The 86,050-nt window shown below is 41.1% G+C and carries 84 protein-coding genes (1 of these 84 cut by a window edge); 60 read left to right on the top strand and 24 right to left on the bottom strand.

Annotated features, from left to right (window positions below; translation table 11 throughout):
• Positions 1–73: 73 nt before the first annotated feature.
• On the bottom strand, positions 74–613 hold the full coding sequence (locus tag P767_RS16345) for a class I SAM-dependent methyltransferase (protein WP_216593218.1): 540 nt from the start codon (positions 611–613) through the stop codon (positions 74–76).
• A 289-nt stretch (positions 614–902) separates the two neighbouring features.
• Between P767_RS16345 and P767_RS0107700 the strand changes: the two genes are divergently transcribed.
• Positions 903–1,733 (top strand): class I SAM-dependent methyltransferase, encoded by an 831-nt coding sequence (locus P767_RS0107700; protein ID WP_172637525.1) that lies wholly within the window; start codon positions 903–905, stop codon positions 1,731–1,733.
• 47 nt (positions 1,734–1,780) lie between these two features.
• The gene (gene dut, locus P767_RS0107695) at positions 1,781–2,236 is read left to right on the top strand and encodes a dUTP diphosphatase (RefSeq protein ID WP_216593217.1); all 456 of its coding nucleotides are present in this window, start codon (positions 1,781–1,783) and stop codon (positions 2,234–2,236) included.
• Positions 2,237–2,277: 41 nt separating this feature from the next.
• Here dut and P767_RS16340 read toward each other — a convergent pair whose 3' ends face one another.
• Positions 2,278–3,015: a sugar phosphate isomerase/epimerase family protein gene (locus tag P767_RS16340; RefSeq protein ID WP_245586860.1), complete on the bottom strand. Its 738-nt coding sequence runs from the start codon at positions 3,013–3,015 to the stop codon at positions 2,278–2,280.
• A 103-nt stretch (positions 3,016–3,118) separates the two neighbouring features.
• On the opposite strand from P767_RS16340, the gene P767_RS0107685 reads away from it, so the two are divergent.
• Positions 3,119–3,433, top strand: coding sequence for a helix-turn-helix domain-containing protein (locus tag P767_RS0107685; protein WP_216593216.1), 315 nt, complete (start codon positions 3,119–3,121; stop codon positions 3,431–3,433).
• Positions 3,434–3,673: 240 nt separating this feature from the next.
• Here the strand turns inward: P767_RS0107685 and P767_RS18165 are convergent, their stop codons facing one another.
• Positions 3,674–4,312, bottom strand: a complete 639-nt coding sequence (locus P767_RS18165) for a zeta toxin family protein (RefSeq protein WP_026764034.1) — start codon at positions 4,310–4,312, stop codon at positions 3,674–3,676.
• Between the two features lies 1 nt (position 4,313).
• Complete coding sequence (locus tag P767_RS0107675) at positions 4,314–4,574, bottom strand: hypothetical protein (protein ID WP_026764033.1); 261 nt, start codon at positions 4,572–4,574, stop codon at positions 4,314–4,316.
• 382 nt (positions 4,575–4,956) lie between these two features.
• Between P767_RS0107675 and P767_RS0107670 the strand changes: the two genes are divergently transcribed.
• The 7 genes from P767_RS0107670 (at position 4,957) to P767_RS0107640 (ending at position 13,579) form a co-directional block, all read left to right on the top strand.
• On the top strand, positions 4,957–5,784 hold the full coding sequence (locus P767_RS0107670; RefSeq protein ID WP_026764032.1) for a lipoprotein insertase outer membrane protein LolB1: 828 nt from the start codon (positions 4,957–4,959) through the stop codon (positions 5,782–5,784).
• 91 nt (positions 5,785–5,875) lie between these two features.
• Positions 5,876–7,276, top strand: coding sequence for a murein hydrolase activator EnvC family protein (locus P767_RS0107665; RefSeq protein ID WP_026764031.1), 1,401 nt, complete (start codon positions 5,876–5,878; stop codon positions 7,274–7,276).
• Between the two features lie 43 nt (positions 7,277–7,319).
• On the top strand, positions 7,320–8,804 hold the full coding sequence (gene glpK, locus P767_RS0107660; RefSeq protein ID WP_026764030.1) for a glycerol kinase GlpK: 1,485 nt from the start codon (positions 7,320–7,322) through the stop codon (positions 8,802–8,804).
• A 67-nt stretch (positions 8,805–8,871) separates the two neighbouring features.
• Complete coding sequence (locus P767_RS0107655; RefSeq protein WP_051417224.1) at positions 8,872–10,056, top strand: ATP-binding protein; 1,185 nt, start codon at positions 8,872–8,874, stop codon at positions 10,054–10,056.
• Between the two features lie 106 nt (positions 10,057–10,162).
• On the top strand, positions 10,163–11,212 hold the full coding sequence (locus P767_RS0107650; protein ID WP_026764028.1) for a Fic family protein: 1,050 nt from the start codon (positions 10,163–10,165) through the stop codon (positions 11,210–11,212).
• Positions 11,213–11,221: 9 nt separating this feature from the next.
• Positions 11,222–12,862: a glycerol-3-phosphate dehydrogenase/oxidase gene (locus P767_RS0107645; RefSeq protein WP_216593215.1), complete on the top strand. Its 1,641-nt coding sequence runs from the start codon at positions 11,222–11,224 to the stop codon at positions 12,860–12,862.
• A 9-nt stretch (positions 12,863–12,871) separates the two neighbouring features.
• A complete protein-coding gene (locus P767_RS0107640; protein ID WP_037351688.1) occupies positions 12,872–13,579 on the top strand; it encodes an MIP/aquaporin family protein in 708 nt (235 codons plus the stop codon).
• On the opposite strand, the gene P767_RS0107635 is transcribed toward P767_RS0107640, so the two are convergent.
• Complete coding sequence (locus tag P767_RS0107635; protein ID WP_026764025.1) at positions 13,571–14,635, bottom strand: AI-2E family transporter; 1,065 nt, start codon at positions 14,633–14,635, stop codon at positions 13,571–13,573. The two genes, P767_RS0107640 and P767_RS0107635, sit on opposite strands and share 9 nt — an antisense overlap.
• 30 nt (positions 14,636–14,665) lie before the next feature.
• Here P767_RS0107635 and P767_RS0107630 point away from each other — a divergent pair, with 30 nt between their 5' ends.
• The 13 genes from P767_RS0107630 to P767_RS0107570 all read left to right on the top strand — a co-directional run bounded on the left by P767_RS0107630 (position 14,666) and on the right by P767_RS0107570 (position 23,297).
• Positions 14,666–14,908, top strand: a complete 243-nt coding sequence (locus tag P767_RS0107630) for a YtxH domain-containing protein (RefSeq protein ID WP_026764024.1) — start codon at positions 14,666–14,668, stop codon at positions 14,906–14,908.
• A 12-nt stretch (positions 14,909–14,920) separates the two neighbouring features.
• Positions 14,921–15,259 carry a phage holin family protein gene (locus P767_RS0107625; RefSeq protein WP_026764023.1) on the top strand — a complete coding sequence of 113 codons (339 nt, stop codon included), beginning with the start codon at positions 14,921–14,923 and terminating at the stop codon, positions 15,257–15,259.
• A 20-nt stretch (positions 15,260–15,279) separates the two neighbouring features.
• Complete coding sequence (locus P767_RS0107620) at positions 15,280–15,543, top strand: hypothetical protein (protein WP_026764022.1); 264 nt, start codon at positions 15,280–15,282, stop codon at positions 15,541–15,543.
• A gap of 54 nt (positions 15,544–15,597) precedes the next feature.
• Positions 15,598–17,100: a F0F1 ATP synthase subunit beta gene (gene atpD / locus P767_RS0107615; protein ID WP_026764021.1), complete on the top strand. Its 1,503-nt coding sequence runs from the start codon at positions 15,598–15,600 to the stop codon at positions 17,098–17,100.
• Between the two features lie 3 nt (positions 17,101–17,103).
• Positions 17,104–17,355 (top strand): ATP synthase F1 subunit epsilon, encoded by a 252-nt coding sequence (gene atpC / locus P767_RS0107610; RefSeq protein ID WP_026764020.1) that lies wholly within the window; start codon positions 17,104–17,106, stop codon positions 17,353–17,355.
• 275 nt (positions 17,356–17,630) lie between these two features.
• Complete coding sequence (locus tag P767_RS0107605) at positions 17,631–17,879, top strand: type II toxin-antitoxin system Phd/YefM family antitoxin (protein WP_026764019.1); 249 nt, start codon at positions 17,631–17,633, stop codon at positions 17,877–17,879.
• A 2-nt stretch (positions 17,880–17,881) separates the two neighbouring features.
• On the top strand, positions 17,882–18,154 hold the full coding sequence (locus P767_RS0107600) for a Txe/YoeB family addiction module toxin (protein ID WP_026764018.1): 273 nt from the start codon (positions 17,882–17,884) through the stop codon (positions 18,152–18,154).
• Between the two features lie 358 nt (positions 18,155–18,512).
• Complete coding sequence (locus tag P767_RS0107595) at positions 18,513–18,704, top strand: hypothetical protein (RefSeq protein WP_026764017.1); 192 nt, start codon at positions 18,513–18,515, stop codon at positions 18,702–18,704.
• Between the two features lie 16 nt (positions 18,705–18,720).
• Positions 18,721–18,915: a hypothetical protein gene (locus P767_RS0107590; RefSeq protein WP_026764016.1), complete on the top strand. Its 195-nt coding sequence runs from the start codon at positions 18,721–18,723 to the stop codon at positions 18,913–18,915.
• Positions 18,916–18,973: 58 nt separating this feature from the next.
• The gene (locus P767_RS0107585; protein WP_026764015.1) at positions 18,974–19,441 is read left to right on the top strand and encodes a CPBP family intramembrane glutamic endopeptidase; all 468 of its coding nucleotides are present in this window, start codon (positions 18,974–18,976) and stop codon (positions 19,439–19,441) included.
• 71 nt (positions 19,442–19,512) lie between these two features.
• Positions 19,513–20,580 (top strand): HlyD family secretion protein, encoded by a 1,068-nt coding sequence (locus P767_RS0107580; protein ID WP_172637524.1) that lies wholly within the window; start codon positions 19,513–19,515, stop codon positions 20,578–20,580.
• Positions 20,567–22,726: a peptidase domain-containing ABC transporter gene (locus P767_RS0107575; protein WP_037351687.1), complete on the top strand. Its 2,160-nt coding sequence runs from the start codon at positions 20,567–20,569 to the stop codon at positions 22,724–22,726. The genes P767_RS0107580 and P767_RS0107575 overlap by 14 nt, the downstream gene beginning before the upstream one ends.
• Before the next feature lie 115 nt (positions 22,727–22,841).
• Entirely contained in the window at positions 22,842–23,297 is a 456-nt protein-coding gene (locus P767_RS0107570) for a hypothetical protein (protein ID WP_157611413.1), read from the top strand.
• 24 nt (positions 23,298–23,321) lie between these two features.
• Here the strand turns inward: P767_RS0107570 and P767_RS0107565 are convergent, their stop codons facing one another.
• A complete protein-coding gene (locus P767_RS0107565) occupies positions 23,322–23,870 on the bottom strand; it encodes a YqgE/AlgH family protein (protein ID WP_026764011.1) in 549 nt (182 codons plus the stop codon).
• A 124-nt stretch (positions 23,871–23,994) separates the two neighbouring features.
• On the opposite strand from P767_RS0107565, the gene P767_RS0107560 reads away from it, so the two are divergent.
• Positions 23,995–25,320 (top strand): sensor histidine kinase, encoded by a 1,326-nt coding sequence (locus tag P767_RS0107560; RefSeq protein ID WP_026764010.1) that lies wholly within the window; start codon positions 23,995–23,997, stop codon positions 25,318–25,320.
• Here P767_RS0107560 and P767_RS0107555 read toward each other — a convergent pair.
• Positions 25,307–26,659, bottom strand: coding sequence for an S-adenosylmethionine:tRNA ribosyltransferase-isomerase (locus P767_RS0107555; protein ID WP_026764009.1), 1,353 nt, complete (start codon positions 26,657–26,659; stop codon positions 25,307–25,309). The genes P767_RS0107560 and P767_RS0107555 overlap by 14 nt on opposite strands.
• Before the next feature lie 210 nt (positions 26,660–26,869).
• Between P767_RS0107555 and mraZ the strand changes: the two genes are divergently transcribed.
• Genes mraZ through P767_RS0107485 form a run of 14 tightly spaced genes read left to right on the top strand, consistent with a single transcriptional unit; the run spans position 26,870 to position 43,816 of the window.
• Complete coding sequence (gene mraZ, locus P767_RS0107550) at positions 26,870–27,334, top strand: division/cell wall cluster transcriptional repressor MraZ (protein ID WP_026764008.1); 465 nt, start codon at positions 26,870–26,872, stop codon at positions 27,332–27,334.
• Between the two features lie 4 nt (positions 27,335–27,338).
• A complete protein-coding gene (rsmH, locus tag P767_RS0107545; RefSeq protein ID WP_026764007.1) occupies positions 27,339–28,256 on the top strand; it encodes a 16S rRNA (cytosine(1402)-N(4))-methyltransferase RsmH in 918 nt (305 codons plus the stop codon).
• Positions 28,257–28,266: 10 nt separating this feature from the next.
• Positions 28,267–28,578 (top strand): FtsL-like putative cell division protein, encoded by a 312-nt coding sequence (locus P767_RS16335; protein WP_051408470.1) that lies wholly within the window; start codon positions 28,267–28,269, stop codon positions 28,576–28,578.
• A complete protein-coding gene (locus P767_RS0107535; RefSeq protein ID WP_026764006.1) occupies positions 28,578–30,689 on the top strand; it encodes a penicillin-binding protein in 2,112 nt (703 codons plus the stop codon). The genes P767_RS16335 and P767_RS0107535 overlap by 1 nt, the downstream gene beginning before the upstream one ends.
• Before the next feature lie 55 nt (positions 30,690–30,744).
• On the top strand, positions 30,745–32,208 hold the full coding sequence (locus tag P767_RS0107530; RefSeq protein WP_026764005.1) for a UDP-N-acetylmuramoyl-L-alanyl-D-glutamate--2,6-diaminopimelate ligase: 1,464 nt from the start codon (positions 30,745–30,747) through the stop codon (positions 32,206–32,208).
• Between the two features lie 9 nt (positions 32,209–32,217).
• Positions 32,218–33,534, top strand: coding sequence for a phospho-N-acetylmuramoyl-pentapeptide-transferase (gene mraY, locus P767_RS0107525; protein ID WP_026751278.1), 1,317 nt, complete (start codon positions 32,218–32,220; stop codon positions 33,532–33,534).
• A gap of 6 nt (positions 33,535–33,540) precedes the next feature.
• Positions 33,541–34,881 carry a UDP-N-acetylmuramoyl-L-alanine--D-glutamate ligase gene (murD, locus tag P767_RS0107520; protein WP_026764004.1) on the top strand — a complete coding sequence of 447 codons (1,341 nt, stop codon included), beginning with the start codon at positions 33,541–33,543 and terminating at the stop codon, positions 34,879–34,881.
• A complete protein-coding gene (locus P767_RS16330) occupies positions 34,881–36,245 on the top strand; it encodes an FtsW/RodA/SpoVE family cell cycle protein (protein WP_071790310.1) in 1,365 nt (454 codons plus the stop codon). Before murD ends, P767_RS16330 begins: the two co-directional genes overlap by 1 nt.
• Positions 36,238–37,326, top strand: coding sequence for an undecaprenyldiphospho-muramoylpentapeptide beta-N-acetylglucosaminyltransferase (murG, locus tag P767_RS0107510; RefSeq protein WP_026764003.1), 1,089 nt, complete (start codon positions 36,238–36,240; stop codon positions 37,324–37,326). The genes P767_RS16330 and murG overlap by 8 nt, the downstream gene beginning before the upstream one ends.
• The gene (gene murC, locus P767_RS0107505; protein ID WP_026764002.1) at positions 37,326–38,696 is read left to right on the top strand and encodes a UDP-N-acetylmuramate--L-alanine ligase; all 1,371 of its coding nucleotides are present in this window, start codon (positions 37,326–37,328) and stop codon (positions 38,694–38,696) included. The genes murG and murC overlap by 1 nt, the downstream gene beginning before the upstream one ends.
• A 3-nt stretch (positions 38,697–38,699) precedes the next feature.
• On the top strand, positions 38,700–39,527 hold the full coding sequence (locus P767_RS0107500) for a cell division protein FtsQ/DivIB (RefSeq protein ID WP_026764001.1): 828 nt from the start codon (positions 38,700–38,702) through the stop codon (positions 39,525–39,527).
• The gene (gene ftsA / locus P767_RS0107495; RefSeq protein ID WP_026764000.1) at positions 39,524–40,924 is read left to right on the top strand and encodes a cell division protein FtsA; all 1,401 of its coding nucleotides are present in this window, start codon (positions 39,524–39,526) and stop codon (positions 40,922–40,924) included. Before P767_RS0107500 ends, ftsA begins: the two co-directional genes overlap by 4 nt.
• 39 nt (positions 40,925–40,963) lie before the next feature.
• On the top strand, positions 40,964–42,859 hold the full coding sequence (gene ftsZ, locus P767_RS0107490; protein WP_026751284.1) for a cell division protein FtsZ: 1,896 nt from the start codon (positions 40,964–40,966) through the stop codon (positions 42,857–42,859).
• Between the two features lie 3 nt (positions 42,860–42,862).
• Positions 42,863–43,816: a TIGR01777 family oxidoreductase gene (locus P767_RS0107485; RefSeq protein WP_026763999.1), complete on the top strand. Its 954-nt coding sequence runs from the start codon at positions 42,863–42,865 to the stop codon at positions 43,814–43,816.
• An 8-nt stretch (positions 43,817–43,824) separates the two neighbouring features.
• Here the strand turns inward: P767_RS0107485 and P767_RS0107480 are convergent, their stop codons facing one another.
• The 3 genes from P767_RS0107480 to P767_RS0107470 are packed head-to-tail and all read right to left on the bottom strand — an operon-like array spanning position 43,825 to position 46,645.
• A complete protein-coding gene (locus P767_RS0107480; RefSeq protein WP_026751286.1) occupies positions 43,825–44,652 on the bottom strand; it encodes an ABC transporter permease in 828 nt (275 codons plus the stop codon).
• Positions 44,653–44,663: 11 nt separating this feature from the next.
• Positions 44,664–45,563 carry an ABC transporter ATP-binding protein gene (locus P767_RS0107475; RefSeq protein ID WP_245586859.1) on the bottom strand — a complete coding sequence of 300 codons (900 nt, stop codon included), beginning with the start codon at positions 45,561–45,563 and terminating at the stop codon, positions 44,664–44,666.
• 2 nt (positions 45,564–45,565) lie between these two features.
• A complete protein-coding gene (locus tag P767_RS0107470) occupies positions 45,566–46,645 on the bottom strand; it encodes a glycoside hydrolase family 5 protein (protein ID WP_026763998.1) in 1,080 nt (359 codons plus the stop codon).
• Between the two features lie 51 nt (positions 46,646–46,696).
• Between P767_RS0107470 and P767_RS0107465 the strand changes: the two genes are divergently transcribed.
• The 5 genes from P767_RS0107465 to P767_RS0107450 are packed head-to-tail and all read left to right on the top strand — an operon-like array spanning position 46,697 to position 53,576.
• Positions 46,697–48,067 (top strand): sensor histidine kinase, encoded by a 1,371-nt coding sequence (locus P767_RS0107465; protein WP_026751289.1) that lies wholly within the window; start codon positions 46,697–46,699, stop codon positions 48,065–48,067.
• An 18-nt stretch (positions 48,068–48,085) separates the two neighbouring features.
• Positions 48,086–50,107: a cellulose biosynthesis cyclic di-GMP-binding regulatory protein BcsB gene (locus P767_RS0107460; protein ID WP_026763997.1), complete on the top strand. Its 2,022-nt coding sequence runs from the start codon at positions 48,086–48,088 to the stop codon at positions 50,105–50,107.
• A gap of 27 nt (positions 50,108–50,134) precedes the next feature.
• Positions 50,135–51,784, top strand: coding sequence for a glycosyltransferase family 2 protein (locus P767_RS16325; protein ID WP_216593214.1), 1,650 nt, complete (start codon positions 50,135–50,137; stop codon positions 51,782–51,784).
• Positions 51,763–52,008 carry a hypothetical protein gene (locus P767_RS18670; protein ID WP_216593213.1) on the top strand — a complete coding sequence of 82 codons (246 nt, stop codon included), beginning with the start codon at positions 51,763–51,765 and terminating at the stop codon, positions 52,006–52,008. Before P767_RS16325 ends, P767_RS18670 begins: the two co-directional genes overlap by 22 nt.
• Positions 52,008–53,576: a hypothetical protein gene (locus P767_RS0107450; protein ID WP_026763996.1), complete on the top strand. Its 1,569-nt coding sequence runs from the start codon at positions 52,008–52,010 to the stop codon at positions 53,574–53,576. The genes P767_RS18670 and P767_RS0107450 overlap by 1 nt, the downstream gene beginning before the upstream one ends.
• 63 nt (positions 53,577–53,639) lie before the next feature.
• Here P767_RS0107450 and P767_RS0107445 read toward each other — a convergent pair whose 3' ends face one another.
• On the bottom strand, positions 53,640–56,015 hold the full coding sequence (locus tag P767_RS0107445) for a 3-hydroxyacyl-CoA dehydrogenase/enoyl-CoA hydratase family protein (RefSeq protein ID WP_026763995.1): 2,376 nt from the start codon (positions 56,013–56,015) through the stop codon (positions 53,640–53,642).
• 438 nt (positions 56,016–56,453) lie between these two features.
• Here P767_RS0107445 and gatC point away from each other — a divergent pair, with 438 nt between their 5' ends.
• From gatC to P767_RS0107430, 3 genes are all read left to right on the top strand, one after another.
• The gene (gene gatC, locus P767_RS0107440; protein WP_026763994.1) at positions 56,454–56,741 is read left to right on the top strand and encodes an Asp-tRNA(Asn)/Glu-tRNA(Gln) amidotransferase subunit GatC; all 288 of its coding nucleotides are present in this window, start codon (positions 56,454–56,456) and stop codon (positions 56,739–56,741) included.
• Positions 56,742–56,749: 8 nt separating this feature from the next.
• Positions 56,750–57,442 (top strand): ABC transporter ATP-binding protein, encoded by a 693-nt coding sequence (locus tag P767_RS0107435; RefSeq protein ID WP_026763993.1) that lies wholly within the window; start codon positions 56,750–56,752, stop codon positions 57,440–57,442.
• A gap of 77 nt (positions 57,443–57,519) precedes the next feature.
• A complete protein-coding gene (locus P767_RS0107430; protein WP_026763992.1) occupies positions 57,520–58,080 on the top strand; it encodes a cob(I)yrinic acid a,c-diamide adenosyltransferase in 561 nt (186 codons plus the stop codon).
• Positions 58,081–58,121: 41 nt separating this feature from the next.
• Here the strand turns inward: P767_RS0107430 and P767_RS0107425 are convergent, their stop codons facing one another.
• Entirely contained in the window at positions 58,122–58,778 is a 657-nt protein-coding gene (locus P767_RS0107425; RefSeq protein ID WP_026763991.1) for an ABC transporter ATP-binding protein, read from the bottom strand.
• A gap of 107 nt (positions 58,779–58,885) precedes the next feature.
• Here P767_RS0107425 and P767_RS0107420 point away from each other — a divergent pair, with 107 nt between their 5' ends.
• Positions 58,886–59,107, top strand: a complete 222-nt coding sequence (locus P767_RS0107420; protein WP_026751298.1) for a DUF2795 domain-containing protein — start codon at positions 58,886–58,888, stop codon at positions 59,105–59,107.
• Positions 59,108–59,204: 97 nt separating this feature from the next.
• On the opposite strand, the gene P767_RS0107415 is transcribed toward P767_RS0107420, so the two are convergent.
• From P767_RS0107415 to P767_RS16320, 6 genes are all read right to left on the bottom strand, one after another.
• Positions 59,205–59,474 carry a SemiSWEET family sugar transporter gene (locus tag P767_RS0107415; RefSeq protein WP_026763990.1) on the bottom strand — a complete coding sequence of 90 codons (270 nt, stop codon included), beginning with the start codon at positions 59,472–59,474 and terminating at the stop codon, positions 59,205–59,207.
• Positions 59,475–59,525: 51 nt separating this feature from the next.
• A complete protein-coding gene (locus P767_RS0107410; RefSeq protein WP_026751300.1) occupies positions 59,526–60,350 on the bottom strand; it encodes an enoyl-ACP reductase FabI in 825 nt (274 codons plus the stop codon).
• An 11-nt stretch (positions 60,351–60,361) separates the two neighbouring features.
• Positions 60,362–62,032 carry a DNA repair protein RecN gene (gene recN / locus P767_RS0107405; protein WP_026763989.1) on the bottom strand — a complete coding sequence of 557 codons (1,671 nt, stop codon included), beginning with the start codon at positions 62,030–62,032 and terminating at the stop codon, positions 60,362–60,364.
• A gap of 104 nt (positions 62,033–62,136) precedes the next feature.
• On the bottom strand, positions 62,137–63,627 hold the full coding sequence (locus P767_RS0107400) for a tetratricopeptide repeat protein (RefSeq protein ID WP_026763988.1): 1,491 nt from the start codon (positions 63,625–63,627) through the stop codon (positions 62,137–62,139).
• A 60-nt stretch (positions 63,628–63,687) separates the two neighbouring features.
• Positions 63,688–64,443: a zinc ribbon domain-containing protein gene (locus P767_RS0107395; protein WP_026763987.1), complete on the bottom strand. Its 756-nt coding sequence runs from the start codon at positions 64,441–64,443 to the stop codon at positions 63,688–63,690.
• 131 nt (positions 64,444–64,574) lie between these two features.
• Entirely contained in the window at positions 64,575–65,567 is a 993-nt protein-coding gene (locus P767_RS16320; protein WP_245586858.1) for a Nif3-like dinuclear metal center hexameric protein, read from the bottom strand.
• 26 nt (positions 65,568–65,593) lie between these two features.
• Between P767_RS16320 and P767_RS0107385 the strand changes: the two genes are divergently transcribed.
• The 7 genes from P767_RS0107385 (at position 65,594) to P767_RS16315 (ending at position 72,159) form a co-directional block, all read left to right on the top strand.
• Complete coding sequence (locus tag P767_RS0107385) at positions 65,594–66,448, top strand: aminotransferase class IV (RefSeq protein WP_026763986.1); 855 nt, start codon at positions 65,594–65,596, stop codon at positions 66,446–66,448.
• An 85-nt stretch (positions 66,449–66,533) separates the two neighbouring features.
• Positions 66,534–67,847 (top strand): cryptochrome/photolyase family protein, encoded by a 1,314-nt coding sequence (locus P767_RS0107380; protein WP_026763985.1) that lies wholly within the window; start codon positions 66,534–66,536, stop codon positions 67,845–67,847.
• A 158-nt stretch (positions 67,848–68,005) separates the two neighbouring features.
• On the top strand, positions 68,006–68,566 hold the full coding sequence (locus P767_RS0107375) for a helix-turn-helix domain-containing protein (RefSeq protein WP_026751307.1): 561 nt from the start codon (positions 68,006–68,008) through the stop codon (positions 68,564–68,566).
• A gap of 92 nt (positions 68,567–68,658) precedes the next feature.
• Positions 68,659–69,414: a heavy-metal-associated domain-containing protein gene (locus P767_RS0107370; RefSeq protein WP_026763984.1), complete on the top strand. Its 756-nt coding sequence runs from the start codon at positions 68,659–68,661 to the stop codon at positions 69,412–69,414.
• A 16-nt stretch (positions 69,415–69,430) separates the two neighbouring features.
• Positions 69,431–69,985, top strand: a complete 555-nt coding sequence (locus P767_RS0107365) for a DUF2911 domain-containing protein (protein ID WP_026763983.1) — start codon at positions 69,431–69,433, stop codon at positions 69,983–69,985.
• A gap of 6 nt (positions 69,986–69,991) precedes the next feature.
• Positions 69,992–70,291 (top strand): multicopper oxidase domain-containing protein, encoded by a 300-nt coding sequence (locus P767_RS18840; protein WP_262506390.1) that lies wholly within the window; start codon positions 69,992–69,994, stop codon positions 70,289–70,291.
• 5 nt (positions 70,292–70,296) lie between these two features.
• Complete coding sequence (locus P767_RS16315; protein ID WP_262506389.1) at positions 70,297–72,159, top strand: multicopper oxidase family protein; 1,863 nt, start codon at positions 70,297–70,299, stop codon at positions 72,157–72,159.
• A 126-nt stretch (positions 72,160–72,285) separates the two neighbouring features.
• On the opposite strand, the gene P767_RS16310 is transcribed toward P767_RS16315, so the two are convergent.
• Together P767_RS16310 and mqnB are read right to left on the bottom strand one after the other, a co-directional pair.
• Positions 72,286–73,083: a 1,4-dihydroxy-6-naphthoate synthase gene (locus P767_RS16310; RefSeq protein ID WP_037351685.1), complete on the bottom strand. Its 798-nt coding sequence runs from the start codon at positions 73,081–73,083 to the stop codon at positions 72,286–72,288.
• Between the two features lie 36 nt (positions 73,084–73,119).
• A complete protein-coding gene (gene mqnB / locus P767_RS16305; protein WP_051417221.1) occupies positions 73,120–73,788 on the bottom strand; it encodes a futalosine hydrolase in 669 nt (222 codons plus the stop codon).
• 67 nt (positions 73,789–73,855) lie between these two features.
• Here mqnB and P767_RS0107345 point away from each other — a divergent pair, with 67 nt between their 5' ends.
• The 4 genes from P767_RS0107345 (at position 73,856) to fabD (ending at position 76,528) form a co-directional block, all read left to right on the top strand.
• The gene (locus tag P767_RS0107345; protein WP_026763982.1) at positions 73,856–74,263 is read left to right on the top strand and encodes a 6-pyruvoyl trahydropterin synthase family protein; all 408 of its coding nucleotides are present in this window, start codon (positions 73,856–73,858) and stop codon (positions 74,261–74,263) included.
• Positions 74,264–74,496: 233 nt separating this feature from the next.
• The gene (locus P767_RS0107340) at positions 74,497–74,919 is read left to right on the top strand and encodes a 6-pyruvoyl trahydropterin synthase family protein (RefSeq protein ID WP_026763981.1); all 423 of its coding nucleotides are present in this window, start codon (positions 74,497–74,499) and stop codon (positions 74,917–74,919) included.
• Entirely contained in the window at positions 74,876–75,598 is a 723-nt protein-coding gene (gene folE / locus P767_RS0107335) for a GTP cyclohydrolase I FolE (protein ID WP_037351684.1), read from the top strand. The genes P767_RS0107340 and folE overlap by 44 nt, the downstream gene beginning before the upstream one ends.
• Positions 75,599–75,631: 33 nt before the next feature.
• Complete coding sequence (fabD, locus tag P767_RS0107330; protein ID WP_026763979.1) at positions 75,632–76,528, top strand: ACP S-malonyltransferase; 897 nt, start codon at positions 75,632–75,634, stop codon at positions 76,526–76,528.
• A 17-nt stretch (positions 76,529–76,545) separates the two neighbouring features.
• Here the strand turns inward: fabD and P767_RS0107325 are convergent, their stop codons facing one another.
• From P767_RS0107325 to P767_RS0107310, 4 genes are read right to left on the bottom strand one after another with little or no spacing between them, the layout of a single operon-like run.
• Positions 76,546–77,712 (bottom strand): glycoside hydrolase family 5 protein, encoded by a 1,167-nt coding sequence (locus P767_RS0107325; protein WP_026763978.1) that lies wholly within the window; start codon positions 77,710–77,712, stop codon positions 76,546–76,548.
• 5 nt (positions 77,713–77,717) lie between these two features.
• Positions 77,718–78,179 carry a GNAT family N-acetyltransferase gene (locus P767_RS0107320; protein WP_026763977.1) on the bottom strand — a complete coding sequence of 154 codons (462 nt, stop codon included), beginning with the start codon at positions 78,177–78,179 and terminating at the stop codon, positions 77,718–77,720.
• Positions 78,176–79,399, bottom strand: coding sequence for a trans-sulfuration enzyme family protein (locus tag P767_RS0107315; protein WP_026763976.1), 1,224 nt, complete (start codon positions 79,397–79,399; stop codon positions 78,176–78,178). Before P767_RS0107315 ends, P767_RS0107320 begins: the two co-directional genes overlap by 4 nt.
• Before the next feature lie 34 nt (positions 79,400–79,433).
• Positions 79,434–80,432 (bottom strand): beta-ketoacyl-ACP synthase III, encoded by a 999-nt coding sequence (locus P767_RS0107310; protein WP_026763975.1) that lies wholly within the window; start codon positions 80,430–80,432, stop codon positions 79,434–79,436.
• A 72-nt stretch (positions 80,433–80,504) separates the two neighbouring features.
• Here P767_RS0107310 and ruvA point away from each other — a divergent pair, with 72 nt between their 5' ends.
• Positions 80,505–81,089, top strand: a complete 585-nt coding sequence (ruvA, locus tag P767_RS0107305) for a Holliday junction branch migration protein RuvA (protein ID WP_026763974.1) — start codon at positions 80,505–80,507, stop codon at positions 81,087–81,089.
• A gap of 120 nt (positions 81,090–81,209) precedes the next feature.
• Positions 81,210–86,050 carry the 5' portion of a T9SS outer membrane translocon Sov/SprA gene (gene sov / locus P767_RS0107300; RefSeq protein ID WP_245586857.1) on the top strand. It continues 2,338 nt past the right edge of the window, so 4,841 of the gene's 7,179 nt are visible here — the first part of the coding sequence; its start codon is at positions 81,210–81,212; its stop codon lies off the right edge, out of view.

Raw genomic sequence — 86,050 nt, 5'->3', positions numbered from 1 at the left:
GGTTGGCATTTTTCTTCATATTTAAACTGCACTAATTTACCCCATTCGCTTTGAATAGGCTACAAAGGATTTATTAAATCCGGCAAATTTTTTCCATGTAGAGAATAGATTCAGGGAATAATTGGGCATATTCTCTTTTCGAGAGCAGCTTAATTTCATCTACCTGACGCCTGGCATCTTCAAAATTGGGCTTACGGGGGATATGACCCAACTGGAAATGCTGGGTTAGCCAATATTGTATTCTTTTAGGAAAAAACTGAAAAAACGGGAATACCCAATGGGGTTCTATCGGGAACCAGTAATTGGGGGTTTGTATAAAATGGTATTTGCCAACCCGCTGCACTTCTTTCGCCATTTTTTGTTGGTTTTCCCAGGTGTATAAGTGTTCTATAACCGAATTGGAAAATACAATGTCGACACTTTGGTCTGCAAATTCTTTCAGATTCGTAGCATCTCCCTTTACAGATACAAAGGGTGCTGACACATTGGGGGTTTCCTCCAGGTTGAGCAAAATGATGCGAACATCCGGCTCATTGAAATTCATGGCCTTCCAGAAATCAACCGTACCCCCAATATCCAGAATGGTCAGGGGCTTAGGGATCTCTTTTAACAAGGTTAAAAAAAACTGGAAGCGCTTATTTCTAAATTGATGTGAAACAGAATTCCTTTGCGTATTGTCCGATATCTTATGTACGATCTTTTTATACATCCAAGGCAAAAATAAAGGATATGCTCCTATATTGCAGATTGTTATGAGACAAATCGCCTTTTTTTTAGCTGACCTCCTACTGATTCCCATTAGCTATTTGGGTTTGAAGTGTGTGGGGTTGGTGCGAAAGTTTGGATTGCCCCATTTTCCGAGACACAAAAAATTGTTTGAGCATACGGGTGTTTTTCCAATTTTGAATCATTATTACGAGCCACAATTTATTTTTTCCAGGTCTTTTGATCCTGCTGCAAAGAGAGCACTGCATCTGGACTTTAATGTGGAAGGACAGTTGGCATTTTTACAGTTGCTGCAACACAAAGAGGAGTTGTTGTCGCTGGCGGAAAACCTTGATGGACTTGTATCCGAAGGGGGGCTTGAGAATAATAGCAATGTAGCTACTGCAAAATTCTACTTGAATAATCCTGCATTTGGCAGGGGAGATGCCGACTTGTACTATTTGTTAATCAGGAACCTGAAACCCAAAAGAATCATAGAAATAGGCTCAGGGCATTCTACTAAATTGGCCTTACAGGCGATACAAAAAAATACCTCTGAAGGACACCTTGTAAGCATGACCTGTATTGAGCCCTATGAATGTAACTGGCTAGAACAGATAGAGGGCATTGAGTTAATTCGAAAAAAAGTGGAAGAACTGGATCCGGCTTTTTTTGAGGTACTGGAGCCCAATGATATTTTATTCATTGATTCCTCGCATATCATCAGGCCCGATAACGATGTGCTATTCGAATATTTGCAAGTGCTGCCCAGAATTAAGCCCGGTGTATGGATTCATGTACACGATATTTTCACGCCCAGAAATTATCCTAAAGTCTGGTTGCAGGATGAATTAAAATTCTGGAATGAACAGTATTTACTGGAAGCATTCCTCAGCAACAATAAAGACTTTCAAATAACCTGCTCGCTTAATTATTTAACCAAGGATTATTATGAGCAAACGGCTGCAGTGCTATTGAATTTAAATACAACAGCCAATCCGGGTTCATTTTGGATGAAGCGGATTTAATTCTTAAAAGGCCAATTGAAATTTTGTAGATTGCTCAAAAAATAACTGTGCACAATCGTCTTACATCTATCCAGATAAAAATTATTAACCAATCTAACAACGCGCTACCCGAATACGCGACATTGGGTTCTTCGGGAATGGACATTCGCGCTTTTATTTCCGAACCGCTCGTTTTGCAACCTTCCGAGCGGGTGCTGGTGCCTACTGGTCTGTTTGTGGAGATTCCCTTGGGCTATGAAATTCAGATCCGCCCCCGAAGTGGCCTCGCGATTAAACAGGGCATTACCTGCCTCAATACCCCCGGCACTATTGATGCGGATTACCGGGGAGAAGTCAAAGTAATTTTGATTAATCTTTCTTTGGAGCCTCAGACTATTCATCCCGGAGACCGCATTGCTCAAATGGTCTTACAGAAAGTAGAGCAAATTCAATGGGTTCCTGCAACAGAATTAACTAGCTCAGATCGTGGAGCCGGCGGATTCGGTAGTACTGGGAAGGTTTGAGTTTGCAAGAAATTCGCCTGCAAACTCAAATATATTAGGTGCTATCCGGAGAATTTCTGTGCACTTAAAAATTTGTGACTGGATTGCAGGCTTTCTAAAATATCGCCCTTGCTAATATCCTGCTCCACAAACCAATGCTTTAGTCCTGCTTTCTTGCGGGCAGCAAATATTTTAGCAAAATCAATAGTGCCATTGCCCACTTCGGTTATTTCCCCAGCGGTAGACATATCTTTTACATGCCATAGCGGGAAACGGCCCGGGTACTTGTTAAAATAAGCCAATGGATCTTTGCCGGCTTTATAAATCCAGTACAGGTCTAACTCCATCTTTACCAGATTGGCATCTGTTTTATTCTGCAAATGGTCGTAGGCCAGCGTGTCTCCGAATTGTTCAAATTCAAAATCGTGGTTATGGTAAATGAACTGAATGCCCGCGGTTTTGGATACTTCTCCGCAACTATTTAAAAGGTCGGGTAATGCGGTATAGATTTCTTTGGTTCTTTCGTTGGGGAACAAGTAGGAACAGCCCATATATTTGGAATCTATGGCGGCCAGGTCTTCTACGGTTTGTTTCCAGTTGTCCTGTAAACTGCCCTTTATTTTCATTCCATAGCCCGACACATGGTGCGAGCTGATCACTTTCATGCCTGTATTGGCCAGGATGGTTTTGAACTCCTTGGGTGTTTTACCAAAGAAAGTACCATTGTAACCATAAATCTCCAACTGGTTGTATCCAATACTGCCCAAACACGTCGCCCAGGCCCACACTAAGCGCTCCAAGGGCAACCGACTGGATAAATTGACTTCTTTTCATGGCTCCTTCGGGCTGTGGATTTATTTCAAAAAAAGTTGCCTTATTGGACTACTTTTGTATATTTGCATTGTGTCTGAACCAAAGAAAATAAAAAATAATACAAAGTCGCTTACTCTTTTAATAGAAGAGGAATATGGTAAGAAAGGATCTACAAAAAGAAACAAGTTCGATAAAGGCTATGAAAGCTTTAAATTAGGAACTTTAATACAAGAAGCTAGGCTGGAAAAAGGGCTAACTCAAGAGCAACTCGCGGCGAAATGTGGAACAAATAAAGCTTATATCTCAAAAGTTGAAAATGACATCAAAGATGTTCGAATCTCAACTCTGCAAAAAATTATAGAGGTTGGACTTGGGGGACATCTTAAATTATCTGTTACACTATAAGTTGTTTTTAAAAGCACTTAGATTATGAAATCTAAACCTTCATTGAAGTCAGAACAAGTAGATCGGAATATCAAAACTGAAAAAATTAGTCCAAAGGTTAAAAGCTTATCAGGTATTGTGAAATTGCCTAAGAACTTTGATGAGAAAAAGGAGTTTCATAATTATTTAGAAAAAAATACGGGGAGTTATTTGCTAATTCTTTTCAGTGATCTGGCAATTATTCATTTTAAAATTCAACATTCACTTTTCTGCAATTTGATAAATAGTTGCAGTAATTTTTGGTAAGTTTAAGGTAAACCATTCTGGAAGTTCATTTATTGCAACAGAAGAAAAGCATTTCCCCTTTTTTATCACAGCTAATCCAATATGTTCAATACCTGAAGTGTCAAGAATTGTAACAGAATCAAAAATCTTAAAATACTGGTCTAATTTTTCTAGATTACCATAAAAATTTGAAGATAAGGTAAAAGGGTCAACATAATGACCGCCTTCTTGAGCTCTACCAATTACACGTGTTTCAGAAAGAGCTGTGTCCGTTAAACCAAAAAAAATTAGATGTATTTTATATCCAGACTCCATAAACTTTTGAGGTATACTCCAAGTTGCATCATTCGTAAAGTGACCTTCGTAAGCAAAATCTTGATTGTATTCTAACGCAGTATTGACTAATTGGTCAAAGGTAGTTTCAACAAATTCTGCAGCAAGTTTTTTACACTCTTTGTGAGACTTTATACCATTTACCCAAAACTCGCTTCTTTTCTGCATAAAGAGTTTATCGCCATCAAAAATCGAGCTTCTTAAATGTGTGGGAATATATTCAGGCCCTACAGATGATTTACCGGCACCATTTGAACCTGTTATGATGTAAAGAAGGGGCATCTTACTTTACTTCTGAGAAGTGAAAGCGTTTTCTTAAATGTGTGGCCTCTGTCTTTGATAATTCACGAACCACATCAATGTCTCTTGATGAATGAACAACAGTAATTAATTTAATACTGCCATTAGGGTACTCAAGGTAGCATTGGTTGGTAGATAATTCTTTTACGTTAATCATAAATGGAAGACCGCTTCTGAGTTTATTTTCACGAAGTTTTTTCACCGCATTGGTCCCTTTCTTACTAGCTATTTTAACTATAGACATATTGCGAATTTACTAATAATTAGCCATTTTTTTGAGAAATAAATTGTCAAAGTAAACCTAATTATTGGTTGTTAGATAAGTATATACACATTAAAAAAAGTATTTTGACATAAAAACCTTTGAACCTGTCTAAAAGCCTTGTTTTTTGTGTTTCCAAAGGCTATTAAATTGGCTATCTTTGCACCCGCTTTATAAGCAACCCCGCAAGGCACTGTTCATTCATTGTCAGATATTTGGCGAGGATGGTTGTTTGAAAGCAAACAGGATTTCAAAGTCATTTATTGAATAATATTTTATGTGGGATAGACAGAATGAGGCATTTGATTTTTTGAAAAAAAATCAGCTAACGAATTTTGTCTATCCCACATGTTAAAATAACACAATGAAATATTTAAAAATACTAATGTTAATCACCATCCTTGCCAGCTGTAAGACAGTGAAGAAAGTGGCAACCATCCAGGAGGCAATCGACAAAAAAGACACGACCCAAACCGTAGTCATCACCGAAACCCCCAAAGTAGACTCCGCCGCTATTGTCCGCAACATCATGGACAAAGTGGTCACCAACAATATCCAGTTCAAGACCTTCAATGCCAAAATAAAAATTGACTACGAAAGTGCGGAGAACAGCGATAGCTACACCGGCTATTTAAGCATTGCCAAAGATTCCTTAATTTTTATCCGTATCCGTGGTTCCTTTCTGGGTATTTCTGCAGAAGGATTACAGGTAAAAATTTCCAAAGACTCTGTGGTGCTGGTAAAAAAAGTAGGAGATAAATATGTGCAATACCGCACCATCGACTACCTGAAAGAAGCGACCCAGATTCCCTTTGATTTTTCTACGTTGCAAGATTTATTGATTGGCAATCCTGTTTTTGTAACGGACAATATTGTTTCTTACCGCGATGGTCCTACCACTTTATCGGTTCTGATGGTGGGCGAAATTTTCAAGCACCTGATTTCCCTTTCCAACGATGATTTTAAAGTGGTACACAGCAAGCTCGACGACGTGGACATTCAAAGAAACCGAACCTGTGCCATCAGTTTCAGCAATTATCAGCCCATGGGTACCTATCAGTTTGCTACCCAGCGAAAAATAGTGGTGGCGGAGAAGAGCAAACTCGATATCAACCTCGATTTTAAAGAGTTCGCCCTAAACGAACCGTTAAAATATACCTTCGAAGTGCCTAAAAACTACAAACGAAAGTAATTTAAGGACGGTTTTAACGTTTATTGTTTGACCTTAGAACTGTGGCCGTTCGGAATCATCAAAATCTTTGCCATCATTTTAATACATAGCTATGTTTAAACAAGTTTTCTCTCTTTTAGCAGTGCTGCTCTTTAGTGGCTTCGTAGCAGTAGCGCAGAACAGAGAAGAATTGCAGAAACAGAAACAGAGCATTGAAAAGGAACTGGCCGAGCTAAATCAGTTGTACCGCGAAACCCAGAAGAGCACCAAATCTTCGGTGAAGCAACTGGCCATCATCAAAAGAAAAATCAATGCACGTGAAGCGCTGATCAATGGCATCAACCGCGAAGTAAAGCAACTGGATGAAACCATCTATTTAAACGAACGAGATATCTACAGACTTCGCAAGGAACTGGATACCCTGAAAGTAAAATATGCCAAGAGCATTGTTTTTGCCTATAAAAACAGAAGCAGTTACGAATACCTGAATTTCCTTTTCTCTGCCCAAAACTTCAACGACGCTATGAAGCGTGCTGCCTATTTAAAGAGTTATCGCCAGAACCGCGAAACCCAGGCCAGCGCCATTGTGCAGAGCGAAAAACTATTACAGGAAAAAATTGGGGTTTTAAGCGCGAACAAGAAAGAAAGACTGAGCACACTGGAAGTGCAGAACAAACAATTGCTAGATCTGGAAGAAGACAAAAAAGAGCAGGATCAGGTGGTGGCCCAATTAAAGGGGAAAGAAAAAGAACTCAATAAACAAATTCGCGATAAAGAGAACCAGCGTCAGAAAGTGGCCGTGGCCATTAATGCGGTGATTCGTAGAGAAATTGAAGAAGCCAAGAAAAGAGAGGAAGCCAAGCGTTTGAAAGCATTAGAAGATGCGCGTAAATTAAAAGCGGCACAGGATGCAGCAGCAGCGCAGGCCGCAGCCGATAAGAAAACTACAAATACGGCGGTGGCTAACGGGGCGGGTGCTGGTAATAGCGGCAGTACTAATCCCCCCAAACCTACTTTGAACGACCCTGCAACAGGGGTTACTTCTGCAGCCAAAGACAGAACCTATTCTCCTTTGGAATCTACGCCGGAAGGCATGGAGCTCTCTTTGAATTTTGAGAACAACAAGGGTCGTTTGCCCTGGCCGGTTAGCAATGGTATTGTTACGGTGGGATTTGGAACCCAGAGTTATGCGGGCACCAAGTTGATGCAGAAATCGGACGGCCTTGAAATTGCTGTGCCAGTAGGCTCACCGGTTCGTTGTGTGGCCGATGGGGAAGTAGTGTATGCGGGTGAAGTGGCCGATGAAAATATTGTACTCGTTAAGCATGGTAAATATTTTACCGGTTATAAAAATCTCTCCACGGTTGCGGTTTCCCGTGACCAGAAAGTGAAAGCAGGTACGGTATTGGGCAAGTCGGGCACTTCTATTGACGGAGAAGGCGGCATCTTATTCATGATCATGAACGATAAGAGTGTGGCACAGAATCCGGCACCTTGGTTGCGTTCTAAATAAAATTTCTTCTTGGTAATTTCTGTATCTTGTTGCAAAGCTTTTTATGCAACAATATATCCTTTCTTTTGACCAGGGAACCACGAGTAGCCGTGCCATTTTATTTGATAAAAACGGTGCGATTTTTTCTACGGCACAAAAAGAATTTACGCAAATATTTCCGCAACCCGGTTGGGTAGAGCACGATGCCAATGAAATCTGGAGCACGCAAATTGGTGTGGCTGCGGAAGCCATTACCAAAGCGGGTTTGAGCATTCAGAATATCGCAGCCATTGGCATTACCAATCAGCGCGAGACCACGGTGGTTTGGAATAAAAATACAGGTGTTCCCGTATACAATGCCATTGTTTGGCAGGACAGAAGAACTGCGAATTATTGTGATGAATTAAAAGCAGCTGGTCATGCGGCAACCATTCAGGAAAAAACAGGATTGATTGTAGACGCGTATTTTTCTGCTACCAAAGTAAAATGGATACTGGATAATGTAGCGGGTGCCCGTGCCATGGCTGAGAAGGGTGAACTCATCATGGGCACGATTGATACCTGGTTGGTTTGGAAACTCACCAACGGTCAAGTGCATGTAACCGATGTGTCGAATGCATCGCGTACCATGCTCTATAATATTCATACCCTGCAGTGGGATGCCGATTTGCTTGCGCTCTTCGATATTCCCGCAGCCATGCTCCCCCAGGTAAAAAGTTCCAGTGAAATTTACGGACTTACCCAAAGCATTCTGACTTCGCATCCCGTGCCCATTGCAGGGATTGCGGGTGATCAGCAGGCAGCTTTGTTTGGTCAGCAATGTACCCAGCCCGGCATGGTAAAAAATACTTACGGTACGGGTTGTTTCATGTTGATGAATACAGGTGAGAAGCCCGTTCGTTCCACCAATCAATTGCTCACTACCATTGCCTGGCAGGTGAATGGGGTTACGCAATATGCACTCGAAGGTTCGGTGTTTATTGCGGGGGCAGTAGTGCAATGGTTGCGGGATGGCTTGCAAATTATTCGTTCTTCTACGGAAGTGGAAACCCTTGCTGCACAAGTGTCTTCATCGGACGGAGTATATGTGGTTCCGGCTTTCGCGGGATTGGGAGCGCCTTACTGGAATCAGCATGCGCGTGGAACCATTGTTGGCATTACGCGGGGTACTACCCGTGCACATATTGCCCGTGCCGCAGTGGATAGCATTGCTTATCAAACCATGGATGTACTCAAAGCCATGGAAGCCGATGCCGGTATTTCTATTAAAGAATTGCGCGTGGATGGAGGCGCAACGGTTAACAATAGCTTAATGCAGTTTCAATGCGATTTATTGCAAACTTCGGTGGTGCGTCCTACTACGGTGGAAACCACGGCGCTTGGTGCGGCGTATTTAGCTGGTCTGGCTGTGGGTTACTGGGGTTCTGTTTCAGAGATACAAAGCATCTGGCAGCGCGATCGCGTTTTTACACCAGCTATGACTTTGGCTTCACGCGACGAACTCGCAACTGGCTGGGCCAAAGCAGTAGGAGCTGCGATGAAGTATTAAGCAGGTTTCTTTGATTTACTCAATATATTGAGTAATTTTACTCATTACATTGAGTAAAATTAGAATTATGTTCCAACGAATTCATTATCAATCGCTTACAAAAAGACTCATGGAGCCACGGCGCTTTATGCAGGTGATTATTGGGCCTCGTCAGGTGGGTAAAACAACCATGGTAAGTCAGGTTGTAAAGGACTTAAGAACCCCTTATTTATTTGTTTCTGCCGATGCTGTACCACTGGGAAGCGGTATTTGGTTGCAGCAACAGTGGGAATTTGCCCGTTTGAAATTGAAGCAAGAAAATGCGAAAGAGTTTGTTTTAATTATCGATGAAATTCAAAAGATTGACCAGTGGAGTGAAACAGTAAAATTGCTTTGGGATGAGGATACCAGATTGGAGGCGAATATCAAATTGGTTTTATTAGGGTCTTCCCGACTGCTTATTCAAAAGGGTTTAACGGAGTCTTTGGCAGGTAGATTCGAGCTCATTTATATGGGGCATTGGAGTTATTCGGAAATGAAAGCAGCATTTGATTATTCATTTGAAGATTTTGTTTGGTTTGGGGGATATCCTGGCAGTGCCGCATTTGTTCATGATGAAGTAAGGTGGAAAGAATACATGCTTCATGCAATTATTGAATCAAGTATTTCCCGGGATATTTTAATGCTGACGCGGATAGATAAACCAGCATTGATGAAAAAACTTTTTGAATTAGGATGCTTGTACGCTGGTCAGATTTTGTCGTACACAAAGATGATTGGACAGCTGCAGGATGCGGGTAATACCACAACTTTAAGTCATTATCTCGGCCTTTTACATACGGCTGGTTTATTGGGTGGAATAGAAAAATATGCAGGGGATATTATTCGAAAAAGATCATCCAGCCCTAAGTTTCAGGTGCATAATAATGCATTAATCAGTGCACAGCTATCTCAAACGAAAAAGCAGGTAATGAGTGATGCAGCAGCATGGGGAAGAATGGTTGAATCAGCGGTTGGGGCGCATATTTTAAACAGCTCGTTAACCAATCATTCGCAACTGTTTTATTGGCGAGAAAATATACTAGAAGTAGATTTTATTTTAGAAAAGAACAAGGAATTGATTGCGTTGGAAGTGAAAAGTAACGATGAAACTGATTTTCGTGGGTTGGAAGCATTTAAAAAATTGTATAACTCCAAAAAAACAATTTTGGTGGGGGCAAAAGGAATTCCTGTGTCCGAGTTTTTGCAAATGAATCCAGTTGAGTTGTTTTAGACTTTTGAAGCACATGTTATTTATCAATCAAAAAATGGCAACTTATAACTCATTTAACCCTTTTTTTGATTGATAAATATTATATTTATGATTGATAAAATCTTTCATGCCCAGAAAATTAGCCGATAATACGGACGCAATAATTGGCTTTATTGCCAATAATCCAAGATGTTCTTCTCAGGAAATATTGGATGGGTTGAATCTTACAATAAGTCTTGCTACTTTAAGAAGGAAGCTACAGGAATTAGTGGCGGAAGATTTGATTACTGCAATTGGTGAATTGAAAAGCAGGAAATACGATCTCAGCGCATCGTACAATATCATTCGTCCAATAAATGTTGAGCATTATTTTGAGAAAGAGATTGATGAACGTAAAATTCAGGATAAGTTCAATCTGGACTTGATAGAAGAAACTTTATATAATGTTACCCTCTTTACAAAATCTGAGTTGGATCTATTGAATAATCTACAAAAGAAGTTTACCAATAATTCGTCCAAATTAACTCAAGTTGAATTTCAAAAAGAGTTAGAAAGATTGGCTATTGATTTAAGTTGGAAGTCATCTCAAATTGAAGGAAATACCTATTCTTTGTTAGAAACAGAAAGATTGTTGAAAGACAAAGAAACGGCTGCAGGTAAAACGAAAGATGAAGCAACCATGTTGCTAAATCATAAAGCAGCCATTGATTTTATTATTGAGCATACAAATTATGTAGATCCAATCACTGTTGCTGGCATTGAAGACATTCACAGTATACTGGTTAAAGAGTTAGATATTAAAAGAAATATCCGTAGTGGTAGAGTGGGAATTACGGGAACGAATTATACGCCTTTGGATAACGAATATCAAATTAAAGAGGCACTTGAATCAATGTGCGCTTTAATTAATGCAAAAAGCAATGTATTTGAAAAATCTTTGTTGGCGTTGGTATTAATCTCTTACATACAGCCATTTTCTGATGGCAATAAAAGAACAGCGAGAATTATTAGTAATGCCATATTGATGAATCATCATTACTGTCCTATATCATTCAGAACCATTGATTCAATTGAATATAAAAAGGCGATGCTTGTTTTCTATGAGCAAAATAATTTGTCCCCATTTAAGCATGTATTTATCAATCAATTTGAATTTGCAGTGAATGCCTACTTTTAAATGAATGATTTGAACACTACATATGATATAGTAATCATCGGCGGCGGTGCAACAGGTTGTGGTGCAGCAGTGGACGCGGCTTCGCGGGGGTATAAGACTTTGTTGGTGGAACAATACGATTTTGGAAAGGGTACTTCAAGCCGTTCTACGAAGTTGGTGCATGGTGGAGTTCGTTATCTGGCGCAGGGGAATATTAAATTGGTGCGCGAGGCGTTAGCCGAACGCGGCAGATTACTCAAAAATGCACCACATGTTACGGGCACGCAACCCTTTGTGGTACCCGTTTTCAGCTTATGGGAAAAGTTTTATTACAGCGTTGGGCTGAAAGTGTATGATATTCTTTCAGGGAAATTATCATTGGGTAAAACCCAATTGCTCTCTCGCAAGAAAACGATAGAATTATTGCCTGCACTGAACCCTGCGAAGTTGGTGGGCGGCATTTTATATTACGATGGTCAGTTCAATGATGCGGAACTCTGCATTGACTTAGTTCATACGGCAGAGCGTTATGGCGCAACAGTAATGAACTATACGAAGGCTGTGGGTTTGATTAAAGAGAAGGGGATTATTGTAGGAGTGGAGCTTGCGGATACTTTGCAGGCGGGTGCCAGAGACCAGGCGACCAGCGGCAGCGAACACAGGACTTCGGTCCCCGCGCCCCAAAAAGTTTCCTGCAAAACAGTGATCAACGCAACCGGCGTTTTTACGGATGCGGTTTTGCAAATGGATGACCCGAATGCTGATACGCTGGTTTATCCTTCGCAGGGGATTCACCTGGTGATTGATGCCAAACATTTTAAAGGTACTAATGCGCTCATGATTCCCAAGACCGATGATGGTCGCGTTTTATTTGCCGTGCCCTGGCAGGGCAAAGTGGTAGTAGGCACTACCGATACCCATGTGGATCATATTGAAGCAGAGCCGCTGCCGCTGGCGGAAGAAATTATTTTTCTTTTGGATCATTTCAATCGCTACTGCAATGCCCAACTCACCAAAGCAGATGTGCTCAGTGTTTTTGTGGGATTAAGACCGCTGGTAAAAGCAGCAGGCACAAACGTTTCGTCCATGCTCTCCCGCGATCATACCCTGGTGGTTTCTCCCAGCAAAATGGTTACGATTACCGGAGGAAAATGGACCACTTATCGAAAGATGGCCGAAGACGCCGTGAACAATGCTGTCTTTATTGGAAGACTTGAAGGGGGTAAGTCCGCAGCGAAACTGAATAAGAAATCGAAATCCAGTGACAAATCTGTCGAGCGAAAATGCATTACCAAAGATTTGCCGATAGGCGATTTAGGTGATTCGCAAAAATTAGCTGAACAGCTATTGAAAGAAGCCCCTTCATTGGGGGCGCACTTGTTTCAGGAGGTAAAGAAAATTTCAAGTTCGGATGGCGCTGACCATTCTGTTGGTGCCTATGCCATTCGCGCGGTGGATGTGGTTGTTGCGGCGCGCTGCAAATACGTTAAAACCGTGGAAGATTTTCTTGCGCGCCGCAACAGACTGCTCTTCCTAGATGCCAGAGCCGCCATTGAAATTGCGCCAGCCGTTGCAGCCATTCTTCAAAAAGAATTGCATTGGTCCAATGAACAAAGAGAGGAGCAAGTGCAATCCTTTATTCAATTAGCACAACAATACATAATTCAGTAAATTCAAATCATGAATGCATTCATCGCTGAACTCTTAGGAACCGCTACCATCATTGCCTTTGGTAATGGAGTGGTGGCCAATGTGGTTTTAAATAAAACCAAAGGAAACAATGGGGGCTTAATTGCCATCACGTTTGGCTGGAGTATGGCGGTGTTTATCGGGGTGTATATGGCGGCTGCTTCTAGTGGTGCGCATTTGAATTCAGCGGTAACGATTGGATTGGCTTCTCTCGGAAAGTTTGAATGGTCCCTGGTGCCGCAATATTTGCTGGCTCAATTACTGGGAGCCATGCTGGGTCAGTTTCTTGTATTTGTTATTTACAAGGATCATTTTTATGCAACCGCAGATGGCGCAACGCAGCGGGCTTGCTTTTGCACGGATCCTGCCATTCGGAATCCAACCCAAAATTTTCTAACCGAATTTTTAGCTACGTTTATTTTTATGCTGGCGGTTTTATTCCTCTCCAAAGGAGAACATGCATTGGGCTCTTTTGATGCTTTGCCCGTGGCCTTGGTGGTGCTGGGTATTGGTTTAAGTTTTGGTGGTCCAACGGGTTATGCCATCAATCCTGCCCGTGACCTGGGCCCGCGTATTATGTATGCTATTCTGCCAATGAAAAACAAAGTAAGTGCGGATTGGGAATATGCATGGGTTCCCATTGTGGGCCCTATTTTAGGAGCTTATTTAGCCGGAGCTGTTTATACTACCCTATTTTAAAAACGGAAGCTTAAAATGCTTGCTCGCCACTTTCTTTTTCTTCATAATGGTGGGCGTATGCTGAAATTCCTGGTAGTAGATTTTTAATAAGATCAGGAAGTAAGAAATAATCAAGGGGCCAAAGATTAATCCGGTGATACCAAAATATTGCAAGCCCATGATTACGCCTAGCAATGTAACCAGCGGATGAACATCTGCCATTTTTTTAGCCAGTACAAATCGTACCACATTGTCCATTACGCCCATCACCAGGGATCCCCAGGCGATTAGTCCAATGCCATAGCCCAGTCCAATATTGGCCATGATATAAATACTCACCGGTACCCAGATTAATCCGGCGCCTATAATCGGAATCACGGATGACAAACCTGTGAGTACGCCCCAGAAACCAGGCTCTGGTAATCCTACCCACATATAATATAACCAGGCCAGTCCTCCCTGAATAATGGCAATCATAGGAACCCCAATGGCATTGCTCACGGTCTGTGCCCTGAGTTCGTTGGCAAACAACATAATTTTTTCGCGCTTAAAGGGCAGATAAAAAACGATGGCAGCTTCCATTCTGTTTAGGTTCGCAATCATGAAAAACAAAATGAAGTACATCATACCCATGGCGCTGAGTAAGTGTAATCCCTGACTGAGAATACTGCTGATAAAATCAGTAAAATAATTCTGAATGCCGCTCAGGTTTTTTTCTGATAAGAGTTCAAAATGGTATTCCATTTTTAGTTGCTCATCCAATTGCTTTAGGGGTTCTAAAAATGCATCCGTATTGCCTGCAATCAACAAGGCTTTTTGATACAACATGCCCGCCAAAAAAGAGAAAGGCAGCAGAATGATAAAGAAAGACACCACTATCACTAATACGGCAGCAGCTGTTTTGCTCCAGTTTTTTTTCTTCACCAGAAATTCTACGCTGGGTTTACTGAGCACATAGAATATAGTAGCAGCAAGGAACGCAGTGAAAAATTGTTTTAATGTATAAAACAAAAACGCCGCGAACAATAGCATGACGCCCAGAAAAATATAGCGGTTTATCTTATGGTCTTGTTGCATTTTTCGTAACTTGTATCAAATGTATTATTTATGAGCGAGAACAATAAATTCATTTCCGGTTTATTGCTGGGAGTATTGGCTGGTTCAGCATTGGCTTTGTACCTGAGTTCCGATAAAGGAAAAGAGTTACTGGCCAATATGAATATTGATACGGATGAAATTAAAGAAGATATGCAGGAAACCTATGGCAAAGCCAAAGAGAATGTAGAAGAACTATTGGCTAAAGCCAAACAGCTGGTGAAAGAATTAGAAAACAAAGTTTCAGAAGCCTAGAAGAAGCAAGCCATGTCCGACTCCAATCAATTTTTTAAAGACGCCAAGCAGGAACTGGAAGATTATATTCAGAACAGAATCCTTTTGGCCAAAATGCAGGTGGCCGATAAAGTAAGTGATAAAATGGCGGCAGGCGCCCTCTTGACCATTCTGGGTGTTTTGTTTGTCTTTGCCCTTATTTTCGGGGGGATCATGGCTGCCTATTATTTAACCGACCTCACAGGTAGTCTGGTGAAGGGTTTTGGCTATGTAGCAGCTTTTTTTCTGGGATTGGCCGTTTTAGTGCTGATTTTCCAGAAATCCATCGCCGGCGGGGTTCGCAATTCCATCATTAAAAATCTTTTTAAGTAACCACCCATATCGCTTTTACCATGCCAGCCTTTACGCCTCCATCTATCAGCAACCAGGAAGAACTCCAGAAAGCCATCGCCCAGCTAAAAGGGCACCTGGCCAGTCAGGAGAAGGACCTGGGTGAGCGGGCAGCTAAAATCCCCTCCCAACTCTTTAAAAAAGCCTCCGGAGCCATTGTTCCCGCGGTTTTAACCACTGCCAGCCTGGCCGGGGCATGGAATATTTTAAAACTGGTTCCCGTGGCCCAGTCCCTCTTTTCAATTTTCAAGAAAAAAAAGGACTAGTTCCTTCGCCTTTTTTGCGGCTTACCCTTACCTTTGCGGCCAAATCAACCATTTATGGCAACAACAGGGAAGATTAAACAAATTATTGGTGCGGTTGTAGACGTTCATTTTCAGGACAGCGCATTGCCTGAAATCTACAATGCCTTAGAGATAACCAAGGAAAACGGTGACAAGCTGGTACTTGAGGTACAGCAGCACCTAGGAGAAGACAGTGTACGTACCATTGCGATGGACGGAACTGAAGGTTTAGTAAGAGGTATGTCTGTAGTTGATACAGGTAAAGCCATCGCTATGCCAATCGGTGAAGGTATCAACGGTCGTTTGTTTAATGTAACTGGTGACGCTATTGATGGTCTTCCTCAATTAGATAAGAGCAACGGTCGTCCGATCCACGCTAAGCCACCAAGCTTCGAAAACCTAAGTACTGCAACAGAAGTATTGTTTACCGGTATTAAAGTAATCGACCTTATTGAACCTTATGCAAAGGGTGGTAAGATTGGTTTGTTCGGTGGTGCGGGTGTAGGTAAAACCGTATTGATTCAGGAATTAATTAACAATATCGCGAAAGGTCATGGTGGTCTTTCTGTATTCGCCGGTGTGGGTGAGCGTACTCGTGAGGGTAACGACTTATTGCGTGAGATGATTGAAGCGGGTATCATGAAATATGGTGATGGCTTTAAACATAGCATGGAAGAAGGCGGATGGGATCTTTCTAAGGTTGACTTAGAAGGTCTGAAAGATTCAAAAGCTACTTTCGTATTCGGTCAGATGAACGAACCTCCAGGGGCTCGTGCTCGTGTGGCTTTAAGTGGTTTAACTATTGCGGAATACTTCCGCGATGGTGATGGTACTGGAAAAGGTAAGGACATTTTGTTCTTCGTTGATAATATCTTCCGTTTTACTCAGGCAGGATCTGAAGTATCTGCGTTGTTAGGCCGTATGCCTTCAGCGGTAGGTTACCAGCCAACCCTTGCTACTGAAATGGGATTGATGCAAGAGCGTATTACTTCTACCAAGAATGGTTCTATCACTTCTGTACAGGCCGTTTACGTACCTGCGGATGACTTGACTGACCCGGCTCCTGCAACTACTTTCGCTCACTTGGATGCTACTACCGTATTAAGCCGTAAGATTGCCGACTTAGGTATCTACCCTGCGGTGGATCCATTGGATTCTACTTCTCGTATCCTTACTCCGGCTATCGTAGGTGAAGCACACTACGAAACGGCTAACCGTGTAAAGTTGATTCTTCAGCGTTACAAGGAACTACAGGATATCATTGCTATCCTTGGTATGGATGAATTGAGCGAAGAAGATAAAATGACCGTACAGCGTGCTCGTAAAGTACAGCGTTTCTTATCTCAGCCTTTCCACGTTGCTGAACAGTTCACTGGTTTAAAAGGTGTATTCGTGAGCATTGATGATACCATCAAGGGTTTCAACGCCATCATGGACGGTGAAGTGGATGATTATCCTGAAGCAGCCTTTAACCTTGTAGGTACTTTGGATGACGCCATTGAGAAGGGTAAGAAAATGATCGAAGCAGCAAAAGGATAATTTATGATTCTAGAAATATTAACGCCTGAAAAAAAATTATACAGTGGTGAAGTGTACGGTGTACAGTTGCCTGGTATAAGTGGTTTATTCGAAATCCTTGATAAGCACGCGCCATTGGTAAGTGCCTTGGGTAAGGGTAACCTGAAAATTTTAAAGGATAAGAAAGAAGTAGAAAAGTACTCTATCCAAAGCGGTTTTGTTGAAGTGTTGAACAACAAAGTAACCGTGCTGGTAGAAGGGGCAGTTGCCTTATAGTGGCACAGCCTTTTGCTGAAACGAAATAATAAATTTCTCTTATAAGTTTGAATAGCTCCTCCATTTTGAGGGGCTGTTTTTTTTGGGGCTATGTTGTGGTTTTTGCGAGAGTATGGCGGTCTTTAGTGAAAATTGTTTCACAAGAATGTTTCACGGAGGGGGTAGGCTCTATCGTTTTTTTGAAAATGGTGAAAAAATATACCGATAGTATTAATTGTACGTTATTTTGTACGTTTTAATGTAATTTATTACCTTTGTTACTACAATTTGAAGTTATGCAAGCAGTTTCTATTTCACAATTAAGAAGTAATATGAAAAAATATTTAGATGATGTGACCAAATCATCGGACACCCTGATTGTGTCAAGAACTGCGGAAGAAGAGGCGGTTGTTATCCTTTCTTTGAAAGAATACAATTCGCTTTCAGAAACAGGACACCTGTTGTCTACTGCTGCTAATAGAAACAGACTTCGTGAATCTATAGATCAATTGGAAAAAGGGGTTACCAAAAAATTTGAATTATAACCATGCATTTTGAATTCACAGAAAATGGGTGGGACGATTTTCAATTTTGGATTGAAACAGATGAAGATGTCGTTCTAAAAATAAAAGACTTATTAAAAGAGATAAGAAAAACTCCATTTAAAGGAACGGGAAAACCAGAACCACTTAGATACGATCTAAAAGGTTTTTGGTCTAGAAGAATTACTGGAGAACATAGACTAGTGTACAAAGTGGAGGGGAAAAAAGGAGTGGATCAAAAATGTATTATCCTTCAATGTAGATTTCATTACGATTAAATATTCTATTGACTTAATGGTAATTCCATGTTTAGATCAGTACCGTGAAATCACGGTCTTTTTCTAGTATTATTCCTCTATTGTTTTTAGATTTTTTTTCTTTTATTGAATCATAAGTATCATCATTATGATTCGATATCACTTTTTTGTTTGCATAGCAAAACTTCTAGCACCGTTAAATAACCCACCTTTTTTGCTAAAACTGCCTTTCCGTTTATTTGGTCTTATTGGTTCCTTCGTACTGTTCAGAACAAAACCTTGTTGCAACAAGTAAACCAACCCGAGTTCACGGTAGCGGGACTTCTGCGTGACGCTGAAATAACCATGGCGAAAGACAGGTCTTTTAAATTTAAGTAAAATGAAAAAAGTATCATTTGAACAGCTCGGTTTAGTAAACCTGAGTACCGAGGAATCGCTGGAGATTAATGGAGGAGGCTTTTTTGGTGAATTATTCAAAAAGGTTGTTTTGTTTGAAGTTCTTAAGGACATCAAAGAAAACTGGGATGAGTGCAAAAAAGGGTTAAAGGATGGATGGAATTCATTAAAATAATTTTAAAAAATTTATCATGAACAAGAAATTAAACCTAAATGAATTTTCTGGAATTACAGAAATGTCATTTGAAGAAATTCAAACAATTGATGGTGGTGGTTTTTGGTATGACTTTTTTTATGTAGTAGGTGCTACCGGAAAAGCAATTTGGACTTTTTCGAAAGATGCAGTCGAATACCAACATTCACTTCCAGCAAATTTGAAAAAGTAATTATAATGGTTGGGTTTACCCAACCATTATTTTGTTTTTTTAAGAACTAAAAAGAAATATGACAAACTTATTTATTCAATTAATTACGTCTCTTGCTAAGAGAAGGATTTCTTTGCTAGTCTTTTATGTAATAATTTTTGACTTGATAGTAACTATTATTTTTTCGTATGTCCTTTTTCCAAATCATTCTGCTGGTCCACAATTTGACTCTAGTCTTGAGGCATTTCTAATGGCAGTTATTGTTGCACCAATCTTAGAAACATATTTAATTCAATACTCTATTATTGGGTTTATTGTTAAGAGATATCCTAGTAAACTATTAGAAGCTTGTTTAATATCAGCCACAATATTTGGGTTGCTTCATTATTACTCAATTGAGTATATGGCAAAAACATTTATTTCAGGGGTAGTGTATGGGATATTATTCTTGGTTTCTATAGAGAAAAAAATTTATCCATTATTGCCAGTGGCAATATCACATTCTATATATAATTTCTTGGGCTTTTTAACTCAATATGCTTTGTAACCATGCTCCCCCCCAATATCAATATCATTTATTTTCCCCCACGGCAATGGCTATATTGGATTATTCTGACTATGGTCATTGCTTCTTTTTCTGTTTTACCATTCATCAAAACCTCCATATCAATAAGGACGAATGGAGTCATTCGGCCAGCAAGTGAAAGAACCGAAGTGAAATCAATGCTTACAGGGCATATTGATCAGCTGTATGTACAAGAAGGAGATACTGTGAAGCAAGGGCAGCTGATTGCCATGATTAAGGATAGGGTATCTGAACCGAAAAGGCAACTGAATCAAATTGAACTGAATCAAAAAAACAAGTACATACAAGATCTTCGTTTGTTAACGGAACAAAAAGATGCCATTGGCCAACTTCCTTTAGCATCTTTAGCAACCCCTCTTTATAAAGAGCAACTAAGTAAGTTTCAATTTCAAATGTCCGATCAACAATCCGCCATTAAGAAAGTGACTAATGAATTAACTATTTATACTTCACTCTTAGCCGAGAAAGTAATTGCCCGTAAAGAACATTTTGATAAACAAATTGAGCTGGACCGATTAGTTGCTTCTTTTAATGCGTTTAAAAATAACCAGCTGATATCCTGGCAAAACGACTTGCAGCAATTTCTTTTGGATAAATCTTTATATCAATCGCAAAAAAGCCAGATTGAAGTGGATCAGTCCAATCATTTTATACATGCCCCTGTGGCCGGTGTTATCCAAAATATTAATACTCGATACATAGGAGGGGTGGTTACAGCCGGAGAATCCCTTTGTTTGGTTTCTCCTTTGACCAAACTGGTGGCGGAGTGTTATTTGTCTACAAAAGATATTGGAATGCTTACCATTGGCCATGTTGCTAAGTTTCAAATGGATGCTTTTGACTACCAATATTTTGGCCTGCTTTCGGGTAAAGTGTTTGCCATTGAAAATGATTACTCTCTCATCAATAACCAGCCTGTTTTTAAAGTACACTGTAACATCGATAATGTGCAGTTGAATATGAAGAATGGATACATTGGTAAGATTAAAAAGGGCCTCAGTTTTCAGGCCAGATTCATCGTTACGGAACGGTCGCTCTGGAATCTTTTGTTTGACACCATGGATGATTGGTTTAATCCCGTTGCACATGTTAAAAGCTAATCTTCGTATCCAGCAACGTGATATTACCGATTGCGGTGCTGCCTGTTTGGCCTCTGTTGCCATGCATTACCAGTTGGAATTATCTGTTAGTAGAATTCGTCAATATGCAGGTACGGATAAAAGAGGTACTAATGTATTAGGGTTGATTGAAGCTGCCGAAAAACTTGGATTTCAAGCCAAGGGGGCAAAAGGAACTTTGGAGAGCCTTTCGAAAATCCCACTCCCTGCCATTGCGCACTTGGTCCTTCCCAATGGCTTGCATCATTATGTTGTCATTTATAAAGTCAGTTCTAAGTCCATTGTGTATATGGATCCCGGCGATGGTCAGTTTGTTACGAAGCCACAAAAGGATTTTATGACTTTATGGTCTGGAGTCATTTTACTAGTACTCCCTGGAGACAATTTTGTAAAAGGCAAACAAAAAAAATCAAATCTGCATCGTTTCTGGAAGCTTGTTCAACCTCATTCCTCTATGCTTTCCCAGGCTTTCTTGGGAGCAATTGTTTATACGCTACTTGGTCTTTCTACTTCTATTTATATGCAGAAGCTAATAGACTTTGTATTGGTGGAAGGCAATCTTCAGTTATTGAATATCATGAGTGTGGGTATGATTGCATTCTTGGGTTTTCAAATCATTATTGGATATTATAAATCTTTATTGGGAGTTCAATCGGGTCAAATGATGGATGCGCAACTCATTTTAGGCTACTATAAGCACCTACTTCAATTGCCGCAGCGATTCTTTGATACCATGCGAGTGGGTGAAATTATTAGTAGGGTAAACGATGCGGTTAAAATCAGAGACTTCATTAACTCAGTTGCCTTGAACTTATTGGTTAATATACTTATTGTTGTTTTTAGTGTAGGGATTATGTTTCTGTATTATTGGAAGCTGGCTTTAATTATGCTTATGTTGATTCCTATTTACACACTGCTTTATTGGATTAGCAATAGAATCAATAAAAAATGGCAACGCCAATTAATGGAAGAGAGTGCAGAGTTGGAAACCCAATTGGTGGAGAGTTTACATGCTGTGGGTACCATTAAAAAATTTGGCTTAGAATCTTTCTCCAATGAAAAAACCGAGAGCCGTTTTGTTCGGCTTTTGCATTCCATTTACTATGCCAGTAAATATGCGCTATGGATCGGCAATGGTGTTGAATTTTTTACCAGATTTTTTACCATACTGCTGTTATGGTTGGGCTCGTATTTTGTGATTCAGCGAGAATTAACACCGGGAGAGCTTCTCTCATTTTATGCCTTGGTAGGTTATTTTACGGGTCCTGCTTCTTCTTTAATTGGGGCCAATAAGTCTATTCAGGATGCTTTGATTGCTGCAGATCGTTTATTTGAAATCATTGATTTGGAAACAGAAACTTCTGCTGATGCAAAAGTGGAACTGTCTTCTGATTTAATCGGGGATATTGAACTGAAGCATATTCAGTTCAGATATGGCACCCGTGCCACTGTTTTTGATGATTTAAGTTTAACTATATCAAAAGGCAAAAGCACGGCTGTGGTGGGCGAAAGTGGAAGTGGTAAATCTACGCTTTCCTCTTTGCTGCAAAACCTTTATCCTTTACAGAAAGGCCAAATTACCATTGGGGGATTAGACCTTCAGCATATTAGCACTAGAAGCCTGCGGAAAAGAGTGGGGGTGGTACCACAGCAGATTGACTTGTTTAGCGGCTCCATTGTAGATAATATAGCAGTGGGGGATTATGAACCCGATATGCAAAAAATAATCTTCCTTTCGAAGTTGTTAGGAACAGATGAGTTTATTGAACAGTTACCTAATTCTTATCATAGTGTGGTGAATGAACAGGGTGCTAATTTTTCTGGAGGACAAAAGCAAAGGTTGGCTATTGCCCGTGCATTGTACCGAGATCCTGATATTTTAATACTGGATGAAGCTACCAGCAGTTTAGATCCCGCTAGTGAACAAAAAGTACAAAATGCTTTGCAATGGTTTAAGGAACAAGCAAAAACCATCATCATTATTGCACATCGATTAACCACAATTAAACATTGTGATCAAATTCTGGTATTGAATAAAGGCAATTTAATTGAACAGGGTTCACACTCGTACTTATTAAACTTAAACGGGCAGTATGCCCAACTCTGGAATCATCATGAATCAAAGTAAGAATCCCTTCGTCGTTATTTTGCTGCTGCATGGAATTTTTTTTAATTTCATTCTATTGCCATTAGCAATAATATTTCCAAACTTTCAGGCTGTTTTATTCCCTCTATCTCAACCTATGCTTTTTCAAGATTGGGTGAATTCAGTTTGCCTCAATGTATTTGCTTGGCATCTTTTGTATGCAGGATTAAAAAATCCTTCATTCTTTAAAACCCCAAGGCGTCTGAGGGATGAATTAAAAAAGTTTTCTTGGATTTTTCGGTTAGAGCAATGGGTGTATCAGCATAGCAAAGGCTTTTTAAAGAAACCCCAGATATTGATGGTTTTAATGGGTGTCGCAATCTGTTTCAATATTATCCTTCCCATTATTTCCACGACCATTTTCGGATACAAACTTTCCTATCGTTCCTTAGGGCTCTCTTTTCTTTCTTTTCAGTTTGTGAATTTCGTTGCCTTTTATTTTTATAACAAGTTCCCCAATGAAACTTTGGATAAAGAGGATACGATTCCTTCTCCTTGGTTACTGGCAATTGTTTTTGGCAAATCTGCTAAAAAGAAAATGGCAAATCAGTAAATAAAAAAATCACGAGAACCGATGTTAATTCAACTGCGGATCAATAGGGTAGTTGGTCATTTGTGCGTATTCGCCGCCCAGCTGTTGTAAGCTGCGTTTCCAGATTTGATGCGGTTCGTCTATGAATAGGATGCCCGGGTCGGACTGTGTAAGGATCCAACTCTTTTCATCAATTTCTTCCTGCAATTGGCCGTTGCTCCATCCGCTATAGCCCATGAAAAAGCGAATCTGGTTTTCTGTAATTTCTTTGTTGTGTAAGGCCGCAATGGCTACATCAAAATCACCTCCCCAATAAATCCCTTTGGTAATTTCTAAACCTTCCTGAATGATATCGGGTCTGCGGTGTATAAAGTGTAGGGTGTGTTGCTCTACAGGCCCGCCTTCAAAAACGGGCAGTGCTATTCCCTCTGCTATTTCTACTAAGTCTCCCAAGTATTGATTGGTTTTTTTATTGAGGATAAAACCAACATCTCCCTCCTCATTGTGTTCGCAGATTAATACGGCAGTTCTTATAAAATTGGGATCCTTTAAAAAGGGGTCCGACAACAATAATATTCCTTTATTTAGTTCCATTCGTATTCAAAAGATAAGAATAATATTTATTTTCCGTACCAATTGTTAAAAATTCTCGTTAAAAAAGCCTGACAACGGGTAGATACCCCAGGGTCTGGACTTTTTCATTTTATATTTGCTTCGCATGAAGAGAACCTTCCCCATTATTGTTATACTAATTTCGCTTTCACTCTGTGGCTTATTCCTGTTGCAGGCCTCTTGGTTTGATAACCTGATGGAAGTAACCAGGACGCAGTTGATTGAGAAAATAAATATGGTTGGGTTTAATGTTGCGAATGACATTGGTAAGTCTACTCGCTCTTCGCAACCGCTTCGTTTAAATAGAAGGGGTGGATTCTTGCTGGGTTCTGAATTACAAATTAAACTGTTCCGTCAGCCTACCGTTGAAGAGCGATTCACGATGGAAGAAGTAAGAGATAAAATTTCCAAAGAATTTCAGCGGGTTAAATTGAATAACCTGAAGTTTGAATTTGCTATTTCTGATGTAGAGGGTGACTATGAATTTTATTCTACTGGATATGAACAAGAATTTTGGGATACAATCAATAACAAGCGCAATTATTATCCGATTATTAGGGATACGGATAATCTGGCTTTGAATGAAGCCAATGAATTGTTGATAATCATCGTTCCAGACCTAGCCAATCAAGTTTGGTATTCACTTCGTTGGATTTTAATGGGGGCCGTCACATTCTTTCTGATTATTCTGGCGGCTTTCTATGTAACAGTAAAGACCTTATTGAATCAGAAAAAGCTATCTCAAATTAAAAGCGATTTCATCAACAATATGACCCATGAGTTCAAAACGCCACTGGCTACCATATCCCTTGCGGTGGATGCACTCAAGAGTCCGAAAGTGCAAGCCAACCCTGAAAAAGGGGCTTATTTTACCAATATTATCAAAGAAGAAAATATCCGCATGAACAAGCATGTGGAAACCATTTTACAAGCTGCTTTTTTAGAGAAGCAAGAGTTGAATTTGAATTTGTCTAAAGTGTCTGTTCATGAAATGGTGCGTGAAGTCGCGGGTACTTTTGCGTTGCAATTGCAGGATAAAAACGGCAATATTGATTTTCTTTTAAATGCTTCCAACGACACCATTAGTGCAGACGATACGCATTTCAGAAATATGATTTCTAATTTAATCGACAATGCTATCAAATACTCTCAGGACCCTGTCCGCATTATTGTATCATCGCATAGTACCAAGAACCATTTTGTATTGCGTGTTCAAGACAATGGAATTGGTATGAACAAAGAATCGGTGAAGCGCATTTTTGAAAAGTTTTATCGTGCGCATACGGGCAATCTGCATAACGTAAAAGGTTTTGGCTTAGGCATGAGCTATGTGAAAACCGTTATTGATGCACACAAGGGTAAAATAAAAGTGGACAGTGCCATTGGCAAAGGAACTTCGTTTACAATTGAAGTGCCGCTCATGCAGGATTGACCCAAAGTATAGAACCATCTCCATAAGATAGAAAACGATATTCGTGCTTTAAGGCATAGTCATAAATGCTTCTCCAATCATCTCCTACAATAGCAGATATCAAAAGTAACAATGTGCTTTGAGGTTGATGAAAATTGGTTACCAAGGCACGAATGATTCTGAATATGTATCCTGGCGCAATGATGATTTGTGTTTTCGTAATAATGCGGTCTGCATTGTTTTGTTGCATCCAATGTAGTAGGGCAGTTAAGGATTCTTCAGCGGTATATACTTTCGCAGTATTATTTTCACTATCTGCACCACCATATGGTTCCCACTGTGACACTTGCAAGTCTGCGGCTGCAATTGATGGATTCCGCAAAGTCTTAACGCCAATCCAGTAAAGGCTTTCCAGCGTACGCAGCGATGTTGTTCCCACCGCTATAATACCCAATGCAACATGCGCCAACAACTGCTCAATGGTTGCACGATTTACATCAATGAATTCTGCATGCATTTCATGATCCTTCATTTGTGCGGCTTTCACCGGTTTAAAAGTACCGGCCCCAACATGCAGTGTTACATATCCTTTATGAATATTTTTCTTTGCTAGTTTTTCAAATACGGATGAAGTAAAATGCAATCCTGCGGTTGGTGCTGCCACCGAACCATCGTGCTTTGCATAAATGGTCTGGTATCTTTCTTTATCTGATTCTTCTGTCTCTCTGTTTAAATAGGGAGGGAGAGGAATATCTCCTGCTAAATGCAAAACTTCTGCAAAGCTTAGTGCTGCTGGTTCCCAGCTGAATTCAATAAGGAAACAATCGCTCAGTATTTCTACCTTATTGGCAAAGATTTTTAACGGTTTTTGGGGGTTGGGTCGATCAAAACTGTCTTGGCTATGCTCGCTCGCAGCTACTTCTAGAAACACCGCCCCTTCCTTCCATTTCTTGGCTCCTCCCACCAAGCACTTCCATTGCACAGAACCCTTTTGTAGCATCGCTGTAGTTATATCGCCGTACTGATCCGAAGGCTCTAAACAGAACAATTCAATTATACCTCCGGTAGGCTTTTGGAACAAGAGTCGGGCTTCTACCACTTTGGTATCATTGAATACCAATAGGCTTCCCTGGGGGAGTTCATCGGCTATGTTTGCATAGACTGACTCTCTAATAGAAATACCATTTCCCGAAACAGGGCCTGTTTCACCTGAATTTGGCTCGGCCGTCTCCGAAAATTGGGGTGCCCCGTAAATCAGCAGCTTGCTCTGATCCCGCTGTTCCAGCGGATATTTGGCGATTTTCTCGTTGGGCAGCTCGTAGTTAAAGTCTTCAATATGCAGGTTTGACGGGTGTTTCATGCGATTTTCATTGTTATTCACGGCTTATCCACAGTAATTCACAGGTTATACAGTGCCTTTAATGCCATTTCGTCTGGAATGCAAGATAGGAAAGGATTGCAGCCCCTTTAATCTTGTGGATAAATACAAGACCCCCATTTTTGGGTTAAAAGTGGGAAAAAGTGTTATTTTGTGTCAACAAGTGGTAAACTTGGAAATATTTATTCACTTATGATCGGATTTCACGGAGAATATGAAGCAACGGTAGACGCCAAAGGGCGTTTCCTCCTTCCGGGCGGGCTGAGAAAGCAATTGCCTGAAGGAGAGTCGCGCTTTATTCTGGGTCGTGGGTTTGAAAAATGCCTCACGCTGTATCCGATCAAAAGTTGGGAACTCATTATTTCTAAGATTAGCCAGTTAAATGATTTTGATCCAAAAGTACGTCAATTCAGACGTCAGTTTTTGGGAGGTGCTACCGAGATTGAACTGGATGCTGCCGGCAGAATGTTATTGCCTGCTTCATTAAAGGAATTCGCGGGCCTTTCCAAAGACATTGTACTAGCTGCCGCCATGGACCGTTTTGAAATCTGGGATGCAGCGAAGTACAAACAGCTCTTTGAGGATTTCTCAGCGGAGGCTTTCAGTAGCCTGGCGCAGGAAGTGATGGCAGAGGCAGATAAAAAACAAGATAAATAATAGCATGGAAAAAATACCTGCTAACGATTATCATGTTCCGGTGCTCTACCACGAAACCCTGGATGCGTTGTCGATTGTTCCGGATGGAATTTATGTAGACTGCACATTTGGTGGGGGTGGTCATAGCAGAGGCATTCTGGAAAAACTGGGGCCCAAGGGCAAGCTGATTGCATTTGATCAGGATGCAGATGCGCAACAGAATATTCAGAACGAACCTCGTCTCTTATTCATTCCGCAAAACTTTCGTCACCTGCATCGCTTTTTGCGTTTGCATGGGATAGATCAGGTGGATGGAGTGTTAGCGGATCTGGGTGTGAGCTCGCACCAGTTTGATGAAGGAGAGCGCGGTTTCTCTATTCGCTTTGAAGGTCCGATGGACATGCGGATGGATAGAAGACAAACCCTTACAGCTGCCGACATTATTAAAACCTATTCTGAACAACAGTTGCACAAATTGTTTGAACAGTATGGGGAAGTAACCAACGCCAAAACCCTTGCTGCACAGATTGTTCAGCAGAGAGCCCGCTTACCTTTTGCAACCATCGAGCAGTTCAAGGCTTTGATTAGTGCAGTGGTAAAAGGAAATCCCAATAAATATTTAGCCCAGGTTTTTCAGGCGCTTAGAATTGAAGTGAACGATGAGATGGGAGCGCTGAAAGAAATGTTAGAGCAGTTAACCAAAGTGTTGAAGCCCGGAGGAATTGCTGCCATCATTACTTTCCACTCGCTGGAAGACAGATTGGTGAAAAACTTTTTCAAGCAGGGAACTTTTGAAGAAGTAATAGATCATCCACTCTTGTCAATTGAGAAACCAAAGCATTTTCAACTGGTGAATAAGAAGCCCATAACGGCTGGTGCAGTAGAGTTGAAAAGAAATAGCAGAAGTAGAAGCGCAAAGCTGAGAGCAGCAGCGCGCTTGTAATATATATACCGTGCCCGAAAACAAAACAAATCCTAAGAACCCCATTAAGGGTTTGCTTAACTATGAGTGGATAGTGAAGAATATTGGTTTCTTCCTTTTCCTATCTCTTTTAGCAGTACTGTATATAGCCAACGGACATATGGCCGATAAAACCATACGCCGTATTAATAGCATCAATAACGAATTGAAGGAATTGCAGTTTACCTACAAGACTTTGAAGAGTGAATTGATGTACAAAACGGAGGAGTCGCAGATTGTGAAGTTGGTGGAACCCATGGGTTTAAAAATAAGTAAGGAAATGCCCGAGCGCATTCAGAAATAATGGAAGTAAAACGCGATATACTATGGAGAGTGTACCTCAGTTATATACTGATGGTAGTTGCCTGTATCGCCATCTTTGGTAAAGCGGTTTACATTCAGCAAGTAGAGGGAGCCAAGTGGAGAAGCATGAGCGATAGTTTGCACCAGCGCATTGATGAAATTGAAGCAGAGCGTGGTACTATCTATTCTGAAGACGGTCAGATGTTGAGTACTTCTATTCCGCAGTTTGATATTTTCATTGATTTCCGCGTTGCGGGATTAAGAGAGAAAAACGGACTGCGTTTTAGAGAGAATATAGATTCTTTGAGTTATTGTTTAGCACAACTGTTCAAGGATATGAGTCCGGTGGAATACAAAAGAGTATTGCAGCAGGCGTACAAAGCGCAGGAAGGATATTTTCCACTGAAGAAAAAAATCAGTTTTACGCAGTACGATTCTTTACGCAAATTTCCTTTGTTTAAACTGGGTCGTTACAAAAGCGGTATGATTGCCAATGAGCGCACGGTTCGCCTGAATCCTTATCAGATGCTGGCTTTCAGAACCATTGGTCTGGCCCGTGATTCTAATAAAGTGGGTTTGGAAAAAACCTACGATGCAGTTTTAAAAGGAAGAAACGGTAAGCAGACTGTTCGTTCCATTGCAGGTGGAGTTGGCGTTCCTGTGGATGATACTTACCTGGTAGAACCAGAGACGGGTAAAGATATTGTGAGCACCATTGATGTATTTATTCAGGACATTGCTGAAGCAGCTTTGATGAAAATGATGGTGAAGAACGAAGCGGAAAATGGTTGTGTAATTGTAATGGAAACCAAGACCGGAAAAGTAAAAGCCATTGCCAATCTGGGCAGAATGCCCGATGGCTCTTACTGGGAAAATTTAAACCATGCGATTACACCCAGCGAACCGGGATCTACTTTTAAGCTGGCCACATTAATGGCTTTGCTGGAAGACAAGAAAGTAAACCTGAATCAAACCATTAACCTGGAGAACGGTGCATGGAGAATTGCAGGTCAAACCGTGTATGATTCTGAAAGACATGCTGAGAATATTGTAACCGTAAAGCAGGCTTTTGAATTGAGTTCGAATGTAGCCATGGCTAAAATGGCGGTTACGCATTACCTGAATAATCCGCAGCAGTACCTGAAGCATTTGCGTAAGATGCGCATGGATACCATTACAGGAATTGATTTGGTAGGAGAGCGCAGGCCGGTGATTCATCGTCCGGGTTCTAAATTATATGGTCCTACCACTTTGCCCTGGATGAGCTTTGGATATAACCTTGCCATCAGTCCATTGCATACGGCTATGTTATACAATGCGGTTGCGAATAACGGAGTAATGATGCGTCCTTATTTGGTTAGCAGCATTAAAGAAGAAGGGGTGTTGTTGAAAGAAATTCCACCAGTGGTTTTAGATACGCAAATCTGCAGCCCATCAACACTTGCAATGTTGAAAGCCAGTCTGGAAGGGGTTTGTATTTCAGGTACGGCCAAGTCTTTGTTTGCTGGCACACCTTATAAAGTAGCGGGTAAAACAGGAACGGCGTTGGTGGCAGATGGCAACAGAGGATACAGCAGTAAAATTTATCAGAGTTCATTTGCCGGATATTTTCCTGCTGATAATCCGCAATACACTTGTGTAGTAGTAATTAAGAACAAACCTTTTGCTCCTGTATTCTATGGCGCTGCTGTGGCAGGGCCGGTGTTCAAGGAAATTTCGGATCGTTTGTATGGCACTTATATCAAGACCAATAAAACCCTGATTGCAGGATCCAATAAAAAGGACAGCAGCTTCTTTGCCTATAACGGATACAAGGCAGATTTGATGTACCTGACTGAAAAATTAAAAATTGGTTTTTCAGATTCTACCGGAAGAGCAGATGAGTGGACCCGTGTAAATAAGAACAGTGCGAAAGCAGTACTGCAAAGAATGCCGGTGAATAAAAATGCCATGCCTCCGTTGAAAGGCCTGGGATTAAAAGACGCCATTTATCTCTGCGAAGAAATGGGATTGATGGTGCAGGTGAAAGGAAGAGGAAAAGTAACAGAGCAGTCGATTGTTCCCGGACAGCCGATTGCGAAGGGGCAACTGGTGCAGCTGAGTCTTAATTAAATAACAAAATAATAGACGACATAACTAAAGAAACTTAACTGTTAAAAATAACCCAATGAAAACGCTACAGCAACTTCTTATTCAAACCAAAACGCAGCAGGTAACTGGTGCCTTGAATAAGGACATTACTGCCATTGAGATCGACTCAAGGAAAGTGAAAGCTGGTGCTGTATTTGTTGCCATTACAGGAGCACAGAGCGATGGCCATGCTTTTATTGGTAAAGCTATTGAGTTGGGTGCGGTTGCCATTGTTTGCGAAAGCCTTCCTGCTGAGCTTGATGCTGCGGTTACTTATATTAAAGTGGCCAGCAGTGGAGAAGCAGCTGCGCGCATGGCAGTTGAGTTTTATAATCATCCTTCTGCAGAAGTAAAGCTGGTGGGTGTTACGGGTACCAACGGTAAAACCACCATTGCTACTTTATTATTCAAGTTGTTCCGTCAGTTAGGGTATAGTTGTGGCTTAATCAGTACGGTTCAGAATCAGATTGATGATACTATTATTCCAGCCACGCATACCACACCCGATGCCATCAGCCTGAATGCCTTGTTGCGCAAAATGGTGGACGAGGGTTGCTCTTATGTTTTTATGGAGTGCAGCAGTCATGCCATTCATCAGCACCGCATTACCGGATTGCAGTTCAACGGTGCTTTGTTCAGCAATATCACACACGATCATTTAGACTATCACAAAACTTTTGATGAGTATATCCGTGTAAAGAAAAAATTCTTCGATGATTTATCTGCTGATGCATTTGCCATCTCTAATGCTGATGATAAACGCGGAGAAGTGATGTTGCAGAATACCAACGCTACTAAATACTTGTACAGCCTTAAAACCATGGCTGCTTTCAAGGGAAAAATATTAGAAAATGCATTGACAGGTTTGGTGATGACCATCAATGACCAGGAAGTGCATTTTCGTCTAATTGGAACATTCAATGCCTACAACTTACTGGCGGTGTATGGTGCGGCCGTTTGTTTGGGTGTTGAAAGTTCAGAAGTACTAACTGCATTAAGCATGCTTACCGGTGCAGAAGGCCGCTTCGATTATATCATCAGTGCCAACAATATCATTGGTATTGTAGACTATGCACATACCCCCGATGCATTGGAAAATGTATTGAGCACCATTAAAAAATTGCGCAAGGGCTACGAGCAAATCATCACAGTGGTAGGTTGTGGTGGAGACAGAGACAAAACAAAACGTCCTGTAATGGCGCAGGCAGCCTGCGACTGGAGCGACCGCGTGATTTTAACCAGTGATAATCCCCGCACGGAAGACCCTGAAGCTATTCTGCGCGATATGGAAGAAGGACTGAGCAGTGCGGCAAAAAGAAAGTATATCACCCTGGTAGATCGCAAGCAGGCAATTGAAGAAGCAGTAAGAATGGCCAAGCCGGAAGACATTATTCTGGTGGCCGGAAAAGGACACGAGAAATACCAGGACATCAATGGAGTGAAACTTCCTTTTGACGATAAAGAAGTTTTACAAAAAGCATTTACCACCATTACCCAATAAACCCATACTATGTTATATCAATTATTTAACTGGCTAAAACAAAGCTTCGATATTCCCGGAGCCGGGCTGTTTCAGTTCCTGACTTTCAGGATTGCAATGGCGATTGTATTGAGCTTGGTAATTGCAACAGTGTATGGAAAACGCATCATTCTGTTTTTACAGAAAAAGCAAATTGGGGAGTCGGTAAGAGATTTAGGATTGGCGGGTCAGGAGCAGAAGAAAGGAACTCCTACCATGGGCGGTATCATTATTTTGCTGAGCATTCTTATTCCAACCTTATTGTTTGCCAATTTAGATAAAGTATATGTGCGACTGATGGTACTTTGTACGGTTTGGTTGGGTATCATTGGCTTTCTGGACGACCTGTTTAAAATTCGCGCCAGAAAAGCAGCACAACAAAAAGGCGAAACCTACAAGAAAAAAGATTCTGATGGATTGGCCGGTATCTCTAAAATTATTGGTCAGGTAGGATTGGGAATCATCATTGGTACTACCCTTTATTTCAGCAATGCCGTAACGGTAGAAAGAGAAATTATTGGTTCTGCGCGTAAAGTTTCTATGTTGCAGGAAGGAGAAAGATTTGCGAAAGATTCAACCATTATTGTTCGTCAAATAAATGGATTGGAAAGAAAATTCGTGAAAGTAAAAACGCCCATCACTACCATCCCTTTTGTAAAGAACCATGAGTTCAATTACAGCAAGCTGATCAGCTGGATGGGAGAGGGTGCAGAGAAATATACCTGGATTGTGTACATCCTGATTGTGACCCTGATTATTACTGCTGTTAGTAACGGTGCCAACCTTACAGATGGATTGGATGGATTGGCTGCCGGTGTGAGTGCCATTATTGGTGCGGGTTTGCTGGTATTCATCTATGTAAGTTCCAACTACATTTTTGCCGATTACCTGAACATCATGTATATCCCGAACCTGGGTGAGCTCACCATTTTTGTGGGTGCATTCGTAGGGGCTTGTATTGGATTCTTATGGTACAATGCTTTTCCTGCTCAGGTATTCATGGGCGATACGGGCAGCCTTGCACTGGGTGGCATTATTGCTTCCTTAGCCATCATTGTAAGAAAAGAATGGTTGATTCCTATTTTCTGTGGCGTGTTCCTGGTAGAAAATTTAAGTGTGATGATTCAGGTAGGATACTTTAAGTACACTAAGAAGAAATACGGTGAAGGAAGAAGAGTGTTTTTAATGAGTCCATTGCATCATCACTATCAGAAGAAAGGATTTCATGAAAGCAAGATTGCGGTTCGTTTCTGGATTGTAACCATCATGCTGGTGGTAATGAGTGTAGTATCCTTAAAAATCAGATAAAAGAAAGTGAGTAATAATATTATCATATTAGGCGGAGGCGAAAGCGGAGTAGGTGCGGCTGTATTGGCCAAGCACAAGGGGCTGAACGTATTCCTGTCCGACGGTGGCTCACTCAAGGAAATTTACAAAGCGGAACTGCGCGCGAACGGAATTGAATTTGAGGAAGGCGGTCATAGCGAAGAAAGAATTTTAGCGGCAGACGAAGTGGTTAAGAGTCCAGGCATTCCGGAAAAGAATGAAATGGTGAAAGCCATTCGTGCTAAAGGTATTCCGGTGATCAGTGAAATTGAATTGGCTTATCGTTACAAAGGTGATAGCAAAATTATTGCCATCACTGGCAGCAATGGCAAAAGCACCACTACGGCTTTAATTTATCATATCTGCAGAACGGCAGAACTGGATTGTGCCATGGTGGGGAATATTGGTTATTCATTTGCCCGTCAGGTGGCAGAAGACCCCAAACCGCTCTACATTATTGAAATCAGTTCTTTTCAATTAGATGATATTAAAACCTTCCGACCCAATGTAAGCGTATTGCTCAATATTACGGAAGACCATTTAGACCGTTACAATTATGTGTTCGACAATTATATACGGTCTAAGTTTCGCATCATCGAAAACCAGACCGATGAGGATTTCTTCATCTTCTGTTTAGACGACGAAGTGATTCAGCAAAAACTCCCATTACTAACTATCCATACTAACCCACTACCATTCTCTATGAAACAAGAAGTAAAAAAAGGCGGCTACATCAAGGGCGACCAGATGATGCTGCGCATCCAGGAAGAAAGAGTAAGCATGAGCATTTATGATTTTGCCCTGAAGGGTAAGCACAACCAGTACAACACAATGGCAGCGGGTATTGCAGCAGCAACCATTGGTATCAGAAAAGAAAAAATCCGGGATGCTGTAAAGAACTTCCATAGCCTGGAGCATCGCATGGAGTTTGTTGCAATGGTTCGCGGCGTTGAATTTATCAACGACAGCAAAGCCACCAATGTAAACAGTACCTGGTATGCGTTGGAAAGTATGAATAAGCCAACGGTTTTAATTCTGGGTGGTGTTGACAAAGGAAACGACTACACATTAATAGAAGAACTGGTAAAGGAAAAAGTGAAAGCCATTGTTTGTATGGGAACAGACAACAGCAAAATCATTGAAGCTTTTAAAGATATTGTTCCAACCATCATTGAAGCAGACAGTGCCAAGAAAGCGGTGAATGCTGCCTTCAGAGCTGCCGGTAAAGACGAAGTGGTTTTGTTAAGCCCTGCCTGCGCCAGCTTTGATTTATTCAAGAACTACGAAGACAGAGGAACCCAATTTAAAGAAGCTGTTAAGGAATTATAATGTCTGAAATAAAAGATACCCTTTTTTCTCAAATCCCCTCGGTAGATGGGGTACGCAAGCAATTGCTTACCCGTACCCGTGGTGATAAGTACATCTGGGGTATTGTATTGATATTGTCCCTTATTTCAATTCTGGTAGTGTATAGTGCCACGGGATCTCTGGCATATAAAACATACAAGGGCAATACCAATATCTATTTATTTAAGCAGCTGTCTTTCTCTATGCTGGGGTTAATCATCATGTATTTTTTGCATCGGGTTAACTATACTTTTTTCTCGCGGGTAGCCACTATCTTGTTTATGTTATCTATTCCTTTATTGTTGTACACATTGTTTTTTGGTGCAAGAATTAATGAGGGAAGCCGCTGGATTAAATTACCCATCATCAACCTTACTATTCAGACCAGTGACTTTGCCAAGCTGGCTTTGTTCATGTACATTTCTAAAATGCTGAGCAAAAAGCAGGAAGTAATTAAGGATTTTAAAAAAGGATTCCTTCCTGTGGTGTTACCGGTAATTATTATTTGCGCATTAATTATGCCTGCTAACTTATCGAATGCCTTGTTAACGGGTGCAACTTCTTTGTTGCTGATGTTTATTGGCAGGGTAAGCTTTAAACATATTTTACTCACCATTATGGTAGCCCTGATTCCTGTGGCTATTATTGTTTCGGTGGCCGTGCTTTCCTATGATGGTAAAAAATCGGAAGATATTGCAAAGCCTGCAGTGGCTGAGAAAATGAAATCGATGGGTCGTGTCGGTACCTGGGTTAAAAGGGTACAGGACTTTATGTACGCCAAAGACAGTGAAGTGCCTTATCAGGTGCAGCAGGCCAAGATTGCCATTTCGAATGGAAGTGTATTAATTGGATTAGGACCAGGCAATAGTCAGCAGCGTAACTTTTTGCCACAAGCCTATAACGACTTTATTTATTCTATCATCATTGAAGAATATGGTTTGCTGGGCGGGGCTTTCATGATATTTATTTATCTGGTCTTTCTGTTCCGGTGCATTAGTATTTTCCGGCGATGCCCTTATGCATTTGGTGCATTTCTGGCGCTGGGACTAAGCTTTACCCTGGTGATACAGGCGGTGGCTAATATGGCCGTGAATGTGAACCTGGTTCCTGTTACCGGGGTTACGCTTCCGTTGGTGAGTATGGGAGGATCTTCCTTTCTGTTTACCTGTGCGGCCATTGGCATTGTGTTGAGTGTGGGCCGAAACGTAGAACAACTGGAAGGAAAAGCTCCGATAGAAACAGGAGTGGCTCCTGTGGATACAACACCGGTAAGTGTTGCTGCTGTTGCAGCAAGCGGTGCAGTTACCAACTCTTTTCAAAATCAAAATCCTCGCGCGAATGGCTAATCGATTTATCATAGCAGGTGGAGGTACAGGCGGACATATATTTCCGGCCATTGCCATTGCCAATGCAATTAAACATGTGCAGCCCAGCTCTCAGATTTTATTTATTGGAGCAAAGGGAAAAATGGAAATGGAGAAAGTACCACAAGCGGGTTACGAAATCAATGGCCTGGACATTGCAGGTTTTAACAGAAGCTCTTTACTTAAAAATATTTCCCTGCCCTGGAAACTCGTCAAAAGTTTTGTTCAGGTCAGAAGCATTTTTGCCTCCTTTCAACCCGATGCGGTAATAGGGGTGGGTGGTTATTCTACTTTCCCGGTTTTAAAATATGCACAGAGCAAAGGTATTCCCACATTTATTCATGAAGCCAACTCCTTTGCGGGAAAGAGCAATATGATGCTGGGAAAAAAAGCCACGAAAATTTTTGTTGCTACGCCTGGCATGGAGCGTTTTTTTCCGGCAGAAAAAATACTGGTGTCTGGCAATCCGGTTCGTGATATTATTGTGCGCAACGCTATTCAAAGAGAAGAGGCGCTTCGCTTCTTTAAACTGGATCCTGATAAAACAACCGTATTGGCTGTGGGTGGTAGTCTGGGTGCAGCCAGCATCAACAATGCCTTGATGGAACAGCTGGATGAATTTGGCCAAAACGATTTGCAATTGATTTGGCAAACGGGCAAAACCAATAGTGAATTATATAAAAATGCGGCTGCTAAATACAACAATGTATGGGTTGGCGAATTCATTAACCAGATGGAATATGGCTATGCAGCTGCCGATATGGTTATCAGCCGTGCGGGAGCAATGGCCGTTACCGAATTGTGCATCACAGGTAAAGTGGCCATCCTGGTTCCTTATCCGCATGCAGCAGAAGATCACCAAACGGCCAATGCCATGCAATTGGTGAATAACGGTGCTGCCATTTTAGTGAAAGATGAAAATGCAAAAGCGGATCTGGTAAAAGAAGTAGTGGCCATTTCCAAAGAAGTAATGAAACAGGAAGAAATGAAAGCGGCCATTCGCAAACAGGCTTTGCGCAACGCTGCTGATTTTATAGCTAAAGAAATTTTACAATCCTTGTAATGAGCAAATTAACTACCATACAAACCATTTACTTCATAGGAGTCGGAGGCATTGGTATGAGTGCCATTGCGCGTTATTTTTTGTCGAAGGGCGCCAATGTGAGTGGTTACGATAAAACACCTACGGTGCTTACGAATCAACTGGAGAAGGAAGGAATACAAATTCACTATACCGATGATATCACATTGGCGCCACAGCAGCCCGATGTGGTGGTGTACACACCTGCTATTCCGAAAGACCACAAAGAGTTGAATCATTTTATTAATAACGGTTTCACGGTGATGAAGCGCAGTGATATTCTGCAATGGATTACCGAAAACAGTTTCAATATCTGTGTGGCAGGTACACACGGTAAAACAACGGTTACCTCAATGGTGGCCCATTTGTTGCGCCATACCGGTTATGGCTGTAATGCTTTTCTGGGTGGCATTTCCGCTAACTATCATACCAATTTCTGGAGCCACGAACGCAATGTAGTAGTGGTGGAAGCCGATGAATACGATCGCAGTTTTTTAAAGCTGGCACCGAATGTAGAAGTGATTACTTCCATGGATCCAGATCACCTGGATATTTATGGTACTGCTGAAGAAGTAGAAAATGCCTTTGTTCAGTTTGCAGGAAAATTAAAACCGGGTGGAACCATCGTTGCCAAACATGGGTTGAGCAGAGCCGCCGAGTTACGCGCGGATCACTTGTTTACCTATGATCACCAAAACGAGGCGGCGGATATTTTTGTAAAAGACCTGAAAGTGGTAAATGGTGTTTATCATTTTTCTGTTCAGGCCCCTGACTGGTCTATTGATAACCTGGTATTGCATATGGGTGGCCTGCACAATATCGATAACATGATTGCAGCCATTACAGTTGCCAAACAGTTGGGTATTGATGCGGATAAAATTGTTGCGGCGGTTGCCGATTACAAGGGTGTCCGCAGAAGATTTGAATATGCATTGAATACACCGGCACATGTGGTGATTGACGACTATGCGCATCACCCCGATGAGCTGAAAGCTTTGTTGTCTGGTGTTAGAAGCATTTTCCCCAATAAGAAATTAACCCTGGTTTTTCAACCGCATTTGTATAGCAGAACCAAGGATCAGGCCGCAGGGTTCTCTGCTACACTTGACCTGGCAGATGAAGTGATTTTATTGCCCATTTATCCGGCAAGAGAATTACCCATGGAAGGAGTAAACAGTGAAATGTTGCTGAACAATATGCAGTTGAATCAGAAGCAGGTATTAGAGAAGGCCGCTTTTCTGGATTGGGTAAAAACCACTCAACCGGAACTATTGGTAATGGCGGGTGCCGGCGATATTGATACCCTCGTGAATCCTGCGAAAGAACTATTAATGAATCATCCGCTTTTATAACCCATGAAAAAGTTGAACTGGAAAAATATATTCATCCTTACTGCCTGGGCACTGGCTGCTGTGGGCGTAGTGGTGTTATTGGGTGCTTCCATCCGCCAGAAAAACAACAGAAAATTAAAAGGGGTAGTGGTAGAAATTAAGGGTGCAGAAAAACATATGTTTATTGACGAACAGGATGTACTGCAATTGGTGAACAGTCCTGCTTCGGTTACAGGTCGTCCTATGCGGGCAGTTCCTTTGCGCAAACTGGAAATGCAGGTAAAGCAAAATCCCTGGGTGAACAATGCCGAAATGTTTTTTGATAACCAGCAGGTATTGCAGGTAAGTATTGTTGAAAGAGAACCCATTGCCAGAATATTCGAAACCAATGGTCAGTCTTATTATATAGATACTGCCATGAATCGTATGCCGCTGAGTACAAAGCTTACAGCCAGAGTGCCTGTATTCACGGGTTATCCAATAAGTAAAAAGACCGATACCACTTTAATGCAGTCTGTTATTTTACTTTCCCGATTAATGAATGCGGATTCATTCCTTACCGCACAGATTGCACAGGTGGATATTGTTGCCAACAAAAAGTTTGAAATGATTCCTGTGTTGGGAGAGCACCTGATTGCTTTTGGAGACTCTTCTCTGGCGGCGGATAAACTCAACCGTTTAAAAGCCTTCTACCAGAAAGCTTGGTTGCAACATGGGATCAATACCTATAAAATAATCAGCTTAGAATATAAAGGTCAGGTAGTGGCTATAAAAGAAACACCAAAAAATGTAGTTGAAGAAAACAATATATCGATTCAAATTCCGTTAACAAGTAAAAGAAATACTCTATGAATCACAATGAAGCACCTATCATTGTTGGACTGGACATTGGTACCACCAAGATTGCTGCAATTGCCGGCCGCAAAAACGAATTTGGCAAGCTAGAAATTCTTGGATTTGGTCGCGCCAACAGCAGTGGTGTATTACATGGTCAAGTGTTGAATATTGACCAGACCATTAAAGCTATTCAGGCCGCTTTGGAAAATTGTGCACAGAGCAATCCCGATTTAGAAATCAACGAAGTATATGTGGGTATAGCAGGACATCATATCAAGAGCCTGCAAACCAGAGGGGACATTGTTCGTCAGGATGCGGATATTGAAATCAGCAGAGCAGAAGTAGAACAACTCATCAACAACCAGCGTAAAACTTTTATTCCTGCCGGAGATCAGATCATTGATGTAATTGCGCAGGATTTTCACGTAGACAGCAACCAGAACATCAAAGACCCAGTTGGATACAATGGGGTTAAAATGGGCGCTAACTTCCATATCATTACTGGTGACAGAAACGCTATACGCAATATCAATCGTGCAGTAACCAGAAGTGGTTTGCAAACCAAAGACCTTGTATTGCAACCATTGGCTTCTGCCAGTGCGGTAATGAGTGAACTGGATATGGAAGCAGGTGTTGCCATCCTTGATATTGGAGGTGGAACTTCTGACCTGGCTGTTTTTTATGATGGTATTCTAAAGCATACTGCCGTGATCCCTTTCGGCGGAGAAAATATTACCAATGATATTCGCTTAGGTCTGGGTGTATTAAAAACACAGGCTGAAGCCATGAAAGTTCAGTTTGGTTCTGCGTTGGCTGATGAGGCAAAAACCAATTCCTTTATTACAATTCCTGGTTTAAAGGGAATGCCTGCAAAGGAAATCAGCGTGAAGAGTCTTGCGCAGATTATTCAAGCAAGAATGAGTGAAATTCTTGATTTTGTTACCTATCATTTAAAGCAAGTGGGATTGGATTCTCGTGCATTGAATGGAGGTATCATCTTAACGGGTGGTGGATCTCAATTGAAACACCTGATTCAGTTAACTGAATATGCAACTGGTTTAAATGCCCGCATTGGTATTCCTAATGAACACTTGGCGCCCAATCATATTGATGAATTGAATAAACCCATGTATGCTACCTGTATTGGTTTGATCTTGAAAGGATACAACGACTACGATCAGCATCACAAAGAATTCAAAGAGCGTTTTGTAAAACTGGAAGTGCCAGCGAATTTGAAGAAGAAAGCAGACGCTGCTCCTGAAGCACCTGTTGCAGCAGCCCCTGTGATGGAGAAGCCTATAGAAGAAACTAAAGAAACCGTGAACATGGGCCCACGAATTAGATTCTGGGACAAATTCAAAAACAACCTGATTGAATTGTTCAAAGAAGAAGAAGACCAAGTTATAAGATAAAACCCGAACCTTAATCCCTACTAACCCAAACCGTCCACTATGATTCATTTTGATCTTCCTAAACAAAAATCATCCATTATCAAAGTACTGGGTGTTGGTGGTGGTGGAAGCAACGCCGTAAACTTCATGTTTGAACAAAACATTGAGGGGGTTGACTTCATCATTTGCAATACCGATGCCAAAGCAATTGAGCAAAGCAAAGTGCCTAACAAGATACAGTTGGGACCCCATTTAACCCAAGGTTTGGGTGCGGGTGCCAATCCTGAAGTAGGTAAACGGGCTACTGAAGAATCATTAGAAGAAATTAAACGCATTCTGGAAGTGAATACCAAAATGGCATTCATTACCGTGGGTATGGGTGGTGGAACCGGAACAGGTGGTGCCCCCATCATTGCACAAATTTGTAAAGACTTAGGTATATTAACCGTTGGGATTGTAACCACTCCTTTTGGTTTTGAAGGTCCGCGCAGACAATTGCAGGCAGAAGAAGGAATTAAGGCACTAAAGCCTTATGTAGATACATTGCTGGTAATCAGCAATGATAAATTGCGCATGCAGTATGGCAATTTGAAAATGAAGGAAGCATTTTCTAAAGCCGACAATGTATTGGCTACTGCAGCCAAATGTATTACCGATGTAATTAATAGCCGTGGACATATTATTGTAGACTTTGCGGATGTATGTACCGTAATGAAGAATGGTGGTGTGGCTATTTTGGGTAAGGCAGAAGTAGAAGGAGAGAACCGTGCACAGCTGGCAATTGAAGAAGCATTGTCTTCTCCATTGCTGAACGACAGCGATATTAGAGGAGCGAAGTGGATATTGATTAATATCAACAGTACCGAAGGTGAACACGAGTGCACCATGGATGAACTGGAAATCATCAATAACCACTTGCGTTTACAGGCCGGAGAAGATGCGGATGTAATTGTGGGTATGGGTTATGATGAAAGCCTCGATAAAAAAATTGGTATCACTTTGGTTGCTACCGGATTTGAACACAAAGATCCATTTGCCAAACCAGCTGCTGTTAAACAGGAAGAAGCCAAGCCTGAGAAAATTGTGATGACTTTAAAAGTAGATCATCCTGCAGTATCTACCGGCGTAATTACAGCTACAGCGCCTGCTGTGGAAGCAACTCCAGCACCTGTTGTAGAAGCGGTGAAGGAAGAAGCTCCTTCATTTGCAGAAAGCCTGATTCCGTTTGTTGCAGAAGAGCCCGTAACACCAGCAGCACCTGCAACCCCTGCGGAAACTACCCCTGCTCCGGAAAAAATTTACGAAACACTGGAAATGCCCTCAACCGCTTCTCCTGTTATCGTATTCGATTTAGCACCAGCAGAGGCTGAGCCTGTTATGCAGACACCTCCTGCAGTGCACACTTTTGAAGAAGAAGTGGAAGCGTCATTGCCTCCAATTCCAACCGCCATTCATTCCAGTTTTTCAGGTTCTGCTTTAAGCAAGCCTGCTAATATTTATGCTACTGAAGCACCAGCACCCGTTGTTAGCACTACTCCTGAAGTGGCTGCTCCGCAAGTGCCTCAAGTAGAAGAAGAAGCGAATCTGTTCGATATGCAACTGGTAGAAAAACCAGAAGGCTATAGTGCTCCTCAGCCAACCATGAGTGCAACTCCTTCCAATGAGTCTGCTGATAATGGTGGTGATTATTTTGATGATGTGGAAGAGCAAAAAAGAAGAGCTGCAGAAAGAATTCAAAAGTTGCGTAATCTTTCTTTTAACATGAATAATACTTCTGACTTAAATGGAGAGTTTGATGCTGTTCCGGCTTATGTTAGAAGAAATATGGAATTATTCGGAAACACTTTAACTTCTGTAGAAAACTTTTATAGTAAGTACACCGTAGGAAAAGACGAAAATAACCAGACGCAGATCAATACCATCAACACTTTCCTGGATGGTAAAAAACCAGACTAGTATATGGCAACGGTTTTAATTACCGGTGGAACGGGAACAGTAGGTACTCGTTTAACTGAATTGTTGATGCACAAAGGATATTCGGTTATCATTGTGGGTAGAGGGGGCAATCAAAAAAGAGTGGTGGACACTACCGGTAATGACAATACTTATTTGCGTTATGCAAAATGGAATATAGTCAATCAAACCATTGATGAATGGGCCATTCGGGAAGCTGATTTCATTGTTCACCTGGCAGGAGCAGGAGTGGCCGATCAACGTTGGTCTGCTGCCAGGAAAAAAGAAATTGCAGACAGTCGCATTGAATCCGGCAATTTACTGGTGAAAGCTTTAAAGGAAATTCCCAACCAGGTCAAGGCTGTAATTAGTTCTTCTGCCATTGGCTGGTACGGCCCTGATCCCCTCAACAACCCTGGTTTTTCTGAAGATGCGCCTGCCCATTCAGATTTTCTGGGTACTACCTGCAAAGAGTGGGAAGTGAGCATTGCACCTGTTCAGGAAATAGATAAAAGACTGGTGATTTTACGAACAGGCATTGTACTCAGCAATGCAGGTGGGGCATTGCTTGAATTTAAAAAACCCCTGATGGCCAGAACCGCTGCTATATTAGGAAACGGAAAGCAGATGATTAGCTGGATTCATATTGACGACCTTTGTTATCAATTCATTTATGCCATTGAAAATTCAGCTTTACAGGGCGTTTACAATGCAGTAGCACCTAATCCGGTAAACAACAAAACACTTACGCTAACCCTTGCCAAAAAATATTGCGGATCCTTTTATCTGCCTATTTATGTTCCCGCTTTTGCACTTAAAATAGTGTTGGGAGAAATGAGCATTGAAGTGCTAAAAAGTGCAACCGTCAGCAGCAAGAAAATACTGCAGGCTGGATTCAAGTTTCAATATCCTACTATTGAAAAAGCACTCGACAATCTAATTAATTCTGGAGCCAAATAAAACGGGTCTTAGTTCAAATCTCTTTTACTGTGTACTTTAAAACAGATCAGCCAGATAATAACGGTATACAGTATCGTTAGTATAACCTGTTCATTCACCAATGAAATCGAAAGCAGGTAAGCATCTTTTGAATCTTTACCAAAGTTGCCTGTGAATGCTGGTGCTACCAATATATTATCGGATACTTCAATGGGCAGAAAACGGGTAATAGGTATCTTTTTGTATTTCAGATAAGCCACCAGAATATTTTCTACTACCAGATAATAAAACACAAAAATGCCCAATGCAATGAAGGCTTTTTTTACCAGATAGCCCAACAGGAATGCAATGGATAATTGCGCAAATGTTTGTAAATAAAACATAGGGATATAATGCAGTTGCTCTGCAATTCTTCCCAGATTATCCGGATCGGTATAAACTCCGAAAGCCATTGCCACGAACATGAATACCGTCATTACTACAAATGATATAATGGCCACATCAATTAGCTTTCCCGCCATAAAATCTTTTCGGCTCCATCCGTCAATGATGTTTTGTTTATGCGTACGGTAGTTGTATTCATTTGTAATTAACATGATAACCAGAATGCCGGGTAGTATTACAAAGAAGGATGAAAAATAGGCAACCGTATGAAAGGTTTCTGGAAAAGCAAATGGATTACCCAATAACATTTTTGCAATATTATTGGTCATTTCCTTTCCCTGTGTTACCTGCTGGTAAACATTGTAGAACATGTAATTAATGCTTGGGTAAGTAAGCATTACTATGGCCAGCATCCACCAGAATGCAGGATACTTTTTAATTTTCAGCCATTCTATTTTTAAAAGTGCGCCCATTGTATTTGTTATTAGTCGTTGGTAAGTTCAAAGAACTTGGTTTCTAAACTCTTTTTCTTATTCAGTAACAGGTTCAGTGTAATTCCTTTGTTAAAGCAGAATTGATTCACTGCTTCCATATTCGCAGTTCCGGCCGGAAAATGAACCTGCAAGCGGTTATTGTCTTCTTTGATGGATAAAACATTTTCCATGCCAGACAAACATTCTTTTAAACTACTTAAGTCGGCAGATCCAATTTCAACAATGTCTTCGTTGCTTAATACTTCGTCTACCGGACCACTGGTTAATAAGGTTCCTCTTTTTAAGATGGCCACATGCGTACAGATTTTTTCTACTTCATCCAGCAAGTGGCTGGCGATAATGATGGTAATACCTTCGTTTGCCAGTCGTTTAATTAATTCTCTTATTTCCAGTATACCTACGGGATCAAGACCGTTGGTGGGCTCATCCAGCAACAATACTTCGGGGTTGCCAAGCAGGGCAGCAGCAATGGCCAGCCTTTGTTTCATGCCCAGGCTATAGGTACTGAATTTTGATTTTTTTCTTTCGGTAAGTTTAACAATCTCCAGCACCGCATCTATATCGGCATCGGTTCCCCTGCCACTGATGGCAGATGTGATTTTTAAATTGTCTACAGCCGACAGGTAATGATAAAAATTGGGTGTCTCCAGTAAGGAGCCAATCCTTTTTCTGGCATTGGCACTATGTGGTAAATTGAACCACTGATAGGTTCCTGAGTCTGCACCCAATACATCCAGCACAATACTCATCAGTGTGGTTTTTCCACTACCGTTTGGACCTAATATGCCAAATACACTCCCCTTGGGTATGGTTAAGGAAACATCCTTTAATGCTTTTACGGAACCGTAAGACTTGCTTACATCCGTTAATTGCAAAACTTTTTCCATCATTATTAATTTTTAAGCCAGTTCCGAAGCTGCTTGATTACTTTTTCTTCTTTGAATATACCAAACTTATCATTGTAATCCCATAGCATGGTTGGTATATCAAACTGCTCCATCAGGCCCGTGATATCTCTAAGATAGGTAGATTTTGACTTGGCATTGGCTAAATTGATAACCCCCGTTTCTGTACAGATAAGCGGCAAATTCAGCTTATCGGCATCTGCCTTTATTTTTTTGATTCTACTGTATAAATAGTTGTAATTAGATTCTCTGGGGAATCTTTCAAATTCCTTAATTACTTCCGAGTCGGGTGCCGCGTCTTTTAGTTCGGGCATTTTTCTTTTTCGGAAAGGATAGGGCAGGCCGGTCATATAGGTTTTCTCCTTGGTCCACTCTGCCCCCTGATGCGTGAATACATAGGGTTCGTAAAAATGAAAAGTGTACAGGATTTTTTCATCATCCACGGGAAGTTTGCCCATGGCCAGCAGCTCATTAATGCCGTTGTAGTTGGTTCCCCCAATAATGAAAATACGGTCATGGTCTTCTTTTCTAAGGGCTTTTACAATGGTATTGGCTGTTTGTTTCCAGGTCTCGGCACTGGTTACCGGCTCGTTGTACAGTTCAAAAAATAATTTTTCGCTCGAGAATTCCCTTAAGTATTGCATTACCTGCTTCCAGATCCCGACAATTCTGTCGGCCTCTGTTTCCCTGTTCTGGTCGGTTAGCTTGCCATAATGGTAAACAATTACCAGTTTTAGGTTCAATCTGCGGCAGTTCATATAGGTGTCATGCAATTTTTGGAGAATTGCTTCGTTTAATTGGGTGGATCCTTCCCTCATGAAGTAATCGAAAGCCACCGGCAAACGAACTGTTTCGAACCCGGCAGCGGCAATTGATTCCAGCATCGGGCGAATATCTGTTGTTAAAAGCTGTTGCTGACTAACCCAGTATTGTTCTAACAATGAAATGTTCACCCCCTGACCCATAGAGCGGGCGATCTTGCGGAGTGCTTCCTGATTTTGAGCGGAAACCGGGGCTGCTTCCAGTAGGAAAAAGCAACTGATGAGTACTAAAGTTCTTCGCAACACGTTTTACAGTTAAATGATTAATATTTTATCAGTAGCAGATAAGAAGTACCCATGATTGATTACCATCGGATTCCTTATGTAAATATAGACCGCGCCAAGCTAAATAATGAGCTGGTGAAGCGGGGTGCTTTCTATTCGAATGTGGCTGTGTGGACTTTGATGTTTTCACTTCCATTGTTTTGGCTGTTAGATGTTTTGTTCATGAAGGAAGACTGGATGTTTTTATTGGTCATCCGCATCATCTTCTTTTCCATCTCTTATTTCTTTTACATTTTCGGCACCAAAAAACGTTGGGGCCATGAACTGATATTAAACTTAGTGGTTGGGATAAATATTGCATTGGTCTCCATGATTTGTGGAATTGTTCCTGTTGCTACTGGTTTGCCCTACTATTTGCTGGCTTCTATTATGATGTTGCTTCTGAATACCATTTTATTCTGGAGGCCATTGTTTGCGCAGTTACATGCGGCTATTTCCTTTACTATTATTCTGTTTATGTACTCGCTCAACAACGAAACAGCCAGCTATGCCAGCTTGATTTCGAATGGGGGAGGCGTATATTTTCTGGTAGCTATTTTCTCTATTGTTATTGCCTATAACCGCTACCAGATTGTAAAGCGTGAGACAGAGAAAAACCTGATTATTGAAGAATCCAACAGAAGATTGCTGGAACAGAACGAAAAAATCAACGACCAGCACCATATTATTGAAGAGAAGAATCGTCGCCTGAAAGAATTGAGTGATTATCGTCAGAATACCCTCAATATTATGATTCATGACCTGAAAAACTTTATCGGGTCTAACCAGATATCCATTGATCTCATCAATCGCAAGAGCAGTAACCTGACTTCTGACCAGAAGGAAATTCTGAGTTATATCACCATGGGGAACGAAAAACTGCATTATCTGAGCCAGAAACTGGCAGAGTCAGCAGAAGCCGATTCTGGTAAAATTACTTACCGGATGGAACAATTCGATATTATTCCTGAGGTGGAAAAAGCAGCGATTACCCTGGTGGATGCGGCCAGTATTAAGCAGGTAAACCTTCAGGTTCACCTTTCTCCGTCCGAAGTAATGGTAAATATTGATAAAATATTTTTACGTCATATATTATTTAAGCTACTTTCTAACGTTATTAGGTTTATCCAAAAGGGTTCTTCTGTTAGTATTCATGCCAATGACCTGGATGGGTCTTGTATTATTGAGATCATCAATAAGACCAATAACCCCATCGGAATGGAAAAACTGGATGAATATTTTAGCCGATTAACCAATCCTAACCAGTCTGAATTGGCCATCAACCACTCAGGCATGGGATTTTCTATTGCCAAGCAGCTAACCGAAGACATGGGAGGTTCGCTAACTTATGAAAGCAATGTGACTGTTGGAAACTATTTTAAACTCAAATTCAAACTGGCTTAGTTTAAATACCCCGAAATCATGAAAACAAAATCATCCCTGCTCGTACTCTTCCTGCTGATAGCTGGTAGCATATTTGCCCAGGACTTCAAGACCCGCTCCCTGGAAGCAATGGGTTACCGGAATGAATCCATTATGGGTATTAATGGTGCCATTTCCTATTTCTTGAAGCTACAGCCAAGAGATGATGTAGACCGTACCAATCTGATACTGCAGGTGAAGCCTTCTCAGGTTTTAAGAGAAGACATGTCTACCATTACGGTTTCATTAAAAGATGAGCCTGTATATACTACCCGTTTGGTGGCAGACGCCATTGACTCTGTAATGACGATTGTAATCCCCCTGAATAAAAGATATGTTCAGGAAGATGGTCGTTTTATTAAATTGAGAATTGACGCCAAAATGGCCATGTCGGATGAATATTGTAAGGACGTTGACAATCCGGCTATCTGGGTTACCATTCGAAACTCTTCTTATTTAGAAGTTATTAAGCAAGAACGCTCTACTTACTATCACAGTTTAAAAGAAACCATTTCTGAATACAATTCAGTGGCCACTCCGGTGAATGCTGACTTAGACGATTTAACCAGTGGTTCTATCCTTTTTGCTTTATTGAAACAGAAAGGGGGTCTGGAAGATATTGTTACCACCAATTACAGAAATACCGATTCTTCTGTTGGAAATACAATCGTGACCGGTTTGTATAACAAGCTTCCGGCATATATCCAGGCACAATTGCCTGAATTTAAAAACGGACAGGGGTTGATTAAAAACCTGATATTCCCGAATGGCGATTATGTATTGGTGATTACTGGTAAAGACCCCGAAGGATATAGAAAAGCTATTTACACGCTGACGAACTATAAAATTATCAATGGTAGTTTCTCTTATACCATGTTAGTAGATCAGGGGCAGCCAGCTTACTTTGACAAGAATCAGTTGCCTGTTGTATTCTCACTGGAAGAGCTAGGAGGTACACCTAAACTGATGGAAGGTATTGGCGCATTGAAAACCAACTATGCATTTTCATTGGCCGATTACAACGCCATTCCTAAAAAACTTACTTTCCACCTAGAAGCCATGCTTTCTATGTTAAAAGAAGGAGACCGTGGTTTCTTAAACGTATACCTGAACGATAACCTGGTATTCAGTACCGACTTACACGATAAAACCAGTTTCAACGGAGACATAGAACTGAAGCCATACTTACTTACTAAGAATAACTCATTGGTAGTGGAAATGCGTTTTCATGGTGCGGGTGGTATTTGTAAGGAAGGGTTCTCTAATTTCTTCGGATTCATTGATACCAAAACTTCTAACCTGGTGTTCTCTGGCGAAAAAGTAAATGAGTTCTATAACTTCTTTAACTATCCTGGAGAGTTTAGAAAGAAAGCTTTGCGTTGTATTGTTACTCCAAGCCTGATGCCTTATTTGGCAGCATCTCTGGGCGAACTGGTGTTTCAGTTGAATACAGCTACTTTGGCAGCGAACTATCTGTTTATTCCTGAACTGGTAACTTCTGATAAAGCCAATATGAACGATATGGCAAACATGAATGCCATTGCCTTATTGCACAGAAACGATCCGTTGATTAAGAACTTTGAAAAGAACCTACCAGTACAATTCAACAGAGACTTCCAGTTGTATAAAGATATCAGTGGGGAAACCTCTTACTCTATTAACGACTTTTCTAACTCAGGTATCGCACAGATTTTCCGACAGGGTAGTTCTACCTTCCTGCTCGTGAGTGCACTGGGAGACTCTAGTATCAGTGATGCCTTTGAGGGCGTAATCAAAAGCTTTGGATCACAGTACTCTGCCATTGAAAGTAACGTATGTATTGCCAACAGTAAGGGAAAGAGTAATTTCTTCTTTAAACTGCCCGACAATGCTGGTCTGGTTACATACCGAGGAGATAAGAATAATATGGCTTTGCTTTGGAATAAATACAAATATTTCATGCTGGCTGGTTTAGGTATCCTGTTGGTACTAGGTTTCTTCTTCATCAGAAAGCGTGTGAAAAAATCACAGGAGATTGTTTAATTGGTTCCTTAAAAATCCGTAGCATCTATGCCTGTTTGTGCCTTGAATAATATGATTAGTGTGGGCTTGTTTACCACGGCCAAACTGGATGAGATTGATGTAATTGCTGATGAGTTCGACTATGCGCAAATAAAAGCAGCACTGAATTTCGGGTACCTTACCCGTAAAGCCTATGTTGCTTTTCTGGAGCGTTCAGGTTTTCCGCTGGTGGATGTTCGTAACGAAGTATTAGATGAAAGCTTTGTGGAACAATGCGACCTGCTGCACCTGAACGCTTTTTTATATTTACCCATGCGGAATGATGGCAGAGGTAATTTACTAGTAGCTGCTGCCGACCCAATGGATGAAAGACTGCAAGGCTATCTGGAAATGAAGTTCAATACCAAGGTAAAATTGGTAGCTGCTTCGGATTTGGATATTACCTGGATGGTACATAAGCTTAGAGGAGAATACTATGTAAAGGAATCTGTATTTAGCCTGATGCGTAAGGATCCCGATAGTTCGGGTCTAACTACTTTTACGGATGCGCAATTGGTGTTTATTTTTGTTGCCATTGCTGTTGCCTTTATTTTACTGACCTACAATTTTGTCAATAGTTTTATTTTCTTCAACCTGTTCTTCAGTTTCGTCTTTTTATTTTCCATTGTATTTAAATTGTACATTGCCTTAAAGGGCTCTAAGTACGAACTGGTAGAAGTGGTAACCAAGGATGAAGTAAAAGCGGTTGACAATAGTACGCTTCCGGTATACACCATATTGCTGCCGGTTTATAAGGAGGATAAACTAATTCGTAAATTAATTTGGAACCTGAGAAGTCTGGATTATCCAAGAGGAAAACTAGACGTAAAATTATTGATTGAGGAAGACGATGATAAAACCCTGAACGCCGTTCGTAACCTGGATTTCCCGGCCAACTTTGAAACCATTGTGGTTCCATTCCACATGCCTAAAACCAAGCCCAAAGCCTGTAACTACGGTTTGTTTTTTTGTAAGGGAACTTATTTAACCATCTATGATGCAGAAGACGTTCCAGATTCTGACCAGTTGAAAAAGGTTGTGAGTTTGTTCAGAAAACTTCCAAAGGATTATGTGGTATTGCAGGGAGCACTTAATTATTTTAATAAGAATGAGAACCTGTTAACCCGTATGTTCACTTTAGAATATTCGTATTGGTTCGATTATATGTTACCAGGTCTTCAGTCACTGGATGTACCCATTCCTTTAGGAGGCACTTCCAATCACTTTAAACTGGACAAGCTAAAAGAACTGGGTGGTTGGGATCCGTTCAATGTTACGGAAGACGCCGATTTGGGAGTGCGGGTATTTGAAAAGAGATACAAGGTAGGGGTAGTAAACAGTACTACGCTGGAAGAAGCCAACAACGAACCCTTTAACTGGATTCGTCAGCGTTCCCGCTGGATTAAGGGATACATGCAAACCCTGCTGGTGCATATGCGCAATCCTCCAAAACTGGTTGGTAAAAATTGGATTGGAGAGGATTTTTCGGATTCAACTTCTTCGTTGGATTTACTCCGATTACCTTTTTATTGTATCCGGTGTTGTTGGGCTTTTATATTGTGTATCTGGTTTTTGATTTGCAAACCGTTCGTGTGCTGTTCCCGGACTGGGTATTGTATATATCCATTTTTAACTTTGTGGCGGGGAATACGCTCATGATTTATGTAAATATGCTGGCTGTTTTCAAACGCCGATTTTATGAGTTGATTTTGTTTGCGCTGGTGAATCCTTTCTACTGGTTAATGCATTCCATTGCAGCCTATAAAGGATTGTGGCAGCTGATTTATAAACCATTTTATTGGGAAAAAACCAATCACGGTTTAACCAAAGTATCTCATTCTTCCGCTGCAGCAACAGTGGTAGCCAATGCCAATGAAACCTAATGAAATTCAGTAGTCATCAAATACGTATCATTTCATTGCTGCTGGTCATTTATTATGTGATCCTGGCCTGGCTATTCAATAGAATTGGGTTTGAACACTCAGAACGATTGTTCTATGCTGAAAAATTAAAGTTGCTTTTTGAATACAGCGAGAATACCCTTTTAACATTGGGTACTACTTTTCCAACGACTTCTTTTTTAATCAATATTATATTTACTCCCTTCGGATATTTATTTGCACCGGTTGCTTCTTCCATAGTACTAATGTCTTTTCTATTTTTCTTTATGGCAAAAGACATAAATAGTTCTGAATTACCCGCCCGTACTTTAATGTTGGCCTTGCTGGCTTTGTTCCTGATTCATCCCCAGTTTATTTTTGCTGCCACTAGTGGAAGGAATATTGCCGCCATCATGCTTTTTACTTACATGTTGTTCCGGAGTTTGTTCTTTTACTATAAAAACCAAACAACCTACTACCTGTCACTGGCCAGCTTGTATTTAGGGGCATTGATATTTTCTGAAGTAAAGTTTCTCTGGTTGATCCTGGGTTTTCTTCCCTTTGTGGTACTGGTTAGTATTGAGGGGATTAAAACCGCTAAGGGAGAACCTGTGGTGTTTCAATATTTTCAGGCGCTGAACAATCGCTCACTTCGTCGTAAACTGGTAAACAGAACGGTCTCTTTGTATTTCATTTTGTATCTATTGCCGCTAGCAGCCATATTTCTATTCCGCGTGTTGAATCAGTCCCATGCGGGTGATCCTACCTATTTCTTAAGTTCTCAGTATTCTAACTGGAGGGTTACCGGTGTATCTACCATTACCAATATCCTGGAAAGAGGATCTGGTGCCAACCTGAATAAGCAGACACAAATTATTTTTCCTTTGTTCACTATTTTTCTGGCTCCCATTTTTGTTTCGGCCTTGTTGTTGTTTAAGGGCAAATTATATGAATTATTAACGCTTTTTACGCCATTGATTTTTCTGTCAATCATACTGATTGATATTCAGTTTTATTTAACTGTGGAGTATTATATACTGTTGCCTGTTATGGCTTTTGTGGCTTTCAATTTTGCCAGTCAGGTCAAACTCAATCGATTCATGTCTTCTATCATTATTATGGCAGGGACATTTCTTACTTTACTGGGGGGCTATTATTATTTTAAGGAAACTTCCGATTTTGAAGAACAACGATTTGTAAGTATGGTAACGGAAACCAACAAATGGTTTTTGCCCAAAAAAGAGTCAGAAGAGAAACAGCTGGCCGATTATATAGCTTCCGTTAAATCGCCGTCAAGACCTGTTTTAATTGACGATGCTGCAGCTTATGGCATTGTAGCATATCTGCCAACGCTGGATGGACTGGTAATGCCATTGCAAAAGAATTTCATTACGGTAATTGAAAATCCAGCTTTGTCGGTAGAATACATTCTTATTGCAAAAAGACACAATCTGAAACACAATTACACGGCCATGAACGCCTACAATATGTTTGTAATGAAAGAACGGTTGAATCTGAGGTCCAACCGTGTCTTTGAAACTGAAAACTGGATTGTATATTCAATAAGATAAACTGCTAATTATTTTGATGCAACAATCTTACTTAACCCTTACTACTCACTAGTTTTTCTTTTTTTAATTTCTAATAGGTCTGCCACTTTTCAATACACTCTGAATTCTTTCGAGTGATTTCTTTTCGCCACACAAACTTAAAAAGGCTTCTCTTTCCAAATCTAGCAGGTATTGTTCACTTACCAGTGTTTGCGCACTTAAGTCCCCGCCACACATAACATACGCTAATTTGCGCGCCACTAAAGCATCGTGATCGGTTGCATATCCACCTCTCCACATGCCATTGATACCGGCTAGCATGGCTCCCAGACCGGATTTGCCCAATACTTTAATATCGGTTCTTTGTACCGGAGTATTGTATCCTGCTTCGTGTAATTCTAAAACTGATTTCTTGGCTTCTGCAATTCTTCTGCCTATATTCATCACCACTTCGTCCTGACCTTGTCTTAGGATACCCATTTCAAAAGCTTCCTGTGCAGAGGTAGCCACTTTGGCTGTTGCTATGGAAAAGAATCTTTTCTTTAATGTATTGGTCTCTGGTTCGTCTTCGTGTAATTCGTCGCTGGCTCTTAGTGCAAACTCTTTGGTTCCGCCACCGCCGGGAATCAATCCCACACCCAGTTCCACTAAACCAATATAAGTTTCTGCTGCTGCGCAAACCTTGTCTGCGTGTAAATTCATTTCGCAACCTCCGCCTAAGGTTAAACCATGTGGCGCAGTAACAACTGGCACACTGGAATAACGCAAACGCATCATGGTATTCTGGAACATGCGGATGGCCATATCCAGTTCATCGTATTCCTGCTCGATTGCCAGCATAAAAATCATACCCACATTGGCACCCGCACTAAAGTTGGGCCCCTCGTTGGCAATTACCAATCCATTAAAGCTTTCTTCTGCCTTGCTGATGGCTTTGTTAACTCCTTCGAGTACTTCTCCACCCATGCTGTTCATCTTGGTACTCCATTCCAATCCTGCTACACCATCGCCAATATCGTACATTCTGCAGGCACTGTTTTTCCAGATAAGTTTATCGCTGTGGTTCTTAAGAATCAGGAAGGATTCGCCACCAGGAATGGTTTTATAAGATTTACTGGCCACATCGTAACATATGCGCTTCCCGTTCTCTACTTTGTAGAAACTAGTTGCACCTGTTGCCAGCATTTCTGCAACCCAGGGTGCTACGCTGTAACCCGCTGCCTGCATGGCTTCTACGGTTTTGCTAACCCCAAGGGTATCCCAGGATTCAAAAGCTCCTATTTCCCATCCAAAGCCCGCCATCATGGCATCGTCTACACGATACAATTCATCACTGATTTCAGGAATTCTGAAAGAGATATAAGAGAACAAGGAAAAATGAAATGCTCTGTAAAACTCACCGGCTTTATCGGGAGCTGCACTTAACATTTTAATTCTCTGCTTTAAGTCTTCCACTGGTTTGGCAGCTTCTAAACTCGCGAATTTTGGTTTTGTTCTTGCCACATATTCCATGGTTTGCAAGTTGAGCGTTAGAATTTCCTTGCCCGCTGCAGACTTGGTTTTCTTGAAAAATCCCTGACCGGTTTTATCACCCAGCCAATTGTTGGCTGTTATTTTTTCTAACCAGGACGGAATGGTAAAAATCAATTTGGCTTCGTCGTTAGGGCAATTGTCGGCAACTCCCTTGGCTACTTTTACTAAGGTATCTATCCCTACTACATCAGCCGTTCTGAATGTTGCAGACTTGGGTCTTCCAATAATGGGTCCGGTTAAGGCATCAATTTCATCTATGGTTAATCCCTGCTTCTCCATAATATGGAAAATGCTCATGATGCTGAATACCCCGATTCTATTGGCAATAAATGCAGGAGTATCCTTACACAACACGGTGGTTTTACCCAGGTGTACATCGCCATAGTGCATTAAGAAATCCACCACTTCCGTATCGGTATGGGGTGTTGGAATAATTTCCAGTAATCTTAAATAGCGTGGAGGATTAAAGAAATGCGTTCCGCAGAAATGCTTTTTAAAATCATCGGATCTGCCTTCTGCCATCATATGAATCGGAATACCTGACGTATTGGAAGTAATAAGGGTTCCCGGCTTTCTGAATTTTTCTACTTTTTCATAAATCAGTTGCTTGATGTCGAGTCTTTCAACTACCACTTCAATAATCCAGTCGCAACCGGCAATCTCTTTCAGGTTATCATCAAAGTTGCCCGTCTTGATTCTGTTAACTACCGACTTGGTAAACACGGGAGAGGGGTTACTTTTTACAGCCGCTGCCAGCGCATCATTTACCAGCTTGTTTCTTTCTGCTGGTTTAGTGCTTTCTGCTGCTGCCGCAGGAACCATATCCAGCAATAATACAGGCAGTCCAATTCCTGCAAAGTGACAGGCAATTCTGGACCCCATTACACCACTTCCGAGTACGGCAACTTTTTTGATAGAACGTTTCATTTTTGAAAAATTTATGGTCAGGTTTTGTAAAGGGTACACTTTACAAAATTAGTTAGTTATGCAACTATTTCCGAAGATAAGGTAAATTTTAACCTTCCCTTCCATTAGGGGCAAAAAAAATATCAAATCTTTCGTTGGGAAAAATTTGATATTAATGCGTTGGTTTTTCTTAGATGTTACTCTTCTGAAACGGCGGCACCTTTGTATGCAAAATACAAGCAAACAAGGTAAACGGCTAATAGTACGTATACTAGCATAATCGGGGGGATTTTGATTACTAATTTATACAGAAATTCCTTTCAGTTTTAAAAATTATTGTTAACAAATGTGGAAAATGACAAAAATGTTAAACAAACGATTTATAGACCGCTGTTTTGTTCATTTTACCACTCAAAACTTTGCCCCCTTCTTTCATTGTGTTCAACGTATTTTTGAAATATGGAGATTAATGCAAATACCATTGCCCACCTGGCCAACCTGAGCAGATTGCATATTGCCGATTCACAAATGGAGCAATACCAGCAAGACCTTCAGAAAATGGTGGCATTTATTGAGAAGCTAAACGAACTGGATACGGAAGGAGTAACTCCGCTTCGGATGATGTCTGCTGCTTCAGAACAAAGAAATGATACTGTTAAAGGCAGTCTTACTTTGGATGAAGCTTTGCAGAATGCGCCAGCTTCTCATTCTCCTTATTTTATTGTACCCAAGGTTATTAAAAAATAATACAGCTTATGTCTACCGAATCTATCATACATCTGGAAGGAATTGAAAAAAGTTATTTCATGGGCAATCAGGCCATTCCTGTTTTAAAAGGAATTGATCTGGATATTTTCAAGAATGAATATGTTGCCCTGATGGGGCCTTCCGGTAGCGGAAAGAGTACCCTGATGAATATACTGGGTTGCCTGGATTCTCCAACCGGAGGAAAGTATATTCTGAACGGAAAGGATGTAAGTAAAATGGCTGATGATGATTTGGCTGAAGTAAGAAATACAGAAATTGGTTTCGTATTCCAGCAGTTTAATTTGTTGCCTCGTTTAACCGCTGCCGAAAACGTAGCACTGCCTTTGATTTATGCAGGTGTATCTAAAAAAGAAAGACATGAAAGAGCTATGGAGGCCTTGGAGAAAGTAGGCCTTGCTGAAAGATCGCACCACAAGTCGAATGAGCTTAGCGGGGGACAAATTCAGCGTGTGGCTATTGCCCGTGCCCTGGTGAACAATCCCTCCATATTGTTAGCCGATGAACCTACCGGTAACCTGGATTCTAAAACTTCAGTAGAAGTAATGCATATTTTCGGAAAATTACAGGAAGCAGGGAATACAGTTGTGCTGGTAACCCATGAAGAAGATATTGCAGCGTATGCCCGCAGGGTGGTTAGGTTACGTGACGGATTGGTTGAGAGCGATACCACAAAATCATAACATTGACAATTCTGCAAAATTGTATATTGCCGAACATTTGAGTAGTTCCATTGTAATCATTGCTCAGTGTACAAACTATGGCAATTAAGATTTATACAAAAACAGGCGATTTAGGCAAGACTTCTTTAATTGGAGGTACCAAAGTACCCAAAAGTCATATCAGAATTGATACATACGGAACCGTGGATGAGTTGAACTCCTGGATTGGAGTGGTGAGCGACCTTACACCCGATGAACATATTAAAGTGGTCCTGAAGGAAATTCAGGATCGTTTGTTTACCGTGGGATCTTCCCTGGCCTGTGATCCGGAGAAAGAGCCCCTGATGAAAATTCCTGACCTGAAAGAATCGGATATTGTTTTTCTGGAAAAAGAAATTGACCAGATGAATGATAGTCTTCCTGCCATGAAATTTTTTGTATTGCCTGGCGGACATCCGGCCATTTCCCAAACCCATGTGGCCCGTTGTGTTTGCCGCAGAACAGAACGCTGCTGTGTTAACATGCAGGAGCAGGATATTTTTGTTGAACCTCTTGTAATAAAATACCTGAATCGGTTAAGCGATTATTTATTTGTATTGTCCCGTTACATCGGACACCAGATGGGGGTTGCTGAAATTCCCTGGAAACCGCGGGTTTAAAATTTTTGCCTTGATTTTTGATGGGCCGCCTTTAGCTACAATTATTGTGGCAAAATTAATCCGTCTTTCATATGCAGGGTTCTGTGGCTTAGTCCGGCCAATTCTTCGTTGTGCGTAACAATTAAAAAGCTGGTGCCCATTTCCTGATTAATGCGGGTGAATAGCTGGTGCAGTTCTCTTGCATTGGTACTATCCAGATTACCAGTTGGTTCGTCTGCAAACACAATCAGCGGTTCGTTAATGAGCGCCCTGGCTACTGCCACGCGCTGCTGTTCGCCGCCAGAGAGTTCATTGGGTTTGTGGTGGCTGCGATCCTTCAGTCCTAATAAATCGAGTAATTGAACTGCTCTTTCTTTTACAACTGCATTGTTTTTATTGGCAATCCATCCGGGTATGCTTACGTTTTCCAGGGCATCAAATTCCGGTAACAAATGATGAAACTGGAAAATAAAGCCCATGTTCAGATTCCGTAACCTGGCCAGGTCCTGGGTATTCATGCTAAGTAAGTCCTGGTCATTTACCAGAATGCTCCCGCTGTCCGGACGATCCAGGGTTCCCAGAATATGCAGCAAAGTACTCTTCCCTGCCCCTGATGAGCCTACAATGCTGACCATTTCCCCTTTGTTAATGGTAATATCCACCCCTTTTAAAACAGGGAGGTTTCCAAATTTTCTGGTAATGGCCGTGGCTTTCAGCATGTAATAGGCTTTTATTTACTGCAAATTAACCTTTTCTGCAGAGATGGGTAAAACTCACATTTGGTGGTATCATTTATACGGTTACTTTTGCAAAAATAATCGAGACTATGTTTTGGACACTAGAATTAGCAAGTTATTTAGAAGAAGCTCCCTGGCCTGCTACCAAGGATGAGTTGATCGATTATTCTATCCGCAGTGGTGCGCCATTGGAAGTGGTAGAAAATCTTCAGGAATTGGAAGACGAAGGAGAAGTGTATGAGAGCATCGAAGACATCTGGCCTGATTATCCAAGTCAGGAAGACTTCATGTTTAACGAAGACGAGTATTAATTAATACACTACACAAATAAAAAGATGGCTAACTGATTCTTCAGATAGCCATCTTTTGCTTGTATGCAGCCGTGATTACAGCTGCGTTTCTATTTTTTTATTCTTTCGGTTTTGCAGGGAATGTCATCTTGAAATAGAATAGCATCAATGCAAGCGCCAGCACAATCATATTGGCGGCAAGCACAGGTCCACTCTTTACATTTACTGCATAAATTAACCAGACTACACAACTGGTAATTACAATCAGTATCATCCAGATACTTAAGTCGCCCACACTTTTACTTTTCCATGCCAGCCATACCTGTGGCATAAAAGTAATAGCACTTAAAAAAGCTCCGAAATATCCTAACAGATCTACCAAATTCATACACTTCATTTTTGTATCCTTATTGGATACGATTGATTAATTAAATGCTGTTTACTCCTGATTGGCAATACCCAATTTCTCCATTACTTCCATGCTAACTCCAGTGGTAGAATATCCTCCATCGTGGAACAGATTCTGCATGGTTACCATTTTGGTTAAATCGGAGAACAAAGTAATACAGTAGTTGGCACAATCTTCTGCACTTGCATTACCCAGTGGAGCAACGGCTTCGGCAAAATCATAGAAATCACCAAACCCTTTGATACCAGTACCTGCAGTGGTTTTGGTAGGAGATTGTGAAACGGTATTGATACGTACTTTTTTCTCTAATCCATAATGATAGCCAAAGCTTCTGGCAATGGATTCCAGCATGGCTTTAATATCTGCCATATCTGTATAGAACGGGAAGGTTCTTTGTGCTGCCATATAAGTTAACGCAACAACGGAACCCCATTCGTTAATGGCATCCAGTTTTTTGGCAACTGCCAGCATCTTGTGAAAAGACATAGCAGATACATCAATACCTTTCATAAAATAATCGTAGTTAGATTCGGTATATGGAATCTTCTTGCGAATATTTACACTCATTCCTATAGAGTGTAGTACAAAATCTATTTTACCACCCAGGATTTCCTGAGACTGTGTAAATAAATTCGTTAGTTCTTCTGTGCTGGTAGCATCGGCAGGAATAATCTGTGAACCGGTTTTTTCAGCCAGTTTATTGATCTCGCCCATGCGCATGGCAATAGGAGCGTTGGTAAGTACAAATGTGGCACCCTCTTCGTGTGCTTTCTCTGCTACTTTCCAGGCAATTGAGTTTTCATCCAGCGCTCCGGTTATAATACCACGCTTACCTTTTAATAAATTGTAGGCCATACAAGTTTAATTTAAGTGCCGAATATACGAATCATTTCTTTGGCATTCTCCAGGGCGGCTGCTGTGGGTTTTTCCCCACTTAGCATCTGTGCAATGGCGTGAATGCGTTCTTCGGTACTGAGTAGTTTAATATTGGTTTTAATTTGGTTGTCTTTGTTTTCCTTGTACACAAAATAGTGTGCATTGGCTTTACCCGCAATCTGGGGTTGATGGGTAATGCAGATGATCTGTCTGTTTCCGGCCAGTTCCTGCATTATGATGCCCACCTGTTTGGCGGCTTCTCCGGAAATACCTGTATCTATCTCGTCGAATATCAGGGTTGGTAAATCTATTTTCTGCGCCACCAGCGATTTAATGCAAAGCATGAGTCTGCTTAATTCACCTCCACTGGCCACTTTGCGAATAGGTTCAAAACGATTGCTTTTATTGGCATCAAATAAGAGTTCTACATTCTCCACTCCATAAGCAGATAGCGGAATAGTTTGTAGGTTCACTTTAATTTGTGCATTCGGCATGCCTACCTGTTTTAATAAGGCATTCACAGCTTTTTCAAAACCATCTGTTACCGATTTTCTGGAAGCAGTAATTTGTTTGGCTGTTTGTTTTAGCTGATGCATTAAATCGTTGGCAGCTACCTGCTTTGCCAGGATGGCTTCGTCTATGGCAACGGCTTCAAAAAGCTTATTCGACAATTCGGTCTGTATCTGTAGCAACTCCGCTGTGGTAGTTACGCCATGTTTTTTCAGCAGTTTATATCCCTCACTAATCCGCTGGTTTACCTGGTCTATTTTGGCTGCATCAAAATGAACATGGTCGTTAATTCTTTCCAGTTCATCGGCTATATCCTGAAGTTCAATCTGACTGGCTTTTAATCTTGCCGACAGGGCAGGAACACCTGCTATCAATGCTTCCAGCGATTGCAGACTATTGTTTAATTGTTTAATGCGGGCAACAATGGGTTCTTCCGAATTGGCAATTTCAAAAGAGACTTTCTCTAATACTGTTTTAATTTCTTCGGCATTGTTCAGCAACTTTAATTCTTCTTCCAGTTGCTCCAGTTCGTTCTCTCTTAAAGCAAGCGATTCTAATTCATTACATAAGTATTGATTGTAATCGGCTTCTTTCTGCAAAGCTGCTTTCTGCTCTTGCAGGGCATTGTAGTCGGCCAATACACGGGTCCATTCCTTAAAGTATTGCTGGTGCGTCTGCAGGATATTTTCATTTCCTGCCAGCGCATCTATTACCATTCTTTGAAAATCGCTGTCTCCCAGTTCCAGTGTATCAAACTGCTGGTGCAAGTCTACTAACAATCCAGCCAACACTTTTAATTGTTGAAGGGTGGCAGGTGTATCGTTGATGAAGGCACGGGACTTGCCATTGCTGGCAATTTCTCTGCGAATGGTAATTAGTGAAGTATGACCGTCTTCAAAATCATGGGCCTGTAAAAATTCGTTTACCGCTTTTTTCTGACCTGCCAGAAACTGTCCTTCAATTATACATTTGCGCTCCTTGTTTACCAACACACTGGTATCGGCTCTCTCTCCAAGGATTAAGCTTATTGCGCCCATCAGGATACTTTTACCAGCACCCGTTTCACCGGTTATGATGTTGAGCTGTTCGTTAAACTGAATGGTCAGTTCATCAATGATGGCATAATTGTGTATCGTTAATTCCTGCAGCAATTTTCTACATTTTTACTGGGGCAAGTTAATGAAGCTTACCCAAATTGGGCTTAGACTTTTAGCTAAATAAGCATAGAAATTTTGGGAAGTTCCACACTGGCTTCCTAGTTCCCTTTGCAGCGTTCAATTCCCGATTTGGCTTTCTGATCCAGTGAGTCCTTGAACTCATGTCCTTCCATATTCATACACTGCTGGTAGTATTTGATAGCGGTGGTTTTGTCGCCTCGTTCTTCGTATATCAATCCTATTTGTAAAGCGGCCCTTGCTGCAAAATGTTCTCTTCTGTTTTCCCCCAGCTTAATGGCTACCAGGTAATTCCGGATAGCATCGTCCTTGCGACCCAGATCGTCATAGATTCTGGCTGCCCGGTATGCAAAATCCAGTTTGTCTGCCAAACTGCTGAAATCGTTGGATGTTTTACCCTGTAACAATTTATAAGCTTCTGCATGATAGCCCCCATCGCTGAGTAAACGGGCTTTTAATAATAAGGGATTGGGCCAGTTGTTTTCCTTGGCATCCCGGTTGGCTTTTTTGTCTGCATCGGAAAGGGTAGATCCCTTTGCGAGTGTTTGTTTCCGGAATGCTTCTGCCTGCTGCTGGTTGCCTAGTAAATAATAGGCCCAGCTAATTTTCTGATAACTGTCTTTCAGATAGAACTTCCCCCTGAACTCACGGGTAAATTGTTCAAAATGTTCAATGGCGTCATCCAGGTCCAGGTGATAAATATGGGCATAGCCCAGTTGAAAATCCCAGACGGGCGTGCTTAAATATTCTGCAGATTTATTTCTGTGCTGTATAATCAACTTGCATTTTGCTGCTTCCTTGTTGTTCAAAGAAAGATTGGCCGCCATAAAAGCATGCAGATGGTTATTGACCAGGTCTAATTTTTTATTTTCTACAAAGTCCAGTGCTTGCTTTCTTTCATTGCCAATATGAAATAACAAATAGGGATAAATGAAACTGGCTTCATTGGAAAACTGTCTGGCCCAATACTCATTGCTATTGGTAAAGTCTTTCATTTTTTTCATCCCTTCTGTAATAGAGCCACGCATGCCCAGTAAATTGGTCAGCCATTTATATCCTTTGGGAATAGTGCCCATAATAGATTCCAGCGCGCCATACAGCATTTCATTGGGGCTGAATTTGGGAAATTTTTTTCGGTTTTCCTTTATTAAAATATAGGCTTTGCGAATGTCCCAGCCCGCATCCCAGAAATTGCCGAATTTAATTTGTACTGCACCTCTCTGTATGCGAAGCATAGATTGACTGTACAAATAAAACGGGCTTGACTTGTCTCCTTTTTGCAATAGATCCAGCCGGCTTTGCATGACGCCCATTTGCCTGGTGTAATAATCAGGATCTTCGTTAAAAAACAAAGTATAGAAATCAATATAGTTATCCAGTAAAATAGGAACAAGATTGTCTGGCTGTTGAAGGCGAATTTTTTGCAGCTGTGCTTCTGCAGTTTCAAATTTGAGTTTATTGATTTCCTGGTAAGCCTGCAGACAGGCTGCGTTAAAATCAAATTTCTGCTGAGCCCCGGCTGTAAACAGCGATGCAAAAAAGAAGGTCAGTAGAAATAGGAATTGCCTCACAGTCTAAAAATAAGAAAGGGCAGCCAATTGACTGCCCTTGAGTATGTTAAATGCAATTTTTTATTTTGCTTCTACGCTGTCATTTAAATCAGCATCTACAAGAATACGTCCGCAGTTTTCGCAAACGATGATTTTCTTGTGCAGGCGAATTTCACTCTGACGTTGTGGAGGAATAGAGTTGAAGCAACCTCCGCAGGCATCACGCTCAACAGCAACTACTGCCAATCCATTCCTGTAACTGTTTCTGATTCTGTCGTAGCTGTAAATTAAACGCTCATCAATATGGGCTCTTGCATCAGCACTATATGAATTTAATTCAGTTTCTTCTTTTACGGTATCTGCGATGATTTTTTCTAATTCACCCTTCTTGTGATTCAGAACGCCTTCTTTTACAGCAACCATTTTCTTGGCGTTTTCTAATTGCTTTACCTTCTCGGCTAGTTCTTCGTTGGCATCGCGGATATGTTTTTCGCAAAGCTTCACTTCTAATTGCTGCATTTCAACTTCTTTGTTGATTGCTTCAAATTCACGGTTGTTCTTTACGTTCTCGCTTTGCTTTTCGTATTTGGCAATCAGGGCTTCGCTTTCTTTGATTGCATTTTTCTTGCTCTCAATGAATTCACTTATACCGTTGATTTCTTCTTCAATACGAGTTTGACGGGCGGTTAAGCCTTGTATTTCATCTTCCAGGTCGCTTACTTCCATTGGAAGCTCGCCTTTTAATACCTGAATTTCATCTAGTTTGCTGTCAATCTTTTGTAAACGTAATAGGTTTACTAGTTTTTCTTCAACGGAGAAATCTTTTACAGATGCCATATCGTGTTGGTAGTTATAAAGTTTATCCTAAAAAATAACGTACAGGATTTGTCTGTACGGTGGTTTTAAGGACGGCAAAGTTAGGGAATTTAGCGGTTATTAGCGAAAAAAGGAGGTCAATCGTATATTGTTCACTTTCCCAGTGCCCAATATCGGCAAGAACCAGCTTTTTGTCTGCGTCGAAAAAACTCATGGTACTTGATGTCTGCACTGATGTAGCAGTCGGCACCAGCCGCAATGGCATCCCTGATCAGGAAGCTACCGGCTCCTCCACACAGTGCAACTTTTTTGAGGTTTTTGCCCAGAAAAGGGGTGTGTTTGACCAATTTTAGGCCAAAAACCTGTGAAATATGGCTAAAAAAGGCTTTTTCTTCCATGGGGGATGGCAACTGTCCGACGATGCCAGACCCCACTCTTCGGTTGGCATTTCTTAATGGCACCAGGTCATACGCCACTTCCTCGTAGGGGTGGGCGGCTTTCAGGGCAGCCACAACCTGCAACTCCAGGTAGCTGGGTAAAATAACTTCAAGTCGGGTTTCGGCCACCGATTCCCGGATTCCCGGAGTACCAATGGTAGGGTTAGAGAGCTCCGATCCACGGAAAGTCCCAATCCCCTCAGAACGAAAACTGGTTTCCGAGTACTCCCCAATATGGCCAGCCCCGGCAGCAAACAAAGCTTCCTGCACCTGCGCCAGTTGAGGAGTGGGAACAAAAGTGATGAGTTTGGTAAGGATGGAGGTTTTGGGTTGCAGGATGCAACAATTGACCAATCCTATTTTTTCTGCTATCACAGAGTTCACGCCGCCCCATACATTGTCTAAATTGGTATGTATGGCATAAATGGCAATATCATTCTTGATGGCATAAATAATGGCTTCTTCTACATAGTTCTTACCCGTTATTTTGGTTAATCCTTTAAACACAATAGGATGATGGGCCACCACCAGATTTGCCTTCTTTTCTTTTGCTTCCATCAGTACTTCCAGGGTTGCATCTAGCGTACATAAAGCACCAGTGCATTCCCACTGCGCATTGCCCGTGATAAGCCCTGCATTATCATAAGATTCCTGATAAGCAAGTGGAGCAAAGCTTTCGAGTTCCCTGATGATTTGAAGTATTTTCATGAGACGAATTTAACTAGATTCGCATTATGGCGGAAGCGCATTTTCTATTTAGTGATGGTAAGGTTCTGAAGCAGGACAAGCTTTTGATTTCGCCGAATAACCGTTCTTTCCGCTATGGAGATGGTTTTTTTGAAACCATGAAATGGTGCAGGGGCAAGGTTTTACTGGAGTCCTTGCATCGGGAGCGTTTGATGACCACACTGGAAAAACTAAAGTTCAAACCACCTTCCTATTTTACTGCTGATTATATTTTTGAAGCTGTGGCTGAGCTCGTGAAAAAAAATCAACACCATGCTTTGGCCAGAGTCCGTGTAACGATTTATAGAGGCGATGGCGGTATTTACGATCCCCAGAATCATTTTCCGCATCTGTTGATACAGAGCTGGGATCTGAATGAGTCGAATAATAAACTCAATGAAAACGGACTAACCATTGGTGTTTTTAAAGAAGCCGTGAAGCAGGCCGATCATTTTTCTTTATTAAAAACCAATAACTACCTGGGCTACGCCATGGCGGCTTTGTGGGCAAAGGAAAATCACCTGAATGACGCACTGTTGCTGAATCCGCAGGGAAATATTGCCGATGCTACCATTGCCAATATTTTTTTGGTGCAGAATGGGTTGATCACAACCCCTGCTTTGTCTGAGGGTCCGGTTGGGGGCGTCATGCGTAAATATGTGTTGAGTCAGTTGCGTGAAAAAGGATACGAAATAAAAGAAGGGATTGTTACGCCCGAAGACCTGGCCAATGCTTCCGAAATATTTTTAACCAATGCCATTTACGGAATGCGATGGGTAAAGCATTGTGAAAACAACTCTTACGACCACCAGTTGGTGCCGGTGCTTTATAGAGAGATTATTAAGCCGCTCTTTTATTTGTGATTTTTTCATTGGTATTGCGTTTTAAGCAATCCTTATTGCTTTTGAACTTTTTTGTGTGCTTTCTGTTGAATGACAAACCGTTTTGATGAAGCCTTCCGTAAACATAGTCTGGTTCAGAAGAGACCTGCGACTTTCCGATAATGCCGCTTTATACCATGCCCTTAAAGCCGGCACGCCCGTATTACCCATTTTTATTTTTGACCAGCATATTCTTGACCAATTAGAAGACAAGAAGGACAAGCGTGTAGCATTTATTCATGGGGCTATTTCCGAAATGCAGACAGCATTGGTAGGTATGGGTTCCAGCATGCAGGTTTTTTACGGAAAGCCTTTGGAAGTTTTTGGAAAACTGGTTGAGCAGTATTCCATTGGAACGGTTTTCACCAATCATGATTATGAACCCTATGCTTTGGAAAGAGATGCTTCTGTACAGTCTTTTTTAGCGCAAAAGTCTATCAGCTTCAGCACCTGTAAAGACCAGGTGATTTTTGAAAAAAGCGAAGTGGTAAAAGACGACGGAAAACCGTACACGGTTTTTACGCCTTATTCGCGCAAGTGGAAAGCTGCCCTGAAACCTTTTTATTTAAAAGCGTATCCTACTGAAAAATATTTCAAGCATTTTTATCAGCAGGCACCATTGGCCATACCGAGTTTGTCCTCCATGGGATTTGAATCGGTAGAATTGGTATTTCCTTCAAAGGAATTGAACCAGGAAATAGTAAAGAAATATAGTCAGAACAGAGACTTTCCTGCATTGGATAACGGTACTTCTAAAATGGGGGTGCATCTGCGTTTTGGCACGGTGAGTATTCGTAAGATTGCCACCATTGCTGCCGGGCTGAATGAAACCTATCTGAATGAATTAATCTGGAGGGATTTTTATCAGATGATTCTCTGGCATTTTCCCAAAGTGGGTAAGGGGCAAGCGTTTAAAGCTGAATATGATAAAATTAAATGGCGCAATAACGAAGAAGAATTTCAGAAATGGTGTGAGGGTAAAACAGGCTATCCCATTGTGGATGCGGGCATGAGAGAATTGAATACAACGGGTTTTATGCACAATCGTGTCCGTATGATAGTCGCTTCTTTTTTAACCAAGCATTTATTAATTGATTGGCGTTGGGGAGAAGCTTATTTTGCTTCTAAATTATTAGACTTTGATTTGTCAGCAAATAATGGGGGATGGCAGTGGGCAGCCAGCAGCGGTTGTGATGCAGCACCTTATTTCAGGGTATTCAATCCCTATCTGCAAACCGAAAAGTTCGATAAGGAATTCAAATACATTAAAAAGTGGGTGCCTGAGTTTCAGGAGTTTACTTATCCTAAGCCGATAGTGGTGCATGAAGTAGCGCGCAAACGCGTTCTTGAAACTTTTGCTGCTGCTTTGAAGCCTGCTTAATGAAGTTTGGGCTGATATATATAATCTCCTCTGCAATCCTGCTTAGCAGTCTTAAATGAGAAGATTATATATATCAGCCCAAAATCAAATAAATCTTTCTTCAATGCAACTGTCAGTTCTGATTCTATAATTGCTGTAACTTTAAAAAAACATCAGGCTTGAAAATCTATATCAAAAATATGGTTTGTGGTCGCTGCAAGCTGATTGTTCGCACTGAATTGGAAAAGCTTGGACTTTCTGTTAAAGTAATTGAATTAGGCGAAATTGAACTTGCTGAGTCAATAAATGAAGAGCAGAAGAAGGAGGTTGCTGATCATTTAAAAAGTTTCGGATTTGAATTAATTAATGACAAAAAGAGTAAGACGATTGAGCAGATAAAGAACCTCATTAGGGAACTCGTACATGATAAAAACAATGAATTAGGAATGAATTTGTCTGACTACCTACGACAAAAAATAAATTCAGATTACAATACATTGAGTAACCTTTTTTCTGAAGTAGAAGGTGTCACTATTGAAAAGTATTTTATTCTGCAGAAAATTGAGAGGGTAAAGGAATTGCTCATGTATGATGAAATGAGTCTAAGTGAAATAGCCTATGCACTCAATTATAGCAGCGTAGGGTATTTGAGCAATCAATTCAAAAAAATTACTGGGTTAACTCCTTCTCATTTTAAAAATTTGAAGAGCAATATGAGAAAGCATATTGATGAACTATAGTTTCTTACTATAAAACTTACAAATCTTATCTATAATTCTACAACGCAGACAGGCATTGTTCAGCTGAAATTTGTATCCTAAAATTTACTACTATGATACATGAATATCAGGTGACGGGTATGACCTGTTCCAGCTGTGTGGCAAAAGTGCAGTCAGCAATATTGAAAGTTCCTCATATCTCTTCTGTTGTTATTTCTAAAGAAGAAAAAAAGGCAACAATAACCATGTCGGAGCATGTTGCACTGGAATCGCTGCAAACTGCATTAGACGCTCGCTATTCAATTACAGAATTAAAGCCTGCCATATTTGCTAATCCCGTTTCAACCTATCCCACTGATTCATTAACAGAGGAAAAGAAAAGTTGGTGGGAAACCTATAAGCCGGTTTTAATGGTGTTTTTTTATATAACTGCTATTACTTTATTAGTACAGTTTTCAAATGGTTCTTTTAGCTGGATGCAAGGGATGCAACATTTTATGGCGGGATTTTTTCTGGTGTTCTCCTTTTTTAAATTATTGAATCTGGAAGGTTTTGCTGATAGTTATCGCATGTATGATTTGATTGCCAAAAAGTTCAAACAATGGCCTTACTGGTACGCGTTTATTGAATTAGGGCTGGGGCTTGCTTTTTTAGTTAATTTTAATCCGTTAATGACCAATCTGATCACATTGATTGTAATGTCTGTTAGTGTAGTGGGTGTTTTACAATCTGTATTGAATAAGCGCAAAATAAAATGTGCTTGTTTAGGTGCAGTGTTCAATTTGCCCATGAGTACCATTACGATTATAGAAGACTTTTTAATGATTGTGATGAGTGCTATTATGATCTTTATTCATTTTGTTAACTAATAATATATATATAGATATGAAAGCTTTAATTATTTCAGTTTATGTCTTTTTGTTTTCGATTGTAGCATCTGCTCAGCATGAGAATCATCAAACGCCAGCAGCCAATGCAGCGCAATCAAAAAGTCCCAGAAAAGCGGCTATGGCGCTGGTTGGAAAGAATCATGTTCATATTGATTACGGCTCTCCAAGTGTAAGAGGCAGAAATATTTGGAATGGACTGGTTGCCTATGATCAGGTTTGGGCTACCGGCGCTCATAAGGCTACCTGGGTTGAATTCTCCAGCGATGTGCAAATTGCAGGTAAGCATATTTCCAAAGGGAAGTACGGTTTCTTTACTATTCCCGGGAAAGAAGAATGGGTTTTAATCCTAAGCAAAGATTGGGATATGCATTTGGCCGATGCGTACAAAGTGGAAAATGATGTTATCAGGGTTGCTGTAAAACCTTCACTAAACAAAGATATTACTGAAGCACTTACTTATAAAGTTGTCAGAAGCTCAGGAGATAGAGGAAAAATTGAAATGAGCTGGGAATATATATCCGTTGCGTTGGATTTTCTAAATCTTAAATAATAAGTGATGTTTTATAGGCTTTTTTTGACGCTTTTTTTTGTAGGTATACTGAATGTAGTATTCACACAAAACAGTTTTGCCCAGAAGGTTGTGCGGTATGATTTATGGGTTAAAGACACTCTTGTTACTTTCGCAGGCAAAGCTAAAAGGGCAATTGCTGTAAATGGTCAAATTCCCATGCCTACCTTAACTTTCACCGAAGGAGACACAGCTGAAATAATGGTGCATAACCAATTAAAAGAAGCTACATCGCTCCATTGGCACGGTTTGTTTTTGCCCAATAAAGAAGATGGGGTCCTTTTTTAACTCAAATGCCTATTGAACCCGGACAAAGCCATTTGTATCGTTTTCCGATTATACAAAATGGGACCCATTGGTACCATAGTCATAGTGGATTGCAAGAGCAAATTGGGATGTATGGATCTATGGTCTTAAAAAAGCGGAGTACAGATTCCACTTTCAGAAAAGGAATTGATGATTTGCCTGCAATTCCTGTTATTTTAAGTGAATGGACAAATTACAAGCCTGAAAATGTTCATCGAATGTTACACAATGCTTCGGATTGGTTTGCCATTAAAAAAGGAACTACACAAAGTTATGCAGAAGCTATCAGAGAAGGACATTTTAAAACTAAAATTAATAATGAGTGGAAACGAATGTTGGCGATGGACGTTTCTGATATTTATTATGATGCTGTTTTGATAAATGGGGAAAGAGCAGCCAGCTTTCCGCAATTTAAAGCAGGTGATAAAGTACGACTTCGGATTTCAAATGGTGGGGCATCCTCCTACTTTTGGATTTCCTATGCTGGTGGCCCCTTTACTGTTGTTGCCAATGATGGTAATGATGTGGTACCGGTAGAAGTGGATAGATTAATTATTGGTGTTTCTGAAACCTATGATATTGTAGTTACCATTCCGGAAAATGGATTTTCCTATGAATTATTGGCTACAGCAGAAGATCGTATTCAGACTGCATCTGCTTTTCTGGGTAATGGTACAAGGAAAAGTGCCAAAGCACTTTCCAAGCTGAAATATTTTGAAGGTATGCAGATGATGAATGATATGATGAAAATGAATGGTGACATGGATTTGATGGGTATGGATATGGGTATGCAAAAAATGGATATGAATTCAGTGATGTATGCAGATGAAAGCAATTTAAATACATTGAATTATACGAAGCTGAAGTCCACTGTTAAAACCAATTTCCCCCAAAATGCACCTGTAAGAGAACTGAAATTTGAACTAACAGGTAATATGAATCGCTATGTATGGAGCATGGACAACAAAGTACTTTCTGAATCAGATAAGATTTTAATTAAGAAGGGGGAGGTGGTCCGTATAACCCTGTACAATAATTCAATGATGCGACATCCTATGCATTTGCATGGACACGATTTTAGAATTCTGAATGGGCAGGGGGATTATGCGCCGCTCAAAAATGTGTTGGATATTATGCCCATGGAGACCGATACGATTGAGTTTGAGGCTAACGTAGAAGGTGATTGGTTTTTTCATTGTCATATTTTATATCATATGATGGCAGGGATGAATCGTGTTTTCAGTTATGAAAAACAATCCGATAACCCATTGTTACCTAATAAAAATTGGGCCTTTAAGCAATTACAAAAAGAAAGTAATCCCTTTCATTGGATGGCGCAAAATGATTTTGCGAACAATGGGAATGACGGCATGATCATGGTTCAGAATACCCGTTGGAGTATTGGATCAGAGTGGCGATTGGGATACAATAATATGCACGGATACGAATCTGAAACGCATATTGGAAGGTATATCGGAAGAATGCAGTGGCTAATGCCTTTTATTGGTTTTGACTGGCGATATAGAAAATTAGGATTACACCCTGCTGAAAAAAACATATTCGGTCAAAAGAATACCAAAGATAATCGGGTGCAATTAAGTTTGGGTGTTGCATATACTTTACCCATGCTGGTAACCCTGCAAACCGAAATATACCACGATGGTAACCTACGTGTTCAATTACGCAGAGATGATATACCGGTATCAAAAAGAATTCGTTCTGCTTTTATGATTAACTCTGATAAGGAATACATGGTTTCCTCCAGCTATATTCTAGGGAAGAATGCCGGCTTACGAATTCATTATGACAGTGATATGGGCTTCGGCCTGGGCTTGACAATCAACTACTAAAATAATTTTGAACAGCACTTAAGATGCTTTGAAGGAATGTATGCTGTCTGAGGAAATTTTACCGACGAGCATTTAAGACTGCGCAGCAGGATTGCAGCGAGGAAAAAAGATTTTATCACATAGTAATTACAACTGATTTTCTGTTAGAATATTCACCGCAGCAAGCCCATCTTCACCAAGGTCTAAAGAATAGTTATTTACATAAAGGTCAATATGCTGCCGCATCACGTCCTGGCTCATTTCCTGCGCATGCGCTACTACATAGTCTGACACGGAAGGATAATTGCTGAATGCGTATTCAATGCTTTTTTTAATTAAGCCATCTACGGTTTTAACAATTGCGGGATCCAGGGTTTTCTTTGCAATGATACCGCCCAGTGGAATGGGCAATCGCTTGGTTTGCTCCCAGTAATTTCCCAGGTCAATTATTTTTCGAAGTCCTTTCGCCTGAAAAGTAAATCTGTTTTCATGAATAATCACGCCTGCATCTACTTCTCCATTCAGCACCGCATTCTCTATTTCATGAAACACTTTGAATACTTTCTTTTTTGCCTTTGGATACGCCAGGCTGAACAACAAATGCGCGGTGGTATTTTCTCCGGGAATTGCGATTGTCATTTCATTGATGGCTTCAGGACTATAGTCCAGTAGTTTAGCGGGTTTGGTTATCAACAAAGGACCTACTCCCTTGCCCAATGCACCGCCACTGTTGAGTAAACTGTAATTGTCCTTTACCTTACTCCATACTCCATAACTGATTTTTGAAAAATCCATTTTGCCTGCAATGGCCCATTCATTCAGGGTTTGCACGTCTTCCAGGTGAACATCAAATGTAATTCCCTGGGTGTCTATCTTTTGATTGACCAGTGCATCAAAAATAAAAGTATCGTTGGGACAGGGCGAAAATGCCAGACTTAATTTCATAGATTCGGATGGTTTGGAAGTCTATTCGGTTCAGATTTATTTCTGCTGATATAATTTATCAACGTAATGCAGCAAGGTTTTGTTGAGTAGGTCAATACTCTCTTTCATCAGCCACTTGCTCTTATCTCTTTCTCCCACATAATTAGAGATAGCTCTGATTTGTATAAAGGGAATTCCCGTTTCTCTTCCTACATAATGCAGGGCGGCTCCCTCCATGCTTTCAGTTGCGGGGCTGTATTTTTTTTCGAGTTTCTTTATCAGGGTTAGATCAGTACTGATCTGGTTCACGGTTACTGCATCTACTTCCGGCAGTCCCAGAACGTTGTAGGTTTTTAACCAGGGATTGGGCAGCTTTCTTTTTTCGAAAGGATGGTAACTGCTTTTTTCCAGTTTTAAATCGAAGATATCCTTCCAGTTTCCCTTTTCCATAACACCGGTGTCTCCCAGCTGTTCGTTATTTATCACAACAATTTTTCCGGGGGCCAGTTTCTTCTGAAAACTTCCGGCAATTCCTGCCTGAATAATTAAATCGGGGCGTTCCTCTATGGCGAGTCGGGTGAGTGCTACAGCAGACGCTAATAATCCCACCCCTGACTGATAAAACTGCACTTTAATGCGCTTACTTTTACCTGTATAGAGATCGTTGATCCCCACAAATGCAGGCATCCATTCTCCGGTGGTTGCTGATGTAATTACGACTCTCATAAACGTAAAGTTGATGAAAAACACGCAACTTTCTTCATTTTTGTACCTTTGCAAAAATTTTGAGCGAATGGTGTACCTGACCAGACAAGAACATTTTAATGCTGCCCATAAATTATTCAATCCTGCCTGGAGCAAAGAACGCAATGAGCAGGTATTTGGGGTATGTGCTAATGAGAACTGGCATGGACACAATTATGACCTTTATGTTACTATTAAGGGTACACCCGACCCGGATACCGGCTTTTTGTTCGACGTAAAAGCCCTTAGTAAGCTCATTAAAGCCCATGTGATTGACCATTTAGATCATAAGAACCTGAATATGGACGTGCCGTTTATGGCTGGAAAAATGTGTAGTACCGAGAACCTGGCAATCGCTATCTGGGAGCAATTAGCCCCTCATTTGCCTGCTCCGGTTCAGTTGCATTGCATTAAACTGTACGAAACGCCCCGTATTTACGTGGAATACTTTGGTTAACTGTTAAACTGTCAGGACTATTTCGAGGCGTTTGTTTAATCATTCCAAAAAAAGTTTAAACAAATTGAAGCTACCTGCGTTATTATATCGTATTCCTGCCTTTTACAGTTGATTTGGTTTATGGTACGTAATTGGATAGGTTTACAGAACAATTCGTTTGGACACTTGATCAGCACACTTCTGAAACAGTACCAAACTAATATAAGTTCAGCGTAGTACAAGAAGGATTTAATATGAACAAGAACAGAATCACTGTCTTCCGTAAGGAACATTTTAATGCTGCCCACAGGTTGCATAATCCCGCCTGGTCGGCCGAGCGGAATAAGGCAGTATTTGGTTTGTGCAACAACGAAAACTTTCACGGTCATAACTACGAATTGATTGTGATGGTAAGTGGTGAAATTGATCCGGAAACAGGTTATTTAATTGACCTGAAATTGTTAAGCGATGTAATTAAAGAAGAGGTGCTAAACCGATTCGATCATAAAAATTTAAACCTGGATACACAGGAATTTAAAAACTTAAATCCTACGGCGGAAAATATTGCAGTGGTTATTTACCAACTGTTAAGAGCGAAGCTGGAAGAGAAATATACCTTAAAAATCAGATTGTATGAAACAGAACGAAATTTTGTCGAATATCCGACTGAATGGTGATAAAATCGTTTTTAACGATGATGACCTGATTGATGAAATGGGAGACAATCATGTAAGTACTTCTATAGATACACCAATGGTGGCCAATGCTTTTGAAAAGTCTGATGCCGAAAAAATCGCCATCATTCAGGAGCATTTTAAAGCCATTATGGAAACCCTTGGACTGGATTTAACCGATGATAGTTTAAAAGGAACCCCCAAACGCGTTGCTAAAATGTACGTGCAGGAAATTTTTAGCGGTCTTAATCCCGCCAACAAACCTGCTGTTGCTTTATTCGACAACAAATACAAGTACAATGAAATGCTGGTTGAAAAGAATATTTCTTTCTACAGCAATTGTGAACACCATTTTGTTCCCATCATTGGTAAAGCGCACCTGGCTTATATTAGCAATGGTAAAGTAATTGGTTTAAGTAAATTAAACCGTCTGGTTGAGTTCTTTGCCAAGCGTCCGCAAGTGCAGGAGCGTTTAACGGTACAAATTGCCAAAGAATTACAGAAAGAACTGGGTACAGAAGATGTTGCTATTGTAATTGATGCCAAACACTTATGTGTTGCGAGCAGAGGCGTGGAAGACGACACTTCTTCTACCATTACTTCTTTCTATGGCGGTAAGTTCAAAGAAGAAAAACGCAAAGTAGAATTCCTTCGTTATTTAGAATTGAAGACTGAGTTTTAAAAAATCGTTTACTTTGCCATAAATTTTTAATTCATGGCAAAGCACGCTTTTGTTTTCCCTGGTCAGGGAGCTCAGTTTTCCGGAATGGGTAAAAACCTGTATGATGCACATAGCTCTGTAAAAGATTTGTTTGAGCAGGCTAATGAAATCCTCGGTTTCCGCATCAGTGATATCATGTTCACGGGTTCTGATGAAGCGTTGAAGCAAACCAATATTACCCAGCCTGCTATTTTTATTCACTCAGTTGCTGCATTTAAAACCATTGAAGGTGCCAAGCCTGATATGGTTGCAGGTCACTCTTTAGGAGAATTCTCTGCATTGGTAGCCAATGGTGTTTTATCTTTTGATAAGGCTTTGCAACTGGTAAGCATTCGTGCTCAGGCCATGCAAAAAGCCTGCGAAGCCAACCCATCTACCATGGCGGCTGTTTTGAATTTACCCGATGAAAAAGTAGAAGAAATTTGTGCGGCTGTTCAGACTGAAACAGGGGAGGTAGTAGTTGCTGCCAACTACAATTGTCCGGGTCAGTTAGTAATCAGCGGTTCTGTTGTAGCTATTGATCTTGCTTGTATAAGAATGAAAGAAGCGGGTGCCAAACGTGCATTGGTGCTACCGGTTGGAGGCGCATTTCACTCTCCATTAATGGAACCAGCCAAAGCAGAACTGGCTGCTGCCATTGAATCTGCCGTATTCAATACCCCTTCTTGTCCTGTATATCAGAACACCGTTGCTAAAGCGGTTAGCGATCCAATGGAAATAAAAAACAATCTGATTAATCAGTTAACCGGTGCGGTAAAATGGACACAGAGTGTTCAGGCAATGGTGGCAGATGGTGCTGCTGAATTTACTGAATGCGGCCCTGGTAAAGTATTACAAGGTCTGGTTGGTAAAATTGCAGGCGCTGCTGTTACTACCAATGGGGTTAGCTAGTAAAGATTTTTCGGCCCTTATTTTATTTTTAGTGCATTGAGTACGCCATTGTCCCATACCGGGGGCACCGCTCTGGTTCCTGTTGTGTAGGAGGCAATACCGAAAGTATCGTCATAATCCCATACAGCCCAGCCAATGCCAAATTTATTCAGGTAGGTAGTTACGTCTGATAAATAATTAATGATGCTTTCGGGTGGAGCTACTTTTTTGTGCACACCGAATTCGTTGCAGATTACGTCTACTTTTTTCTGAACACTCCAGTTGTACACCAGCTGCATTACTTTATTAATGGAGTCTGCAGCGTATTGTTGTCTGCCGTACCATTCTATCTGAGATTTTGCAGAAGGGTTGCTGGCATTGGCCGCAAGCGTACTCACATTGTTTGGTGTTGCCGGATAAGGCAAGAAACGAAGCAGTGAATAGGGCCCGCTGATCCAGTCGGCTCCCTGGTGAGTAAAAGTAAATGGATCGTAAAAATGAAAATTGTAAATGATTTTTTTCTGATTGATGATGGGCAGCTGCAATAACTCGCTCCAGCTACCGTAATCCTCAGCTGTTACAATAATATAATGATTGGGAGCGGCTTCTCTGATAGACGTTACTATTTGTTCCTGAAAAGGAGCCCACCAGTTTTTGTCAATTCCGGATACCAGTCTTTCTGCACCGATATTGGGTTCGTTCCAGATTTCAAAAAACAAGCGGGAAGTATCATATGCTTTAAAATGATTGGCCAGATTTTTCCAGAATTGTCTGAAGGATTGTCTTGCCAAAGGATCAATGGCCAGTCTGGCTTCAAAATTATCACCGTAGGGATGCATTTCAATGGCCACCGCAAGCCCTGTGGCCTGTATATTCTTTACCGCATTTTCAACATGTACCAGGTTGGCAGTTTGAATGTCTTCAATCTTTGAAGTTCCGCATAATACGGATGGTCCAATGGGGAGGCGAACATAAGTAAAGCCCGCATCCTTTATTTGTTTGAAATGTGCACTGCCGAAACGGTTGCTGAATTGGGAAGGGTCTGAATAATCGTTGAACCAGTTAGATAAATTAATGCCACGGGCCAGCTTGTCCACTGCCGTTCCCTTGGGGCCGATAACAGGATCGGGACTGGAACCGGTTTTGGTACAGGCAGTCAGCCATAAAGCGGTCATTAATAAAATGGTTGAAAGATATTTATTCATTCTCCTTAGTTGATGCTGCAATTGATCCATTCCGGATCAAAATTGGCATTGTATTTTTTATAAAAATTAATTGCGGGTTCGTTCCATTCCAACACTTGCCAAACCATTCCCTTGAATCCTTTTTCTTTACACTCTTGTATTAAACGATCAAAGAGTAGCTTACCAATATGTTGCCCCCTCATTTTTTCGGTTACCAATATATCTTCAAGGTACATTCTTTGACCTTTCCAGGTACTGTAACGTATATAGTAGAGTGCAAAACCATGAATTTCGTTGCTTCCGTCTGCCTGGGTTTCTTCTGCAACAAATGCCCACCATACCGGCTTCTCACCAAATCCGCTTTCAATAAAATGATCCAGTGTTACCGTTACTTCGTCCGGTGCTTTTTCATAAACAGCCAGTTCCTTAATTAATTCTAGAATCCGTGCACAGTCTCTGGCTTCGGCTCTTCTGATTTGAATATTCATAGTTGGTTCAGTGCTTGATTGAAATCTGCAATTATATCTTCAATGTTTTCTATGCCCACACTCAATCTGATTAATCCATCGGTGATATCGAATTGTAATCTTTCCTCTTTGGTTAATCCCATATGGCTCATACTGGCAGGGTGCGACAACAGGGTGTCGGGTGTGCCAAATGAAATGGCTTTCACTGCCATCTGTAAAGCGTCTATGAATATTTTTCCTGCTTCCAATCCACCCTTTAATTCAAAACTCATTAATGCACCTGCCTGTTTCATTTGTTTACGGGCTATGGCATAGTCAGGATGTGTAGGTAATCCGCAAAAATTTACTTTGGCTACAGCAGGATGTTGTGCCAGATAATTGGCTACCTGCACTGCATTGCTACAGTGTCGCTCCATCCGTAACTCCAAAGTCTTTAATCCATTGGTTAATAAAAATGCATCAAATGCATTGCTGTTGCCTCCTAATAATACATGCCATTTCCAGATGGGACCATTCATTAGCGCAAGGTCTTTGCCTATTAAAATGCCACCAATGGCTGTGCCATGTCCATTCAAAAATTTTGTAGTGCTGTGCATAACAAAATCAGCTCCCCATTTAAAGGGTTGCTGCAAGAATGGAGTAGCGGCTGTGTTGTCAACGGAAACTTTAATCCCCTTTGATTTTGCCAGCTCGCATACTTTCTGAATATCAATGCAACGCAGTGTTGGATTGGAGGGCGTTTCAATATGTATCAGCTGAATATTCGGATGATTTTGTAAAGCGGTTGCTATTGCTTCTTCATCATTCAGATTTACCAATATGGTTTCCACGCCGGTGTCTGCTAAAACTTTGTGCAGCAACTCATGTGTGCCACCATACAATGCATGGTGAGATAAAACCGCGTCTCCTTTTTTTAGTAAGCCTAAAAACAGAGTGGTTAAAGCAGCCTGTCCGCTTGAGTGCAACAATGCTTTTACTTGTAAGGGTTCTCCGGCTTCGTTTTTTAAACCAAAACTTTCAAGTGCTGCAATGGTTTCTTCTGCAACCGTAAAACTTGGGTTGCCCCATCTGCTGTATATTTTAGTTTTATCGGTTCCTGCAAATCTTTCACTTCCTTCAGTAGCTGTTTCAAAAGTAAAGGTAGAGCTGGCATGTATGGGCGTTAAATGCGCGTGATTGGCGTTGTTATGGCCCGATGCGTGGATAGCAGTAGTACCAACTCCATTGTATTTTTTATTCATTTGTAAAAAATATTTTTAGTCGAGATCATTGGAATTATTGGCTGTCATAGGCCCACTTAATCCAGGTGGCTCCCCAGGTAAATCCTCCCCCAAATGCAGCCAAAACGATGTTGTCACCTTTTTTCAGTTGCTTTTCCCAATCCCATAAACACAAGGGTAGGGTGGCTGCTGTGGTATTGCCATACTTCTGAATATTGATCATCACTTTTTCTTTGGGAAGCCCCATTCTGTTAGCGGTTGCATCAATAATTCTAAGGTTGGCCTGGTGTGGTACCAGCCAGGCAATATCATCAGCGGTTAAATTGTTTCTCTCCAGCAATTCTGCACTTACATCGGCCATTCCTTTCACGGCAAATTTAAAAACAGCCTGTCCTTCCTGATAAGCGTAGTGTTCCTTGGCCATAACCGTTTCAACTGAAGCCGGCTTTAAGGATCCGCCCGCCTTCATGTGCAGGTATTGTCTGCCACTGCCATCACTTCTTAGAATACTGTCTTTAATTCCGAAGTCTTCTGTTGTAGGCTCCAGCAATATGGCGCCTGCACCGTCGCCGAAAATAATACAGGTGGCACGGTCGGTATAATCAATAATGGCACTCATTTTATCTACACCTACTACCATCACATTTTTGTAGCGTCCGCTTTCAATGAACATGGCTCCGGTGGTTACTGCATATAAAAAGCCACTGCAGGCTGCACTCATGTCAAAACCCCATGCATTGGTTGCTCCAATTTTATCGGCAATGATATTGGCGGTTGCCGGGAAAACCATATCTGGCGTTACTGTTGCGCAGATGATGCAATCAATATCGGTGGGGGCCATATTCTTTTTACGCAACACTTCTTCTATGGCTTTTACTGCCATATCGCTACTGGCTTTTCCCGGTTCCTTTAAAATTCTTCTTTCTTCAATTCCGGTTCTGCTCCTGATCCATTCGTCGTTGGTGTCTACCATTTTTTCCAGATCGAAATTGGTCAGTTTTGTTTCGGGAACATAACCGCCGACTGCGGTAATTGCTGCACTAATTTTATTCATTTACTATATGGGTTATATAAAAGGTTGAAGGTACAGCTAATTGCTTTCTTTTTGTTATTTTCGTCTTCATTTATGATAGCATTTCTCAGAGGTCATTTTGCCGTTAAAACACCCGCCCGTGTGGTGGTAGACGTGAATGGAGTTGGGTACGATCTTCAGATTAGCCTGAATACTTTTTCTGCTATCAGTAATCAGGAGAGCGGTCAGCTCTTTACCTACCTGCATATTACCGAGAATGCACATACTCTTTTTGGCTTTGCCGACCTGATAGAAAAAGACCTGTTTCTGCAGCTCATCAGTGTTTCCGGCGTAGGCGCTTCTACCGCCCGAATGATGTTGTCTGGTATGAAGCCCGAAGAAATTACCCGCGCCATTGTGCAGGGCAATACCAAACAGCTGGAAGGTATTAAGGGAATTGGCAAAAAATCGGCCGAAAGACTGATAGTTGAATTGAGAGATAAGCTGGCCAAACAGCATAATGAGAATATTTTACCCGGATTTGTTACCCCTCAAATGGATTCGGATGCCATAAATGCCTTAATTTCATTGGGCATTGGACGTGTAATGGCCGAACAAGCCGTTAAAAAGACCATGCAAACCACCCCCGAAAACAGTTCATTAGAAGAAATTATTAAACAAGCACTCAAAAACCTCTAGCCATCGAATTGAGCTTTACCTAACCAAGCGGGACTGTTGTTGAATTATTGCGGAAGACTTCTGACTTTATTGCTGACCATTTTGTGGTACCTGCCCTCTTTTGCCCAAACGAAAGACACATTGCGGTTTCCAATAACGGATCGTCGGGGTGATGTATTCAGCAACCCAAGTAAGAATCCTTTTGATATTCGTGATACCGGATTAATCAAAAGAAAAACAGAATACGATCCCAAAACAAAATCCTTTTATGTTTCTGAAAAAATTGGAAACAGCTGGTACCGAAAACCAACGGTGCTGGGAATGGATGAACTGATGAAACTGGAAAGCAGGAAATCGGAGAACGATTATTTTAAGAAAAGGGCAGATGCCTTATTTCTCTTAAATCAAAAATCTAAAAGACCGGCTTTTCAAACCTATCCCAAATTATTCGATCGGATATTCGGGCTCACCGGCCAAAATTTAAAAGTAGATATCCGGCCTGCCGGGGAAGTGAATGTGATGGCAGGCTATCAGGGTCAGAATATCAAAAATCCTACTTTACCTGAAAGAGCCAGAAAGAATGGTGGATTCGATTTTGACATGAATGCCAATCTGAACCTGAATGCCAATATTGGAGACAAGCTTCGTTTCCCTATCAACTATAATACTTTAACGAATCTGGGTTTTGACAATCAGTTGAAACTAGATTACAAGGGAATGGACGATGAAATTATCAAGAGCATTGAAGCAGGTAATATTTCCTTTCAATCGAAAGGAACTTTAATACCGAGTACACAGAATTTATTCGGGGTAAAAGCGCAGTTGCAATTTGGTAAATTGTTTGTAACGGGTGCATTGGCCAATCAGCGTTCTGCCCGTCAGAGTCTGAACTTGCAAGGTGGTGCAGCATTGCAGTCTTTCCAGAAAAAACTGGATGACTACGAAGAAAACCGACACTTTTTATTAGGTAAATATTTCAGGGACAACTTTAATAAGACCATGCGCAATTTACCCGTGGTGAATTCACAGGTGCAGATTCAGCGGATGGAAGTTTGGGTAACCAACAGAACCGGTGCAACCACTGATGCGCGTGATATTGTGGGTTTGATGGATCTGGGTGAGCCTCGTCCCTTTAATCCTTCCGTTCAATCCTTAACCAACAGCGATTTGCCTGCCAATGGTGCCAATAATTTATTCGCTTCTCTGGCGGGGGATCCCAATGCCCGTAATCCTGCATTCATCAATAGTTTATTATTAAGCAAGGGACTACGTCCGGTAGATGATTATGAAAAAACATTTGCCAGAAAACTGTCTCCGAATGAATATTATTTTAATCCGCAAGCGGGATTTATATCGGTTAACACACAGTTGCAGGCCGATGAAGTATTGGCGGTTGCCTTTCAGTACACCTATAACGGAAGGGTTTTTCAGGTAGGGGAGTTTTCACAGGACATTTCTTTGGATTCCAGCAGAGGAGTTCAGAAAGTGTTGTTTTTGAAATTATTGAAAGCCACTTCTCAAAGAACCAATTTGCCTATCTGGCAATGGATGATGAAGAACGTTTATTCGCTTGACCTGTTCGGCGGAATTGAAAGAACAGATTTTAAACTGAACGTTTTATACGAAGAACCAAGTGGTGGTTTAAAAAGGTTTTTACCCGAAACATCTCCTGCAGTAGAAGGACAACCCTTGCTTCGCATTTTAAATTTAGACCGACTCAATAACCGGAACGATCCGCAACCCGACGGGGTATTCGATTATATAGAAGGCTTTACCATATTGCCTCAGATGGGAAGAGTAGTATTTCCTGTGTTGGAGCCTTTTGGTAGAGACCTGGATACACTGGCATTCAGTGGCTTGCCCATTGCTACTAAGCAGAAATATATTTATTATCAACTCTACGATTCCATTAAAGCCATTGCACAAACATTTGCGAATGTGAATCGATTTGTCATGCAGGGACAAGTGAAGGGCGCAGGGGGTAGTTCAGAGATTTATCTGAATACGTTTAATATTCCACCCGGATCTGTTTCTGTTACTGCAGGAGGACAAATACTAAGGGAAGGAGCAGACTTTATTGTAGACTATAACCTGGGTACGGTTAAAATATTGAACCAGGGAATCCTGAGTGCCAATATACCTGTTAAGGTAAACTTCGAAAACAATATAGGCTTTGGTATGCAACAGCGTGGCTTTGCAGGATTAAGGGTAGATTATCTGGCGAGCAAGAAATTATCTATCGGAGCTTCCATGGTGAAGTTGGGAGAGCGTCCCTTCTTTACCAAAATGGGTTATGGCGATGATCCTATTCGCAATACCATGTATGGAATTGATTTCAGTTATCGTTCTGAATTACCAGGATTAACACGCTTACTCGATAAACTTCCTTTCTACACCACTCAGGCAAAATCTTCCATTAATGCCTATGGGGAAGCAGCCATGTTGCAACCCGGACACCCACCACAAATTGGCAGAGGAGATCAGGGATTAATTTTCATTGATGATTTTGAAGGTACCCGTGCATCAATAGATTTGCGCTTCCCGTTTGTATCCTGGGCACTGGCCTCTACTCCGCAGGGCAATCCGAAATTTCCGGAATCAACATTAACGGATTCTATCAATTACAATTTCAACAGAGCCAAACTAGCCTGGTACAATATTGAACCCAACTTGCAGGACAAGAATAGTCCGAATAATCCTTTGCGCAGAAACTTAACAGAGTTAAGTGATCCTCGTGTTCGTCAGGTATTTACCAATGAATTGTTTCCGCAAAGAACAACCAATATCACAGATGTGCAGGCGGCCACTTTTGATCTGGCATTTTATCCAACCGAAAAGGGTCCTTATAATTTTGAAACCCGTCCCGGACAAATCAATGCCAATGGGCGTTTGAGCAATCCCACTTCGCGTTGGGGTGGTATTATGCGCGCCATTGATCAAACCGATTTTGAAACCAATAATATAGAGTTTGTAGAATTCTGGATGCAGAATCCATTTATACTGAATCCAACGAGCAGAGGTGGAAAGTTGTTTTTAAATTTTGGTAATATCAGTGAAGATATTTTAAAAGATGGCAGAAGGTTTTATGAGAATGGATTGAATACACCAACAGTTCCTGCATCAGTGGATAGCAGCAATACCTGGGGTAAAACACCTGTGAATCCTATTCAGATTACACAGGCATTCAGCAATGATCCGAACGACCGTCCTTTTCAGGATGTGGGCTTTGATGGTATTGATGATATAGCAGAGCGTCGCAAGAAAAGTTATATCCTGAATCAGCTGGCCAATAATTTTGGTCCGGCATCTGCCGTATATCAGAGAGCTTTACAGGATCCATCAAATGATAACTATCAATGGTATCGCGATCCGGCCTACGATGCAACGGGGACAGGTATTCTGGGCCGGTATAAAAATTTCAACAATCCACAGGGAAACTCACCGGTGGCAACCACTGGCGGACAGTTTACCTCAGCTGCTACTTTGTTTCCGGATAATGAAGATTTAAACAGAGACAATACCCTGAACGAAACAGAATCGTATTATGAATACGAACTGGGATTAGCACCGGGTATGGACGTGGGCAGAACCCCCTATATCACAGATAAAAAACGCGTAACCGTAAATTCTGCTGATGGAATTACCAGAACAGAAGATTGGTATTTGTTCAGGGTTCCTATTAAAAACTACACCAGAAAAATCGGGAATATTCCGGACTTTAAATCCATTCGTTTTGTGCGTTTGTATATGACCGATTTTGAGGATTCTGTAGTGGTTCGTTTGGCAAGATTAGATTTGGTAAGAAATCAGTGGCGTCAGTTTATTTATAATTTAGATACAACAGGATCATACACGCCCATCAACAATACCACTGGTACAGCTTTCAACACCCTGGCCGTAAACTTAGAGGAAAACAGCAGCAGAACACCCGTGAATTATCTGATGCCTCCGAATGTGGAAAGGGTTCAGTTATTAAGTAACAATGGAGTAAACCTGCAACAAAATGAACAGGCCATTGCCATGCGGGTAAATAATTTACAGCCGGGAGATGCAAGAGGTATTTTTAAAACCCTGAATCTGGATGTACGCCGGTATGCCAAGTTATCCATGTATCTGCATGCGGAATCCATTACCGGTCAGCGTCCGGTTGCCGACAACGAAGTCAGGGCGGTTATCCGCATTGGTCAGGATTTTCTGAACAACTATTATGAAGTTAAGATTCCATTAAAGATTACACCACCAGGCATTTATCCAAGAGGACAGGAAGCCCGTGTGTGGCCGGTAGAGAACAATATAGATTTTCTGTTGCGCGATTTAATAGACCTGAAATTGGAGAGAAATAATTCAGGGGCTTCTCTGGCTACTATCTATCGGAAAATAATTGGCAATAAAACTTTTTCCATCATGGGTAATCCCAACCTGGGTGAAGTAAGAGGGGTATTGGTGGCCGTAGAAAATCCGGTAAGACCCAATGGTACTGCTATTAGTGCTGAAGTATGGGCCAATGAATTAAGATTATCAGGGCTGGATGAAAGAGGGGGCTATGCGGCATTAGGTAGGGTAGACCTGGTATTGGCCGACCTGGGAACCTTGTCTGTATCTGCCAATAAATACACACAGGGTTTTGGTTCGCTGGAACAAAGAGTGAATGAAAGAGCCAAAGACAATTTAATGCAGTTTGATATTGCGGCCAATATAGATGCCGGTAAACTGGTTCCTAAAAAAGCCAGACTCTCTGTTCCTATTTATGCAAGTATCAATCGCTCTACTTTAACACCGGAGTTTGATCCCTACGATCTGGATGTGAACTATAAGCAGAAATTAAATGCAGCTGCACCCGATAAAAGAGATTCCATTAAAAGAGCAGCAGCAGATATCACCACCATTAAAACGCTGAACTTTAATAATGTAAGGGTGCTGCAAGGTCCGGGCCGATCCAGGTTACTCAGTCTCAGCAATTTTGACATTAGTTATTCCTTTAC

The organism is Sediminibacterium salmoneum NBRC 103935 (genome assembly GCF_000511175.1).
GTDB lineage: Bacteria > Bacteroidota > Bacteroidia > Chitinophagales > Chitinophagaceae > Sediminibacterium > Sediminibacterium salmoneum.
The sequence above is the reverse complement of the archived record's forward strand: the minus strand, read 5'-3'. Positions and strand labels throughout refer to the sequence as shown.

Excerpts from the sequence above, each read along its gene's own strand:
- P767_RS18165 (WP_026764034.1), bottom strand. The coding sequence starts at position 4,312 with ATGCCCCTTCTTTACATCATAACAGGTTCAAATGGTGCCGGTAAATCA.
- P767_RS0107675 (WP_026764033.1), bottom strand. The coding sequence starts at position 4,574 with ATGTCTATAGTTAAAATAGCTAGTAAGAAAGGGACCAATGCGGTGAAA.
- P767_RS0107670 (WP_026764032.1), top strand. The coding sequence starts at position 4,957 with ATGAAATATTTAAAAATACTAATGTTAATCACCATCCTTGCCAGCTGT.
- P767_RS0107665 (WP_026764031.1), top strand. The coding sequence starts at position 5,876 with ATGTTTAAACAAGTTTTCTCTCTTTTAGCAGTGCTGCTCTTTAGTGGC.
- glpK (WP_026764030.1), top strand. The coding sequence starts at position 7,320 with ATGCAACAATATATCCTTTCTTTTGACCAGGGAACCACGAGTAGCCGT.
- P767_RS0107655 (WP_051417224.1), top strand. The coding sequence starts at position 8,872 with ATGTTCCAACGAATTCATTATCAATCGCTTACAAAAAGACTCATGGAG.
- P767_RS0107650 (WP_026764028.1), top strand. The coding sequence starts at position 10,163 with ATGCCCAGAAAATTAGCCGATAATACGGACGCAATAATTGGCTTTATT.
- P767_RS0107640 (WP_037351688.1), top strand. The coding sequence starts at position 12,872 with ATGAATGCATTCATCGCTGAACTCTTAGGAACCGCTACCATCATTGCC.
- P767_RS0107635 (WP_026764025.1), bottom strand. The coding sequence starts at position 14,635 with ATGCAACAAGACCATAAGATAAACCGCTATATTTTTCTGGGCGTCATG.
- P767_RS0107630 (WP_026764024.1), top strand. The coding sequence starts at position 14,666 with ATGAGCGAGAACAATAAATTCATTTCCGGTTTATTGCTGGGAGTATTG.
- P767_RS0107625 (WP_026764023.1), top strand. The coding sequence starts at position 14,921 with ATGTCCGACTCCAATCAATTTTTTAAAGACGCCAAGCAGGAACTGGAA.
- P767_RS0107620 (WP_026764022.1), top strand. The coding sequence starts at position 15,280 with ATGCCAGCCTTTACGCCTCCATCTATCAGCAACCAGGAAGAACTCCAG.
- atpD (WP_026764021.1), top strand. The coding sequence starts at position 15,598 with ATGGCAACAACAGGGAAGATTAAACAAATTATTGGTGCGGTTGTAGAC.
- atpC (WP_026764020.1), top strand. The coding sequence starts at position 17,104 with ATGATTCTAGAAATATTAACGCCTGAAAAAAAATTATACAGTGGTGAA.
- P767_RS0107605 (WP_026764019.1), top strand. The coding sequence starts at position 17,631 with ATGCAAGCAGTTTCTATTTCACAATTAAGAAGTAATATGAAAAAATAT.
- P767_RS0107600 (WP_026764018.1), top strand. The coding sequence starts at position 17,882 with ATGCATTTTGAATTCACAGAAAATGGGTGGGACGATTTTCAATTTTGG.
- P767_RS0107595 (WP_026764017.1), top strand. The coding sequence starts at position 18,513 with ATGAAAAAAGTATCATTTGAACAGCTCGGTTTAGTAAACCTGAGTACC.
- P767_RS0107590 (WP_026764016.1), top strand. The coding sequence starts at position 18,721 with ATGAACAAGAAATTAAACCTAAATGAATTTTCTGGAATTACAGAAATG.
- P767_RS0107585 (WP_026764015.1), top strand. The coding sequence starts at position 18,974 with ATGACAAACTTATTTATTCAATTAATTACGTCTCTTGCTAAGAGAAGG.
- P767_RS0107580 (WP_172637524.1), top strand. The coding sequence starts at position 19,513 with ATGGTCATTGCTTCTTTTTCTGTTTTACCATTCATCAAAACCTCCATA.
- P767_RS0107575 (WP_037351687.1), top strand. The coding sequence starts at position 20,567 with ATGTTAAAAGCTAATCTTCGTATCCAGCAACGTGATATTACCGATTGC.
- P767_RS0107570 (WP_157611413.1), top strand. The coding sequence starts at position 22,842 with ATGCTTTTTCAAGATTGGGTGAATTCAGTTTGCCTCAATGTATTTGCT.
- P767_RS0107565 (WP_026764011.1), bottom strand. The coding sequence starts at position 23,870 with ATGGAACTAAATAAAGGAATATTATTGTTGTCGGACCCCTTTTTAAAG.
- P767_RS0107560 (WP_026764010.1), top strand. The coding sequence starts at position 23,995 with ATGAAGAGAACCTTCCCCATTATTGTTATACTAATTTCGCTTTCACTC.
- P767_RS0107555 (WP_026764009.1), bottom strand. The coding sequence starts at position 26,659 with ATGAAACACCCGTCAAACCTGCATATTGAAGACTTTAACTACGAGCTG.
- mraZ (WP_026764008.1), top strand. The coding sequence starts at position 26,870 with ATGATCGGATTTCACGGAGAATATGAAGCAACGGTAGACGCCAAAGGG.
- rsmH (WP_026764007.1), top strand. The coding sequence starts at position 27,339 with ATGGAAAAAATACCTGCTAACGATTATCATGTTCCGGTGCTCTACCAC.
- P767_RS0107535 (WP_026764006.1), top strand. The coding sequence starts at position 28,578 with ATGGAAGTAAAACGCGATATACTATGGAGAGTGTACCTCAGTTATATA.
- P767_RS0107530 (WP_026764005.1), top strand. The coding sequence starts at position 30,745 with ATGAAAACGCTACAGCAACTTCTTATTCAAACCAAAACGCAGCAGGTA.
- mraY (WP_026751278.1), top strand. The coding sequence starts at position 32,218 with ATGTTATATCAATTATTTAACTGGCTAAAACAAAGCTTCGATATTCCC.
- P767_RS16330 (WP_071790310.1), top strand. The coding sequence starts at position 34,881 with ATGTCTGAAATAAAAGATACCCTTTTTTCTCAAATCCCCTCGGTAGAT.
- murG (WP_026764003.1), top strand. The coding sequence starts at position 36,238 with ATGGCTAATCGATTTATCATAGCAGGTGGAGGTACAGGCGGACATATA.
- murC (WP_026764002.1), top strand. The coding sequence starts at position 37,326 with ATGAGCAAATTAACTACCATACAAACCATTTACTTCATAGGAGTCGGA.
- P767_RS0107500 (WP_026764001.1), top strand. The coding sequence starts at position 38,700 with ATGAAAAAGTTGAACTGGAAAAATATATTCATCCTTACTGCCTGGGCA.
- ftsA (WP_026764000.1), top strand. The coding sequence starts at position 39,524 with ATGAATCACAATGAAGCACCTATCATTGTTGGACTGGACATTGGTACC.
- ftsZ (WP_026751284.1), top strand. The coding sequence starts at position 40,964 with ATGATTCATTTTGATCTTCCTAAACAAAAATCATCCATTATCAAAGTA.
- P767_RS0107485 (WP_026763999.1), top strand. The coding sequence starts at position 42,863 with ATGGCAACGGTTTTAATTACCGGTGGAACGGGAACAGTAGGTACTCGT.
- P767_RS0107480 (WP_026751286.1), bottom strand. The coding sequence starts at position 44,652 with ATGGGCGCACTTTTAAAAATAGAATGGCTGAAAATTAAAAAGTATCCT.
- P767_RS0107475 (WP_245586859.1), bottom strand. The coding sequence starts at position 45,563 with ATGATGGAAAAAGTTTTGCAATTAACGGATGTAAGCAAGTCTTACGGT.
- P767_RS0107465 (WP_026751289.1), top strand. The coding sequence starts at position 46,697 with ATGATTGATTACCATCGGATTCCTTATGTAAATATAGACCGCGCCAAG.
- P767_RS0107460 (WP_026763997.1), top strand. The coding sequence starts at position 48,086 with ATGAAAACAAAATCATCCCTGCTCGTACTCTTCCTGCTGATAGCTGGT.
- P767_RS16325 (WP_216593214.1), top strand. The coding sequence starts at position 50,135 with ATGCCTGTTTGTGCCTTGAATAATATGATTAGTGTGGGCTTGTTTACC.
- P767_RS0107450 (WP_026763996.1), top strand. The coding sequence starts at position 52,008 with ATGAAATTCAGTAGTCATCAAATACGTATCATTTCATTGCTGCTGGTC.
- P767_RS0107445 (WP_026763995.1), bottom strand. The coding sequence starts at position 56,015 with ATGAAACGTTCTATCAAAAAAGTTGCCGTACTCGGAAGTGGTGTAATG.
- gatC (WP_026763994.1), top strand. The coding sequence starts at position 56,454 with ATGGAGATTAATGCAAATACCATTGCCCACCTGGCCAACCTGAGCAGA.
- P767_RS0107435 (WP_026763993.1), top strand. The coding sequence starts at position 56,750 with ATGTCTACCGAATCTATCATACATCTGGAAGGAATTGAAAAAAGTTAT.
- P767_RS0107430 (WP_026763992.1), top strand. The coding sequence starts at position 57,520 with ATGGCAATTAAGATTTATACAAAAACAGGCGATTTAGGCAAGACTTCT.
- P767_RS0107425 (WP_026763991.1), bottom strand. The coding sequence starts at position 58,778 with ATGCTGAAAGCCACGGCCATTACCAGAAAATTTGGAAACCTCCCTGTT.
- P767_RS0107420 (WP_026751298.1), top strand. The coding sequence starts at position 58,886 with ATGTTTTGGACACTAGAATTAGCAAGTTATTTAGAAGAAGCTCCCTGG.
- P767_RS0107415 (WP_026763990.1), bottom strand. The coding sequence starts at position 59,474 with ATGAATTTGGTAGATCTGTTAGGATATTTCGGAGCTTTTTTAAGTGCT.
- P767_RS0107410 (WP_026751300.1), bottom strand. The coding sequence starts at position 60,350 with ATGGCCTACAATTTATTAAAAGGTAAGCGTGGTATTATAACCGGAGCG.
- P767_RS0107395 (WP_026763987.1), bottom strand. The coding sequence starts at position 64,443 with ATGGCATCTGTAAAAGATTTCTCCGTTGAAGAAAAACTAGTAAACCTA.
- P767_RS16320 (WP_245586858.1), bottom strand. The coding sequence starts at position 65,567 with ATGAAAATACTTCAAATCATCAGGGAACTCGAAAGCTTTGCTCCACTT.
- P767_RS0107385 (WP_026763986.1), top strand. The coding sequence starts at position 65,594 with ATGGCGGAAGCGCATTTTCTATTTAGTGATGGTAAGGTTCTGAAGCAG.
- P767_RS0107380 (WP_026763985.1), top strand. The coding sequence starts at position 66,534 with ATGAAGCCTTCCGTAAACATAGTCTGGTTCAGAAGAGACCTGCGACTT.
- P767_RS0107370 (WP_026763984.1), top strand. The coding sequence starts at position 68,659 with ATGATACATGAATATCAGGTGACGGGTATGACCTGTTCCAGCTGTGTG.
- P767_RS0107365 (WP_026763983.1), top strand. The coding sequence starts at position 69,431 with ATGAAAGCTTTAATTATTTCAGTTTATGTCTTTTTGTTTTCGATTGTA.
- P767_RS18840 (WP_262506390.1), top strand. The coding sequence starts at position 69,992 with ATGTTTTATAGGCTTTTTTTGACGCTTTTTTTTGTAGGTATACTGAAT.
- P767_RS16315 (WP_262506389.1), top strand. The coding sequence starts at position 70,297 with ATGCCTATTGAACCCGGACAAAGCCATTTGTATCGTTTTCCGATTATA.
- P767_RS16310 (WP_037351685.1), bottom strand. The coding sequence starts at position 73,083 with ATGAAATTAAGTCTGGCATTTTCGCCCTGTCCCAACGATACTTTTATT.
- mqnB (WP_051417221.1), bottom strand. The coding sequence starts at position 73,788 with ATGAGAGTCGTAATTACATCAGCAACCACCGGAGAATGGATGCCTGCA.
- P767_RS0107345 (WP_026763982.1), top strand. The coding sequence starts at position 73,856 with ATGGTGTACCTGACCAGACAAGAACATTTTAATGCTGCCCATAAATTA.
- P767_RS0107340 (WP_026763981.1), top strand. The coding sequence starts at position 74,497 with ATGAACAAGAACAGAATCACTGTCTTCCGTAAGGAACATTTTAATGCT.
- folE (WP_037351684.1), top strand. The coding sequence starts at position 74,876 with ATGAAACAGAACGAAATTTTGTCGAATATCCGACTGAATGGTGATAAA.
- fabD (WP_026763979.1), top strand. The coding sequence starts at position 75,632 with ATGGCAAAGCACGCTTTTGTTTTCCCTGGTCAGGGAGCTCAGTTTTCC.
- P767_RS0107325 (WP_026763978.1), bottom strand. The coding sequence starts at position 77,712 with ATGAATAAATATCTTTCAACCATTTTATTAATGACCGCTTTATGGCTG.
- P767_RS0107320 (WP_026763977.1), bottom strand. The coding sequence starts at position 78,179 with ATGAATATTCAAATCAGAAGAGCCGAAGCCAGAGACTGTGCACGGATT.
- P767_RS0107315 (WP_026763976.1), bottom strand. The coding sequence starts at position 79,399 with ATGAATAAAAAATACAATGGAGTTGGTACTACTGCTATCCACGCATCG.
- P767_RS0107310 (WP_026763975.1), bottom strand. The coding sequence starts at position 80,432 with ATGAATAAAATTAGTGCAGCAATTACCGCAGTCGGCGGTTATGTTCCC.
- ruvA (WP_026763974.1), top strand. The coding sequence starts at position 80,505 with ATGATAGCATTTCTCAGAGGTCATTTTGCCGTTAAAACACCCGCCCGT.